The 115343-nt window shown below is 58.4% G+C and carries 92 protein-coding genes and 12 pseudogenes (1 of these 104 running past the window's edge); 71 read left to right on the forward strand and 33 right to left on the reverse strand.

Annotation, left to right across the window (positions count from 1 at the left end):
* From ACR9ZQ_RS00300 to ACR9ZQ_RS00340, 9 genes are all read left to right on the forward strand, one after another.
* Positions 1-517, forward strand: partial view of a 1-aminocyclopropane-1-carboxylate deaminase gene (locus ACR9ZQ_RS00300; protein WP_481426497.1) — the 3' portion only. 503 nt of this gene lie to the left of the window's left edge; the window shows 517 of its 1020 coding nt (coding positions 504-1020); its start codon lies off the left edge, out of view; its stop codon occupies positions 515-517.
* 44 nt (positions 518-561) lie between these two features.
* Positions 562-2955 (forward strand): 1-deoxy-D-xylulose-5-phosphate synthase N-terminal domain-containing protein, encoded by a 2394-nt coding sequence (locus tag ACR9ZQ_RS00305; protein ID WP_481426498.1) that lies wholly within the window; start codon positions 562-564, stop codon positions 2953-2955.
* A 937-nt stretch (positions 2956-3892) separates the two neighbouring features.
* Positions 3893-4072, forward strand: a complete 180-nt coding sequence (locus ACR9ZQ_RS00310; RefSeq protein WP_481426499.1) for a hypothetical protein — start codon at positions 3893-3895, stop codon at positions 4070-4072.
* Positions 4069-4794, forward strand: a complete 726-nt coding sequence (locus ACR9ZQ_RS00315; protein ID WP_481426500.1) for a winged helix-turn-helix domain-containing protein — start codon at positions 4069-4071, stop codon at positions 4792-4794. Before ACR9ZQ_RS00310 ends, ACR9ZQ_RS00315 begins: the two co-directional genes overlap by 4 nt.
* Positions 4791-5822, forward strand: coding sequence for a cytochrome-c peroxidase (locus tag ACR9ZQ_RS00320; RefSeq protein WP_481426501.1), 1032 nt, complete (start codon positions 4791-4793; stop codon positions 5820-5822). Before ACR9ZQ_RS00315 ends, ACR9ZQ_RS00320 begins: the two co-directional genes overlap by 4 nt.
* Positions 5806-8343, forward strand: a complete 2538-nt coding sequence (locus ACR9ZQ_RS00325; RefSeq protein WP_481426502.1) for a two-component system VirA-like sensor kinase — start codon at positions 5806-5808, stop codon at positions 8341-8343. Before ACR9ZQ_RS00320 ends, ACR9ZQ_RS00325 begins: the two co-directional genes overlap by 17 nt.
* A 749-nt stretch (positions 8344-9092) precedes the next feature.
* The gene (locus ACR9ZQ_RS00330; RefSeq protein ID WP_481426503.1) at positions 9093-10706 is read left to right on the forward strand and encodes a GMC family oxidoreductase; all 1614 of its coding nucleotides are present in this window, start codon (positions 9093-9095) and stop codon (positions 10704-10706) included.
* A gap of 222 nt (positions 10707-10928) precedes the next feature.
* A complete protein-coding gene (locus ACR9ZQ_RS00335; RefSeq protein WP_481426504.1) occupies positions 10929-12056 on the forward strand; it encodes an FAD-dependent monooxygenase in 1128 nt (375 codons plus the stop codon).
* Positions 12057-12165: 109 nt separating this feature from the next.
* The gene (locus tag ACR9ZQ_RS00340) at positions 12166-13215 is read left to right on the forward strand and encodes an MBL fold metallo-hydrolase (protein ID WP_481427254.1); all 1050 of its coding nucleotides are present in this window, start codon (positions 12166-12168) and stop codon (positions 13213-13215) included.
* Positions 13216-13915: 700 nt separating this feature from the next.
* Here the strand turns inward: ACR9ZQ_RS00340 and ACR9ZQ_RS00345 are convergent.
* The 4 genes from ACR9ZQ_RS00345 to ACR9ZQ_RS00360 form a co-directional block, all read right to left on the reverse strand.
* Positions 13916-15871: an ATP-binding protein gene (locus ACR9ZQ_RS00345; RefSeq protein ID WP_481426505.1), complete on the reverse strand. Its 1956-nt coding sequence runs from the start codon at positions 15869-15871 to the stop codon at positions 13916-13918.
* Positions 15872-16402: 531 nt separating this feature from the next.
* Positions 16403-16966 (reverse strand): cytochrome P450, encoded by a 564-nt coding sequence (locus ACR9ZQ_RS00350; protein WP_481426506.1) that lies wholly within the window; start codon positions 16964-16966, stop codon positions 16403-16405.
* Positions 16967-18030: 1064 nt separating this feature from the next.
* Positions 18031-18333: a hypothetical protein gene (locus ACR9ZQ_RS00355; protein ID WP_481426507.1), complete on the reverse strand. Its 303-nt coding sequence runs from the start codon at positions 18331-18333 to the stop codon at positions 18031-18033.
* Positions 18317-18979: a Urease operon accessory protein gene (locus tag ACR9ZQ_RS00360; protein ID WP_481426508.1), complete on the reverse strand. Its 663-nt coding sequence runs from the start codon at positions 18977-18979 to the stop codon at positions 18317-18319. The genes ACR9ZQ_RS00355 and ACR9ZQ_RS00360 overlap by 17 nt, the downstream gene beginning before the upstream one ends.
* A gap of 1555 nt (positions 18980-20534) precedes the next feature.
* Here ACR9ZQ_RS00360 and ACR9ZQ_RS00365 point away from each other — a divergent pair.
* A complete protein-coding gene (locus ACR9ZQ_RS00365; protein WP_481426509.1) occupies positions 20535-21671 on the forward strand; it encodes an esterase-like activity of phytase family protein in 1137 nt (378 codons plus the stop codon).
* Between the two features lie 572 nt (positions 21672-22243).
* Positions 22244-22567, forward strand: coding sequence for a hypothetical protein (locus ACR9ZQ_RS00370; protein ID WP_481426510.1), 324 nt, complete (start codon positions 22244-22246; stop codon positions 22565-22567).
* A gap of 217 nt (positions 22568-22784) precedes the next feature.
* Here the strand turns inward: ACR9ZQ_RS00370 and ACR9ZQ_RS00375 are convergent, their stop codons facing one another.
* Entirely contained in the window at positions 22785-23474 is a 690-nt protein-coding gene (locus tag ACR9ZQ_RS00375; protein WP_481426511.1) for a phosphatase PAP2 family protein, read from the reverse strand.
* A 448-nt stretch (positions 23475-23922) separates the two neighbouring features.
* Complete coding sequence (locus tag ACR9ZQ_RS00380; protein ID WP_481426512.1) at positions 23923-24723, reverse strand: outer membrane protein; 801 nt, start codon at positions 24721-24723, stop codon at positions 23923-23925.
* Positions 24724-25291: 568 nt separating this feature from the next.
* Between ACR9ZQ_RS00380 and ACR9ZQ_RS00385 the strand changes: the two genes are divergently transcribed.
* Positions 25292-25639, forward strand: coding sequence for a hypothetical protein (locus tag ACR9ZQ_RS00385; RefSeq protein ID WP_481426513.1), 348 nt, complete (start codon positions 25292-25294; stop codon positions 25637-25639).
* Between the two features lie 750 nt (positions 25640-26389).
* Here ACR9ZQ_RS00385 and ACR9ZQ_RS00390 read toward each other — a convergent pair.
* Entirely contained in the window at positions 26390-27484 is a 1095-nt protein-coding gene (locus ACR9ZQ_RS00390; protein ID WP_481426514.1) for a polyamine ABC transporter substrate-binding protein, read from the reverse strand.
* A 1198-nt stretch (positions 27485-28682) separates the two neighbouring features.
* Here ACR9ZQ_RS00390 and ACR9ZQ_RS00395 point away from each other — a divergent pair.
* Together ACR9ZQ_RS00395 and ACR9ZQ_RS00400 are read left to right on the forward strand one after the other, a co-directional pair.
* Positions 28683-29567 carry an MBL fold metallo-hydrolase gene (locus ACR9ZQ_RS00395; protein ID WP_481426515.1) on the forward strand — a complete coding sequence of 295 codons (885 nt, stop codon included), beginning with the start codon at positions 28683-28685 and terminating at the stop codon, positions 29565-29567.
* Positions 29568-30330: 763 nt separating this feature from the next.
* Positions 30331-31380, forward strand: coding sequence for a glutamine synthetase beta-grasp domain-containing protein (locus ACR9ZQ_RS00400; RefSeq protein ID WP_481426516.1), 1050 nt, complete (start codon positions 30331-30333; stop codon positions 31378-31380).
* A 270-nt stretch (positions 31381-31650) separates the two neighbouring features.
* On the opposite strand, the gene ACR9ZQ_RS00405 is transcribed toward ACR9ZQ_RS00400, so the two are convergent.
* The 3 genes from ACR9ZQ_RS00405 to ACR9ZQ_RS00415 all read right to left on the reverse strand — a co-directional run bounded on the left by ACR9ZQ_RS00405 (position 31651) and on the right by ACR9ZQ_RS00415 (position 34610).
* Entirely contained in the window at positions 31651-31983 is a 333-nt protein-coding gene (locus tag ACR9ZQ_RS00405) for a hypothetical protein (RefSeq protein ID WP_481426517.1), read from the reverse strand.
* 485 nt (positions 31984-32468) lie between these two features.
* Complete coding sequence (locus ACR9ZQ_RS00410; protein WP_481426518.1) at positions 32469-33326, reverse strand: MBL fold metallo-hydrolase; 858 nt, start codon at positions 33324-33326, stop codon at positions 32469-32471.
* A 510-nt stretch (positions 33327-33836) separates the two neighbouring features.
* The gene (locus ACR9ZQ_RS00415; RefSeq protein ID WP_481426519.1) at positions 33837-34610 is read right to left on the reverse strand and encodes an alpha/beta fold hydrolase; all 774 of its coding nucleotides are present in this window, start codon (positions 34608-34610) and stop codon (positions 33837-33839) included.
* Positions 34611-34752: 142 nt separating this feature from the next.
* Here ACR9ZQ_RS00415 and ACR9ZQ_RS00420 point away from each other — a divergent pair, with 142 nt between their 5' ends.
* From ACR9ZQ_RS00420 to ACR9ZQ_RS00450, 7 genes are all read left to right on the forward strand, one after another.
* Positions 34753-35223 carry a MarR family winged helix-turn-helix transcriptional regulator gene (locus tag ACR9ZQ_RS00420; RefSeq protein ID WP_481426520.1) on the forward strand — a complete coding sequence of 157 codons (471 nt, stop codon included), beginning with the start codon at positions 34753-34755 and terminating at the stop codon, positions 35221-35223.
* A 656-nt stretch (positions 35224-35879) separates the two neighbouring features.
* Positions 35880-36356 carry an Lrp/AsnC family transcriptional regulator gene (locus ACR9ZQ_RS00425; protein ID WP_481427255.1) on the forward strand — a complete coding sequence of 159 codons (477 nt, stop codon included), beginning with the start codon at positions 35880-35882 and terminating at the stop codon, positions 36354-36356.
* Between the two features lie 664 nt (positions 36357-37020).
* Positions 37021-37272: a hypothetical protein gene (locus ACR9ZQ_RS00430; protein ID WP_481426521.1), complete on the forward strand. Its 252-nt coding sequence runs from the start codon at positions 37021-37023 to the stop codon at positions 37270-37272.
* 143 nt (positions 37273-37415) lie between these two features.
* The gene (locus tag ACR9ZQ_RS00435; protein ID WP_481426522.1) at positions 37416-38579 is read left to right on the forward strand and encodes a M20 aminoacylase family protein; all 1164 of its coding nucleotides are present in this window, start codon (positions 37416-37418) and stop codon (positions 38577-38579) included.
* A gap of 289 nt (positions 38580-38868) precedes the next feature.
* Positions 38869-39240, forward strand: coding sequence for a hypothetical protein (locus ACR9ZQ_RS00440; protein WP_481426523.1), 372 nt, complete (start codon positions 38869-38871; stop codon positions 39238-39240).
* Positions 39241-39506: 266 nt separating this feature from the next.
* Entirely contained in the window at positions 39507-40166 is a 660-nt protein-coding gene (locus ACR9ZQ_RS00445) for a peroxiredoxin (RefSeq protein ID WP_481426524.1), read from the forward strand.
* 404 nt (positions 40167-40570) lie between these two features.
* Positions 40571-40912 (forward strand): hypothetical protein, encoded by a 342-nt coding sequence (locus ACR9ZQ_RS00450; protein WP_481426525.1) that lies wholly within the window; start codon positions 40571-40573, stop codon positions 40910-40912.
* A gap of 788 nt (positions 40913-41700) precedes the next feature.
* Here ACR9ZQ_RS00450 and ACR9ZQ_RS00455 read toward each other — a convergent pair.
* Positions 41701-42918 (reverse strand): SfnB family sulfur acquisition oxidoreductase, encoded by a 1218-nt coding sequence (locus ACR9ZQ_RS00455; protein ID WP_481427256.1) that lies wholly within the window; start codon positions 42916-42918, stop codon positions 41701-41703.
* Between the two features lie 468 nt (positions 42919-43386).
* Here ACR9ZQ_RS00455 and tnpA point away from each other — a divergent pair, with 468 nt between their 5' ends.
* The 4 genes from tnpA (at position 43387) to ACR9ZQ_RS00475 (ending at position 46131) form a co-directional block, all read left to right on the forward strand.
* Positions 43387-43788: an IS66-like element accessory protein TnpA gene (gene tnpA / locus ACR9ZQ_RS00460; RefSeq protein ID WP_481426526.1), complete on the forward strand. Its 402-nt coding sequence runs from the start codon at positions 43387-43389 to the stop codon at positions 43786-43788.
* Positions 43785-44108 (forward strand): IS66 family insertion sequence element accessory protein TnpB, encoded by a 324-nt coding sequence (gene tnpB / locus ACR9ZQ_RS00465; RefSeq protein WP_481426527.1) that lies wholly within the window; start codon positions 43785-43787, stop codon positions 44106-44108. Before tnpA ends, tnpB begins: the two co-directional genes overlap by 4 nt.
* Positions 44109-44194: 86 nt before the next feature.
* Positions 44195-45832, forward strand: coding sequence for an IS66 family transposase (gene tnpC, locus ACR9ZQ_RS00470; RefSeq protein WP_481426528.1), 1638 nt, complete (start codon positions 44195-44197; stop codon positions 45830-45832).
* Entirely contained in the window at positions 45832-46131 is a 300-nt protein-coding gene (locus tag ACR9ZQ_RS00475; RefSeq protein WP_481427257.1) for a hypothetical protein, read from the forward strand. Before tnpC ends, ACR9ZQ_RS00475 begins: the two co-directional genes overlap by 1 nt.
* Before the next feature lie 372 nt (positions 46132-46503).
* Here ACR9ZQ_RS00475 and ACR9ZQ_RS00480 read toward each other — a convergent pair whose 3' ends face one another.
* Positions 46504-46800, reverse strand: coding sequence for a hypothetical protein (locus ACR9ZQ_RS00480; RefSeq protein WP_481426529.1), 297 nt, complete (start codon positions 46798-46800; stop codon positions 46504-46506).
* 438 nt (positions 46801-47238) lie between these two features.
* Between ACR9ZQ_RS00480 and ACR9ZQ_RS00485 the strand changes: the two are divergent.
* Positions 47239-47912, forward strand: a pseudogene (locus ACR9ZQ_RS00485) (nitrilase-related carbon-nitrogen hydrolase); the annotation flags it as partial.
* Between the two features lie 547 nt (positions 47913-48459).
* A complete protein-coding gene (locus ACR9ZQ_RS00490; RefSeq protein WP_481426530.1) occupies positions 48460-49227 on the forward strand; it encodes a GNAT family N-acetyltransferase in 768 nt (255 codons plus the stop codon).
* A gap of 158 nt (positions 49228-49385) precedes the next feature.
* Here the strand turns inward: ACR9ZQ_RS00490 and ACR9ZQ_RS00495 are convergent, their stop codons facing one another.
* Positions 49386-50060 carry a hypothetical protein gene (locus ACR9ZQ_RS00495; RefSeq protein WP_481426531.1) on the reverse strand — a complete coding sequence of 225 codons (675 nt, stop codon included), beginning with the start codon at positions 50058-50060 and terminating at the stop codon, positions 49386-49388.
* Positions 50061-50499: 439 nt separating this feature from the next.
* On the opposite strand from ACR9ZQ_RS00495, the gene ACR9ZQ_RS00500 reads away from it, so the two are divergent.
* Together ACR9ZQ_RS00500 and ACR9ZQ_RS00505 are read left to right on the forward strand one after the other, a co-directional pair.
* The gene (locus tag ACR9ZQ_RS00500) at positions 50500-51093 is read left to right on the forward strand and encodes a transglutaminase-like cysteine peptidase (protein ID WP_481426532.1); all 594 of its coding nucleotides are present in this window, start codon (positions 50500-50502) and stop codon (positions 51091-51093) included.
* A 286-nt stretch (positions 51094-51379) separates the two neighbouring features.
* Positions 51380-52417 (forward strand): annotated as a pseudogene (locus ACR9ZQ_RS00505) (IS110 family RNA-guided transposase).
* A gap of 421 nt (positions 52418-52838) precedes the next feature.
* Here the strand turns inward: ACR9ZQ_RS00505 and ACR9ZQ_RS00510 are convergent.
* Together ACR9ZQ_RS00510 and ACR9ZQ_RS00515 are read right to left on the reverse strand one after the other, a co-directional pair.
* Positions 52839-53144 carry a hypothetical protein gene (locus ACR9ZQ_RS00510; RefSeq protein WP_481426533.1) on the reverse strand — a complete coding sequence of 102 codons (306 nt, stop codon included), beginning with the start codon at positions 53142-53144 and terminating at the stop codon, positions 52839-52841.
* Positions 53145-53353: 209 nt separating this feature from the next.
* A complete protein-coding gene (locus ACR9ZQ_RS00515; protein WP_481426534.1) occupies positions 53354-54589 on the reverse strand; it encodes a hypothetical protein in 1236 nt (411 codons plus the stop codon).
* A gap of 256 nt (positions 54590-54845) precedes the next feature.
* Between ACR9ZQ_RS00515 and ACR9ZQ_RS00520 the strand changes: the two are divergent.
* Positions 54846-55355, forward strand: a pseudogene (locus tag ACR9ZQ_RS00520) (LysR family transcriptional regulator); the annotation flags it as partial.
* Between the two features lie 43 nt (positions 55356-55398).
* Here the strand turns inward: ACR9ZQ_RS00520 and ACR9ZQ_RS00525 are convergent.
* Positions 55399-56199, reverse strand: coding sequence for a type 1 glutamine amidotransferase domain-containing protein (locus ACR9ZQ_RS00525; protein ID WP_481426535.1), 801 nt, complete (start codon positions 56197-56199; stop codon positions 55399-55401).
* A gap of 447 nt (positions 56200-56646) precedes the next feature.
* Between ACR9ZQ_RS00525 and ACR9ZQ_RS00530 the strand changes: the two genes are divergently transcribed.
* A complete protein-coding gene (locus tag ACR9ZQ_RS00530; RefSeq protein ID WP_481426536.1) occupies positions 56647-59472 on the forward strand; it encodes an ATP-binding protein in 2826 nt (941 codons plus the stop codon).
* A 140-nt stretch (positions 59473-59612) separates the two neighbouring features.
* On the opposite strand, the gene ACR9ZQ_RS00535 is transcribed toward ACR9ZQ_RS00530, so the two are convergent.
* Together ACR9ZQ_RS00535 and ACR9ZQ_RS00540 are read right to left on the reverse strand one after the other, a co-directional pair.
* On the reverse strand, positions 59613-60842 hold the full coding sequence (locus ACR9ZQ_RS00535) for an MFS transporter (protein WP_481426537.1): 1230 nt from the start codon (positions 60840-60842) through the stop codon (positions 59613-59615).
* A 550-nt stretch (positions 60843-61392) separates the two neighbouring features.
* The gene (locus tag ACR9ZQ_RS00540) at positions 61393-64254 is read right to left on the reverse strand and encodes an ATP-binding protein (protein WP_481426538.1); all 2862 of its coding nucleotides are present in this window, start codon (positions 64252-64254) and stop codon (positions 61393-61395) included.
* 532 nt (positions 64255-64786) lie between these two features.
* Here ACR9ZQ_RS00540 and ACR9ZQ_RS00545 point away from each other — a divergent pair.
* The 5 genes from ACR9ZQ_RS00545 (at position 64787) to ACR9ZQ_RS00565 (ending at position 68868) form a co-directional block, all read left to right on the forward strand.
* Positions 64787-65236, forward strand: coding sequence for a GlcG/HbpS family heme-binding protein (locus ACR9ZQ_RS00545; protein WP_481427258.1), 450 nt, complete (start codon positions 64787-64789; stop codon positions 65234-65236).
* Positions 65233-66288, forward strand: a complete 1056-nt coding sequence (locus tag ACR9ZQ_RS00550; RefSeq protein ID WP_481426539.1) for an NAD(P)-dependent alcohol dehydrogenase — start codon at positions 65233-65235, stop codon at positions 66286-66288. The genes ACR9ZQ_RS00545 and ACR9ZQ_RS00550 overlap by 4 nt, the downstream gene beginning before the upstream one ends.
* 36 nt (positions 66289-66324) lie before the next feature.
* Entirely contained in the window at positions 66325-66993 is a 669-nt protein-coding gene (locus ACR9ZQ_RS00555; protein WP_037106710.1) for a type 1 glutamine amidotransferase domain-containing protein, read from the forward strand.
* A gap of 108 nt (positions 66994-67101) precedes the next feature.
* On the forward strand, positions 67102-67401 hold the full coding sequence (locus ACR9ZQ_RS00560; RefSeq protein WP_481426540.1) for a putative quinol monooxygenase: 300 nt from the start codon (positions 67102-67104) through the stop codon (positions 67399-67401).
* A 90-nt stretch (positions 67402-67491) separates the two neighbouring features.
* The gene (locus ACR9ZQ_RS00565; protein WP_481426541.1) at positions 67492-68868 is read left to right on the forward strand and encodes an aldehyde dehydrogenase family protein; all 1377 of its coding nucleotides are present in this window, start codon (positions 67492-67494) and stop codon (positions 68866-68868) included.
* Positions 68869-68938: 70 nt separating this feature from the next.
* Here ACR9ZQ_RS00565 and ACR9ZQ_RS00570 read toward each other — a convergent pair.
* A pseudogene (locus tag ACR9ZQ_RS00570) lies at positions 68939-69148 on the reverse strand (helix-turn-helix domain-containing protein); the annotation flags it as partial.
* Between the two features lie 267 nt (positions 69149-69415).
* Between ACR9ZQ_RS00570 and ACR9ZQ_RS00575 the strand changes: the two are divergent.
* On the forward strand, positions 69416-70048 hold the full coding sequence (locus ACR9ZQ_RS00575) for a TetR/AcrR family transcriptional regulator (protein ID WP_481426542.1): 633 nt from the start codon (positions 69416-69418) through the stop codon (positions 70046-70048).
* Positions 70049-70097: 49 nt separating this feature from the next.
* Here the strand turns inward: ACR9ZQ_RS00575 and ACR9ZQ_RS00580 are convergent.
* Positions 70098-70559: pseudogene (locus tag ACR9ZQ_RS00580) on the reverse strand (GntR family transcriptional regulator); the annotation flags it as partial.
* Positions 70560-70724: 165 nt separating this feature from the next.
* On the opposite strand from ACR9ZQ_RS00580, the gene ACR9ZQ_RS00585 reads away from it, so the two are divergent.
* The 15 genes and pseudogenes from ACR9ZQ_RS00585 to ACR9ZQ_RS00655 all read left to right on the forward strand — a co-directional run.
* Complete coding sequence (locus tag ACR9ZQ_RS00585; protein WP_481426543.1) at positions 70725-71957, forward strand: metal-dependent hydrolase family protein; 1233 nt, start codon at positions 70725-70727, stop codon at positions 71955-71957.
* Positions 71958-72062: 105 nt separating this feature from the next.
* Complete coding sequence (locus tag ACR9ZQ_RS00590; RefSeq protein WP_481427259.1) at positions 72063-72788, forward strand: ABC transporter permease; 726 nt, start codon at positions 72063-72065, stop codon at positions 72786-72788.
* Complete coding sequence (locus ACR9ZQ_RS00595) at positions 72788-73843, forward strand: ABC transporter ATP-binding protein (protein ID WP_481426544.1); 1056 nt, start codon at positions 72788-72790, stop codon at positions 73841-73843. The genes ACR9ZQ_RS00590 and ACR9ZQ_RS00595 overlap by 1 nt, the downstream gene beginning before the upstream one ends.
* Positions 73844-73911: 68 nt before the next feature.
* Positions 73912-74946: an ABC transporter substrate-binding protein gene (locus tag ACR9ZQ_RS00600; RefSeq protein WP_481426545.1), complete on the forward strand. Its 1035-nt coding sequence runs from the start codon at positions 73912-73914 to the stop codon at positions 74944-74946.
* A gap of 89 nt (positions 74947-75035) precedes the next feature.
* Positions 75036-75878 (forward strand): ABC transporter permease, encoded by an 843-nt coding sequence (locus tag ACR9ZQ_RS00605; RefSeq protein WP_481426546.1) that lies wholly within the window; start codon positions 75036-75038, stop codon positions 75876-75878.
* Between the two features lie 61 nt (positions 75879-75939).
* Positions 75940-76695, forward strand: a complete 756-nt coding sequence (locus ACR9ZQ_RS00610) for an ABC transporter ATP-binding protein (protein WP_481426547.1) — start codon at positions 75940-75942, stop codon at positions 76693-76695.
* Positions 76692-77399: an ABC transporter ATP-binding protein gene (locus ACR9ZQ_RS00615; RefSeq protein ID WP_113127513.1), complete on the forward strand. Its 708-nt coding sequence runs from the start codon at positions 76692-76694 to the stop codon at positions 77397-77399. Before ACR9ZQ_RS00610 ends, ACR9ZQ_RS00615 begins: the two co-directional genes overlap by 4 nt.
* 38 nt (positions 77400-77437) lie before the next feature.
* Complete coding sequence (locus ACR9ZQ_RS00620; RefSeq protein ID WP_481426548.1) at positions 77438-78625, forward strand: ABC transporter substrate-binding protein; 1188 nt, start codon at positions 77438-77440, stop codon at positions 78623-78625.
* A gap of 13 nt (positions 78626-78638) precedes the next feature.
* Entirely contained in the window at positions 78639-79499 is an 861-nt protein-coding gene (locus ACR9ZQ_RS00625; protein ID WP_481426549.1) for a branched-chain amino acid ABC transporter permease, read from the forward strand.
* Position 79500: 1 nt separating this feature from the next.
* Positions 79501-80445 carry a branched-chain amino acid ABC transporter permease gene (locus tag ACR9ZQ_RS00630; RefSeq protein WP_481426550.1) on the forward strand — a complete coding sequence of 315 codons (945 nt, stop codon included), beginning with the start codon at positions 79501-79503 and terminating at the stop codon, positions 80443-80445.
* A 15-nt stretch (positions 80446-80460) separates the two neighbouring features.
* A complete protein-coding gene (locus ACR9ZQ_RS00635) occupies positions 80461-80961 on the forward strand; it encodes a GAF domain-containing protein (RefSeq protein ID WP_112907711.1) in 501 nt (166 codons plus the stop codon).
* Positions 80962-81002: 41 nt separating this feature from the next.
* Positions 81003-82016, forward strand: a complete 1014-nt coding sequence (lhpH, locus tag ACR9ZQ_RS00640) for a trans-3-hydroxy-L-proline dehydratase (protein WP_481426551.1) — start codon at positions 81003-81005, stop codon at positions 82014-82016.
* Between the two features lie 42 nt (positions 82017-82058).
* A complete protein-coding gene (locus ACR9ZQ_RS00645) occupies positions 82059-83288 on the forward strand; it encodes a metal-dependent hydrolase family protein (protein ID WP_481426552.1) in 1230 nt (409 codons plus the stop codon).
* Between the two features lie 187 nt (positions 83289-83475).
* Positions 83476-84524 (forward strand): annotated as a pseudogene (locus ACR9ZQ_RS00650) (IS110 family RNA-guided transposase).
* Between the two features lie 60 nt (positions 84525-84584).
* Positions 84585-85373 (forward strand): annotated as a pseudogene (locus ACR9ZQ_RS00655) (sigma 54-interacting transcriptional regulator); the annotation flags it as partial.
* A gap of 66 nt (positions 85374-85439) precedes the next feature.
* On the opposite strand, the gene ACR9ZQ_RS00660 reads toward ACR9ZQ_RS00655, so the two are convergent.
* The gene (locus ACR9ZQ_RS00660; RefSeq protein ID WP_481426553.1) at positions 85440-86804 is read right to left on the reverse strand and encodes an MmgE/PrpD family protein; all 1365 of its coding nucleotides are present in this window, start codon (positions 86802-86804) and stop codon (positions 85440-85442) included.
* A 107-nt stretch (positions 86805-86911) separates the two neighbouring features.
* Between ACR9ZQ_RS00660 and ACR9ZQ_RS00665 the strand changes: the two genes are divergently transcribed.
* From ACR9ZQ_RS00665 to ACR9ZQ_RS00700, 8 genes are all read left to right on the forward strand, one after another.
* Positions 86912-87817 carry a LysR family transcriptional regulator gene (locus ACR9ZQ_RS00665; RefSeq protein ID WP_481426554.1) on the forward strand — a complete coding sequence of 302 codons (906 nt, stop codon included), beginning with the start codon at positions 86912-86914 and terminating at the stop codon, positions 87815-87817.
* A gap of 31 nt (positions 87818-87848) precedes the next feature.
* Entirely contained in the window at positions 87849-88754 is a 906-nt protein-coding gene (locus tag ACR9ZQ_RS00670; protein ID WP_481426555.1) for a LysR family transcriptional regulator, read from the forward strand.
* A gap of 178 nt (positions 88755-88932) precedes the next feature.
* Complete coding sequence (locus ACR9ZQ_RS00675) at positions 88933-89877, forward strand: ABC transporter permease (protein ID WP_481426556.1); 945 nt, start codon at positions 88933-88935, stop codon at positions 89875-89877.
* Complete coding sequence (locus tag ACR9ZQ_RS00680; RefSeq protein ID WP_481426557.1) at positions 89874-90692, forward strand: ABC transporter permease; 819 nt, start codon at positions 89874-89876, stop codon at positions 90690-90692. Before ACR9ZQ_RS00675 ends, ACR9ZQ_RS00680 begins: the two co-directional genes overlap by 4 nt.
* Positions 90689-92317 (forward strand): ABC transporter ATP-binding protein, encoded by a 1629-nt coding sequence (locus ACR9ZQ_RS00685; protein ID WP_481426558.1) that lies wholly within the window; start codon positions 90689-90691, stop codon positions 92315-92317. Before ACR9ZQ_RS00680 ends, ACR9ZQ_RS00685 begins: the two co-directional genes overlap by 4 nt.
* A 1-nt stretch (position 92318) precedes the next feature.
* The gene (locus ACR9ZQ_RS00690) at positions 92319-93182 is read left to right on the forward strand and encodes a serine hydrolase (RefSeq protein WP_481426559.1); all 864 of its coding nucleotides are present in this window, start codon (positions 92319-92321) and stop codon (positions 93180-93182) included.
* Positions 93183-93211: 29 nt separating this feature from the next.
* The gene (locus tag ACR9ZQ_RS00695; protein WP_481426560.1) at positions 93212-94753 is read left to right on the forward strand and encodes an ABC transporter substrate-binding protein; all 1542 of its coding nucleotides are present in this window, start codon (positions 93212-93214) and stop codon (positions 94751-94753) included.
* Between the two features lie 125 nt (positions 94754-94878).
* A complete protein-coding gene (locus ACR9ZQ_RS00700; RefSeq protein ID WP_481426561.1) occupies positions 94879-96318 on the forward strand; it encodes a M20 family metallopeptidase in 1440 nt (479 codons plus the stop codon).
* A 177-nt stretch (positions 96319-96495) separates the two neighbouring features.
* Here ACR9ZQ_RS00700 and ACR9ZQ_RS00705 read toward each other — a convergent pair.
* Both ACR9ZQ_RS00705 and ACR9ZQ_RS00710 read right to left on the reverse strand, forming a co-directional pair.
* A pseudogene (locus ACR9ZQ_RS00705) lies at positions 96496-97091 on the reverse strand (mobile mystery protein B).
* Positions 97088-97517 (reverse strand): annotated as a pseudogene (locus tag ACR9ZQ_RS00710) (mobile mystery protein A). Before ACR9ZQ_RS00710 ends, ACR9ZQ_RS00705 begins: the two co-directional pseudogenes overlap by 4 nt.
* 245 nt (positions 97518-97762) lie before the next feature.
* Here ACR9ZQ_RS00710 and fdxA point away from each other — a divergent pair.
* Both fdxA and ACR9ZQ_RS00720 read left to right on the forward strand, forming a co-directional pair.
* A pseudogene (gene fdxA / locus ACR9ZQ_RS00715) lies at positions 97763-98127 on the forward strand (ferredoxin).
* A complete protein-coding gene (locus tag ACR9ZQ_RS00720; protein WP_481426562.1) occupies positions 98124-99059 on the forward strand; it encodes a dihydrodipicolinate synthase family protein in 936 nt (311 codons plus the stop codon). Before fdxA ends, ACR9ZQ_RS00720 begins: the two are co-directional and overlap by 4 nt.
* On the opposite strand, the gene ACR9ZQ_RS00725 is transcribed toward ACR9ZQ_RS00720, so the two are convergent.
* The 8 genes from ACR9ZQ_RS00725 to ACR9ZQ_RS00760 are packed head-to-tail and all read right to left on the reverse strand — an operon-like array spanning position 99032 to position 107395.
* The gene (locus ACR9ZQ_RS00725; RefSeq protein ID WP_481426563.1) at positions 99032-100426 is read right to left on the reverse strand and encodes an amidohydrolase family protein; all 1395 of its coding nucleotides are present in this window, start codon (positions 100424-100426) and stop codon (positions 99032-99034) included. The genes ACR9ZQ_RS00720 and ACR9ZQ_RS00725 overlap by 28 nt on opposite strands.
* A gap of 7 nt (positions 100427-100433) precedes the next feature.
* Entirely contained in the window at positions 100434-101357 is a 924-nt protein-coding gene (locus ACR9ZQ_RS00730) for a LysR family transcriptional regulator (protein ID WP_310384022.1), read from the reverse strand.
* Between the two features lie 35 nt (positions 101358-101392).
* Positions 101393-102169 (reverse strand): enoyl-CoA hydratase-related protein, encoded by a 777-nt coding sequence (locus tag ACR9ZQ_RS00735; RefSeq protein WP_481426564.1) that lies wholly within the window; start codon positions 102167-102169, stop codon positions 101393-101395.
* Positions 102166-103323, reverse strand: a complete 1158-nt coding sequence (locus ACR9ZQ_RS00740) for a CaiB/BaiF CoA transferase family protein (protein WP_481426565.1) — start codon at positions 103321-103323, stop codon at positions 102166-102168. The genes ACR9ZQ_RS00735 and ACR9ZQ_RS00740 overlap by 4 nt, the downstream gene beginning before the upstream one ends.
* Complete coding sequence (locus ACR9ZQ_RS00745) at positions 103320-104678, reverse strand: FAD-dependent oxidoreductase (RefSeq protein WP_310384030.1); 1359 nt, start codon at positions 104676-104678, stop codon at positions 103320-103322. Before ACR9ZQ_RS00745 ends, ACR9ZQ_RS00740 begins: the two co-directional genes overlap by 4 nt.
* 28 nt (positions 104679-104706) lie before the next feature.
* On the reverse strand, positions 104707-105540 hold the full coding sequence (locus ACR9ZQ_RS00750; RefSeq protein WP_481426566.1) for an ABC transporter permease: 834 nt from the start codon (positions 105538-105540) through the stop codon (positions 104707-104709).
* Positions 105537-106355 (reverse strand): ABC transporter ATP-binding protein, encoded by an 819-nt coding sequence (locus tag ACR9ZQ_RS00755; RefSeq protein WP_310384034.1) that lies wholly within the window; start codon positions 106353-106355, stop codon positions 105537-105539. Before ACR9ZQ_RS00755 ends, ACR9ZQ_RS00750 begins: the two co-directional genes overlap by 4 nt.
* A gap of 5 nt (positions 106356-106360) precedes the next feature.
* Entirely contained in the window at positions 106361-107395 is a 1035-nt protein-coding gene (locus ACR9ZQ_RS00760; RefSeq protein WP_481426567.1) for an ABC transporter substrate-binding protein, read from the reverse strand.
* A gap of 329 nt (positions 107396-107724) precedes the next feature.
* Between ACR9ZQ_RS00760 and ACR9ZQ_RS00765 the strand changes: the two genes are divergently transcribed.
* Together ACR9ZQ_RS00765 and ACR9ZQ_RS00770 are read left to right on the forward strand one after the other, a co-directional pair.
* Entirely contained in the window at positions 107725-107940 is a 216-nt protein-coding gene (locus ACR9ZQ_RS00765; RefSeq protein ID WP_481426568.1) for a hypothetical protein, read from the forward strand.
* Positions 107941-108019: 79 nt separating this feature from the next.
* Complete coding sequence (locus tag ACR9ZQ_RS00770) at positions 108020-108559, forward strand: MFS transporter (RefSeq protein ID WP_481426569.1); 540 nt, start codon at positions 108020-108022, stop codon at positions 108557-108559.
* Positions 108560-108969: 410 nt separating this feature from the next.
* Here the strand turns inward: ACR9ZQ_RS00770 and ACR9ZQ_RS00775 are convergent, their stop codons facing one another.
* A complete protein-coding gene (locus tag ACR9ZQ_RS00775) occupies positions 108970-109470 on the reverse strand; it encodes a cupin domain-containing protein (RefSeq protein ID WP_481426570.1) in 501 nt (166 codons plus the stop codon).
* A 304-nt stretch (positions 109471-109774) separates the two neighbouring features.
* On the opposite strand from ACR9ZQ_RS00775, the gene ACR9ZQ_RS00780 reads away from it, so the two are divergent.
* From ACR9ZQ_RS00780 to ACR9ZQ_RS00810, 7 genes and pseudogenes are all read left to right on the forward strand, one after another.
* Positions 109775-109981, forward strand: a complete 207-nt coding sequence (locus tag ACR9ZQ_RS00780; protein ID WP_481426571.1) for a GrpB family protein — start codon at positions 109775-109777, stop codon at positions 109979-109981.
* Between the two features lie 121 nt (positions 109982-110102).
* Positions 110103-110552, forward strand: coding sequence for a hypothetical protein (locus tag ACR9ZQ_RS00785; RefSeq protein WP_481426572.1), 450 nt, complete (start codon positions 110103-110105; stop codon positions 110550-110552).
* A 168-nt stretch (positions 110553-110720) separates the two neighbouring features.
* Positions 110721-111017 (forward strand): hypothetical protein, encoded by a 297-nt coding sequence (locus tag ACR9ZQ_RS00790; protein ID WP_481426573.1) that lies wholly within the window; start codon positions 110721-110723, stop codon positions 111015-111017.
* A gap of 56 nt (positions 111018-111073) precedes the next feature.
* Positions 111074-111250, forward strand: coding sequence for a hypothetical protein (locus ACR9ZQ_RS00795; RefSeq protein WP_310384051.1), 177 nt, complete (start codon positions 111074-111076; stop codon positions 111248-111250).
* 792 nt (positions 111251-112042) lie between these two features.
* The gene (locus ACR9ZQ_RS00800; RefSeq protein WP_310384054.1) at positions 112043-112507 is read left to right on the forward strand and encodes an NUDIX hydrolase; all 465 of its coding nucleotides are present in this window, start codon (positions 112043-112045) and stop codon (positions 112505-112507) included.
* 370 nt (positions 112508-112877) lie between these two features.
* Complete coding sequence (locus ACR9ZQ_RS00805; RefSeq protein ID WP_481426574.1) at positions 112878-113891, forward strand: extracellular catalytic domain type 1 short-chain-length polyhydroxyalkanoate depolymerase; 1014 nt, start codon at positions 112878-112880, stop codon at positions 113889-113891.
* Between the two features lie 406 nt (positions 113892-114297).
* Positions 114298-114567, forward strand: a pseudogene (locus ACR9ZQ_RS00810) (type II toxin-antitoxin system RelE/ParE family toxin).
* A 142-nt stretch (positions 114568-114709) separates the two neighbouring features.
* Here ACR9ZQ_RS00810 and ACR9ZQ_RS00815 read toward each other — a convergent pair.
* Positions 114710-115255, reverse strand: a pseudogene (locus tag ACR9ZQ_RS00815) (esterase/lipase family protein); the annotation flags it as partial.
* Between the last annotated feature and the right edge of the window lie 88 nt (positions 115256-115343).

Below are 115343 nucleotides of genomic sequence, written 5' to 3' on the forward strand. Positions count from 1 at the left end.
TGGTGCACTCGGCTATATTGGCTTTGCCGAGGAAGTGGCGGAGCAGGAAAAAGAGCTGGGCTTCAAGTTCGACTACATCGTCGTCTGCGTCGTCACGGGGTCAACCCAGGCAGGCATGATCGTCGGCTTCGCCGCACAGGAGCGCGCCGACCGCGTGATCGGCATCGACGCGTCCGGCACGCTCGAACAGACGAGGGCGCAGGTGCGGTCCATCGTCGACAACACGTCTGAGCTGGTCGGGCTTGGCCGCAATGTTCGCGAAGACGAGATCGTCATCATCCCGGACTACGCCTATCCTGCCTATGGCGTCCCGTCGGAAGAGACCAACGAAGCCATTCGCCTTGCCGCCCGCACCGAGGCGATGATCACCGACCCGGTCTACGAGGGCAAGTCGATGCAGGGGATGATCGACCTCACACGCAAGGGCTTCTTCCCGCAAGGTTCAAGGGTGCTCTATGCTCATCTCGGAGGCGCGCCCGCGCTCAACGGCTACAGCTACTATTACAGAGAGGGTTGAGAGCCCGTTCGAGAGCCTGCTTCCCTGCAACTGTGGACGCACTGATGATCGATTTCCAACGCCCGCACCTGAAGACCATTGAACAGCGGCTGTTATGGCTGTCGCACTGGATGATCCATAATGCCAACCATGTCCGATCGAAGGTGGATGGCATCAAGACCGGCGGCCACCAGGCAAGCTCGGCCTCGATGGTGTCGATCATAACGGCATTGTATTTCTCGGCGCTGAAGCCCGAGGATAGGGTAGCCATCAAGCCGCACGCCTCGCCCGTCTTCCATGCGATGCACTATCTCATGGGCAACCAGACGCGAGACAAAATGGAGAACTTCCGTGGATTCGGCGGCGCCCAGAGCTATCCGAGCCGGACAAAGGACATCGATGACGTCGATTTCTCAACGGGCTCGGTCGGGCTGGGCGTCGGCATCACCGCCCTGGCTTCCATCGTCCAGGATTTCATCAAGGCAAAGGAATGGGGTGGCGACCTGACGCCTGGCCGCTTGGTCGCATTGATGGGCGACGCCGAGCTGGACGAGGGCAACATTTACGAGGCCCTGCAGGAAGGCTGGAAGAATGGCCTGCGCAACTGCTGGTGGATCATCGACTACAACCGTCAATCCCTCGACGGGATCGTTCGTGAGGGACTGTTCGAGCGCATCGAAAAGATCTTTGACACGTTCGGCTGGGAGGTCGTTCGCGTGAAATACGGCGCCCTGCAGCGTGCAGCCTTCGAAGAACCGGGCGGCACCCAGTTGCGCGACTGGATCGACCGCTGCCCCAACCAAGACTACGCCGCGCTCACCTTCATGGGCGGCGCGGTCTGGCGCAAGCGCCTGCTGGACGAGATCGGCGAACACGGGGACATAGCCTCGCTCATCGGTAGCCGCAGCGACGCCGAGCTTGCAGAACTGATGGAGAATCTCGGCGGCAATTGCGTGGCGACGATGGCGGATGCCTTCGCTGCGATCGACCAAGATCGCCCGACTTGCTTCCTCGCCTATACCATCAAGGGCTGGGCCACGCCGATCGCCGGGCACAAAGACAATCATGGCGGCCTGATGACCAGCAAGCAGTTCGCCGATTGGCAGACGGCCTTGGGCATCCCTGTCGGTCAGGAATGGGAGCCGTTCGCAGGAATAGCAGATGTCGCCGGGTTGAAGGCGTTTCTTGCCGACGTCGCCTTCTTCTCGAAGGGTGCCCGACGCTACGATGACGCGCGTCTCGACGTGCCGGCAATTTCGATCGACCCCGCTCGCGAGATCTCGACGCAGGCAGCTTTCGGAAAGATAATGGATGATCTCGCCAAGGGCACAAGCGAGTTGGCCGACCGCATCTTGACAACATCTCCGGACGTCACCGGCACAACGAGCCTCGGGCCGTGGGTGAACCGGCGCAAGCTTTTTGCCCGTGCGGCGATGGCGGATGCGTTCATCGAGCACCGCATCCCGTCGACCGCGAAATGGGAGTTCACACCGAAGGGTCAGCATGTCGAACTAGGCATAGCGGAGATGAACCTCTTCCTGCTGCTCGGTGCTGCGGGCCTTAGCCATTCTCTGTTTGGCAAGCGTCTGATCCCGATCGGCACGGTCTACGATCCCTTCGTCTGCCGCGGCCTCGATGCGCTTAACTATGCGTGTTACCAGGATGCACGCTTCATCATCGTCGGCACGCCCTCCGGGGTGACACTGGCGCCAGAAGGTGGTGCCCACCAATCTATCGGAACCCCGCTGATCGGCATGAGTCAGGACGGTCTGGCGGCGTTCGAGCCCGGCTTTGCTGACGAACTCGCCGTGATCATGGAGTGGGCTTTCGATTACCTCCAGCGCGATGGTGAAGGCCACAGGGACGAACGCACCTGGCTGCGCGACGAGACCGGTGGGTCGATCTACCTGCGGCTGACGACCAAACCGCTGGAACAACCGCTGAAACGCGTCGACGACGACTTCCGGCAGGGCGCCATCGACGGCGCCTACTGGTTGCGCAAACCCGGCCCCAATTGTTCGGCCGTCATTGCCTATCAAGGTGCGGTCGCCGACGAGGCGATTGCCGCGGCCGGCATGATCGGCGAGGCAAGGCGCGACGTCGGCGTCCTTGCCGTAACCTCGGCCGACCGCCTCAACGCTGGATGGACGGCGGCGCAGCGGGAGCGGGCGCGTGGCAACCCGAAGGCCAGAAGCCATGTCGAAACGCTTCTCGATCCTCTGCCCCGCGACTGCGTGATCGTCACCGTCATCGACGGGCATCCCGCAACCCTGTCATGGCTGGGCGGCGTTTCCGGGCATCGGACCATTTCGCACGGTGTCGAGCACTTCGGACAGACGGGAACGATCGGCGATCTCTACCGGCACTTCCGCATTGACCGACAGTCGCTGGTTCGCTCCGTCAACGAGTTGACCGCTGGCAAGCGACTTTCAGACGCTCTCATGCTCGTGTTCCCCTAGGCGGTGTCGCAACCAGCCAGATATTGGCGTCTTCGCTGAGACAAATACGAAACAGCATCGCAGACTGATGGCGCAAGAAGACTGGAGCGCAGTCGTTGTCAGAAGCAGCAATTGGAAAGTCGCGCTTCGACCAACGTCATGGTTCCAGATGAAACCGGAAAACCTGCTTTGGAAACGGGGCGGCAACATCAGGCCCCCAAGACGCCTTCAGCACACGGCCTGCATCACGTCATGCGGAGACGAAACTAACCTATTCATGGAAAGAGGAAGTCTTTTTGACCAATGCCAATCTGAGAGAATTCAAACAGAAGGAAGTCGTCTGGCGGCGTCAATCGCATCAACGCCCGGGGCATTTCCACGTTGCAAACAGCTCTTTGTCGGACCGCCACAGTTCAATCACTGCCTCGGTGATACAGACCAGAGTGGCATTTGCGGCAGTAGTTGCAGGCACAATCAGCAGGGTCGTCAACCGAGCGAGCGCCCGCAGTGGAGATACCGTCTCGGCTGCCGGACAACAGCGCTGAGGCGGCCCTCCACACGATAGTCTTTTAAATGAGGCTCGTTGAAGACGGGTGCGCACCCAGACCTGGGGCTGTCACTACAACCCGTCACTACTGTTGCGCAGGAGTGGCTTCACGGGTCCCTTCCTTTCAAGGTTAGCCGCGCTGATCCTGCGGCTGCCTTCGGACAACCCGCGATGATGGCAATGGACCGTTAGGTTAGAGGGGTATTGCCGCGATCGCAGAGTAGTTACCACAACTCGCTCTCCCTGCTCGTTGCGCTCGATCGCAGCTAACCGCCTTGGCAGCCGGTTGCCGGTGCAAGGGTATGCGAAGAGATCCGCCATACCGATAATAAATGATAAAATTGATACTTGTGATATATTCGAAACCGGACTATGTGTTACAAACGCGCTTCGGAGCATAGGAATCTGAGAATGAACACTCTTGTAGAATTTTTGTTCACGGCCGCGAATAGCGCCGGCAGAGCGGCTCTGGTCGATGACGGGATTGCGCCTGAAATGAAGCGGTTTTTCTGTCGTCCGCGGGAAACCGATCGCCTACCCGGGATGAAAATTACAGATGACATGGCCGGATGGCGTGGAGTGGGTCTGTGAAGCACGTATTGGTGATCGACGACGACTCGAGCATGCGAAGTCTTTTGATCGACTATCTTTCGCATCATGCGTTTCGGGTTACCGGGATCAGCGGTAGTCAAGATCTTCCCCGAATCCTCAGTACTGATCCGGTCGATCTGGTTATCGTCGATCTTAATCTTGGTCAGGAAGATGGCTTGGACATCGTGCGGAAGCTGGCCAGTTCATCGGATTCGCCGATCATCATCATTAGCGGAGACCGTCTCGACGAGGCCGATAAGGTCGTCGGCTTGGAACTCGGGGCTGCAGATTACATCACCAAGCCGTTCGGAACCCGCGAGTTGCTGGCCCGCGTTCGCTCCTCGTTGCGTGAGCGTCCCGTTCTCGATAGCAAGAAGGACCGGAAAATCTACAGCTTTGGCGAATGGGTCCTCAACGTCAAGCTTCGCAGGCTGACCTGCGGCGAAGATCAGGAGGTGAAGCTCACCGCAGGAGAATTCAACCTCCTGACTGCGTTCTTACGTGCCCCTCGCCAGGTTCTGTCGCGCGAGCAGCTTCTGTCGGCGAGCAGGGTACATGATGAAGAGGTTTTCGATCGAAGCATCGACGTTCTAATACTCCGTCTGAGGCGCAAGCTCGAGGGGGATCCGTCAAAGCCGACTTTGATCAAGACGGAGCGGGGTGCCGGTTATGTCTTCGACGCAGATGTCGAGGTAACTTACAAGGGTGGTCGCAAGATATGAGCTTGCAGGGACGCCGCACGCTGTTCAAGAAGGGCAGCCCCCGGATGGTGTTGCTGACACTTCTTGCCGTCAGCGGTGGCGTTCTCACGGCCGCCGGCAGCGTCTTAGTGGCGGGAACGCAGCAGGAGGCGCTGCTGCCACTTCCTGACGCCCCTCGACTCGATCCCGGCCGCGTGGAGCTCGGGCGACGCCTCTTTCACGACAAGCTCTTGTCCAAGCGGCGGGAGGTCTCCTGCAGTTCTTGTCACGACCTTGCGACAGGCGGCACGATTCATGCGGCAAGAACTGTGGGCTACGAGGGGAAGATGCATGCGTTCAACGCGCCGACGATATTCAACGTCGGAAACAACTACCGCCTGGGATGGCGCGGAAAGTTTACATCCCTTGTAAGCCAAAATGACGCAATCATTCACGACTCGAACCTTTTGGCAATGGACTGGCCCACCTTGGTGTCGAGATTGAACAGCGACCGGTCATATGCTGACGCGTTTTCTCTGAGATATGGTCGCTTGGCGGAGCGCGAAAACGTCTTGGATGCGCTTGTCAGCTATCAGAGGTCTCTTGCAACTCCTGACGCACCCTTTGACCGTTTCCTGAAAGGAGACAAGAAGGCGATCACTCCGTTACAAAAGCACGGACTGAAACTCTTCACCGAATACGGCTGTGTCTCTTGCCATCAAGGCTCCAATATTGGCGGCAACATGTTCCAGATTTTCGGAGTATTCGGCGACCCAGGTGCCGAGAACTTTCCGACGCCTGAGGATCTCGACGCACGCCTAGACCGGGCTGATCGGGATGTCGACGTTTTCCGGGTGCCCAGTTTGCGCAATGTGGCGTTGACGGCACCCTATTTCCACGACGGTCGCACGGCAACACTTCGGGAGGCGATTGCTATCATGGGCAGAAGCCAGCTCGGGCGCCGACTGACGGTAGGCGACGTCGATGCGCTCGAGGCGTTCCTCAACAGTTTGACCGGGGTTTATAGTGGGAAAGAGCTCACGCAGCCTGACGTTGAAGAGTCTCATTGAGACCCTGCCGATCGCTCTACTGACGCTATCGGCGATTATCCTTGCCGTTGTTGCAGCCGGCCGTGATCCCGGACGGGACGTTCACGAGGCGGTGATGATGAACCTGCGGGCCGTCGACGTCAATCACGCTTCGCTTCAGCGCGACGTCCTCCGGGCGAGAGCGGGACTATTATCGTCATACGATCCGCTCGTGTCCGCCGTCGTCAACATGAGGCACACGACAACGGAGTTGAAGAGACTGTTCGAAAGGCCGCAGTTCACCGACAATTCCAGGCTCCATCAACTCCTACGGCAACTCAGGGACGTTATCGACCTCGACGAGAAGCTCGTCGAGGAGTTTAAGACCCGCAATGCACTGTTGCAGAATTCGATCGGGGTATTTGGTCAGACACTTTCCGAACTCCACGATTCCCGAAATGAAGCCGTCAAGATGGCTCTCACCAGATTGGGCGATCTCGGTAATCTGATGATGCGATTTTCGACGCGGCCGGACGACCAACTGCAGGAGGTTATTCTCAGGCGTCTAGAGCAACTGCCAGAATTTGACACTGCAGCGCCGGTCCTACAGGGACTGGGAACGGTCATCATTCACGCACGAATGATCTTGGCTGTCTTACCAAAGGTTGATAGCAAGATTGCGGCCATTCAGGCCTCTGAGACGCCCCTGCGAGCAGAGGAGCTTCAATCGGAGTACTTGGACATTGCTGCCGACGCCACGTCGCGTGCGTCTTTCAGCAGGATAATGCTCGGTATCACGGCGATCATTCTTTGTGTCTATATCTGTGTTCTGGTGTATCGCTTGCGTGCCCAGACCAAACGCCTCAAGAGACGTCTCCACTACGAACAAGTCATTGCCGAACTCAAGGCTGAAATGGTCGAGAGCGACTGTGGCAGCTTCGCCGGCCTCATGAACAGTGCATTGAGCATTATCTCAGACTTATTCGCGGCGCAAAGATGTGCTTTCGCGATTTGCGATTTAGAGCGGGGAGAAATCAAAGACAACTACTGCCTCAGCGACGACGAAAAGCAGAGGGCGCTGCTGCTGGAGCTTGCACAGGACCTTCTTAACCAGGAGGGAACGCCTGCACTTCGCGACCTGGAAGGCTTCGGGACCCGAATTTCAGCGAAGTCTCGCTGTTTCATCCGCTCACGCGGCCCCGCGACCGCGTGTCTCATTGTCGGGGCAGGTTTGTCCGAGCGCGATGTGGCTGCGCTTGTTTTGAGCTTCGATGATTTGCAGCCGAAGATGCCTGGGGACGAGGTTCGCTTGCTCCAAGCAACACTTCAGACGCTTATCGAGTTCGTTGAGGCAAACCGCAGTCGCCAGGAGAAAGAAGGACTGGAGCACCGCCTCGAGCACGCGCAGCGGCTAGAGGCGATTGGCACGCTGGCTGGTGGCATCGCACACGAGTTCAACAACGTTCTGGGCGCAATCCAAGGATATGGGGAGATGGCGGTTCAGCTCCTTCGCCGGCCGTCCACGACACGTCATTACGTGCAGGAAATTCTAAAGAGCGGGGCGAGGGCCAAGCATATCGTAGACCAGATACTGACGTTCAGCCGAAAGCGCGAAAGGACGACGAAACCATTTGACGTGGCCGACGCGGTTGCCGACATCCTGCCGCTCCTTGGGGTCACTCTCGGCAGCCATGTGATTATCGAATCCAACCTCGATCAACGTCCTGCGGTCATAGAAGGCAATCCTGTGGATGTGCACCAGCTTGCAATGAATCTTTGCAAGAACGCGAGCCAAGCGTCGTCGAGGGGTCAGAGGGTCATCATCAGTGTCGAGGTCGTTAAAACCACGAGGAAGCGGCTCCTGTCGCATGGCGAGCTCGGGCCTGGGCGACACGTCTGTCTTGTTGTCAGCGACGAGGGACCCGGAATTCCGGATCACGTCTTGCCGCATATATTTGAACCATTTTTCACGACGAATTCGAAGACGGGCGGCTCGGGCCTCGGCCTTTCGGCTGTGCATGGTATCGTTTCCGCCTTGGGGGGCAGTATCGACGTGAAAAGCGAAATCGGAGCGGGTTCGGCTTTCCGGCTCTTTCTGCCGGCGAGCGATCTCGAGCCGCTGCCCGTTAAGGGTTTCTTCGACGAAAATGCGGTTCCAATCGGTAGCGGTGAACGGGTCATCATTGTCGTGCAAGACAGGATGCTCCTCGAATTGTACGAGGAGAAGGTTGCTGCGCTCGGATATGAGCCAATAGGATGTGCGGGTATCGATTGCCTCATTGATCAACTGCAAGCAGGCCTGTGTGCCGACGTTGTGGTTGTCGACAGACAGCTTCTCATGCGTCACGATGACCTATCGCGTTTATTGGACAATGTCGGGACTGAGAAGCTGCTGCTGTTAAGCGACCGCGCACTGGATCTGGATTCTACGCGTCCCATTTTGGCGGCCCGGATGTTGCGGACGCCCTTCAGCTCGGCGACATTGGCAACCGCCATATTCGACGTTCTGAGCCATACCTCAGTTGTTCATGTTCGGGAAAGTCCAGGCGGCTCTGCTCACTAAAACGTGTCGCCGAGATTGCTGCCGGCGGAAGATCCTTTTTCCGGCATTTTGCTGGACGTCCAATTTCGTCGCCAGGAAAGCGCCTTCAGAGAACACGCTGGTGCCCTGAGGCATCTGGGGCCGGGTCGGTGCTAGAAAGAGCATACCGGACCCGGCCCCGGCCACAGGAGGGGAAGCCATTACGGCCCTGAGGCGCGTCCTTATGGCCGCAGCGGTGTTTCAGGGCTGTTACTGCGCCCGACTTCTTCGTGACACGAGAAACATTTCCTACCGTTGGCTCATATCGCAGCTCCTGTGCGAATTGCTCTTTTCGAAATCGAAAAGACAGGTTGACAGAAAACGTGATGTATGAACAATATTATTTATTGCGATAATTATTATCGCGATATCCGAGGAGATGAATGTTTGAAAAATCAAAGAATTCCATCGCCGCGACAGCGCGATTGCCGTCGCATCACCGGTCAATCCCGCTTTCGCTAGCGACGAGGCGGAGATCACAAGCCGGCCGACAAAGCCACCCATGACGCTGTTCAAACCGTCAATAGAACCTGGGTGAATAGGGACTGGCGACCGCGGGGTCGGCGCCCGGGGCCTTCAACTTGCACGCGCCACGAAGTTCAGATCCTTGGACTTCAAACGAAATCAAGAACACCCAGACTGTAACAGCCAACGAACACGCCCGTGGAAATACAACGGACGAACTTTGCCGTGTTGCCAAGGGCGACAGACATCGAACCAAAAGGTGATGCATGACACATTTCAACGACGATCAGATCAGGCAAAGCGTGCTTGAAAACCAGAAGACGTTGCGGCAGCAACTGCGCAAAAATTTCGATTTCGTCGTATGCGGTGCCGGCTCGAGCGGCTCTGTCGTGGCTGGTCGATTGGCAGAGGACAAGGATATACAGGTTCTTCTCCTCGAAGCCGGCGGAGACGACGCGGAGCCGTCCATTTTAGAACCGGGGCAGTGGCCGCTAAATTTGGGCTCTTCGCGGGACTGGGCGTTCATGGGCGAGCCTTCTCCCCATATCAATGGTCGCCGACTTCCCCTCAACATGGGCAAGGTCCTTGGTGGTGGATCCGCCATCAACGTGATGGTCTGGGCCCGTGGGCACAAGAGTGACTGGGATTATTTTGCCCAGGAGTCCGGCGACGCCGCCTGGGGCTACGAATCCATTCTCGGATATTACCGGAGGATCGAGGACTGGCAGGGCAAGGCCGACCCCGCTCGCCGCGGTACGGGCGGACCGGTTTTCGTCGCACAGCCGGAGGCGCCCCAGCCGCTGGCGCATGCGACGTTGGAAGCTGCCCGTATAATGGGAATTCCGACCTTCGAAAGCGCCAATGGCGAGATGATGGAGGCGGGCGAGGGCGCGTCAATCGCAGAACTGCGCATTCAAGGTAACAATAGGCAATCGGTTTTTCGATCCTATACCTACCCCCGTATGCATCAGCCCAATTTGACGGTGTTGACGGCTGCGCATGTCACGCGCGTCGTCCTTGATGGATCGAAAGCGGTGGCCGTTGAGGCGATCGTGGATGACAAGCTGGTACGCTTCGAGGCCGGTCGGGAAATCGTTCTCTCCCTAGGGGCGGTTCACACGCCGAAGGTGCTGATGCAGTCGGGGATCGGGCCTGAGGCCGAACTGCGTCGACATGGCATTCCGATCGTCCAAAACCTGCCTGGCGTCGGCGAAAACCATCAGGATCACATCGCATTTGGCTGCACGTGGGAATACGCAAAACCGCAGCAGGTCGGCGGCGGTGGATGTGAGGCAGTGCTTTACGCCAGGAGTGATTCGCGCTTGACCGCACCTGATCTCATTCAATGCCAGCTTGAATTTGCCGTACCGCCGCCGCCGGAAGTCGGGCTCGAAGCTCCCGAACATGGTTGGACGATGTTCGCCGGTCTCGCTCAGCCCAAAAGTCGTGGGCGGGTGCAGCTGTCGGGACCCGGACACAGCGACCCCGCCGTGATCGCTCCCAACTCGCTCAGCGATCCTGGCGACCTCGAGACGGCTTTTCGTACCGTCGAACTCTGCCGAGAGCTGGGCAATAGCACCCGTTTTAACGCATTGGTAAAGCGAGAGGTGATCCCGCTTGCGCGCGACCGCGCCACCATGGAGAGCTTCATCCGCAATTCCGCTGTGACCTACTGGCATCAGTCCTGCACCGCAAAGATGGGTCTGGATTCCATGTCTGTGGTTGACGCTCGGCTGCGGGTCTACGGAATAGACAACCTGCGTATAGCCGATTCATCGATCATGCCGAGGATTCCTGTCGGCAACACGATGGCTCCGTGCGTTGTGATTGGCGAGCGTGCCGCCGAACTACTGAGGGCTGCGCATGGGACAGATGCCTAACCAAGGCGGGGACATGCCAGATTCTCGCTCATCTGAGAGTTCGGCGTGTGAGCGGTCCTAACCAGGTCGTAGGCCCGATCATGGCCGTCGCGGCATGATCGGGCGACTTCACCCGCCGCCCTTGTCGCGTCGACAGACGGACGTCACGGCACGAGACCAAGGTGGACGGAAAACTCGTACCCCGTAGCGACCATTGCATCGCGATTAAGAAAGGTCGTTTCGATGAAGATAATCATCGCCGGCGCCGGCATTGCGGGCCTAGCCGCAGCGAAGGCACTTGAGATCAGAGGCCACCAATGTGAAGTCTACGAACAGTCCCTCGGACCGAGGCTTGGTGGGGCAGGTATATTTCTGCTGGGAAATGCCACCCGGGCACTCGATCAGCTAGGGCTGCTGGACCCGCTTGAGGCCAATGGTCGCCGTATCAAAGAACAGCACATCCTCTCCTCAGGCGGCGAGCTGATCCACGCTCTATCAGCGGAGGACTTCTGGTCCAGTTGCGGCCCCTGTCTCGCCATGCCACGTTCTCGTCTGATCCAGGCCCTGCTCTCATCGCTGAAAAGCACCGTCGTGAGTTACGGAAAGGCAATCGTGGCTGTTCACCGGACATCCGCTGGTATGAGTGTGTTATTGGCCGACGGCACTTCAAGGGAATGCGGGTTCGTTGTTGCGGCAGATGGTGTGAATTCATGGCTCCGTAGAGCCACCACTGACTGCAGGCCTCGAGCCTTGGGCATATCGTGCTGGAGAACGGTGACCGACAACACGGCGAACATATCATCCTGGACGGCTATGCTCGGGCGCGACCAGACCCTCCTCGCAATTCCAATTAGCGCCACCGAGGTATATCTTTATGCCGACTGCCGTACGTCGGAGGTCGAGGGCGGCACTGCGCAAGACCTCAAAAACATGTTCGGAGACTTTGGTTCTCCGCTGGGCCAGCTTATCAGCCAACTGGACTCCTGCGCCGAGATGCATTTCAGTGAGCTTCAGGAGGTCCCTGACTTTAGCAACTGCGAGGACGGTCTGGTCTTCATAGGCGATGCCGCCCATGCCTGTTCACCTAGCATGGCGCAAGGCGCTGGCATGGCACTTGAAGACGCCCTGGTCCTGGCCGAGGTTGTTTCGGACGGCTCATCCACGGACCTTATGATGCGGCGATTCCGTCAACATAGGCAACACCGTGTCGCCTGGGTGCGCAAGCAAGCGCGCGCTCGCGACATGTTACGCAGCCTTTCGCCCATTCTTAGAAATTTCACACTGAAACACCTCGGCGATCGGCTCTACGAGCGCTCCTATGGGGCATTGAAGCCTCCCCTGTTGACCGTGGGACCTGAGGAGCGCGGCTGACGGTGGCTCGCTAGGAAGCGAGTGATCAGTCTCCCGCGAAACGGCGGGAGACTGATGCGACCAAACGTTCACGGCATATTCCATCAGCCGACGGAGATCGGTCCAGTACATCGTCTGGGATCCTGCCAGCCGCGCGTGCGCCATCATCGATCCGGTTCTCGACTTCGACAGAGGCTCGGCGACATTCAGCGCCGTTAGCGCAGACGAACTGCTTCAGTTCGTCTGGAGGCATGAACTGAAAGTGGAATTGATTATCGATACTCACCCTCATGCCGATCATATGTCGGCGGCGGCCTATCTTTCAGACCGCACCGCCTCGCCGACGGCAATCGGAGAACGGGTGAGTATCGTTCAGCACATGTGGCGGGAGCGCTACGATCTGCCGGAACTGGCCGTCGATGGACGGCAATGGGACCGGTTGCTTCGCCATGGCGACACGATCACCATCGGCGGTGTCGACCTTGCGGTCGCATATGCACCAGGTCATACGCTCGCATCGATCATCCTTCACAATGAAGACGTGGCGTTCGTAAACGATACCGTTTTCTTGCCTGACGTGGGGACAGCTCGAGCCGACTTTCCGGGAGGATGCGCCGAGGAACTCTGGCAGACGATCTGCGCCATCGTGGCCGCTTGTGCCGCTTCCCGCCCAGGCCTTTCCAGGTGCAGACCTTCGCGAAGTCGATTCCTCCAGCCGCGACGTGTTTCGTCCTTAAGAAGGCTAACGGCAATCGAAACGCTGATGAAACGGAGCCCAGCGACAATCGCTCTTATGAAAGAGAACACCTTTATGCGTGGGAACGCTCGAGGCCCGGCCAGCGAAACGGCGCCAACCCGAGGTCGATCGGCCGGTCGGCGTCATAGGAACGAAAGCCGCATCGAACCTGGCTGCGACGAGCGTGCGGCAACAATTCAAAACGGTGAACCAGAACGAATGATCGCAAAAATCTCGGAAGCGCATTCAAGGGCAGGCGCTACTCCGCCTGATGACGATCAGGAACCGCGTTTCGACGCGGAACCAGGGAATCACGACGACGAGGAGGCGTTGTGGCGAAAAGGAATCGTCGCGGCATGTCTGTTCTGCATCGTGGCGGTGATTTACTTCGCGCTCTTTTCCGTCATGCAAGTAGCCCAGATGCCCATTCACCAGCACCCTTAGCGGCGCTGTCGCAGCCTTTCTGGAACAACGATACAAAACTGGGACCCGAAAGTCCCCATTTCGTACCTGGACCATAACAGAAGAACGACAACCCGGTTCTCTGTCGCTCACTACAAATGCAATGGCTTTTCGGACTCCGACAATAATCCGATGACGCGGATGGTCGATAGTGAGGCTCGCGGGCGCGCACTGCGCGGGTCGGCGGTTGTTTGAATCAACATCGGGAAAACGATGCGAATTATCCAGCCAACATTCTTGCTGCAATTGGTGCGACTTGTTGCAGCGCTACGCCGGCGGCGAGACGTCCGGAGGGCAATCGTCGAGCTCAAGGGATCAGAGGACTTCATGCTTGTTGATATAGGGATTTCGCGATGCGATATTGAACGGGTCGTGAGCAACGGCCGCTGCAGCGATGTCAGCCGTTTGGAATGACACTGTGAATCTGTCAGCCATGCGCCCGGCCTGGTTGGTGCCGAGAGACGGCCATTGGCAACGACCTCCGTTGTGCCATCACGCGGGTTGCGAGACTTTGTACGATTTTGTATTTTCTTTCCGGCATGCCGCCATGACAGGAAAACCTGGAAGGTCCCCGAAAGCCAATTCTGGCTCCGGGGATTTCTACGGGATGGATCAGGCGTCACCCTTCACATGGGCAAGCTTACCTGATGTGACAGAAACACGACGGACGATCGTTCATTGGTCACTCGGACGCCGAGCGATGGTGGGCCGAATACCGGACTTGTTTGAACTCCTTCACAAGGCTTTCTCTGATCGCGTCGGCCAACGCTCTCGAACTCAATGGCTCTCGGAGTAACGTGAAGCGCGAAGCAATCGGGGCACTCAAAATTTCTTCATCTCCGCCGTGTGAGATCAAGATGACAGGCACGCCACGCGCCATATTTTCGATATCGCGCGCCGAATGGTTCGGTGGAATTGACCGCACGTCTATCATAATCACGTCTGGGACCTGCGTGGATAACCATTCCTCCATCAGGCCGAGGTCCGAGAACCCCACTGGCTCATAGCCGAGTGCGGCAATCTTCTCTTCATTCTTCGCAAGATCACGGCAATGAGGCTCGACAACAGCAATCAGCTGGCCATCCCCCAGCATGACGTGTGAAAGAACGAGAAATTGATTGGTGGGAGTTGGCAAGAGTGCCGAATGGGGGAAATAGACTTCAAACGACGTACCCTCTCCAACATTGCTCGTAACATCAATCCGCCCGTCCATCGCGGTGACCAAGCCGTGAACCGCCGCCAAGCCGAGCCCGGTCCCGCCAATGGCGGCCTTTGTGGTGAAAAATGGTTCAAAAATACGCGGCAACGTGCCTGGGGAAATGCCCTTTCCATTGTCTGCGATGCGGATACGAACATATTTTCCGGGCTGGAGAAGCCCTAAAAAAAGTGATTTTACATTGTCGACGAGGATGACATCGACAATGATATCTACCCGGATCTGGCCTCTTGACGCCTCGCATGCATTTTTACAAAGATTTATGACGATTTGCTGGAGTTCGACGGGATGACCAAGCATTTTGCAGTCCTCGTCGGACACCAGCGGCGCGTTCACTTCCAGATTGGGTAGAGAGGCCGATATAAGCGGGAGGGCGTCGCGAACTGCTTCCACCAGGTTGATTGGTCTTCTTTCCTGCTCGCGACTGCGGCTTAAGGTCAAGATCTGGCTCACAATGAACTCCGCTCGTCTCGCGGTTATCATCATTTCGCGGAGGTAGTGCTCTACATTGTGGCCTTCGCCGGCGCGTTGGAGCGCCATCTCACCGTAGCCAAGCAGCGCGCCAAGGATATTGTTGAATTCATGCGCGATGCCGCCGGCCAAAGTCCCGACAGCTTGGACGCGCTCGGCATGATTGAGGCGTCTTTCGAGATCTTCACGGTTCTTTCGCTTGCAATGGTCGACGGCTGTCTGAATAAGGCCTGACAGCGCTGCGCACAGCAGAAGGATCTCATCGTCACGGAACGCATGTCGGGGCTTGTGATAGGCCATCTGCAGGATACCGACACGCCCCAGCGGTGTTGTAACCGCTGCTGCAACCAGCGTCGTCATCCGGCCCTTGATGGCCCTGGCTTGCGTCCTCCCGAGATCGACAAAATGGGATGCGGTTTGCTCTTCGTCTGGTCGCTTAGTTCCTATACGCATTAAAAAATCAGCTTTGACTTCGGGCTCAGTGGGAGGAGGGGACCGGGCACTAAGAAATTCTTCGACGGTGACGCCGGTGCGCGGCTCGACTATTTCGAGCCTGAGATCATCCGCCCCGAAATATTGCGCGAATTCCGTCAGAGCTCTCTTTGCCACGACACCAAACTCGCCTCGAGTGAGATTATCGTCAAACGCATGTCCAAACCCATTCAGCAGCGACTGACATTCCAGCAATCGATTGATGGACCGAGCCTGCCTTCTATCCCAGAACGTCAGCACTGACGCATAGGCGCAGAGAAAAACTGCCACACTGGCGCATGCAAAAGGCGAAAAGGATGAGACGCTTGGAAGGATACCGCAGTATTTGCAGTCCTCCACAGGCACATGCCTTGATGCCAGCAATGCGAAAAGCAACGCACCGAAAAGACTTATGAGAATTTTCAATGAATTATCGACTGACGGTTTTGCTGTCATCGCATTGGGCCAGATTCTCGGCATGGTCGTGTTTGCTCATACGGTGGATTGGAAATCGAAGGTGCGCACTCGGATACTTTGAGAAGCCAGTCTCGCCGACCCCCGACCTTGCCCTTTGCGGCGTGTTTTTGGACCCGACGATAACCAGTTCGACGTCCACGCGAACCCCGCTCTCGAACAGCAACCATGCCCGGTTGGCTTGACCAGCTGGAGGCGGAGCCTCAACACTGCGACTCGCTCAATCGAAAGATTTAATTACTACGTCAATGCGGCAGGGTTCGAGCTGAACGCATCGAGCGTCACGCATGGACATTAAAAACGGAGTTTCACCCGTGGCAAAGGCCGAAACTGCAACGGTCTCACCATCGAAGGCTTCGATGACGGGCGCACCCCGAACGGCCTCAACGCAAGACCGAACCAACGGTACCCGATACGTCGACGCGGAAACAGTGGCGACCTCACTCGCGCCCATAAACGGTGGGTTCTACTGTCAGGCAAACTTGTCATAAACGAACTGTGTCGCCTGCACATCGACCACTTGATGGCAGGGCGCCTTCAGGTCCAGCGAGCCTCCAATTCGTCGACCTCCCTGATGCCTGCATGTCCCCGAACGTTCAGCTGCTGACCCGCGAGCCGGAGCCGAAATTGCGACCCAACCAGCGCGCGAAGCGCTTCCTCGAGCTCAAGTTGCGCCAGGGCCTGTCCCAAACACCGGTGTTCACCATCGCCGAAGACAGGATGCCACCGGGGGCGTTCGCGATACAGAGAGAACCGCTCCGGATCGGGGAACGCTTCGGGATCGCGCAGCGCTGACATGGTCGACAGTATCAATACATTGCCGGCAGGGATAACATGCTGATCCAATTCGATGTCGGCCACAACCAGTCGCGGAATGGAGGCTACGGCAGGCTCGAGTCGTAGTGACTCCGCAACGGCAGGAACAATCAGAACTCTCATCCTCGCGTAGCGCTTCCCACAGATCTGCCCTTTCGAGAAGCAACCCGGCCTGGATGACGATGGCGGCGCGTGTCGTATCGGTTCCACCAAGAACAATGGACACAAGCTGCATGATAGCCTCGATCGCGGACATGCTTGCGTCCTGATCGACGCAAGCGACATATTCGGATATGAAGTCGCCTCTCGGCGATTTGCGCCTGTCAGCGATCAGATCTGAGCAATAGGCCTCTAGCTCGCGCGCGGCCACCTCAATACCCGGAATGTCCTCGGCAGTCCAAGAGGTCGTCAATATCTTTGATACACGATAAGCGATCGACGTGAACAAGGGGACATCGGCAGGATCTATGCCAAGTATTCCGGCAAGCGTGATCGAGGGTATCGCCGACGCATAGTCATCGCGCAGCCTTAGCTTATCGCCATCCAATCTGCGGCTTGCAAGATCCTCTGCGAGCAGCCGTACGTCTTGGCGAATGCCCTCCATCATGCGAAACGAAAAGCACTTCGCCAGCGGCTGTCGTCTACGTCGATGGGCCTCGTCGTTAGAAAACAGCATGCTGTTTGAAACAAGATCCATAATCGGCCCATCAGTGATTCCGCGCCCCTCAAGCCATTGAGTCTCAACCTGTTTTGTCCTTGGATCTTTTACCAGTGCGCCAACGTCGGCCGCGCGCAAGACAAGGTAGGCGCCGTCCTCCCGCCGCAAGAAAGGCAAAGACGGGCGGTATGTTGCGAAAGTGTGGTGAGGCTTGGCGTTTAAATCGGCAAAACACAAGGTCGGGGGGGTGACGGACGGCATCATATCAGTTCTGGTCAACGGCGGATCCTCATTGGCGAAAGCGCTATCGTGCCGTCTGCACCCCATAAGACCGTTTCAATTTTTCCAGAAGCCGTTACAAATGTCACAAGTGATCGCTGACTGGTGAATAGTCCAAGGCTCCATGCTTCGCTTGAGTGCCTGTCGCTACGAACACGTCGACGAGCCGTTGCACCTCTCCATCGGCTGAAGACGCGGGCACGACATTGGCAATGGCGCATCTCCGATCAGGGCAAAAGCTACGCGTTCTTCGCATTCGCAAGATTATGCTGAGAACTCGCGACTAGGCCTTGATGGGACGTCATCCACTGGCGCGAAGCGTCTTCTGAAGCGGTTCGACCGCACCGGGCAGGCAGGGAGGAGTTCGCTGGATGCGTGCCTTTCGCGAGCCAGTAGCGTTGAGCGTCAGCGCTCACCAAATCAGTTCATAGTTTTGCAAGAGTATCGGCCACAGGGCGCGCGTCGCAATGACATAGGCGCACCCGACAATGACGATCGCTGCAGCAAACACCAGGCAACAGGCCAATTCAATCAGTAAAACGGGCTGGAAAAGCCCCCGGAGGACGCCACCTTGCGCATCCTGTTTCCTGAGGGAGGATTGGTGGATGGCATGGTCGGCGCCTTTCGTCTCAGCCGCTTCCGGTGCGGAGGATAACAGTTTGCCGTCGCGGGCGATCAGCCTGATCGACGTTAGGGCCCTAGTTTCTCGTGACATGGATCGATCGATCAGCTGAAGACTGTAGGTCACGTACCGGGGAACGCACGCCACCCTGAGACAAACGCTGCAGGCGACCAGCCTTGACGAAAGAATCCACCAGCTGCTTTTCGGCAGCGAACGGATGGCCCTCCCAACCGATATGGCCAAAACCTGCTATGACCACCTCGTCGTTTGGATAGCTGTCGAGCACTTCGCCGATCACGATAATGCCACTGCTCGGCACAACGTAAGGTGCCGGTTCCAACGTCGCAAGCGCCCGGTCGACGGCATCATGAATACGTTGGCTCACGATTCGATGGAGCTTGTCGGCGCCAGTGCAGAAGTCGCCAAACAGGTCTGTATAGTCGTCGCAGAAATCATCGAGTTCCGGATGGGAGACGGCAAGCGGCGCGCGCATGGCCGCGAACTTTTCGAGGTCCCGCACGCTCCAGATTTCAGAGGCGTCGACGATGCCCGGATGGGCGCGCCAGCTTCCGGAGCCGAGCATGGCCTTCGCCGGCCGGCCGGTGTTGCAGACCGCTACCGCATCGGTACGTGTGCCGCCGGGGCCAAAGGAACGACAATCGTTGAAGCGGATGACGAAGTCGGCAGCGTCGATGATGTCCGCTCCTCCTTCTCCTACCTCGCCGTTGCCGACGATCATGATTGTTCTGCTCATTGTCCCAAACCCTGCTGCCGGTCGATAGCTTTCAGGGTTTCGGTTTCAAAAGCATGTCCACGTTGCCCTTCCCGATTTCATTTGCATTCAAAGGTCTGGCCCCGTCTGAAATGGACGCTTTGGGGAGGCATTACGCGATCTGGAATGAGGCTGGCGAAGCGGCGATAGGGCGGCCCCTTGCAGCTGTCGAAAATCATAGATCGCCTTCGAGCGATGGCCCGGCGTCAGGGGGGTGGTTGCTGGCATTCCTGCCGTAACGGTCCGTCGCACCGCGGCAATCGTCGCGCCTCGATCGGCTTGCCCTCTACGCGGTCGGGTTCAGCTGCAGACGCTTGCCGGCTGATCCGTTTTCGCTCCACGGGCGTCGCCGGTCAGGGTGGGCGCGCAAGCGCCATGGAAGAGCGGTTGAATTGAAATTCGCCTTCCGGATTACAACGCTAATCATTGAACGCTTGATTGTAACGCTTGCGCGAAGCGCGAAGGTTTAAGGTTTTCATACCTCGCCTGGGAGACAAACATTTGGAACAACATGCTCGCAGTCCTGATCGACCATCCTGAGCGCGCTAGATTCTCTCGCTTGCCTATGTTGGCGTCCATTTTCAACGATTTCTGCAATCACGATGACCGGCATGATGTCTATGGCATCGCGCTCGATTCTGCGAACGGTATTGTTGCCTGTCCCAGAGCGTCTCGATCCCATACGCGAGCTCGCAAGGGACGTCGTCTTATCGTCGGAGGCCCGTTACGCGTGAAGACCAACCGAGCATCGACATTACGGCATGGACACAGAAGCCGGTATCCCAGACTGGTAGTCGTCAATCGAGAATTGCTTTCCGGTGACAAGCTCACCTACGAGCCGCGGCAATTGGTTCCCGGGAGCAGGAACGGTCAAGCCGATCTTATGGCGTTTCGCGTGAGCGAATTCTTGATGTCCCTGGCCACCGGCCTAGCAGTGGTTATGGCGAGTATCGTTTATGGTCTTCTCCATGATTGGCTGCTGGGCTGACTTGAACCTAGCCGACTTCCCGGGTGGCAAAGAATCATAACCTATCAAAAATGGCTTCCCTCGGGCAGATCGAGTTGGCCGGCTGCCGGCGGAATAGCTAGCATTCCTTCCAAGAGCCGTCTTGACCGAAACAGCGCGACCGATCACAGGGCCCTCGCCATTCACTCCAGTTGAAATCAAAATACCTTGCTTCTGAAACGAGCGAGCAACACGCCAAAGCCATCAGTGTAACTGCGGTCGGCGCCGGCGTTGAGTGATGCAGGTTATCGTAGGCTCGCGTCGCGCGCCGAACACTGTGAGCGAGAGCAACAATCGCAGCGGGGACCGGAATCTGGCGATGCCGACGGGAGGCTAACAGCGCTGTGGAGGATCTCAGGTCACGAAGTCGATCTCCGCCACCGGCGTCCGTCACGTCGCTCTTTACAAGCCTGCAGAACGCAAAACCATCACCCTTGTGACTGCAGGTCCATCAAGACTTCAGCCGATGAAAGCTGCGGTCGCTTCCTGTAATTTCGCAAATATCGGAGAACCAATATGCTCGGGCGTTTCCTTGTGACTGCCTCTTTTGTCATTCTATCCAGTACTGCGTCGGTTCATGCCACCGAAATCGGCACGACCGTGGAGACACCGTGCCCGTTTGGTGATTGCGCGGCAGGAATTTCCCTCTCCTATCTGGGCGAATTCGTCATGCCGGCCGACTACATGGAAAATGGTACTTCCTTGGGCGGCATCTCAGGACTTGATTTCGTCGCCGCTACCGGTCGCTATATCGCCATCAGCGACGACCGCTCCGAGAAAGCTCCTGCTCGCTTTTTTGATCTTGATATCGATGTAAGCGCTTCCGGGCTGACCGGCGTGACGGTCGGAAATCGTGTCGTGCTGAAGGATAAGGACGGCCAGCCCTTCGCGCCCCGCAATGTCGACCCGGAATCCATTCGGATCGGCGGGGACGGCGCCTATTGGGGCAATGAAGGCGACGCGAAGACCCTCGCGTCCCCATTCGTTCGCGTGACCTCTCCCGATGGCGCTTTCGTGCGAGAGCTGAAACTGCCCGACGGGTTCGCACCGACGTCCGACAAGTCGGCCGGTATTCGCGACAACCTAGGTTTTGAAGCTCTGGCCGTCGCACCATCGGGTGACGTATTTGCCGGACTTGAAGCCGCACTGTTTCAGGACGGGCCAAACCCGTCACTCACGACTGGCAGCTTGTCGCGCGTCATCCACTACGACGGCACGACTGGCGAGCCGAAGGCCGAGTACGTTTATCCGGTCTCGCAGATCCCGCAGGTCGCTACGAAGGCCGGCGGCGGCAACGACAATGGTTTGTCGGAAATGGTTGCCCTCGACGACCATCGTCTGATTGCCGTTGAGCGCAGTTTCGCGCAGGGCTTTGGCAACAACGTCAAGCTTTTCATGATGGATCTGGCGGATGCAACCGACGTTTCCGGCATCGCATCGCTTGCAAAGAGCGACGAGCGTATCGTGCCAATTCGCAAAAGCCAGATTCTCGATCTGCGCGCCATCGGCCTGACCCCGGATAACATCGAATCCATGGCCATCGGCAAGGCGAAGGACGGCACCGATGTCTTGATCCTCGCTGCGGATAACAATTTCTCGGGTTCGCAGAGAAACCAGTTCTACGCCTTCCTGATCAAGCGTTCACCCCGGTAAGCGGCATGTGTAGGCGCCGATAGATTCTCGCCCATGCATCGATCTTGCCTGCCTCCCGGCACCTCGCCTTTTCGGGGAGGGGGAGATTGGACTGCAGAACCGGATCTCGATTGACTACGCCGGCAGCATGCCCAAGCATGCTGCCGGCGTTTTGCCGTCGCCGATCTGCCTTCGGCAGGCATCGAGCAACGATGGCGTTCCAAGCTGCTTGCTGGAACGGAGCGCACGGTGCTTCCTGGCGCGGCCTTCAAAGGCGTTTCTGACGTCGATGTCGCAGTTTTCTCTTGCCGTCCTGCTTTCCGGGCGCACTCACTTACGCATGCGATCTGGTGCGCTGGCGGCCAGGCGATTCAATCTGCTTCATGCGTGGCGCATCCAAACGGCGACATCGGCCGAGAACGTCCGCTAAATCCATCAATACCCGTCTCTGTCAAATCCGGTCTGCTTGCGCCATCCGTATTTCAAATGACGTCATTTTCATTCGATTGCTCATTCTGAGATAGCCGACGCCCGTGAAGCTGATCAGCGCATCCGGCCGGAGCATAGAATTGATACGTCTGAGAGGATAATTCATGTCAAAGAGATTGTTCGCAATCCTTTCCATCGCTGCATCATGCGTGATTGCAGATCTGACCGTTAACGAGGCCGTTGCCGCGTCTTATGACAGAGCGTCGAGCGCTGTCGAAGTAAGCTATCGGGACACGGAACGAGGCTACTGGAACGGTTATCGCGGTTTTCGTGCCAAACGCTTCGGCTATCGGAAGGGCCCTGACGGCTACTGGTATCCGGCAAAAGCCTTCGGACGAGGTGGCTATTCCTATCAACCAAAGCCGTTGAGGGGCGCTTGCAACCTTGGTTTCAGGCCGACCAACGGACCTCATAACTGCAATTATTAATCGCATTAACAAACGCGGCCGGAGCGGCGAAGCGCCGGGATCCGGCCGCGAATTTGATTTGGAGCATTCGGAAGCAGACCGGCGTGAGCCCCGTTTCTCCATAGCGACGGCAATCGTCCGCTGACTTAGGGAATCGAATTTCACCTCGACCGATCGACGAGACCTTCGCTCTGGCCGAGCGAGAGTAGGCTGGCGCTGAAACGCACGTCTTCCTCCGTCAGCCAGTAGGCTTTCCGAAGACGGAAGCATGACGGCGGTTTAGCACCATAGCAATGCCCCAGCCTAGGGCCCAGCCGAATATCACGTCGCTCGTCCAATGCTCCCCAACAAGCACTCGCGAGAGGCAGATCGCTATAGCAGCCGCGAGGATAGGAATTGTCGCCTTGGGAAAGCTCATGGCCAATGAGCAGCCTATGGCCGCTGCCAAGGTGGCTTGCGCAGAAGGAGCGGAGGCAAACATGTCCTGCGCCGCGAAAGGTTGAAAGTGAAAGGGATCCAGGGAGGCTTCGTTCGGCCTGGCACGGCCGATAATGCCTTTGAGAAGCGTGGCCGCCACAATGGCCAAGATGCTGCGCGTAAGAAGGCTCGTCGTCAGTTCGAACGGGCCTCCAAGACCGAGCATGCGAAAAATTCTCCCGGCGATGAAAGCACCTATCACGAGGGGAAGGATGACGAGCGGATCAGTCAACGTGGAAATCCAGCCAGCGGAGCTCCTTATCCAACCCGGAAGAGCGGGAACCATCGCCGCAATTGTCATGTCGGCTATCACGGCGGTCAACGCTGCGAGTACGAGAAACCCGAGCGCAGTGGCGACCATCTTCAAGTCAAGGCCTGTTTTAAGCCAGCAGCTGCGTTTGGTTTTTTCCAATTGCGGGCATTTTGTCAAAGTGCATGTCGTGCCTTCCATTTGATACCTACGACGACTGTGCCGCGTCGCAATAATTGCGGCCGGTCGATAGCGCGACAGGCACACGGGGAATGCCTTGCGCCGGCGCCCATGTCGGTGCCGCGGATTTTTGTGTCTTTCCATATGCCGGTCAGGCGTGTTCGCCACCAGTCGCAGCACAGTTCACGTACCTCTAAAGCGTGCGACGATCTTTCCGATTGGCTTTCCACGCTGCAAGCCTTTGTTTTTCGCATGTCGTGACCGCAGAACCGCTGTGCACTTTGGCGCGACATGCTTTAAGCCACCGCAAGGTCGAGACGGTGGCCTTTATCGATCTCGCCGAAAGCTTTGATATCGAGGTTTAAGCCCGCGTCTGCCGCACCATCTCGCCACGCGTTCGATCTGGGGGACGTGTGTGAACAACACGGGTGGCAGAACGCGGCGCCCGGAGGCGCCGCGACTTTCGATTCTAGAACTTGTAATTGAGGCCAACACGGAACAGATGGCCATCGTTGTTGAATTTGGAATCGTATCCCCCGGCAACGCCCGTGCCCGGAATGGCCTGAACGTTCAGTTTTTCCTCGCCGAGATCATAGTAGAGATATTCAGACTTCAACGAGATCTTGCTTGTCACCGCATATTCAACACCTGCGCCGACGGCGTAGCCGACGTTCGTTTCGGTCTTCTCACCAGCGAACTGTCGAACGCCGTTGGGGGCCAACATATCCACGCTCATCGTGCTCCTGCCGTAAGCGAGGCCCGCAGTGCCGTAGAACAAGGTGCGATCGAGGGCATAGCCCACGCGGCCCCGCACGGTGCCGAGATAGTCGAGCTCGGAGCGGAAAACGTTACCTTGAGCAAGGCCCGTATTGATCTGCGGCGTCACGATGTTTCGATCGTCATCGAGGTCGGTGAAGGAAATATCTGCTTCCAGGCCGTAAACGAAAGAGCCGGCTTGCCAGTTGTAGCCGACCTGACCTCCGCCAAGGATTCCGTTACGGTCCAGATCTACCGATCCCGGGCGCGCACCGGTTGCGATGTTAGCAACATTTGGCCCGAGCTGTCCCTCAGAGGAAATGTCTCCATCACCGCCAAAGCCATAGCCTGCATTGACGCCGACATAAAAGCCGCTCCAGGAGAAGGTGCCAGGCGCTTCGACGGAGGGCGCCGGAGCCGCTTCAAAAGGGTCTGCAGCGTTTGCCAGGGAGGAAGCGGCCAAGATGAAGGCCAACGTCAGACTTACAGTTTTGTTACGCATTGCAATATCCAATCTTCTTATCAGAATCGAGGGAAACCGGCTGGCACTTGTGCAGCAGCTGAGAATGAGCCTCTCATGCCGTCGGGTTGATCGGCATTTTGGCCGCAATTCGCTTTCCATCCTCACCAAGCTTGATGAAGACGGTCGATGGTTGAGCGAAGCGCGTGAGCTGTTGGTTTCGAGACGGCGTGGAAACAGCTAGATTTGTAACAATGTGCCGGCGGCAGGTTATTCCAGCTTGATCGCTGCCGAGCCGCAGCGCTTCACGCTATGCACTCCACCGAGGGTCGCCGGTTTGGCACCGACAGCGAAGCGACGAGACAGCAGCGCCTCACTCGGTGAAGCTCCAAACCTGACTGCGAACGGCCCTGGTTTTGTGGTCGCCGTTCTGATGAGGGCGTAGCGGGCCGATGCGGATGCCCGCAGTTCCCTTGTATGACGGGCAAAGATCCAGCGCCGTTACAAATTAAACGGCCCTCTCAGATACAGCAATCGTCACGCAACGTTCGACCTCGACTGCTTCACAAGCGAACACTCAAAAAATGAGCAGGCTTGCAATTTATTCGAGGAGAGAGACAGCATGACAAGGCGTTTTACCGGATCCCTCAACAACGACCGGCTGCAGATTTCATCCGACGAACTCGAAAAAGCGCTGCTGCACGAACTTCGTCTTCCACCCGCCGCAGGCAACAATGACGAGAATTCCGCCGGTTCAGGAACGAACTGCGTCCCGTCGAGACAATTCCGGCGAGTTGAGCAGAAGGGCAGTTCGGCAGATGCGCAGCAAAAGGAGGACAGGCAGCGACTGCTGCTCGAATGCGCCGCAGCCGCCTTCCTATTCTGCGTCGTTGTCGTCTTCTTCTACGGTCTGCTTTTGGTCATAGAACAAGCGTTGCCGCTTCCGATTTTTCAGAAATTACAGTTTTGACGGTGGATCGGGCGAGCGGTCGATACCAATCCTTCGATCGATGATATACAACCGGTAGCGTGGACAGGTTGCGGGACCCGTTGCTCGGCATGGCCTCGCCGGGAAACTGAAGAAGCTGCAGCGTATTTATGGAGAAGACAAGCGCGCCGTTCGCAGACGTGGTGGCCGCAAGCGGGCTTCGGGAACGCGGTATCTGATTGCACTAGCGAATGCCGGAGCCTCGACTTGGCAGCGCGTTACTCGTTGAACGGTGGGACGGTGGGTGCGCCAAGGATCGGGTGCTAACGGTGATGGCTGTCTTCAGAAGCTGCCGGTAGATACGAATTCAATGGCAATACATTCCGGTCGGCAAGCCGTGAGCTGGGATATTCCCCGACGAGAAGCTCGACGCAACACTGTTCCGATGGCTGGCGCGCACGCAAGGGCCGAGATCGTTCTATCTTGCACACAGCGAACCGGGTCTTCGCCGGGCCGCATCTTTGCCTGCCGCTCTCAACGAAGGCTATCGAAACAAGTTTCGAGACGGCAAATTGTCGGAGGAAACGCAGGTCAGGAGCATGAGAAGGACCACCATATTATGCGATGGTCCTTCCTGGCGCATCGTGGGACCAGGTGCCACCAAGCAATCGGCGGCGCTAAGTCTACCCGGCAGATCGCTCCTTTTGGTTCGCCGAACCAACAGCTTGTCCACGGGATCAAAAGGCTTGCGATCGTGGAGAAGCGGGAATCGAAAAGCGGAGTCTTTTAACGTCAAAAATCGGTTTTTACGTTGACCCAGAGCCGGTTGAGAAGCCTTTGCTGATGTGAATTGTAAGGAGATATGGAAAATAGCTTCGCCATCGTTTTTTCAGGCGGATATACTGCCGGATTGCCGGTAACGATTTCGTCGATCAACTTTTGAGAGGCTAGATTCCCATTTGCGTATTGAACATAGTTTGACGCCTTGGCAATCACATCCGGCCGCATGAGATAATTAATGAAGGCATGGGCTTCATCGACATTCTTCGCATCCCCCGGAATGGCGAGATTGTCAAACCACACATATGCCCCTTCCTTCGGCACGACGAGTTCGATTTTTACCCCGTTCTTCGCTTCAGTCGCGCGAGCCTTGGCTTGAAGGATATCGCCGGACCAGCCGACCGTAAGGCAGATGTCGCCGTTGGCAAGGTCGTTGATATAGGCCGAGGAGTTAAACGTGCGAACGTAAGGGCGGCTCTTGCGGTACAAATCCGCCGCCGCTTCCAGGTCGGCAACCAGCTTGCTGTCAGGATCTTTTTCAAGGTAGTTCATCGCAAGCGCGATGGTCTCATCGGGGGCATCCAATATGTTGACGCCGCAGTCCTTTAGTTTTGAAAGGTATGCCGGCTTGAATATGATGTCCCAGCTATCGATGGGCGTGTCGCCAAACACAGCCTTAAGCTTGTCGGCATTGTATCCGATGCTGGTGGTTCCCCACATATAGTTGACCGCATACTGATTGCCGGGATCATATTTTGCGAGACGATCGTTGATTTCCGGCCAGAGGTTGGCGAGATTGGGAAGCTTGCTCTTATCGAGCTTTTGAAGAGCACCGGCCTCGATCTGCCGGGCAAGGAACGGGCCACCAGGGACAACTACGTCGTAGCCTGAACCGCCTGCAAGAAGCTTTGTTTCCAAAATGCCATTATCATCGAAAACATCATAGACCACGTTGATCCCGGTTTCCTTGGTGAATTCCTCCAAGATGTCCGGATCAATATAATCTGACCAGTTGTATACGTGGACAACTCTCTCACTCGCCATCGATTGAGGTGCCAATCCGAGGGAGACAACCAAGCTGGCTGCGATATGGGTTGCGACTTTCATGCTTACTCCGCTTAAACGTTGATAGAAGGCAGACCCGAAGGTGTCTGCTACCAATCCTCAGCCTGTCTGCTGGCCGTTTCTGAATGATGTGAAAGCAGCGCCAAGCAGTTTCATTTGCAGCAAGGCTCGGACCAGGCTGGTGCTGCGCCGAGAAGCGATCGCACAGCATTGTCGGTTTGCGGCAATGAACAGGAATGTGCGCTGCGGGCTCCCCCCGAAAGGGCTCTGCATGGTGTCGAGTACATGCAGAGAACCCGGGGAGCGCCAATCCACTTGTGCGCCATGGTGCCCATTATGCGCTCGCAGCGTCATCGCTCGGGCAGCATACGAAGGGATCGAGAAATGGAAGGCGGTTCCTTTGCTGGGCGAAAGCGGGTTGCAGCATGCGTTTTTTCCGCACCGTCACGCCGATGTCCGCTTCGTATCTCTTGCCTTGTCAGGAGGACCTCGAACCTCCTTCGAGCAGTGATGACGCCCTCGCGCTTGCTAACGTCGCCATCCTCGGATCCAGTTCAGGACGGACGTCATCGCACCATGGGGGTTTGGTTCGTCGCAGCTTTCGTTCAAGATGCGCTGCTGCTCCGTTAAACTTTCAGGCGTGACATGCCATGCGAGACCGAAGAGTGCAAAGCCTCGCGCATAACATTTTTCGGCTGGCGGCGGGCTTGCAGATTGCTCCTCTGAAGGCCAGACAAGTTTTAGCTGCGGCGGTCTCTTGTTTGTCGTTTTTCGACGCTGATGTTCGGGCATGTGGGAACTCCATGGTCCCCAACCGTCTCCCAGCGATGTTTCAAGCCGATCACAAAATTGACTGAAAGCTTTCAGTTGCAACAGGATCGGCACGCGAGGATCTGCGCGATCAAAACCAACCGATAATTTTGGGTCCCAGGGTCATGCATTCTGTGTTCGTTGGCTCAGCAATACGCTCGCCGCGTCCGGGGTGGTAACCGCACATCGCAAACTGGCGGGCCGCCTGAAGCTCTTTTTCAGAAACGCTTAGATCGCTCGGAACGGGACCATCCCCACGCGCGCAATATGCACTTGTTCTTGCGCCGGGGATTGCGATTTCCCCCCGGTGGAGGCAGGCGCCGCTTGCCTAGGGATGAGTTACATCTGATACGAAATGGCATGATTCTATCATATCGATCAGAAGAAAAGGGGGGAGGATAGACGACGATCAAGTAACGATGGACTTAAAATGGACCAGTCCGAGACTCCTTGCGTGCGGGCATTCTACCATTCGCTCTCCGGAGCGGTGCAGTACGTGGTTTCAGATCCCGCCACCAGGGAATGTGCGATTATCGATCCGGTCTTGGATTTCGATATTGCATCAGGTCGCTTTCACACGGGCAGTGCCGATGTTCTTCTTGACTATATCTGCGCCAACGCCCTTCGAACGCGATGGATCCTGGACACACATCCTCACGCCGACCACGTTAGCGCAAGTGGCTATTTGAGCCAGGTGACCAAGGCTCCCACGGGCACCGGCAAAGGCGTGCTGAAAATGCAGCGCCTCTGGAACGACATCTTCAACATTGGCAGCCTTCGAACAGATGGCTCTCAGTGGGATCGATTACTTGATCATGGCGATACCATAAACATCGGCAGACTTACACTCACGGCATTTGCTGCGCCAGGCCATTCTTCATGCTCTGTCACCTATCTTATCGGCGATGCTGCATTCATCCATGACACGCTGATGATGCCGGATAGCGGTACGGCGCGCTGCGATCTGCCGGGAGGCAATTCCAATGCGCTTTGGCATACGATCGAGGCGCTCCTGAGCCTTCCGCAAGATACCAGACTTTTCATCGGTCACGACTACCGTCCGAACGGTCGCAAGGCTCGATGGGAAACATCTGTAAGAGCACAATCAGAAACGAATATCGATCTCGTGGGGAAGGATCTGGCGTCGTTTGTGGCCCTGAGAAATCAGAGAGACAAGCGATTGCCATTGCCGCACCTCATGCTGGCGGCGCTCCAGATCAACCTTGACGGAGCGCGGTTGCCTTCGACCGATCGAATATTCAACGGTCATCCAGACGTTGGCCCAGGGACCAATCAGCGACCCGCAGGCGGCTGAGCTCTCGATATGTCTCGAATTAAGCAAGACGGAAACGGCTAGGCGAAAATCGAAAGGCGATCCTGCTGATGTCTTCGCGGGCAGCCTGAGTGAGGCTCAAACGGGCGTTCTGGCCATGACATCATTGCTTGCTTGTTGATGAAACAGTGCAAAAACACAAATGGCTGCCGCGGTCAACGCCTGCCGAGAACTGGCTGCTAAAAAATTGAAAAAAGCCGAATTGTACTTGGAGCATCATCCGTCATGCGACCTGAAAGCTGCCTGATTCATCGCGCGCACAAGATGAAGGCGCACAGTCCCCTACAAGCTATCTGTCGGCACTAGCATGAAAAAAGACCCACATCGCAGTCAAGCCCCCGACGTCGCTGGCGTCAAACCGGTCGCATCAAGATTCGTCCAGCTATCGGATCTTCACGAACGCTGGACAGTGTGGGACCGCAATGCCCGAATGCCGGCTATATTTGGTCGCGAAGTATGCACTGGTTTAAGTAGAAAAGCAGCCGCCGAAATGTGCAAAATCCTAATTGAAATCCATGGAGCCTCGATCCCGTAACCATCGGCGAAGACACGAAGCGGTGACGAGAATTTTCGAGAATTGACCGTGATAGGGTCAGTATGCGCCGGATTATCGTCCGAGGCAGTCGCTCACAGGAATTCGCTTCAGGAATATTACAAAAGCAAGCGGAATTTCTCATAATAAAATCGAGCGGCAACATTATTCGCTTATGTCTCGTCTCGCTTGTGTTCGATTACGAGGAAGACGATGACAAAGTATAAGCTCGAGTATATTTGGCTCGATGGGTACACCCCGGTACCGAACCTGCGTGGCAAGACGCAGATCAAGGAATTCGATAGTTTCCCGACGCTCGAACAGCTCCCGCTCTGGGGCTTCGATGGTTCGTCGACGATGCAGGCTGAAGGCCGCAGCTCTGACTGCGTGCTGAAGCCGGTTGCCATCTATCCCGATCCGGCCCGCACCAACGGTGTGCTCGTCATGTGCGAAGTCATGATGCCGGATGGCGTGACACCGCATGCAAGCAACGCGCGTGCGACCATCCTCGACGACGAGGATGCCTGGTTCGGCTTCGAGCAGGAATATTTCTTCTACGAGAATGGCCGTCCGCTCGGCTTCCCGGAGAGCGGCTACCCGGCTCCGCAGGGTCCTTACTACACCGGCGTCGGCTACTCGAATGTCGGTTCGGTTGCCCGCGAAATCGTTGAAGAGCACCTCGACCTCTGCCTCGCTGCCGGCATCAACCACGAAGGCATCAACGCCGAAGTGGCCAAGGGCCAGTGGGAATTCCAGATTTTCGGCAAGGGCTCCAAGAAGGCCGCCGACCAGATCTGGATGGCGCGCTACCTCCTGCAGCGCCTGACCGAAAAATACGGCATCGACATCGAGTATCACTGCAAGCCGCTCGGCGACACCGACTGGAACGGTTCGGGCATGCATTGCAACTTCTCGACCAAGTTCATGCGCGAAGTCGGCGGCAAGGCCTATTTCGAAGCGCTGATGGCGCAGTTCGACAAGAACCTGATGGACCACATCAACGTTTACGGCCCCGACAACGACAAGCGTCTGACCGGCAAGCACGAGACGGCTCCGTGGAACAAGTTCTCCTACGGCGTTGCTGACCGTGGCGCCTCGATCCGTGTTCCGCATTCCTTCGTCAAGAACGACTACAAGGGCTACCTCGAAGATCGCCGCCCGAACTCCCAGGGCGACCCCTACCAGATCGCTTCGCAGGTTCTGAAGACCATCTCGGAAGTCCCGATGTATCGACAGGCAGGCAGGTTGACGTCAACAAGCTGAACGCATCGATTGCCCTGCTTCGAGCTCGGGGTATCGACTGCAATCCAACAACGCTCGCGGCGCAAGCGGCAAATTGGCCATGAAATACCATGGCCAATTTGCCAGATGGACGTCGCTTTCCCGTAGGTCGTCAGGCATTAACGGCCTATGGCAACAAGGGGGACAGCCTCGGCGTCCCCCTTGTTTGTTGTCGCGCATACTTTGAGACAGTTTTAGCTGCCTCCTCATCGTCTCAGCGATGTCGTTGGTCGGGTCATGAGCACGCATGGCTCATGACGAGAACATTTTAGAGATGAACTTGTCGTTGTCGACAAGCGCGGCTTTATGTTGAAACCTGTCGCAATAAGGCTGCGCCCGAAGGTCGAGACCGCAGGCGATTGACGGAACGTTGATCGCCCGCCTCCCGAACCGGAACGCCTTACCTTGGCGATACCCGACCATCGGGCGCTGCTGCTCGTTGGCAATTGACATCCTACTTTCGGAAACGCCCAGTACCTCTTTGCGTCCGTTGATAGGCCTGACAAACGCGCTCGTTAAACTGGAAAACGGCGAAGTTGACCGGAAATACGGCTTCTGCACCTGCCGGATTTTTTCGGCGAACACTGCCAGGAGTTACCACAATATGCCTGTGTCGCAGAGGGCACATAGGCAAGGGCCATGAATTCGATTACAGCGAGCTCGCGCAATTCACCTCGCTTCCTATCAACGCAACGAATAACGCCAACGTTGCAAACGCTCTCGACGCACTCGACCTCATACAACCACCGAGCGATCGAACGCTCACAGTATACATACGGTAGGGGGCCTACTACAGCAGACCGATGCAGTTCTGCATGCTCCCCGTGACAACGGCAAAGTGCCTAATCGGGCGCTACGAGCTCGATGGCTTGGCGCTTCCAGGAAAAAGGCTCCCTGAGTACACGGTTGGCTTGATCTGGCATGAACGTGGTCACCGTGACGAGATGCATACTCGTGCACGCAACATCTTATCCTCCTTCATCGCTAACGAACAGCTCGGTGAAGATCGGCACCCGCTTCTTTGTGAGTGAGACATCGGACTTCGGCAAAAGGCCGGCTTCGGTGAGCGTTTAAAGAAGCGTGGAATCAACCGGTACCTTCAAAAATGGCCTCCCGTCGTGCGATTTGAGCGGAGGTCGGCCGCCGTTCAGATTGACCTGTAGTGCGAGAAGCATGAGGTCGGGGAGCGGCAATGTGGCGTCCCTCGATTTACGCCAAGCGACGAAATCGACCGCGGAGCGCCCGACAAGGTGGCAATTTTCCCGCTGCTCATCGATCGAGCATTCCCAGGCAGCAATTCGACCTTGCGGCGGATAGTCGTGCCCGACCATCAATCGCACCTGTTTGGGAAGTGCCATGATGGCGCAGATCGTCTGCCAGAGTTCCTCGGCGCATCCTCCCGGAAAGTCGGCTCGAGCTGTCCCCACGTCAGGCAAGAAAACGGTATCGTTTACGAACGCCACGTCTTCATTGTGAAGGATGATCGATGCGAGCGTATGACCTGGTGCATATGCGACCGCAAGGTCGACACCGCCGATGGTGATCGTGTCGCCATGGCGAAGCAACCGGTCCCATTGTCGTCCATCGACGGCCAGTTCCGGCAGATCGTAGCGCTCCCGCCACATGTGCTGAACGATACTCACCCGTTCTCCGATTGCCGTCGGCGAGGCGGTGCGGTCTGAAAGATAGGCCGCCGCCGACATATGATCGGCATGAGGGTGAGTATCGATAATCAATTCCACTTTCAGTTCATGCCTCCAGACGAACTGAAGCAGTTCGTCTGCGCTAACGGCGCTGAATGTCGCCGAGCCTCTGTCGAAGTCGAGAACCGGATCGATGATGGCGCACGCGCGGCTGGCAGGATCCCAGACGATGTACTGCACCGATCCCGTCGGCTGATGGAATATGCCGTGAACGTTTGGTCGCATCAGTCTCCCGCCGCGATAAGATATTGGTGATCATTGCACTGGTGCCGCCCGCCTGTAGTCATCAGCCCGATGTCGTCCCCCAGGTCCGAAGAAGTACGAATGTGACGCGAGGTGCCTCCGCCTGCCGCTTCAAGGACTAAAAGCAATTGGCAGGCGTTTGGCTTGTCGCGCCGAAGTCGAACCGCTGGTCCGCCGTAATTCCATTGACATCGACATTTGCGGATGAACCACGACGGGAGTACTCCTTCGTCAGCCTCACTGTTTCGACATCGCCAAACTTGTTGCAGTCGATATCGCCAGTGTTTCAAATTTCTGCCTGTCTATTACAGAAGTAGTTGAGACCTTGGCATGTGATCCCAATCGTGCAAATGCAAGACCAGCCTGACCGACAGCGGCAGACCGCCATCAGACCGATGGCCAACCTGCCTCATAGTGACGGCCACTCAGTCATCAGGCGCTGACGACCATCGGAGACTGAGGCGGCTTGCGCCGCCCCACAGAGTTTTGCGTTTACTTCGAGGCAGCCTTGGCAGCCTCGTCAATCGTGTCTGCGATGGCCTTCGGCTGCGTCATGAACAGCGCATGGCTCGCTGAAACCTTGGTTATCTTCGCGCCGATCCGCTCCGCCATATGTACCAGCATCTTCTGGTCGAAGGCTTTGTCTTCGGTCGCAATCACCGCCCAGCTTGGCTTCGTCCGCCAGGCAGCGTTGGTGAGCTTTGTACCGAAAACTGACATATTGATCGGAATCTGCGAGTCCCGCATGAAAGCAACATCTGCATCGCTTACATCATTGGCGAAACCAATCTTGAAATTCTCAGGCTTTACGTATCCAAAACCATCCTTAGTGGTTTCGATTACGAATTCGGTCTGCGGCGCAAAACCTTCGTATTGCTGGCCAGTCGTCTCGCCAGCATCGGGAGACAGGGCAGATACATAAACGAGGCCGGCGACCTTCGGATCAACGCCAGCTTCTGTGATGACCGTTCCACCCCAGGAATGTCCAACGAGAATAACTGGCCCCGTCTGTCGTTCCAGAGCCCGGTTGGTGGCCGCAACGTCGTCAGCAAGCGATGTTAGCGGGTTTTGCACAATAGTGACTTTGTATCCCCGCTCAGTAAGATCGTCATATACTGAGCGCCACCCGCTGCCGTCTGCGAATGCACCATGAACAAGGATGACGTTCTTGACGGCTTGGGTTTGCGGAATTGTTTGTGCGCTTGCCGTGTCGATGACAACAAGAGCGCCGATCGCAGCCAAGGCGCCAATCAATGCGGTATTCATGAACCTTCTCCTTTTGTATCGCAATAACGTTTATTGCGATAATTAATATCTAACTGCACGCTAAAAACCTGTCAAGCCATTATTTATCGCGATATTGTTTTTCGCGACTTTAGCGCATATGCTGGGCTCGAAGGAGCACTCAATGCCTAAGATTACAGACGACAAACCAGTCCCCCTCGACGACCAACTTTGCTACGCGATTTACTCGGCAGGCATCGCGATCCAGCGCCTCTACAAAACCCTGCTCGATGACCTCGGGCTCACCTACCCGCAATATCTTGCACTCAACGTCCTATGGCGATCCGACAACCAATCCGTAGGCGAGATTGCCGAGAGCCTCGAACTTGAATCCAGCACCATAACGCCGATACTTAAGCGCCTTGAGGCCGCCAAGCTGATCAAAAGGACCCGCAATCCTGCAAACGAGCGACAAGTCTTCGTCGCCCTGACGAGCAAGGGACGAGACCTGGCATCGCGCGCAGGATGTCTTGGCGATGAACTCCTGGCTGCCTCTGCGCAGACGTCGGCGCAACTTGCGACACTTAACGAACAAGTGAGGCATCTACGGGAGGCGCTCTACAGCCACATGAGCGATCGCAATTCGCCAGCGTGAGCGGGCACGAAGGCGCTCGCTGTCACTACATCGACGGAGGTCCAACCCGAGACAACCGAGAAACCAATGTGACGATCAACATGTTGCCTCAAGCGCCCGTGAAACTATCATTGTGATCGATGGCATCCCGACGATGAGGGTTGCTTCTGGCGATGCCATATCCGCAGAGGTTTTCCTGGCTCCCTGCAAGTGAAAGCCCACCCGATATCAATCACGTTCAACACAAGAGACGCACGTGGCGCCGAAAAATTAGCATGCGTTGCTCCTGTTTTGCGGACATGAGTGGCGTGGCGAATCATTGCCAGCAAGGCGGCGGGTGCGAGTTGACGGTTTTAAGGTCCCTTATATCCCCCGATCTCCGCCTTGAGATCCGAAGGCAGGGCATCGACTTCGCACGTCCTGCCCAGTTTTACGCGCAGACGAAATTGGGCCGCCAATAATTTGCAGTAGTGCTCCCGTCGCAGATCTCCACCTCGCAACTCGGCGACATGGATCAAGGTTCTGAGGAGGTGACATGATCTCGGATCTCCGTAATTTTCCATTACAAACTACGACACAACGCGCGAAAGGTGCTTTCTTACTTGCGTTTTATTTGATCGAAGTTAGGTTCAAATCCACCGATTTTCCGACGGACAAGCATGCAGAACAAGAAAAAAATGAAAGAATCTTCCGAGGATCCCCTTGACCGGATCGATCTCAAAATCCTGCGTGCGCTTCAATCTGAAGGTCGCCTGACCAACGCGGACCTGGCCGAAAAGGTCAATGTCAGCGCCGCCACCTGTCATCGGCGCACGCAACGACTGTTCGAGGAAGGTTTCATCACAGGCGTTCGCGCCGAAGTCGCGCCGGCGGCCATCGGGCTTGGCGCACTGGTGATGGTTGGAGTGGTCTTGGATCGCTCGACGCCAGAGAGCTTCGCAGAGTTCGAGGGTGCCGTCATGGTGATGAAGGAGGTGCTGGAATGCAACCTCGTGGCCGGGGATTTCGACTACCTGCTGAAGATAAGGGTGCGGGACATGGCCGATTTCAACAAGCTCCATGGTCAAAAGCTGATTGCGCTTCCGGGCATTCGACAGACGCGGACCTTCTTCGTGATGAAGGAAGTCAAGGAAAACGCGAGATTGCCGTTCTAAGCGTGTCGATCCTTATTGGATCGGCAGGGAAGGGCGCCGGCCTGTTTTATTGAAAGGTGAGTTGCATGGTGTCTCCAAATGTCCAAGCTCACGCATGCGGTCGTTCTTCAGCCCAGTCTGATTATTCTCCCGAGCTTAACGCACACGCGCGTGTGCGGCCACGGTGCGTATGATCTCCATGCGGCGTCAAGCTTGTCGACAAGCGTAAGCGCAAGAAGTCCGGAAAGCTGTGTCGACGCCGTCGGCGATCGTTTTAGATACCTCAGCGCTCGCTCGTAAATGCCGGTGAGCAAATTGGCGGTCCTATGATCGCAAAGGCAACTGGGTGTCACCTTAAAAACACCTGCTGCGCCGCCTCACGACGGCGCCAAGGTGTTGGCGCAATCTCCATTGATCCGAGCCGCGTCTCCCCTCCAGTTTCAGGAGCGGATCGCCCGCTATTCGACTTGAGCGGCTTTAACCAGTACTGCGCCCAGCCGGTTGTTGCCGCTTCCGGTCAACCGAGACATCGTGGGACTGTCGCCGCTTTCGAAGCGCGGCCGATGATGAGTGCCCTTGCGAGGTTCGCCTTCCGCAAATTCCAAATGCAACATTTCCCTGCGGTCTGGACATTAACGCGACACGCGGCGACGCAAGTTATGCCACCACAGTATGCCGAGACTTCATGGAATTGGGAACACAGGCTGTGAAAAAATATCGCCCGACTATGCCAACATCTCCAATAAGAAAAATCAGCAATGCCAATATATCCAGCGCAATCCGTTCCTTTCTGTCGAAGGTACGCGGGCTTGAATTTGCAGGCCCTGCTGCCCTCTATTTTTCTCCATATTATCCGCTTCCCCAAGATCTCGTTTCAGGCAACGTCGATGGATACGACACGGTGGCGGACGAAGTTCCGAAACTGCCGCCGAAATGAAAGCGTGGCCGGCGGCATTGATATTCGCTGCCAAACGCCAATGAGCATACGTCAGGTTATCCCGACGCTCAGCGTACAGAGCAGGACTGCCCATTCGTTCGAGAGCCCGGCCTGCAGCTGATAAACAAGGTAGGATAAGTCACATGCCAACCAACGAATTGAGTGCCGCAATGAAGCCAGACGTGATTGAGTGGCGGCGTTATCTCCATCAAAATCCAGAGCTTCTTTACGATGTCCACCAAACCGCTGGTTTCGTCGCCGATAAACTTCGCGCATTTGGTTGTGACCTTGTCGAAACTGGCATTGGGGGTACAGGGGTGGTCGCCCTGATAAGGGGTGCACATGGCGAAGGATCGGTCATCGGACTGCGAGCAGACATGGATGCTCTCCCAATCATAGAAAGCAGCGGCAAGCCATGGTCATCCAAAGTTCATGGCAAAGCCCATTCGTGTGGGCATGATGGCCATATGGCCATGCTACTCGGCGCCGCGCGACACCTGGCTGAAACCCGCAACTTCAAGGGGTCGGTAGCGGTGATCTTTCAGCCAGCCGAGGAAGGAGGGGCGGGCGCGCTTGCAATGGTTGAGGACGGACTGATGGAAAGATTTGAAATCGAACGTGTCTTTGGCATGCACAACGAGCCGAAAGTGCCGGTCGGTCATTTTGCAATCAAGGGAGGCGCCATCCTGGCGGCGGCCGACACTTTTGAAATCACCATTCATGGCCGTGGGGGCCATGCAGGTCAGCCTCATCTTTCGATAGACCCGGTTCTAGTCGCTTCGCATTTGGTTGTCGCTTTGCAGTCCATCGTCGCCCGCGAAACAGATCCTCTGCAAGCGATGGTGATCACGGTAGGTTCGATAAATGGGGGCGATACGCACAACGTAATTCCCAGCATCGTTAAACTTACAGGCACGGTGCGGACCTTGCGGCCCGACATGCGCGATCTTGCCGCGCGGCGGCTGCAGCATGTTGCACAGTTAATCCCGACCACTTACGGCGCGAGGGCGGAGGTTGAATATAGCCGTGGTTACCCTGTCACATACAACCACTCTACGGAAACGAACTTGGCAATAGAAGTTGCGCAGTCGGTTGTAGGTGACGAAAATGTTTGGGTTGACATCGAGCCTCGTATGGCTGCCGAGGACTTTTCCTACATGCTTGAAGCACGGCCAGGAGCAATGATGATTGTAGGCAACGGCGACACGCCAAGCCTGCATCATCCAGCGTATGACTTCAATGATGAGACAATCCCATACGGGATCTCTTACTGGGTAAAGCTTGCCGAAACCGCACTTCGTGTCTGAAGGCACCCGGGGTTCGGGGCATGACCCAGGCGCTGCACGACCTCCACGAGCGGGTACCGTTTACCGAGCGAGCGCAACGAGCTTGGTGGCTGTGTGCGTGCCCCTCGAACGGGTTGACTACCGCCAGCAGCGCAATGTCGCCGCCCCCAGTATCGAACCGTCGGGCGACACCTGCGAACATCGAAGTTCAGGCACGCATCTGTTCCGTCTTTAGGAACAGCGCCGTTCCCCGAAACCTTGGGGAAAAGGACCTGGTGACTGTAGTGATACAAGACAGAGGAGGCAACGGATGCGATGCCCGAACGATCCGACGGCTAATAAAGAAGTGGCCTATCTTCGACCCGTCGGCGAACCAGTTCGTGATGCCGGCATGGACGGCATTTCCGTGAGCAATCGCCAACCGCTGCTGACAGAGCAAACTTCGGCAACAGCGAAAACGCTGCTGGGCCAGACAGCCGGCTCCAGAGTCTCCGTCAAGCAGCACTCCCATCGGGGTGAGCGGAATTCAAACGAGGAAGAGGATTTGTGGCGCCTTGGTGTCGCAGCAGCGGTGCTGTTCGGCATTGTTGCGATGTTTTACCTCGCTGTTTTCACGATCATCACCAGGTCTGCTCCGAAGTATATCGAGTGGCTGCCATTGTCGGCTTGGCCGGTGCCCTGAGTGGCGCCGGCTCCGCCAGGCAGCCGTCCGCAATCCGGCGCAAACGGTCTGCGCGGTGTTCCTGCGTAGACGGATCTCCATGGTAAGGCCGGCAAAACAGCTCGGAATTAGCGACATCGGATCGAACGTCGGTTTTCGAAATACTTCTGTAACATGAGTTTTCAATATATTTCCGGCGGCATCCAGAAGTGACTGACGAGCACCGATAAACGGTGACTTTTCAGCCGCACGGTTGTGGCGTGTATTTGTTGGAAAAGGATAGACATATGAGCTTGCGCATCAACGACATCGCTCCCGATTTCACTGCCGACACCACCCAGGGCCGTATCCAGTTTCATGACTGGATCGGCAACGGTTGGGCGGTTCTCTTCTCCCACCCGAAGAACTTCACGCCGGTCTGCACCACCGAGCTCGGCACCATGGCCGGCCTCGAGGGCGAATTCGCCAAGCGTGGCGTCAAGATCATCGGCATCTCCGTCGATCCGGTCGAAAGCCACGGAAAGTGGAAGAACGACATCAAGACGGCAACCGGCTTCAATGTCGAATATCCGCTGATCGGCGACAAGGACCTGAAGGTCGCCAAGCTCTATGACATGCTGCCGGCCGGTGCCGGCGAAAGCTCCGAAGGCCGCACGCCCGCCGATAACGCCACCGTGCGCTCGGTCTTCGTCATCGGCCCGGACAAGAAGATCAAGCTGATCCTCACCTACCCGATGACGACGGGCCGCAATTTCAATGAAATCCTGCGCGCTATCGATTCCATCCAGCTGACCGCCAAGCACCAGGTCGCGACGCCGGCCAACTGGAACCAGGGCGACGACGTCATCATCACCGCTGCCGTCTCCAACGAGGACGCCATCGCCCGCTTCGGATCGTTCGATACGGTCCTGCCTTACTTGCGCAAGACCAAGCAGCCGGAGGCCTAACCATAAAACGGGCCGGCGACGCATTCGTGTTGCTGGCTTGTCTACCATCCGATAGCCGGTGAGTTCGGCTCGGTCGGAGCGATGCAGGTTTGTCTCTGAACGTTCGAACTCGCTTGGCAGCGATAATGCGATCTGCCAACGAGCAACTATCATGCCCATCGCTGGCATGGAACGGTTATCTCAGTCGGAGAATGACGCCGCTTCCTACGTCATATCGGCGAGGTGAAGAAGCCGTCCCTGGGAACCTTGAGGCATGCGGTTACAGATGTAGTCGGAGGCGGTCGTTCTAAGTTCGTGTCGTAACCGGACGGCCGGAATCTCCCGATGTTGATGCTCAAGGCGAAGGGGGCTTTTTGGCATGCCCGCGCCTCGTCGAACACCAACACATTGAAGAAGGGACGGAAATGAAAATCAAATTGCCTGCTGTGGCGATTACGCTCGTTGCTTGTGTCGTTTCGAGCAATGCAGCGGCCGGACGCTATATGCCCCAAACCGATTATTCCTTGTTGCAATATGTAAGTAAGGACGACGGTGTAACCATCATCTTCATTAAAAATAAGCGTTCTCGAGATGATGTGCCACGTCGCTATCGCAACCCGTCACGTGAAATGATCGCGTTAGCGCAAAGTGAAATTCGAACGAACAGATGGCTACGGGCAATTCTGGTCTCCAAGCGTGTTCAGCTCCACAATGTTGTCGCTATCGAGACCGCTTTGAACGGTGGCAAGATCGTCTATATTCGCTAGCCGCATATCCTGCTCGAAGTCGACATTGCCAAGTGTAAGGATAGCACGTGGCGATGTTGGTCAGGACTGCCGGGCTGAGTAAGTTCTTCTTTGCTCTAAGAGAGCATCGTGAGCTGATCGAAGATACCCACAGCGCGCGCGGGTATCGCTTAACGATGCGGTCGCACGCGCTTGCCGGATCTATCGGATTCGCAGTGACGGCCAACATCAACCGGTCGAGGTCCGTCCATAGGTATCGACACAGCTCCACTGCTAGATCGACCATCGCCAGCTGGAAGTCAAAAACACGGAGCGCGCATAACCTGGCTATGTCGATGTAAGGAGACGCTGGTCTCGAAGTTCCGAAGAACGCGATTATCCATCCAAAGCGAAACAGCATCGGGTGTCGCGTCCCGAAGTGCGCATCCAGCAACCTTGCGGTTTATCTCACGTCCAAGCGCATCAATATTTCGTCATGGAATGTGTCGCCGACCTTGAGGGCTTCCGTTTCCAGTGCCCAACGCTTGAAGCCCGCAGATTCATACAATTTGATAGCTGGATCGTTGTGTGCCGGCGGTCTCTTTGCCGCGAGTTATGGCGATGCATAGCATTTTGGCCGATCCACCAGCTTCGACCGGACGACGCCGCTCAAATTGTGGCGGCTCAGCGACGGGCCGTCAAGCCCGCCGCTTGTTGACGCTGGCATCACGGATCCGCTCTGCCGAACCGGTCAGTTCATCGGTCTGACCGGCGACAGACGTCTGCCGCTCTTATCCAGCCTTGGCGGATACGTCTCCAGGAATGTCTGCTCAGATCCAGGAATGTATCGGGGGCTCGATATCATTTAAGTAGTATTGTCCGATCGCATGGAATTTCCAGCGAACCGGGTCGTGGAGCGTGTGTGTTCGCGCATCGCGCCAAAGGCGGTCCAAATTCAGTTTCTCGAGGGTCGAGCGCGCTCCCACGAGTTCGAACAGCTTGTTCGATGCAAGGAGGGCAAGCTCCGTGGACAAAACCTTCGCTTCCGCAATTGCAATTTTGGCTAAGCCGACCGTCCTTTCATTAACATTGGCGATCGTGGCATCGAGCTGCCGTCCGCTGCGTTCGAGCATTGCTTCGGCAGCATTGTATTTGATTTTAAGGTCTCCAATCGCCGCGATCGTGTAAGGGTCATCACTTGCGCGTTCCCGTCCGCTGTCGATCCAAGGACGGGCATAGGTCTTGATGAGATCGATCGTGACATCGATGGCATGCTTGGCAATACCAAGATCGATCGCGGCATGGATAATTTGACTCTGCGGACCGACGGCGCTCGGATTTTCGTATACGATGTGGGCAGGCAATACTCTTGCGGCCGCAACGCGCACGCTGTCCAGAAGCACCGTGCCGCTTGCGGTCGTGCGCTGACCGAAGCCTGACCAATCGTCTATGACTGTTAGTCCGCTCGCGGTTCGATCGGCCACGGCAACGACGACATGGCCACTTTCGTCCAGCGCGACGATCGGGACCAGGTGAGCAAAGAGCGCGGCGGTCGAGTAAAATTTCTGTCCTGAGACGAGAAACCCGTCTCCGTCACGGAGCAATCGGGTCTCGAAATCTTCGACATTTTTGCCCTTGAATTCCGAAAATGCGTTGCCCAGTCTCTGGCCCGCGAGCACCTTGCCGAAGAGGTCTCTTTTCTGCTCTTCGCTTCCGGTGAGCCGGATGACGTCGATGATTTCAAAGTTACTCTGCGGCATTTGCGCCAGCGAGGCATCGGCGGAAGCAAGGAGCGTGAAAACCTTGGCGACCGTGGTTTGCGAAACCCCTGCACCGCCGTAGTTTTTCGGGATTGTGATACCCCAAAGACCGCTCTGCGAAAAAGCGTCGACCTCCTCGAACGGCAGCGTCCTATTTCTGTCCCGTGGGCCTGCTTCAGCGAGAAAACGCAGGCGTAAATCCTCGGCAATCGCTATCGCCTCCTCGTCGCTGCTGATGACATGGGCGTGCTCTGCTGGGAAGGAGGGAGACCAATCGGAAGGTCGCATGGTCTCAGATTCTTCGAAGGCTTTCGGTGTCGTATTGCTCATGTCATCTTCTTTCTGTTTATTGGATGGCTACTAATTCGAGGACGCAGTTCTTCGACCTTTGTGAGAATGATCACCTCGACCGGGCAAATGCGAACTGTGAGGTGCACCGGTTCGTTGAGCACCAGACGCTCCCAACCCGAGGCCTTGCCCGTAAAATGCTGGCCCAGAACGGGAGGCCATTTGCGTCGAGATCGAGTGCTCGCTGTTTGACCTCTTGCGGAGAAGTAGAGGCGCGATGCTACGGGATGATTTCGGTTGTGTCTGACCGGGTTACGGAAAATCAAAAAGTGGTTGCGGTTGTAATATTGAGGCCTTGGCAATACGTCGTCGGCCGCGACGTCATGGCCAATCCTGCTTGCCGCAGTCGTATCCATTCGCCGAAGGCCGTCTGCCCTGATGTGGTGATTGGCTTTAAGTCCATGGCTTATGTCATGCGCTACAGTGATTTCCCCCATTGAGGTCTTGTCCGCCGACGATCTTGGTCGTCGGCGGGATTGGTCTGACGCGGAGAAGGTTCGGATCGTCGAGGAAAGTCTGCAGGGATTTCGGCAGGGCTCGGCGCGGCGTTATGGATTGTCGCGGTCCTTGTTGACGGCCTGGCGTCGTCAATATCGGAGCGGGCTTCTGAGTGGTTCCGCGCCAACAACCTTCGTGCCACTTTCGATTTCGCCACCGGCGGCGGCATCTTGCGAGGTGGTCTCGCCGCCGCGATCTGAAGACGACAAGACGATCGAGATCGGCCTGCCGAACGGCCGACGGCTGACGATCCCGGCCTCGCTTGATCCGACCATTCTTGCCCGCCTGTTGCCCGTCGTGGATGGGTCATGATCGCCTTTCCGGCCGGGGTGAAGGTGTGGATCGCGGGCGGGGTGACGGACATGCGTTGTGGCATGAACAGCCTGGCGCTGAAGGTGCAACAAGGTCTTGGCCGTGATCCTCATGGCGGCGAAGTCTTCTGCTTCCGGGGGCGCAAGGGTGATCTGATCAAGGTCCTATGGCATGACGGCGTCGGCATGTCGCTTTACATAAAGCGCCTCGAGGCCGGCAAGTTCATCTGGCCGGTCAGCCCAAGCGGCTCCGCCGTGTCTGTATCGTCGGCGCAGCTGGGCTATCTCCTGGAAGGGATCGACTGGCGCAATCCTCGTTGAACGCAGCGGCCTTCGAAGGCAGGCTGATCGCCTGCATTACTCTGTTTTTGTTGGGCTTTCGACATGCGGCATGGTAGCTTTCGGCTATGGACGACGCTGCTTCGGAGATAGCCAGACTGCGCGCCGCGCTTGCGGCATCGGAAGCGCGTGCCGCCTCCGCCGAGGCCGATCTCGCGCAGGTGCGCGCCGTCGTAACGACCTCCGAGGCAATGATCCGGCACCTCAAGCTCGAGATCGCCAAAATGCGCCGCGAGCAATATGGCCAGAGTTCGGAACGGCGCGCCCGGCTGATCGACCAAATGGAATTGCAGCTCGAAGAACTCGAGGCCGACGCCACCGAGGATGAGATCGCGGCTGAACGCATGGCAGAGAAGATCACAAATGTCTCCGCCTTCGAACGCCGTCGGCCGGCCCGCAAGCCGTTTCCCGAGCACTTGCCGCGGGAGCGCCTGATCATCGAAGCCCCATCGACTTGCACCTGCTGCGGCTCAGCCCGGATCGTCAAGATGGGAGAGGACGTCACCGAGACGCTGGAGGCGATCCCGCGCCAGTGGAAGGTGATCCAGACGGTGCGCGAGAAGTTCACCTGCCGGGATTGCGAGAAGATCAGCCAGCCACCGGCGCCCTTCCATGCGACCCCGCGGGGATGGGCGGGACCGAACCTGCTGGCGACGATCTTGTTTGAGAAGTTCGGCCAACATCAGCCGTTGAACCGCCAGGCTGAGCGCTACGCCAGGGAAGGCGTCGATCTCAGTCTTTCCACGCTGGCCGATCAGGTCGGAGCCTGCGCGACGGCGCTGCAGCCGATCCATGATCTGATCCGCGCCCATGTGCTGGCCGGCGAGCGGCTGCATGGTGACGACACCACCGTGCCGCTTCTGGCCAGGGGAGCAACAAGGCAGGCACGGTTATGGACTTATGTGCGCGATGACCGTCCCTTCGCCGGCGGCGCGCCTCCCGCGGCGCTCTTCCACTTCTCTCCCGATCGCGAGAAGACCCATCCCAACACGCATCTTGCCGGATGGCAGGGCACACTGCAGGCCGATGCCTATGGCGGCTACAACGACCTCTATCGTGCCGACCGCCGCCCCGCGCCGGTCAAAAGCGCGCTCTGCTGGAGCCATGCGCGACGCAAGTTCTTCGAACTCGCTGACATCGCCGGCAACGTGCGCAAGGGCAAACCTGCCCACGAGATATCGCCCGTCGCGCTTGAGGCCGTGGCCCGTATGGATGCGCTCTTCGACATCGAGCGCAGCATAAACGGAATGCCTGCCGAGGATCGGCTCACAGCGCGGCAGCAACATGCGCGTCCGCTCGTTGAAGAACTGCACGATTGGCTCATGGCTCAGCGTGCCGAGATGTCGAGGCACAATCCCGTCGCCAAGGCGATCAACTATATGTTCGAGAAGGAAGGACGCTGGGAGGCCTTCACGCGGTTCCTCGACGACGGCAGGCTTTGCCTTTCGAACAATGCTGCCGAACGGGCTCTGCGCGGTATTGCTCTGGGAAGAAAGGCGTGGCTGTTCGCCGGCTCCCAGCGCGGAGGTGAGCGTGCTGCCTTCATGTATTCCCTGATCGTCACGGCGAAGATGAACGATATCGATCCTCAGGCCTGGTTGGCGGACGTGCTCGCCCGTATGCCCGGTATATCCGTATCACGGCTGCCGGAACTGTTGCCGTGGAACTGGACCGCCGCTGGCAGCACCCGGCAGAGGGCGGCCTGATGGCGCGCCCGACGCATGTCTACACGATCGACTACGTCGCCACGCTGATCGGCGAGAACCTCGAACTCCTTCAGGCAGTCGCCAGCAACTCCGACAACATCGACTATGGCGAGATGATCCATGCTCATGACGGCAGCGAGGAGGGCATCACGACCTTCACCGACCAGGGCATCGAAAGCTTGAAGGAGTTCCTCGCGGATATCCGCACCTCGGACGGCGGTATTCGGCAGTTCCTTGTTGACGAGCAATGCGATCAGGAAAAAATCGAACGCATCATGGCGGACGAGCCGAAATCATAAGCCGCGCGGCCTTCGCCGGATGGATACCCGCAGTCTATCGATGCCATTCGGCTAACCGATCGCAGTCGACAACTGGAACGCACGCAGCAGATGGACCTTACGCGATCGCTATCACGCACGCAGCGTTTGGGTTCGAGGATGTAGGCCTGCGGCACGAGGACATATTGGCGCTTGTGACCGGTCCCGGATGGAGAGGAAAGCGCTGGGCTTGGCACCGTTTGTGATTTGATCTGCGCTATCGTCTGGCTGTGCGCCGTTGGGATGGGAGTGCCGTTATTCATCCAACCTGCCACAGCGACACTCGTGGCCCACTCTGCAGTCATAGGAAAGAAATTCCGTCGGCCAGCGCACTCCCATGACATAACCTGGCGATCAATCGTCAATCGAGTGCTGTGGTGCGACGAGCAATGATGCCTCCATACACTCCCGCAGCCAAGGGCTGAAATTTTCCAGCATATCGTCGAACACATTCTCTGGCAGTTCATCGATCGTCAACGTCCAGCAGGAGGTGCCCCCGAGTGTGCCTTTCAATCGGTTCAAACTGACCTGTTGCACTCGGATCTTCCCGACTTCCATCGGACTAAACTGGGTAACGGTTGATGTGCCGTCATCGTTTGTCCTTATGTAACAAGCCGGTGCGGTGGCAATCAGTCCGGCTTCTGCCAACATCGTAAGGACGTTCCCGTCGAGAAAGCTGACCTTGGTAGGCGGGCCCAAATCCTGGTACCTGTCGGACGTGGTGTTTGATGCATGCGAATTGCAAACCTGTGGACATTCCCGTGTCAAGTACGATCCTTTCGAGAGCGCTCCCCCACGGCGCGAAGACCAAATCACTGGATGTTCGGCATCTCGCCATGATCTGTGCCTTTATGCTGAATGCAGCTGATGGGGACATGATCGTCCTATCCAGGCTTCTGGGCCGCTAGGTTTCAAACCCCGATCATTCGGTTTCGTTCGTAACCGAACAAGCAGATCATTCGCCGAACAAGGCCGAGCCGGTGAGCCGATTAGATGCGATAGGCTGGTATCGCTGTGCCGCCTTGAGACGGCGACGCCTCGTGAAAATGATCCGGGATTCTTCGCCTGAAACGCTGCGGAGAGTGGGGGCGGCTCACGACGCTGGTCGAGGAAGCCGCCCGCGGCGGTACCCGCCTTATCGCGACGCCGGAAATGGGCACGACAGGATATTGCTGGGACGACCGCGCGGAGGTGCAGCCCTATGTGGAGACGATCCCTGGCGCGACGACGGACCGCTTCCATGTGATCGCGCCAGAAGTCGATCCGCTGACCGAGCTCTACTATAATTCAGAGGCGTTCATCGGCCCCGAAGGGCTGATCTGCAAGCATCGAAAATCCCATCCCTATATCGCCGAGCCTAAATGGGCCGCAAGTGGTGATATCGCGTACGACGTCTATGAAACATTGATTGACCGGATCGCTATGATGTTTGCATGGATCTGCATTTTTTCGAGCCCGCTCGGCTGGAGGTTCTGCAGGGCGCCGAAATCATCTGAGATATAAGCAATTGGCTCCAGGAACGCACGCCAGCACCGGACTGGATCAACGGGCCTCGAGAACGCCTGCTATGTCATCGAAAGCAACCGCAGGGGATGGGCGCGTATCGTTCAGTTCAGCGGCGGAGCTGCCTCATCAATGCGGACGGCTCGGTCGCTGCGATCGATGCGGGAGACGGCGTTGCGTTTGCTGATTTCGATATCGAATGGACGCGGTCTCGCACAATTCTCGCGAACAGGTCTTTGCTCGCCGGTCGTGCGCCGGAATGAACTGATCGTCATGCGTATGCCAGATCAATATCGGCCGCTTCTTTCCGCGGAAATCAATGCGCGTCGCGATGGACGGGCAGGGGCGATAAGGTAAGAACCTGCGCGACGTGTATAGGCAGGTTGCGCGCTTTCGCCGACAGGGCGACGGGAGGGTGGTCGGAGCGGGGAATTGCTCCGGGCACGACTTGGGCGACGTCCACGACGAATGGCTATGTTCTGCTTGCGGAGCCAGCCGGAGTTTCTTTGGCGCGGCGCAAGTTGAGTGCCCCGGCCACAGGCAGGGGAACAACCAGAATGTAAACGGCAGTCCCGTTCAATGAGGAGCGTTCGGACGTTGTGTGCGAGTTGATAGAGAAGAACCCACCCGACATTCTCGTTGCGAATGTCGAGAGCGGCCTCGATGGCAATCACATCCCGTTTGAGTAAGGTCATACGGTCCACCACACAGATCCATTTCATTTGTAATACAATCGCCCCATCCTGAAATGATCTTGCATCGTTTTCGTCTCATTGACGATCGCGCTCAACCCAGCCTCGAAGTCCCATGATCGACCCGAACTATCTCTCTGATCACGAATTCCAGTCGATCTTTGCCAACTGTCGGCAATATTGGCTCAACTATGGACTGGAGGCGCACCGCGACGACGATATCGCGCTTTACCGGACCGGCATCGCCCATCCGCAGCTCAACGGCGTCGTGCGCCTTAGGGGCAACGATATGGACAGCCACGTCACGGAAGCTCGGTTGCAGCTGAGCGATGTTCCCTCGCTCTGGTGGATCGGCGCCGATTCCGATCCGGAGGCCCTCAATACCCTGATCCGGCACGGCGGGGCAGTGCGGGCAAAGGTGCCGGTCTTTGCAATCAGAATCATTGACCTGCCTCCCGTGAAGACACCAGATGGCGTCGTCCTGGAGGAAATCATCGATCCGACGGCGATCCGCGAATGGGTCGAGTGCTTTTGTCCGCCGATGGGGATCTCACCTGATCAGGTCGAACGGATGCACCGGACCGAACAATCCCGTGCAGATGAACCGGGCAGCTACCGGCGATTTTCTGCGCGCATCGACGGCAGGATCGTCGCGACCTCGGCCCTGCTCGACGCAGCCGACGTGGCCGGGATCTATGTTTGCACGACGTCGGAGGCGCACCGCCGCAAGGGCATTGCCACGGCCCTGACGGCGCACGCCGCACGCGCCGGAGCAGAGCAGGGCTGCGAGCTTGCAACCCTGCAGGCCAGCCCGCACGGAGCTCTGGTCTATTCAAAACTCGGATTTTGGCAGGTCGCCAACTACAACCTCGTGGTTTTCTAGTCGGTCGGAGACCTGCCGCGTCTTCAAGCATAGCACCCCTGAGACCTGTGCGCTGGACGATCCCCGCCACGACAATCGATGGCGCCATTGCCGGGGTTCAACACCGCTCCGACGCTTATGCCAATGCGTGTGTCGAGGCGCGGTCGAGGAAAAAGTGCTCAATCTTGCAGGCAAACGGTAGATCCCGATCGATGACGCCATTTCGGGTGACTGCCTGCGCCTCCAGCAATGACGTCCACGACCGCCTTGACGATGAAGGGTGAAGGGGGTGCGGCTGGTGAATGGGCGGCGACGCACACCTCCTTGCGGGCTGGCGCAAATAACCGCGCCATCAGAACATCGCTGAACAGATCACGCCCGGTCGCTACCCGCACCGCGATTTTCACGGACGTAATCAGGGATGTCCTCAACGAAACCACTCTGCCAGGCCAAAAAATTAGATGAGCGCATCGCAGCTCGCCGGAAATAAATTCTCGGGCGACAGCGCGACGGCGCGGATGACAATCGAAAGAGAATATTCGTCGGGTTGCTTGCAAGCGCGATACATGGATTGTCCCATCTCGAGTCACTGTGTGAGAAGCTGGCGTTTTCAGGAAAGAGCCGGGTTGAACCCGGCTCTCGGCTTCACTTTTTTTCGCTGCCTGGGCAGCGTACATGTAGCTGTCGTAACTGTATTCGGCGACGGCCATTCGAGGGAGCGACCCTGACGTCAGGTTTTTCACCCCGCGCCAATGAGCCTCAGGCGCTGCGTCTGCCTCCTTGCTCGATGAGAGTTCCATGGCGCCAACCTGGCCGAGGTTCCGAAGATCGATGACATTGGGAAGGCCCTTCATGGAGTGCAGCGCGTCCCGCCGGCGTTCGGCAGGTGCCACAGCGCGAGCCGGCAGTCCTCTCCTTCATCGACCTCCAAGTGGCGACAGCCAGCGAGCAAGATCGGGCTCGATAGCGCCTGGAACCGGAAGACCCGGCCGTCTCGAACCCTGCATAGGTGACGTTGCTTATATCGTCTCAGTCCGCTTTCAGCTCCTCTGCTTAAAATCGGCAATCTGCCAACCAGTGAAATGACGCCTCCGCAATCCATCTTAACTTGTTATTCGAAGCGTTATGTTCCATTGGTTGCATTTGAAATACGATCGTCTCCGGAGACATCGGCCTGACATCCCCGATCGCGACCATAAATCCAGCCGCTCGAAATATTGCAGTCTGAAGGGCCCCTGCACCGATCGAAGTCGACCTGAGGATCTTGGATGAACCAGCGCACGGAGGTTGAACATGTATAGACACGAACTGGTCAGCGTTGTGGCGCTTGCGTCATTGTTTGCTGTTCAGACTGCCCATGCTGACGGCCCTGCTGGCCTTGCCCGCGGCCTGAAGACAGCGCCTGCACTCAGCTATATTTCAGAAAAGCGCCGTACTGCTGCGCCTTTCGCGCATGTCATGTTCTGTGCCCGATATCCAGACGAGTGTACGGTGCGCGGTGACGCGTCAGAAATCTCCTTGAGCCCTTCTATGGAAAAGCGGCTGCAGGCTGTCAACGCCTCGGTCAACCGTTCGATTCGCCCGATCAACGACCGGCCCGATCAAGGCGATGTCTGGCAAGTGAATGTCAAATCGGGCGACTGCGAGGATTTTGCCCTCACGAAGCGTGACCACCTGGTCGCGATGGGCTGGTCCTCGAAGGCGCTGCGTATTGCCGTCGCCAAGACGCCTGGCGGCACGGGCCATGCGGTTCTGGTCGTCAAGACCGATCGCGGAGACCTGGTGCTAGACAACCGCACGAATGCGATCAAGGGCTGGAAGGATACGGATCTTCGCTGGCTGATGATCCAGTCAGGTGAAAACCCTCGCATTTGGTTCGAGATTTAGACAGGGGCGTGAGAGGTTTGGGATAGGAAGAAACCTCTTAGTGGCTCGGTAAAAGACATCGATCCCAAGCGGCTTTTCGAACCGATCCAAGCATATCGTGGCCACGCTACGGTGATAAAGCCACCGAGGGGGAAGAGGATGAGGAAACGCGATGTGCTAGATGGCGTATTCGGCTTGGCGCCTCATCTTCAGGCGATTTGGGATCGTAGGCGGGGTGCTGTTTCGAGTGATGATAAAACGTGGTCTGTATCGCAAACAGCCACAAGCATCAGAAAGGAAGCGCAGCATGAAGCATTATGTCGGAATGGACGTCTCTGTGAAAGAGACCTCCCTGTGCATCGTTTGATGAAGCAGGCGGGATTTGCCGAGAGCTAAAGGTCTCCAGCCATCCCGATGACCTCATCGAAGTTCTCAAAGATCCTACCTGGCATCTTGTGCGTATCGGTCTTGAAGCTGGACCATTATCGCAGTGGCTTTTCGACGGTCTTTCGAATGCCGGTCTACCGGTCGTTTGCATCGAGACCCGTCATACCAAAGCCTTCCTGAAGGCGACCGTTAATAAAACGGATCGCAATGATGCGCGTGGCATCGCGCAAATGATGCGGGTTAACCTGTTTCGGCCAGTACATGTCAAAACAATTGCGAGCCAGCAGCGACGGGCTCTGCTCACCGCGCGCAAGCTAATATTGAACAAGGTCAGGGACATCGAGAATGACATCCGAGGACTGCTGCGTAATTTTGGTCTCAAGGTTGGTGTGATCGGGCGCATTGGCTTTGTGGCGCGGATAAGAGAACTTCTTGAGGGTATGGTCGATCTGGCGGAAATCATTGAACCATTGCTCTCAGCCAGGCAGCAGCTTCGAGCGAGTTTCGAAGCTCTGCACCGAAAGGTGCTATCCATCGTTCGGAATGATGTGACCTGCCGACGCTTGATGACCATTCCGGGCGTTGGGCCGGTTGTCGCTTTGGGCTTTGTCAGCACGATCGACATACCTGGACGCTTTAAAAATTCCAAAGCCGTTGGTCCTGCGTTAGGGCTTACACCGGTTCTGAACCAATCTGGTGAGAGTAATCGTGTCGGCCGGTTTCGCTGTGTGGTGACACAATGATGCGAACGCTTCTCTATGAAGCGGCTCAAGTCATGCTGACGGTGGTCAGAAAATGGTCGTGGCTAAAGGCGTGGGCGATGAATATTGCCAAACGTCGCGGCCATCAGAAAGCAATAGTCGCCTTGGCACGCCGGCTGGCTGTGATCATGCATCGCAGGTGGAGTGATGGCACAGAATTCCAGTGGTCAAAGGACCACGGACTGGCAAAGGCCTGAGCATCTCAGACGACTAAATTCCACCCGCCGGTGGAACGATGTCCTTCACGGGACGATGAATGAAGTGAGGCCGCTATGGAACTTGTACCGATCGGGCTTACCGACCAGGACGCGTCTTAGATTGTTCTACTTCATTCTACTGACCCCATAATGGGAGGGGCAAAGACCCGATCCCGAAGAGAAGCGAGGCCCCGTGAACGACGTCAGATACCGCTGAAAGTGGAAGGCTCGATAGCGCTTGACTTCAACACCCCGAATAGAGAACTTCCATAAGTTATCTTATGTGATATGTTATATCGTTACATTGAAAAACCCGTATGGCCCATCGACATGAGCTAGTCGCCGTATTGCGATGATCGCGTATTTTCCTTGGGATGCCGCTCCGAGATCCAGGTTCGTTTCCAAACCCAAAGGCGAACTCCTACCGCGTTTCGACCTCGAGTACATTCGTGACCAGTATCTTGCTGTCCGTTCCATACCCGATAAGAGCGATTGAGAGCGCCTCGGTGACGCTGTCGGCTTCTTCGTCGCTGGCGATCAGTTCGAGTTTGAAAGCCGCCTTTTCATCAGTCTCATGTTGAACGCCATTGTAATTGACGACCCTGATGTTCTTTGGCGCGATGTCTTTGACGTCCGACACGATGAACTCGAAGAGGAATTGCTCGGCAAGCGTCTCCCGCAATTCGTATATCCTGGACGGTGGGAATATGACTTCAATTTTTTTCACGTATTACTCCTCTTCGAAATATCGACGGCTGTCGCTCGCCAATCCATATTATCCGTCCTCGAAATCGCATTCATTTGCGTCTCCGATTCGCTGTTGAATAGAAGGGTAAGGCGCCGACCTCAGGCCGATTGACCTGGTGTTTCATGCCTGGAGACAGGCAACGAACGGGAGTATACCGGAGGTCGATGCCGTAGAAACAACCCGCTGACCTACCGAAAATCCCGCGTTGGGTGCCCGGTCGCCCCCTCGTCCGCAGCCCGCTCCAGGAGTTCTTGGGTGCTCTCCAGAAAGCGATCAAATGGCTTTCGCGCCGCATACAGTATGTGGACACGTCCATTCACCTGTCCTGTCGCAATCGTATGGTCTGCGTCTTTTTCCCCGATAGCCAACGGCCCCCAAACAGCGTCTACCCGAATTGCGCCATAAGACTGAGCGATTTGATGTCCGAGATGACCCAAGCGCAGTCCATGGTAAGCGCTCGCAGAAGATGCGTCGTTTCTTATTGAAGGAATGCTGTCAGGCACTCTCGCCGGTATGGATATCCCGTGGTTGCTGCCTTCGTTTCGCATCTCGCAGGAGAAATCTGACGCTAGGGACCGCGCCAGAGTAAACACGTTGGTCTCGTCGACGACAGCGTAGTCTTTCGTATGAAGCGCGCTTCCCACGACGCAGGACGGAGCTTGGCGACTGGAAAGACGAATTTCACCCACGACGCGCCTCACATCGCTCTTGTGGCGACCAGCAGGAAACTGAGCGCATTTGACCAGCGCCGCTGACAGGAGGTCCTCCAGGCTGAGTCCATGCCTGCGAGCCACCATGTCGAGCCGAGTGGTCAATGCCGGCGACAAGCGGGCACTGTTGATATGCGGCTCGCTCCATGCCATCGCACAGAAGGCGGCTGACGATGTGGCCTTCTCTGCTCGCACTCGCGGGATCGCAACCGCTGCGGGGAAACACTGTCTTGCGACAGATCCGCCGCCGATCACCGTCAGCAAATCGCTCATCACCCTGGAAAGTGCGCTTGTATCGGCAATCGCTGCGTGCGCCACGAGCATGAGAGTGGAAGCTTCGCCGCCATGCAGAAGGACGGCCCTCGCCAGCGGGCTGGAATGACGGATCTTGTCTTTCAGTTCGATCGAGATGGTTCCTTTCCAGTCCTTTTCACCGCAACCCGACACCTCCAGCGGAAACGGTCGCCTGGGCAGGTCGAAGAATGCCGGTCGCCCTTCATAGTCGAGCGCGATCTCAACACCCAGCAAAGGGTGACAACGCTGCACTTCGCCAAGCGCTCGTTGCCAATCTTCGATGGTTGTCCTCCCGGATACCTCCACGATGATGGTCACTCTCGGCTGCCGGGAAACGGTCTCATGCCAGCGACACCGCTCGAGGGGACCAAGCAATCGCAGCGGAAGAGGAATGAGACCAAATAAGGCGATGTCCATCATGATCAAGCTCTTCGGGTGTCGTTTAAACGCGCAGCCATGGGGAGCACGCCCTAAGGAAGTGTGGATCTTTTCAAGGCACCAGAATTGCCGCGGCGGATATCGCGGATGTTTCAGATCGGTGTTAGTAGGTTGTAGATGTAGTCAAACACCGGATTGCGATTAAAGCTTCGCGCGCGCTACATCTGTCGCGCTAGTGATAAAGTCCCTCGTTTAAGCGTACCGCCTTTAGCCTGGACTCCGCCTCGCGGATGGCCTCATGGCTCTGGAGAAGGAGCTCGGCGTGCAGCTCTTCATCCGTTCGACCCGACGGGTGGAACTGACAAGGGCAGGGGCGGCCTTCTACGAGCGATCGGTCAGGATCCTCAGCGAAGTCGATCTGTCGACCGAGATCGCCCGGTCGGTGGCCGGCAAGGCGGCGAAGAGGATTGCGATCGGTACCGTCTATCCCGCCACCATCGGCGTGCTGCCGTCCTTCCTGTCGCGCATCGCCCGTAAATATCCCGATATCCGCCTGCATATCGAAAGCGGCACCACCGATGACATCATCCGCCATATCGAGGCAGGCCGCATCAATCTCGGCTTCATCCGGCCGGTGGAGAATATCGGCTCCTTGCGCTTCTTCTCGATTGCCCATGAGCGCTACCTGCTGGCTGTTGCCAAGCAGAGCCCACTATCGCTGAAGAGCGAGATCGATCTCGAGGATCTCAGGAGTGAGAAGATCATCTCCTTCTCTCGGCAGAACCTCTCCTACAGCGAGTGGTATTTTTAGTGCGGCCAAGTTCCGGAACTTTTGGCGGTGGTGCTGAGCGCTAACCGGCCGCTGTCGCGCGATCGAGTGCTGCGATGAACTTCGCGGTGAGCGGGTGGTCGGAGCGCGGATTCTGACCGGTGATGAGCTCGCGATCCTCGACCACGTAGGGCTCGAAGTCGACCGGGTTGGTGCTCACGTCGCCGCCCGCGATCTGCAAAGCATCGGGCATCGTGAAGTACAGCTTGCCGTGAAGAATGTTCTCCTCGACGGACTTTTCTTCGCTGGCCGAGAAGACCGTCATCCTGTAGCCGGCATACTGCCAGCCTTTTGCCAGTTCCAACGCCTTGAGCGTGTCGCGGATGATCAGAGCGGCCCGAAATTGCCTGGCATTCGGCATGGGGGCAAGCGACGCGATCGGGCCGTGGCAGAGGAAAGCCGTCGGTTTTTTGAGCGCATGGAAGTACCGCAGGATCTCGCCGAGTTCGGCGTCCTGCATGAGATCGACGACAGGCGCCTGGCCGCCTGGGACGAACACTCCGGCATAGTTCTCCAGCCCTTCCTCGAGCACCGAGCGCAAACTGCGCACCTCATTCATCGAGGAGTGTCTCGCAAAGAAAGTTCGAGACCGTTGATAGGCCTGCTCGTCGCCACCGAAATGCTGTGCCGAATCCGAAACTTCGTCGATGTGCGGCTTCTTGCCGTTCGGCGTGGCCAGCACCACGTCATAACCGGCTTCAATGAGTGCCATGGCGGGCACGACCGTCTCGTTCAAATACTGACCCGTCGGCCCCGCGGCCCCGCCCTGCATCTCGATCTGAGTGGCGTTGGAGCCGATGACTAGCACGGTTCCTTTGGTCATTGCTTCCCTCCTTCGCGAGGACGACCCATTCGCCACTCCGCCGACGCAACTGTACTTCAATGGGCACCGGCCATCGGTTAAAGGAGGTTAATTTCGGTAGCTTGAGATTGCCCGTCAGCAGCGCTCCTGTCACGAACAGTCGCGGAGGTTACCGAGCGGCGCATTAAGGTCTTTTTGCTCGTCATCCCAAAAAGGTCCTGGCGATCCACGCATCGCATAGGCTGGTCGCAAGTCGGCTGGCAGACGTGCGCTCGTAACCGCGCGGCGCCAATGATAATATCGGCGGTTTTCCGGCGTTGGCTACTCTTTGCGTTCTTCGTAGGTCACTTGTTCGAGATGGGGTAATCTTATTCTATGGATGGATTTACTTGGCGCGGGACATTCTTTTGCACAACCATTGCGAAGTCCGCTAGAAGGCGAATCCCAGGACGGGGGTAGATTGTTGACATGGAAGCGGTGGAACCAAATGAGGTCGTGGATTTCGGTCCATTCCGGCTTTACCCGAGACATCGCAAATTGTTCTGCAGGAGTGAGGAAGTCCGTCTCGGTGGAAGGGCAATGGATGTTCTACTGGCACTTGCCCGAAAGAAAGGCGAGTTGGTAACGAAGGAACAGCTCTTCGAGGCCGCCTGGCCCGACGTCTTCGTCCATGAAAGCAACTTGAAGGTAACGATCGCTTATCTCAGGCGCGCTCTCCGCGAGTTTTCACCTTCAAACGAATATGTCACGACGGTTGTCGGTCGGGGTTATTGGCTTGGTATCCACGCTCAGCCTGAGGACACCGGAGGTAAGGCAGATCTGCCGGGGGTTGCAGGCACGCCGCTTCCGGAGCTCGGTACGGTCATCGGTCGCGAGGTCGAGATTGCTGAACTGCGCGAGTTGCTGGCCAATAACCGGCTGACGACGATCGTCGGGCCAGGCGGGATCGGAAAGACGACCGTCGCCGTGGCTGTCGCACAGCTCTTCGAGGACGAGGGCGGCGGCTCTGTGACCTTCGTCGATCTCGCACGGGTCGCAAGCGAGGAATTCGTGACGTCGTCACTCGCGGCAGCGCTTGGCATCAGTTCGAACGGTGATGACAGTCTTCAGGCGATCGTTTCGATCCTGGCCCGGCGCAAGGCCGTGCTCTTCCTGGACACATGTGAGCACGTCCTCAATGCCGCGGCGCATATCTGCGACGTCGTGCTGGCGCAAACGCCGGATATCCGGGTCCTGGCAACCAGCCGCCAGGTGTTGCGTGCGCGAGGCGAGAAGGTCGTATGGCTGGCGCCGCTGGAGGTCCCGCCTCAAGACCACGCCGGCACGGCCCGGGACGTCTTGCGATACTCCGCGCCTCAGCTCCTCGCGGCACGGGCATTCGAGAAGACGGGCTATCGTGTCGAGGACGGGGACGCGCGGGCAATTGCCGAAATCTGCCGAAGGCTTGATGGCGCGCCGCTCGCAATTGAGCTGGTGTCCTCCCGATTGGCCGGTCGCAGCGCCGACATCGTCCTTAGGGAACTCGATGATCGATTTCGCACTCTGAGGCGGGACGCTCCTGGCGGTCCACTGCGGCAGCGGACATTGCTCGTCACGCTCGAATGGAGCTACGCGCTCCTCACCCGGGACGAGGCCGCGGTCCTGCGCGCGATCTCGATCTTTGCAGCTTCCTTCGACACGGACGCTGCGGTTCGCGTTGTCGCGCATCTTTCTCTTGCTCCGAGCGCTACGTTCGACGCCCTCGCCGGCCTGCGCGCCAAATCGATGCTCAGCGTCGATCAGACGTTCGGTGAACTGCGGTACCGCTTGCTGGACACTACACGCGCCTTTGCCTGCAACCTGCTGGAAAGTCAGGGAGAATTGGAGGCAGTATCGGCAAGTCACGCGCGCCTTCAACTCGAGATCCTTACGCGCGCTGGCGCAGAGCATGCGACGATGACGGCGCGCAGGTGGCATGCGACCTATGGCGGCCAGGCCGATGATCTGCGCAAGGCGCTCGATTGGGCGCTTTACCGTTCTGGCGATCTGCTGCTCGGAATTCAACTGGCCGCCGCCGGATTGCCCTTGTGGCATGAACTGTCCCTGGGGGACGAGACCCGCAGGAATTGCGAGCGGGCGCTGGCCGAGTTCGAGCACGTCGCCGGTGCCAATGCCGCCCTGAAGTTGAAGCTGGTCTTGGGATTGGCGACCGTCGGCACCTATCTCGCCGATGACGCCGCAAGAACTGTTGCCTTGTTCGAAACAGCGATTCAATTGGCACGTGAGACGGCAGATGCCAGCGCCGAATGCCGCGCCCTGGGAGCCTTGTCGACCTTTGCGGTTCTGACCGGCTATCAAAGTGCCGTACCGGAGACACTCCAGGCAATGCGAGACGCTGCTGTTCGGGCGAATGATCGAAGCGCGTTGTGGGAACAGGAGCAGCTTCGCGCGGTGTGGGAAGTGGTCGGCTGCAAATTCCAAGTGGCTCACCAGCGCCTGAAGACGCTTCGCGCGGAGATGCGAGATCATTCCGAAGGAGCCGTGCCGCGCTTTCACATCCACCAAAAGACCAATATCGAAGTGCAGTGGGGCGCGCTTTACTGGCTCATCGGCAAGCCGGGACAAGCTGTACGCGTCATCGAGAAAGCGGCGCAAGATGCGATGGAAACCGGCCACGGACTTACTCTCACGCATTCCCTGGCACGCGGAATAATATGGACGATGAGTGAATGCCATGATTATGCGATGGCGAGATTTTATACAGACTATCTCAAGACCACCATCGATCGTCACGGCATGGCGGCGTGGATCCCAATAGCGGATTGCTACAGCGAGTCCATTGACGCTCTCTCCTGCGCTCGCCCTTCGCCCAAAGGCTTGCGGGCAGCCTTCGACAATCTTCGCAATGGCTCATTTCAGGTCGGTCATCACAGTTACTATGCGACGATCGCCAATGCGATGGTTGCAATAGGGCAATGGGAAGACGCAGCGCGCACGATTGACCATGTCTTTCAAGTTTATCCGGAACGGTGGATCCTGCCCGAGATTTTGCGCCTTCGGGCGGCGACCGAGCGGGCATTCGGGCGTCACGACGATGCGATGGCCACGCTGCGGGAATCTTTTCGGGTCGCTGGCGAGATTAGTTGCCTCGCCTGGAGACTCCGTACCGCGAATGACCTGGCAGTATTGCTGGCGGATCAGGGCAAAAGAGTTGAGGCGCGGCAGATTCTCGCACCGGTCTATAACCAGTTCACGGACGGATTCACGTCTGGCGATCTACGGCATTCCTGCGAACTCCTGGAACAATTGGGCTAGCTCGATCCGGTGCAACCGCCAATGCACCTCCGCCGCGGTTACTGTACGGCAGTGCCCCCCGACGGGCGTTGCCGGCGCAGTTTGTTTGCAAAGCACGTCATTTCGCGCCTTGCGCTGACGCTTCGTCGCGGTCTGGCTGGTCATGCCGGTGCAAGTTGGGGCGTCCGTGGCGATGTCAACGCGAAGACCAGAAGTCCCAGAAGCGTCAGCCCGAAGCCTGCCCATACCGCAGACAGCAGTTCGTAACCGGCAGCAATAGCCAGGCCACCCGCCCAAGCTCCGATGGCATTGGCGACGTTGAGGGCGGCGAGGTTCATCGCTCCCATGAGGGTCGGTGCCTCCGGAGCGAAGCGCGTAAGGCGAACTTGGATCGTCGGGATCGCCACCATCATCGTCATGCCCACTCCGAACAATGCTGGAAACAGAAGCCACACGTTCCGGCCGCCGGCCGCAAGGAGCGCGAGCACGATCAGGGCGCTGCCGAAGCCCGCAAACAGCCCTCGCGCAGGATAGGCATCCGCAAGCTTTCCGCCGATCAAATTGCCGGCCGTCATGCCAAGTCCGAACAGCGCGAGTGCGACGGGAATCCAAGCCCGATCGAGTGTCGCGACGTCCGTGACGAACGGACCAATGAAGGTGTAGACGGCGAAGATACTCGCCACGCCGAGCGCCGCGACGATCATCATCACCCAGACCGTGGGCTTGCGCAGCGAACTGAGCTCCTGGACGACAGGCCCGCCGTGAAGCGCTTCGGTTCGGGGCACCCACGTCCACAAAGCCAGAAAGGCGAATGCTGCGAGCCCGGCTACTGCCAGATAGGTATTTCGCCAACCGAGATTCTGACCAAGGAAGGTGGCAAGCGGTGAGCCTATGATCGTGGCGACCGTCAGCCCGGTCATGACCAGCGCGAACGCCTTTCCTCCGTGACCAGGTCCGACTATGTACGAAGCCACCACAGCGCCGGCGCCGAAATAGGCACCTTGCGGCATGCCGCTGATAAAGCGCGCCAAAGCAAACATGCCAAGATTTGTGGCGAGCGCCGAGAAAAGATTGCCAAGGATGAACAGCCCCATCAGATAGAGAAGGAGCGTGCGCCGGTTGAACCGAGCCGCCGCCAGTGTGACGAGCGGGGCGCCTATCACCACGCCAAAGGCATAGGCCGTTATCGCGTTCGTCGCAGTGGGAAGATCGATTCCAGAACTCGCCGAGAAAAGTTGAAGAATCCCCATGCTCGCAAACTCGGACGTCCCTATGCAGAAGCTTCCAAGCGCCAATGCAAACAGCGCCCGGCCGCGACTGCGCTGCTCAACTTCGCTGGTGCAATGTACCTTCACGGCCGCGCATTGGGCGTCATAGGCTTTGGCCAACATCTGTGAGTTCCTTTTCCCCGGGGTTCATCCCGGGTCGCACAGGCCGGATGAGCACCTTGTTGTCGCGATCCATGCGGCATCCTCGGCGTGCGGCCCAGGTCGCGATCCCGAACCTTGTTTCCCGGGATTATCCGGCAGGCGGCGCCGAACGCCCAGTTAAATGAAGTAAAACTACGGAAGGGGGCTTATCTTTGGCATCAGGTCTTTGACGGCGTTCCCATGACGTCGGCCGACTACGCGCGCAGGTCTAAGAACTTGCGTGCCTTCATCATTCTTATTCTTCGGGACATCTCTTGATCGCCTCCTCGCCGGTGAGGTCATGCGTCGAACGGATCTATCCCGAGCTGTTCATCCGCCAAGCTGAAGCCCGCGCGCGATCTCTGCTTCATTGTTTCGTGAGGCGAGCGACTTCGATCATGAAACGGAGCAGAACACATTGCCGGCGACGTTCATCGCGGATCGACAATAGCTTGCGCCCGACGTCGCCAACTAGCAGATGATCGTCGAAAAATTGGGGGGAGCCGCGCTTCGCATTGGTGCGGCGTCATCGCTAGCCAGCAACGCGTGCCATATGCAGCAGCTGAGAGGCGTTACGAAGATCTTGTGTGTCAAAGCCTTCGTGGAATCCTCGATAGATGGGTTCGAGCAATCCAATTGATTCACTGAAGCGGCGGGTATCGATATAGTGCGCGGCAAGATCACTCGCGGCGCGTAGCTCGAACGATCGCGCGCCGATCGTGTGCGCTTCGATCACGGCCTCTTTCCACATCCGTTCGGCTATAGCGTGATCTCCGGCCCGGTGCCGAATGGCGGCATCGACGCGCATCAATTCGCAGCGGCACCAACGCTCTCCTTGCTGCTCCTGAAACTGGAAGGCAAGGGCAATCGTGTCGCTTGCCTCGTCAAGCAGCCCGCGGTGCAAAAGGACGCGTGCAAGGCCCGCGATATACATGCCGATGCGCAACAGATACCTGCACTCGATCATGTGGTCGATTGCGTTTCCAACATCGCGATACGCCTCGCGAGCTCCCTTTAGGTATCTAACTAGGCCCATGAAATAGTGATGAACCGGGATCCAGCGGGGAATGATCTCCTGCTCCATATTGCGTTGCATCAGCACGGAATAATGTTCGAGAAGCGCAATGTTTCCCGTCTCCAGCGCCAAAGGCAGCGCAGCCAGTCCCAATGCGTTGGATTGCGACAGCCAATGTCCGGCGCGCCCTGCCTGATCGACAGCGTCGCGGGTAACAACGTCGGCATAGTCGGCGCGCCCGGTCATCCAGGCAATAAAGGTGAGGTAACACCGGACCGACACGAATCGGATGACGTCCTGCCTTGTCATCGCTTTGCTCTTGCCAGCAAAGGAATGCTGCACTGCAAGCCGGTCAAGGACCTGCCCGCTTTCGACAAAATCTCCTCTATGGGCTTTGGCCCAAGCCAGCGCGCGATCTCCTTCCGGTGCGGCTGACCAGTCGCGGTGGCGAATCGACAGTCTCTCGGACTCTTCCAGACAGCCGATCGCCTTATCGATCTTTCCAACCTCCATGAGGTAATATGCGAGGCCCTCCAGACCCCGTTGTTCATATTCAAGGCTTTGGGCCTGCTGTGCAAAGCGGATGGCGTTGAGCCAAGCGTCCTCAATTTCCTTGCGCATTTTCGAGTAGAAGAGGCTCCATGCCCGCGAGCAGGCAAGTTTAGCCTTGAGAAGGTCGTCTATGGGCACGCTGTCCGCCAGCCTCAGTGCCACTTCTGTGCGCTCCTGGGCTTCTGAAAGGATCGAGGTCTCTGACCAGAGTGGGATGGCAGCTACGGTCAATTTGATACCGAGCGCGATATCGCCGTCGGGTCCGAAAGCCCAAGCGAGTGCAGCACGCAAATCGGCGAGGCGGCTCACATACCGTGTGGTCCAATCGCCTGTTTCGAGCCAGTGCCACTCGTCCTCCGATCTCTTGAACAGATAGAGAATGCGCTGCGCATGATATCTGCGAATTAAGGCATCTGCCTTATCAGCGCGACGTTTCTCGGCGGCGTAATGGCGGGTGCTGTCGAGTTGTCGGTAACGCAGACCAGGCCCATTGACTTCCGCGCTCAGCAACGATTTTGCGACGAGACCACCAAGACCTGTAATGACATCGATAGTATCCAGACCTACCGCTTCGCCAATGTGGACGACATCCTCTGAATCGAAGGAGTCGGCAAAGGCTGAAACCAGGCGGAAGACGGTCGCCTCTCTCTGCGAAAGGAGCCGATAGCTCCAGTCTATCGTTGCAAGCAGGGTTTCGTGTCGTGAAGCCACGCCATGAGGACGAGGGTTGGAGAAGCTGGCATGCTGATCGAGCATCGCCAACAGCTCCAAAGGTGAGTAGTTCCCGAGCTGCGCCGCCGCCAGTTCGATCGCCAGCGGCAATCCTTCCAGCGATCGGCAAATCGATACGACTGCGTCGCAATCGACATCGCTGACTTGGTAACCGGCCCATTCCAATGCCCGAGACACGAACAATTCCACAGTGGGGAACGATATGGCGCGCTGCAAGGACAAATCCCACTCGTCGTCAGGAACGGCAAGCGGCCCGATCCTGATCAAGAATTCCTTGTCGAAACCCAGTGGCTCGCGGCTGGTCGCCAGGACTTTCGATGGTCCATTTTCCAATGCCAGGCTACGTGCAAAAATCGTAGCGGCAGGCAGCACATGCTCGCAGTTGTCGAGAATAATGAGCATCCGGCGCGAACGCAGATAGTCGAGTATGGCAGCAAAGCTGTCGTCTGGATTGCCACGAATGCCAAGTGCGGTCAGGAGCGCGACTGGGAGAAGAACAGGGTCATCTATTGTTGCGAGATCCACCAGGCAGAGGCCGTCCGGGCACGCCTGCGCATGAGCGTTGGCTGCCGCAATGGCAACGGTTGTCTTGCCAATACCGCCGGCACCCACCAGTGTGACATACCGCTCACGGTGCAATGCAGTCAGCACGTCGCCAAGCTCGGTCTCCCGACCCACGATGTGACCCTGTGAGGGGAGATGACCAAAGCTCGGATTCTCGTCGATGACATTCCCCCCCTCGAACGCGCCGATGCCGGTCTGCACAGGTGCAATGAACCGATATCCTCGGCCGACCACCGTGGCGAGATAGGCAGGATTCAGCTTTGTGTCGCCCAGTCGGCGACGCAGGTGGGACATGTTGACCTTGAGGTTGCTCTCATCGACAAAGACCCCGGGCCAGGCAGCAGCCATCAGTTCCTCTTTGCTGACGAGCTCGCCATCCCGCTGCACAAGCAGTCGCAGTAACTCGAAGGCCCGACCGCCGAGCTTTATGGGATGTTTCCCGAGGAGTAGCAGTTGGCGGCTCGGAATGAGACGATACGGCCCAAACGAGAATACCAACTCGGCTTTTGAGCGTTCTAAAGCTTCGTCCACCGTATAGGCTCCTTGCACTCAGATCGGACTTATGTCGGCGGCAGTTCAAACGCCCAAATCGGCGCGGCTGTCGGCCTGGTGATCGTCCGTTTGTGCGAAGCACTGGCGAAAATGCCGTCCTGCTTCGGCTGGAATCCGTTGCGAATTATCTATTTTTGCCCAACCATGCGCGGTTGAATGGTCGAGGGCGAACACGTGGGTCTGATTCGTTTGTCCAACATTCCCAATGCGCGGCTTTTGCCACGATTTTGGACTGCAGGTTACCCCGCTATGGCTGACGGAAACCCCGGTCAGGCTCAAGCCCCGGAAGCAGTTTTTTAACCCAATTTACCTCGTTTAACCACCGTCGTGCCTCCTTCGATGTTAGAGAGGTTTCAGGCCACGATGGCGAGAGCGCAGGCTCAGGCATAGCGGCGGCAAGTATCCGCGACAGAACTATCTGATTGAAGACGTCACCACTCCGTTGGCTACGTCGAGGACGCATGCGTGCTCCAAAACGATTGAAATCTTGATCGAGAAAGCGAGCAAGACGATGCCACGCTCCAGCTACAGCCTCACGCTTTCCGAAGCGAAACGGATGCTCATCGCAGGCGAAGCCAAGGCGGCCAGCATGGGCGTCCCTTACAACATTGCCGTGGTTGACGCCGGCGGCGCGCTCATCGCGTTCACGCGCCAGGACGGCGCGCTGATCGGCAGCATCGATCTCGCCATTGGTAAGGCAGTGACAGCGAGGATCTTCGACAAGCGCACCTCGGATCTCGCAAAATTGGCACAGCCGAGTGCGCCGCTCTTCGGCATCGAGCAGAGCAACGGCGGCCGGGTGGTGATCTTCGGCGGCGGCCTGCCTGTCCTGGTCGATGGCAATATCGTCGGCGCCGTCGGCGCGAGCGCGGGAACGGTCGAACAGGATATCGCCGTGGCAGAGGCGGCCGCGGCGAGCGTCAACGAAACTGGAATCATAGAGGAGAGGAGAAGCACATGAAAGCCGCTCGTATACTTGAATATCACAAACCGCTCGTTCTCGAAGATATAGCAGTTCCCGACATCCAAGGTGACGAGGTGCTGGTCAAGGTGGCGGCATGCGGGATGTGCCGATCCGACGTGCTCCTGGTGGACGGATTTTTCCAGAATTACGGCGATATCCCGCCGCCGGTCATCCCGGGCCACGAGATCACTGGCACGATAGACAAAATTGGCAGTGTTGTTCCAAAAGCCGCGGGACTCGAGGAAGGCGACCATGTCGTGGTCGCGCCCGGGTGGGGCGACGGTGTATGCCGGCACTGCCAGGTCGGCAACACCCACATCTGCCCCAACGTACGCTGGCCTGGCTTCGGTACCTATGGCGGGTTTGCGGAATATATTCCGGTTCCGGCACGTTACGTGATCAAGGTCGCGAAACACCTGAAATTCGAGCAGCTCGCTCCGCTCACCGATGCAGGGCTAACGCCCTATCGCGGCCTCAAGAAGATCCGTGATGCCGGTGGACTCGGCCCGGATCGGGTAATCGGCGTGTTCGGCATCGGGGGTCTCGGCGTTTATGCCGTCCAATATGCCAAGTTGCTCGGCGCAGGCGCGCCTGTCGTCGCGTTCGCCCGCAATCAGGGCAAGCTTGAAATCGCAAAGCAGTATGGTGCTGATCACCTGATCGATATCAAGGGCAAGTCTGCGGGCGATATCGGCAAGGAGCTTAAAAAGGCCACGGGGCAGGACAAGCTCGATGCGATCATCGACTGCGCTGGTGCACCGGAGATGATGCAGTTGGGCTTTGCTCTGCTGGCAATCAGCGGTCATTACGCCGATGTCGGTTTCATCGGTGATCGCATCGACGTCCCGCTGTTCCCGCGGGTGTCGGGCGAGCAAACCTTTCACGGATCTTTCTGGGGCAACAATGCGGACCTCAGCGAAGTCATGGCGCTCGCCGCCGCAGGCAAGATCCAGCACACCATCAAGACCATCGGTTTCGACGAGATCAACGAATATCTCGATCTCCAGCGGGACAATAAGGTCGTCGGCCGGGCGGTGGTGAAGTTCTGATGGCCTAAGGCGCAACGATAACCAAAGGAGAAAACCGTGACTCAACATGTCCTGTTCATCGTCACTAACGCGGCCGTGATCGGTCCGCACAGTCGCAAGACCGGCTTCTTTTTCGCCGAGGTCGCTCATCCTTTCGACGTCCTCGACAAGGCGGGGATCGCGGTCGAGTTCGCGTCCCTTGCTGGGGGATGGACACCTTACGACGCATACGACGAGAAAGATCCCGCGCAGAAGGAGTTTCTCGAGAGCAAGGCCTTTCGTCGGCTGAATCACAGCCGAAAGTTGTCCGAAGTGGACGCCGCCGACTACGACGCCATCCTGGTGCCCGGCGGCCTTGGGCCAATGGTTGACATCCAGCGCAATGCGACCGTGCAGAAAGCCATCGTGCGCGCCTGGAGTACGGGCAAGCTCGTGACCGCTGTTTGCCACGGTCCGTGCGCGCTGCTCGGCGTGGACCTTGGTGATGGCACACCATTCGTACGCGGCAAGAAGCTCACGTCGTTTTCGAAGAAGGAAGAGTACGACTACGCCCGCGATGACGTACCCTACGAACTCGAGGACGCGTTGAGGGCAGAAGGGGCCGAGTACTCGTCTACATCCAACTGGGAGCCCCACGTCATCGTTGATGGCCGCCTCATCACCGGCCAGAACCCCGCTTCGGCAGGGCCGCTGGCGAAAGAGTTGCTCGCCGCTCTCAAAGGGTGAACTGCTGAGACGCGGGCTGAAATATTCGGCGTGCGACTTGAATGCGCACGCTCGAAGCTTGGCCACTCAAAGACGCCGCACTTGCCCACTTTCATCGGGAGCCTTCCTATGACGCAATCGCCGACCAAGATCACTGCCGTCCTGACGGCCCATCCCGGCAAGGCGGTCGAGTTACGAACACTGCTTGTTGGCATGGCACCGCTTTGCAGGGCCGAACCCGGCAATCTGCGCTGGGAGGTCTGGCGCGACCGGACACATGGCGAGCGCTACGTGCTCGACGAGCTCTATCTGGACGCCGCAGCGGCAGAGGCACATCGCGAGACGGCGCACTATCAGGCCTATCTGGCCAAGATTCCCGAACTGGCCGAGCGAACGGCCTGGGTGCTGGAGGCGGTGGAGATCGGATAAGCGGCAAGCCTTGCGGATTTGTGGCTCCCGGTTGGGTAGACGGATATTTCTCTGCCCGCTCATCTCCCTGGATAAGATAGGAGGAAGAGGATGATAGAAGTTGTGCAAGCCTTCGACCGCGTGCGCATCGCGGAGCTGCCGACAGATGACGCGTCGGCGCTTGAAATGAAACTGGCGACGGCGCATGCCCGGTTCCAGGATCGCGCGGCGTGGTTACAGCCGCACGAGCGGATGGCGGTGCTTCACAAGCTCGCCGGTCTTGTCGAAAAGCAGCGCGAGGCCTTCGCGATGCTGATTGCGCGTGAAGGCGGGAAGCCCTATTCGGACGCATTGGTGGAGACTGACCGGGCGATCGATGGCATCCGCAACGCGGCTGACCTCTTGCGTGCGCGGGGCGGCGTCGAGATACCGATGGGCCTTACCCCTGCGAGCGAGAACCGTCGCGCCTGGACCATCAAGGAACCGATCGGTGTGGTGGCGGCGATTTCGGCCTTCAACCATCCGCTCAACCTAATCGTACACCAGGTCGCGCCCGCCATCGCCACCGGTTGCCCGATCATCGTCAAGCCTGCAACCGCGACGCCGCTCTGCAGCGTCGAACTCGTCAAGCTCGTCCACGCCGCCGGTATGCCCGATGGCTGGGTGCAGACGCTGCTCCCAGAAACGCGTGAGCTCTCCGAAGCCTTCGTGACTGACGCACGCGTCGCCTTCCTGAGCTTCATCGGGTCGGCGCAGGTTGGCTGGCGACTGCGCTCGATCCTGGCGCCCGGCACGCGCTGCGCGCTCGAACATGGCGGCGTCGCGCCCGTCATCGTCGACCGGAGCGCCGATCTCGATGCGATCATCGAGCCGATCGCCAAAGGCGGTTATTACCATGCCGGTCAGGTCTGCGTCTCGGTCCAGCGCATCTATGTGCATGCGCAGCTCAAGAATGCCTTTGTCGACCGGTTCGCCGCCCGTGTAGAGGCGTTGCGTGTCGGCGATCCGACCCGCGCCGACACCGAGGTCGGCCCGCTGATCACGCCGGCCGAAGCGAAGCGGGTAGGGGCCTGGAACGACGAAGCAGTGGCGGCGGGCACTCGCAAGATTGGCGGCGAGCGCCTTAGCGAGACGACGCTCAAGCCCGCGATACTCGTCGATCCGCCGCGCGGGGCGAAGGTCTCGACGCATGAGATTTTCGGGCCGGTCACATGCGTATATGGCTTTGACCAGATCGAAGAGGCGATCGCCGCGGCCAATTCGCTGCCGGTCGCTTTCCAGGCGAGCATCTTCACGCGTGAACTCGACGTCGCCTTCGATGCGGCAGAGCGGCTCGATGCTTCGGCGGTGATGGTGAACGATCACAGTGCCTTCCGCACAGACTGGATGCCATTTGCCGGGCGGCGCGAGTCAGGCTACGGCGTCGGCGGCATCCCCTATACGGCCGCTGAGATGACCGCGGAAAAGATGATCGTCTTCAAGCGGTAGGGCCGCTCGGCCGACAACGATTTCGGAAAAAGACAGGCCACGGACCGAAGGTGCCAGGACATGGCCCAAATTCGGGGAGCACTTCATGATCGTCAAGGGGTAACAGGGATCGATCCGTCAGCGCCTCCAGGCCGTCGTCCTTGTAGCGGTTGAAGATCTTGTAGCCGGTCTTGCGCGAGATGCCGAACTCCCGGCACACATCGCTCATGCCTTCGCCCTCAAGCAGCCGGGCGACAAATCGAAGACGTTCCTCCATCACCGAAGTCTCTCTCCACGGCATCAACACCTCCCGCAAAAAGCGAAAAGTGTTACCCATGTCTCCGGTACGAAACGTCACCTATCTCTCGGGTCGGGCAGCTTACAATATCTAACCGGCAGCAGTACGTTTCGATAAAGCGCTCTCGGCCTCTTCAGCTTCGAATATTCTCTTGACCTACGCGGACGATAAAAGCTCTAAGGCGATATGGAGATGTCGAGCATTGTCGCGCTTCCAGGCGTTACGGCAATCGGGCAGCGCCAATGTTAACCAAGAGCACGACCGGGATAGATGTCAGCGGACAAAAAGGCGGCCAGAAAAACGAGGCGAACCCAGGCCGAACGATCTGAGGAAACACGTAGAAAGCTCTGTCAGGCGGCACTCGATGCGATGGATGAGGTGGGATACGGCCGGTTTTCGACGGAGGATGTCGCGCTTAGAGCCAATGTCTCGCGTGGCGCGCTGACCCATCAGTTTCCCAGCCGCAATGCCTTGATCATCGCCGCCTTTGATTATCTCATCTTATCCTGGGAAGAAGACTGGCTCCTGTTCATCGAAAAGAACGAGCGGCATCTGACCCCCGACGAGGTAACAGACTTTCTCTGGGAGAAGCTTTTCCAGGCGGGCAACTACATCGCGTCGCTGGAAATCATGCTCGCCTCCCGTAACGACGACGAACTCGGCAACGGCATTCGCGAGATCATGGTCAACTGGGCGTCGAGCCGCGACAAGGCGATCGCTAAGCTGCTCGGCGTTTCGCTGGAGCGGCCCGAGACGGACGAGTTCATCCAACTCAGCCTATGCGTTCTGCGCGGCATCGCGCTCCACAGTAGCTTCAGTTCCAATTCCACGAAGGAGCTTCAGAGAAGCCTCCTTGGCAAATGGAAGGAAATGCTGGTCGCGACCTATGGAGGCAGCCGGTAGGCGAGGGCTTCTTCCCCGCCTCTCACTTTACCCACGAAACTATGGGCGGGAACAGGCTGGTGAAATACGGGTTCCGTCCGGCCTCGGCGATGGCGAGGTGAAAATACGTGTCGGTGGCGATCATAGCCAGCGCATTCTGAGATCGCACCGCCGCCGCGGGAGGACTGGAGCTCGCGGATGGTGTTGAGGTCTTCGTTGCGATGATGTTTGGCGGCCGGTTGCGTAGTGCCCCGGAACATCGGGGCCGGTGCAACGAAAAACGTGTGCATGTTCACGAAATCGATTGCGACACTATGGTAGAGCGGTTCGGCAGCGTGTCAGCCCGTCGCCCGAGAGGCGTGTCAGCGCCTCTCGGATCGGGATTCGCGGCATGCCGAAACGCTCCGCCGCAACCACTTCGTCGATGGGTCTGCCGGGCGGGAGTTGGAGATTGACAATCTCGTCGCGGGGCAGGTCGTAGAACTTTTGCGCCGGAGCCGCGCTTTCGTTCGCTCTGACGCGGTGCCTCAATCTGCCGCTCCCTGTTGCCGTATGACAATGACGTGGTTTTGCATTCTTGCCTAATATGTGCGCATGGGCGGATTTTGCACTGCGAAAGGCATCCTTTGACATTTTCGCTATTTACAAACAGACGTGTTCGTTTCTATCATGAGAAAAATAGCGAATTGGGGACTTTATGAACAGTTACATTTTCCACGGCGGCAAGGTTCTCGACGTTGATCAAGGCGTACTTCTCGACGGCGTCGAAGTACAGGTCGAAGGCGATCGCATCGTCCGCGTGTCGTCACAGAAGATCGACGCCAGCGGCGCGGCGCGCGTTGATCTGAAGGGCCGGACACTGATGCCGGGGCTGGTCGATGCCCATGTCCATGTCATCGCCACGCTGGTGGATCTTGCCAAGAATGCGGAACTTCCTTCCTCCTTGATCGCACTGCGCACCCGCAAGATCATGCATGAAATGCTGATGCGCGGCTTCACGACGGTCCGCGACCTTGCCGGTGCCGATCTCGGACTCAAGCTCGCGGTAGAAGAGGGGCTGATCGATGGCCCTCGGCTTGTGATCTGCGGCAAGGCGCTAAGCCAGACCGTCGGTCATTGTGACTATCGTGCTCGCACCGACAAGCGCGAACTGCATGCCGCTTCCCTCGGTGCGCTCGGACGCATCGCCGATGGCGTTGACGAAGTTCGCCGCGCAGCCCGCGAGGAAATCAAGGGCGGTGCCGAGTTCATCAAGATCATGGCGAACGGAGGCGTTTCCTCGCCCAACGATCCGATCCATGTGCTGCAATACTCCCGCGAGGAAATCCGCGCCATTGTCGAGGAGGCGGAGAATTACGGTCTCTACGTTTCCGCCCACACCTATTCTGATGCATCGATCCGGCGCGCGGCGGAATGCGGCGTGAAATCTCTCGAGCACTGCAACCTCATCACCCTGGAAACCGCGAAATTCGCCGCGCAAGCCGGTGCGATCGCCTGCCCGACCCTTGCCGCCTACGAAGGGCTTGCCCTGGAAGGGGCTGCTTTTGGTCTCGGCGCGGATTCCCAGGCCAAGATCGATACCGTGCGCACAGGTGGCCTGGAATCCCTTCGCCTGATGAAGGAAGCAGGTTTGCCGATGGGTTTCGGAACGGACCTGCTCGGGCAGCTGCACAAATATCAGTCGATGGAATTCGAGATCCGGGCCAAGGTTCTCTCGGCGCACGACATCCTCCATTCGGCGAGTAGGGTTTCCGCGAAGCTATGCATGATGGAGAACCAGATTGGCGTGATTGCGGAAGGCGCCTATGCGGATTTCGTGGTCGTCAACGGCAATCCGCTGGAGGACGTGGCAATCCTGTCCCGCCCTGAGGAGAGTCTCGCTGCTATCATTCGCGGCGGTACATTCTACAAAAACACGCTTGCGGCCTGACCCGCGATGATCCGGGGACGCACCATTCCGGAAAGATCGGGGCGCTGGCTCGTCGGCGGCCTCAATCTCTTCGCGCTTGGATTGATGCTCTTGCCATTGATCCTGGTGTCCTGGCTGTCGGTGATCTCGAACGAGATCCTATCACTGCCGGTAGAGGGCTATTCGCTGCACTGGTATCAGCAGGCGTTTCGCCAACCACAGTTTCTGGATGGGTTTATCCTCAGCGTACTGGTGGCGGCCTTTGCCGCCGCCGCCGGACTTGCGGTCTCGATACCGGCGGCGATCGTCATTGTGCGGCGGGCGTTTCGTGGCCGTACGGCGGTGCTTCAACTGCTGATGTCACCGATGACAGTGCCGGCCATCGTGATCGGCGCATCGCTCTACATTATGGTGGTGGAGATCGAGATTGCCAGTGGGCTGCCGCTGACGGGGTCGGTGGGCGTGTTCGTCATGGGCCACATCCTGCTCACCATTCCGTGGTGCATCAGGCTTCTGGTCGCTTCCCTGGAAGGCGCCAACCTGTCGATCGAGGAAGCCGCCGCCAGTCTGGGCGACACGCCGGCTGGCATCATATGGCGGGTCACGTTGCCCATGATCCGTCCCGGCATATTTGCCGCCGCCGTATTCTCCTTCGTGGTCAGCTTCGGCAATCTCGAAGTCTCGATCTTCCTTGCCGCTCCCGGCCAGGTCACGCTTCCGGTTGCCATGATGCAATACCTGGAATGGAAGATCGATCCGACCATCGCCTCCGTATCGGTGCTGCAGGTTCTGTTTGTTGCGGCCGCGCTGATGATCTCCAACCGCTTCGTGAACATTTCCAGGATAGTCTGATGGCCAATGTGAACATTGCCGGTTTGGCGAAAAATTACGGGACATTCCGCGCGGTCTCCGACCTGTCGTTGAAGATCGAGGAAGGCGAGTTCCTGATCTTCCTCGGCCCGTCCGGCTGCGGCAAGACAACCACCCTGCGCATGATGGCGGGCTTCATCGAGCCCGATGCCGGCCGCATCCGGATCGGCGCCCGCGACGTGACACGTGAACCGCCACACCGGCGCAATATCGGCCTCGTCTTTCAGAACTACGCGCTTTTCCCGCACCTGACGATTTTCGAGAACGTCGCCTTCGGTCTGCGGCGGCGCAAGGTGGCCGAGGCCGAACTCCGCAAGCGGGTGGGGGAGGCGCTTGAGCTGGTCATGCTTTCGCACCTGGCGGACCGGCTTCCCAAGCAATTGTCCGGCGGACAGCAGCAGCGTGTCGCGATCGCGCGAGCGCTGGCGATCCGCCCGGACATTCTGCTCCTCGACGAACCGCTGTCGAACCTTGACGCAAAGCTGCGCCTCCAGGTGCGGGACGAATTGCGCACCCTGCAGAAGTCTCTCGGTATTACGACGGTCATGGTCACCCATGACCAGGAGGAGGCCATGTCGGTCGGTGACCGGCTCGTTCTCATGCAGGCGGGTGTGATCGAGCAGATCGGCTCGGCTGACGAACTTTACAATATGCCGGCCAACCGCTTCGTCGCGGACTTCATCGGCCGCACCAACTTTCTGCGGGGCCAGGCTGTCGACGGCGCGGCGTTCCGGACCGAAGGCGGTCTCCTTCTCAAGACGTCGATCCAGCTGCCGGGCTCGCAGGAAGTGCTGATCCGGCCGGAAGCCATCCGCCTGACGCGGCAGGAGACGGCGGATAACGTCAACTGCTTCAAGGGACGCCTCGACAGATGCGTTTTCCTGGGCGGCATGATGGAGCTGGATATTGACGTGGCTGCCGGCGGGCGGCTGAAAGCCATCGCATCGCCACGCGAACTCGACTTCGAGGGGATCGCACCGCAGGCGGGCGCCGAGATCTTCGTAAGCGTTGCCTCGAAGGATGTCGTTCCGCTCTGAGGCATGACCGGCGCGTCGCCGGATCCACCAATCGACCCATCAGATGTTAAAAAAAGGGGAACCTGAAAATGACAGACATCTCTCGTCGTAAATTCGGAATGCTCACCGGTGGCCTGCTGCTATCCTCCGCTCTTCCCAGCTTCGCACAGGCCGGGGGACGCGTCGTGGTCGGCACCTGGGGCGGCGACTATCAGAACCTCCAGCAAGCCAATATCGTCGATACGATCCTGAAGGAAAGCGGCATGCAAGTCGTCTTCGACCCGGCGGCGGAGACGGTTCGCAAATCAAAGATTCTCGCCGAACGCCGGCTGCCGCGCGGTAGCATGGACGTCGCCTGCCTGACGCGTCAGGGCACGTACGAAATGTACGCCAACGGAGCTTTGGAAGAACTGGACGAAACCAAGGTTCCTAATATCGTGAAGGTCCATCCCTTCCTGCGCACCAAGTACAGCATTCCGCACATGTATACCGGCCGCGTTATCCTCTACAATCCCAAGGAAGTGAACCCGGCGCCGACTTCGTATGCAGACCTCTGGGACAAGAAATATGCCGGCCGCATAGGCGTGATCGACATCCAGTACCAGAACACCATCGAATCCGCGGCGATGATCGCCGGTGGCGGGCCGTCCAACGTTGAGCCCGGCAAGGCGAAACTGCTCGAACTGAAGCGGCAGGGAGTCAAGATCTACCCGACCAACGAAGCCATGGCCCAGGCACTGAAGACCGGCGAAGTGGTGATGTGCATCATGTGGAATGCGCGCGGCTACATGTGGCAGAAGGCCGGCATCGACGTGCAGGTCGCCGTTCCGAAGGAAGGGCTGGCGCTTTACATCTCCGATGTCGGCGTGCCGAAGAACGCTCCGAACAAGCAGGCCGCCTTCGCCTATCTCAATGCGATGCTCGAGGAGGCGCCGCAATCGGCATTCGCCTCGAAGATGGGTTATGCGCCTCCGAACTCCACAGTTAAACTGGAGCCGGCGCTCGCCGCCGTCATCGACTATTCCAAGGACCAGCAGGGCGGCTTCGTGCTGCCGGACCTGGAATACATGGCCAAGGTGGATGCGGACCTCCAGAACTGGTGGGAAAAGGTTTTCAAGGCCTGACCTCCCTAGGCCTCGAGGAGCCGCCGGCATTCCCGGATGCGGCGGCTCCTCTCGCGATTCCTGTACGATCTCAATCCGGATGCCGGCAGATGCAGAAAAATAGTCTTTCCGCGGCGGGAATGCTGATGCCCGCGACATTCATGGTGGTGCTGTTCATGGCGCTGCCACTGCTCTATCTTTTCCGCTACAGCCTGAACGCTTATGTGCCCGGTCAATTCATGGTGAGCGACTTCACGCTCGCCAATTTCGTGGCGTTCTTTTCCGAGACCTATTACCTGATCGGCATGCGCACGACGCTGGTCATGTCCTTCGCCGTGACGGTGACCTGCCTTGCGCTCAGTCTTCCTCTTGCGAACTGGATCTCGCGAAAGCAAGGCGGCGTGAAAACGTTGCTTCTGATGCTGGTGATCCTGCCATTGTTCATTTCGAACGCGGTGCGCGCCGCCGGATGGATGGTGGCTTTCGGCAAGACCGGGGTCATCAATTATGCGCTACTATCCGCCGGCCTGATCTCTGCGCCTCTGGAAATCATGTACACGCCATATGCCGTCTTCGTCGGCATCGTCGCGGTGAACCTGCCTTACGTCGTGCTGACCTTGCAGAGCGTTTTCGAAGGTCTCGACGAGAACGTCGAATATGCGGCCTCGAGCCTTGGCGCCAATCCGTTTGAGACCTTCGTGCTTGTCAAGCTGCCGCAGATCGTGCCGGGCATCCTGGCAGCATTCGTGCTGTCCTTCATCCTGACGATGAATGCCTATGCGACGCCGGTGCTGCTGGGCGGGCCATCTTTCCGCATGATGTCGCCGATGATCGTCGGGGAAATATTGAACAAGGCAAACTGGCCGTTCGGCGCTGCCCTGTCCTTCATCCTGCTGTCCGTCACCGTCTCGATCACGGCTATCGCGGGCTACTACATAAAACGGCGATACTGAGCTCTCGAGACAATGTTACCACGTCGGACGGACCGGTTCGTTTTTCTTCAATGGGGTTGAAATGCTGGAAATCAGCGGAGTAACGCGAAACTTTGGCGGGGTTCACGCCCTGTCCGGCGTCGACCTGACGATCGTCAAGGGCGGCATCGTCGGCATGATCGGCCCGAACGGCGCCGGCAAGACGACGCTCTTCAACTGCATTTCTGGCGTGCTGCCGGTCTCGAGTGGCGAGATCCGCTTCCAGGGCGAGCGCATCGACAGGATGCGGCCGGACGAGATTTCCGGCCGGGGCCTGGTGCGCACATTCCAGATCGCCCGCGGTTTCCCGCGGCTCACCGTCTTCGAAAGCCTGATGCTCTACGGCACAGACCAGCCGGGCGAGGGCCTCGTCCAGTCGCTGTTGCGGGACAAGGCGAGCATCGAGCGCGAAAAACAGCTCATGGACAAGGCGCTCGGCATCGCCGAACGGCTGAGGCTCTCGCATGTGCTGGACAACAAGGCGTCCGATCTTTCCGGCGGCCAGAAGAAGCTTCTGGAAATCGGCCGGGCGATGATGCGCGATCCGGCCATGCTGCTGCTCGATGAGCCGATGGCGGGCGTCAACCCGTCGCTCGTTCGCGAGATTGGCGAACGTCTTGTCACCATCGCCTCGGAAGGCGTCACCATCGTATTGATCGAGCATCAGATGGACCTGATATCGCGGCTCTGCGACCACGTCATCGTCATGGCCGACGGCAGGAAGATGATCGAAGGCACCTTCGAATTCGTGGCCGGCAACAAGGATGTGCAGAACGCTTACATGGGGTCTCGCAAATGAGTGTCTTGGCCGTCGAGAACGTCATCGCTGGTTATTCCGTCGGTGACCAGATCCTCAAGGGCGTCAACTTTCACGTCGGCGCGCGCGAGATCGTCTGCGTGGTCGGTCCCAATGGCGCCGGCAAATCGACGCTGTTGAAAACGATTGCCGGACTGCTGCGGCCTTCGGAAGGCAGCATCGTCTATGACGGTGCACCGATCAACGGCATGAAGCCGCATGACGTCTCCCGTCACGGGATCGCATTCGTGCCGCAGGAGCACAATGTTTTCGGGAACATGACCGTCTACGAAAACCTGGAAATGGGTGGGTACATCGCGCCAAAGCATTTCCGCGCCCGCGCCGACGAAGTGATGAAACACTTCCCCATCCTGCTCAAGAAAAAGACCCAGCTCGCAAGGACGCTTTCCGGCGGTCAACGCCAGCTGCTGGCGGTCGGGATGGCGCTGATGGTGGATCCTGGCCTTATCCTGCTCGATGAGCCGACCGCGGGTCTTTCCCCGGCGGCGGCAGACGAGCTTTTCGCTGAAATCCGCAAACTCCGCGATGCGGGCAAGGCGATCGCGCTCGTCGAACAGAATGCGCGCGAAGCCATGGCAATCTCCGACCGGACCTACATCCTGGTCGACGGCAAGAACAGCATCGAGGGACCTTCCCCGGAACTGCTGGCCAACGAGGACATCAACCGGATGTTCCTCGGGGGGTAGAACTCAAACTTCGGCAAACGCAAAGAAAAGGGAACGCAATGAACAGAAGAGAATTTCTTTCCGCATCCGCCATCGTCGCCGGCAGCCTTTGCGCTCCCGGCATCCTGCGGGCAGAGACGGCCATCAAGCTTGGTGTTCTGACGCCGCTGACCGGCGCCGGTGCCGCCGACGGCCCGCGCATGGTCAAGGCGATGCAGGCTGTCGTCGAAGAGGTCAACAAGGCCGGCGGCGTGATCGGTCGGTCGGTCGAACTCGTCGTGGAGGACGACCAGACAAACCCCGAAGCCGCCGTGCGCGCTGCGCAGAAGCTGGTCGGTGTCGATCGCGTTCCGGTGATCATGGGCACCTGGGCTTCGGCCGTTACTTCGGCCGTGGCCCCGGTGTGCTGGGAGAGCAAGACCTGCCTGATGACAGTGTCCGGCGCGGACTCGATTACTCAACTGCCGCACCAGGGCTATATTTTTCGCACGCAGCCGAACACCGCGCTGCAGGCGACCAAGCACGCCGAATACATCGCGTCCACCGGCGCCAAGAAGGTGTTCTACGTGGCGGTGCAGACCCCGTTCGCAGCAACGATGCGCGAGCAGATCGCCTCCGTACTCACCGCAAAGGGTTCCTCGCTCGTCGGGGGGCTGATCTATGAGTCGAACAAGACGAGCTACCGTTCGGAGATCGACAGCGCCATCGCGGCCAAGCCCGATTTCATTTACCTCAACAGCTATTCGCCGGATCTCACCGTCCTGCTCAAGGATCTCTACCGCGCCGGTTATTCGGGTGGCCGCATCACCCAATCCTACGCCTATACGAGCAAGGTGGCCGAAGGCATCCAGGCCGATGTTACCGATGGACTCATCACCGTACAGCCATCCAGCGACGTCGGCAGCGAAGCGTATTCGCTGGTTCAAAAGCGGTTGAACAACCCGGCAGCGGATTCCTACGAGGCCCAGGCGACCGACTGGATCAGCCTTGCACTCCTTGCCGTCCAGAAATCCGGCAAAGCCGTCGGAACCGATATCCGCGACGCCGTTCGCCTGATTTCCCAGGGTAGCGGTACCAAGGTCTATTCGGCGGCTGAAGGCTTGAAGCTTCTGCAGCAGGGCAAGGATGTCAACTATGACGGTGCCAGCGGCAACTGCGACTTCAACGAGAAGGGCGACATCATGGATTGCCGCTTCCGTTACAGCGCGGCCAAGGGCGGCAAGATCGAATTGATCAAGATCGTCTGATCGGGGATAGCAGATGAACGTTCTCCAGTTGATTGCGAACGGGATCATGGCGGGAAGCATTCTCGCCATTCCGGCCATCGGATTGACGGCAATGTATTCCGTGCTCCGGTTCCCCAATTTTGCGATCGCTTCGCATGCCACAGTCGGCGCATTCGCCGGCTGGGTCGCGAATTCCGTTTACGGGTTCTCGGTCCTGCCGTCACTTGCGATAGCACTTCTGATCAGCGGGTTCGTCGGCCTGCTGACCGACGAACTGATCCTGAAACCGTTCAGGTCGGCCGGCGTCATCACGACGGCCATCGGTTCGCTCGCCCTGACGATCGGACTGGAGAACGTCATCCGTCTTTTCTTCGGAAACGACCTGCGCGGATACGACTTGCCCCTGGCACGCGACATCATTCTCGGCGGCATTCACCTCGGCCCGCAGCAATTGAACAATCTCGCCGTGTCGATAGTCGTCATGGCACTGGTCTTCGGCTTTCTTTTCTTCACTCGCATGGGAAAGGCGATGCGGGCTGTGGCCGACAATCCACGGCTGGCCGATATCAAGGGCATCGATTCCCGGATCGTGGCGCGTATTGCCTCCTTCATGGGCATGGGACTCGCCGGTCTGGGCGGAATGCTGATCGGACTCGATTCCTCGATCGACCCGCTGACGGGCTTTCGCTCCATGCTGCCGATTTTCGCCGCGGCCGTGGTTGGCGGCCTCGGCAGCATTCCGGGGGCGGTGGCGGGGGCCCTTGTGGTCGGCATTGCGGAGGAACTGTCGCTTCTCGCGTTGCCCGCAAGTTACAAGTCCGCCGTAGCCTTTATCGCGATCATGCTCATCCTGACGCTTCGCCCACAGGGGCTTTTCGGACGCGAGGCCAACTAGCATGGAAATTTATATCATCAGCATGTGCGTCGTGGCCGGCATTTATGCGGTCATGGCTCTGGGTCTCAACGTCATGTGGGGCATGGCCGGTCTCGTCAACCTGGGCCTGGTCGGATCGGCGGCGGCAGGCGCCTATACGAGCGCGATCCTGACCAAGACATTTGCGATACCGATTCCGCTCGGAATCCTTGCGGGAGCCATCGTTGCAGCGGCCGTCGGGGCGGTCCTGGCACTGGTCACTCGCCGTCTGAAGGAACATTACCTGGCGATCGTCACGCTCGGATTTGCCGAAACAATCCGCATCGTCGCTTCCAATGAAATCTGGCTGACCAACGGTACCGACGGAATTTCCGGCATTGCCGGCCCGTTCCGGGCCGATCTCACACCGTTCCAGTACAACCTCGTCTATCTTGGAATTGTCCTACTGGTCCTCCTTGGGCTTTATGTCTGCTGCCAGCGCATCTCGTATTCACCGTTCGGCCGTGTTTTGCGGGCGGTGCGCGATGACGACATGGTGGTCAGCGTCGCCGGCAAGAACGCGCAGTCATTCAAGCTGAAGGCCTTTTCCATCGGTTCCGGTATCATCGGCCTGGCAGGCGGGCTTTATGCGCACTACACGTCGTTCATCTCGCCGGACCTCTTCGTGCCGCTGCTCACGCTCTACGTGAAACTGTCGCTTCTCGTCGGCGGTGTCGGAAACAATAGGGGCGCCGTTGTCGGGGCCGCCCTTATCATCCTCATTCTCGAAGGTTCACGCTTCGTCGTCCCGTTTATTCCCTACATTTCGCCGGCGCAGGGCGCTGCGATCCGCGAGCTATTCCTCAGCGCGACCCTTCTCATCGTGCTGCGGTTCAGGGTGACCGGCCTGGTACCCGAACCACACGATCATCCTGTCATTCCGCGCCCCGGAATCGCCACGGCCGGAACATCCATCAAAGCATCCTGAAAGGAACGTATCTTCATGAAAACCAAGGCTCCGGTCCTGGAAGACGTCGCACGTCTGGTTTCCGTCATCACTGCACGCAACGATATTGCGGAAGCGGCGCAGTTTCTGGATGACATCATCCAGGCGCGCTACGGTCACAAGCTCTTTACCCTGTTCCGTATTGTCGAAAACGGAGAGGCGGTCGAGCGCCTGCATTCCAGCGATAAGCTCGCCTACCCGGCGCGCGGACGCAAGAAGCGGGAGGATACCGTCTGGGGGCGCGTCGTATTCGGGGAAGGTAATGTCCTTATTTCGCGGAATGCCGAGGATATCCGGGTGAATTTTCCCGATTACGATGTCATCTTCGGCCTTGGCATCAACAGCATGATCAACATACCCGTCGTCTGGGAGGGCAAGGTGATCGGCTCGGCCAATCTCTCCCACCAGGACGAGGGTTTCTTCGAGGATAAGGACGCCGACTATCTGGGCATGCTCGTCGGCATCGTTGCACCCGTGGTCGCCAGCACACTAGACTGACCGCTCGCCCCTATCGTCCTGACCGATAATCACGTGGAAGAATGAGCATGAACATAGAGCGGATGATTTCGACGGTGGAAGTCCATACCGGCGGAGAACCGTTCCGGATCGTGACGAATGGCCTGCCGCGTTTTCCGGGCAGGACGATCGTCGAGCGCCGGGCGTGGGTGCAAGAAAACCTCGACAAGGTGCGGCAAGCGCTAATCTTCGAGCCGCGGGGCCACGCGGATATGTATGCCGGATATCTGACCGGACCGGTGACCGATGGGGCTGATTTCGGCATCATCTTCGTTCACAACGAAGGCTATAGCGACCATTGCGGGCACGGGGTCATTGCGCTGGCAACGGCCGCCGTCGAGCTTGGATGGGTGCCGCAGGTCGTGCCGGAAACCCGCGTTGGGATCGATGCGCCCTGCGGTTTCATCGAAGCCTTCGTGGAATGGGACGGCCGGCAGGCCCGCTCAGTCCGCTTCGTCAACGTTCCGTCCTTCGTTTATGTGGCAAATGCCAGTGTCACGACCGAGAGTTTCGGCCTCGTCGTAGGCGACATCGCCTTCGGCGGCGCCTTCTATTTCTATACGGATGGCCGCGCACACGGCCTGGATATCCGGCCCGGTAATGTCGAGCGGCTTATCCAATTCGGCGCGGAGGTCAAGAAGGCGGCCAACGAAGTCTATCCGGTCGTCCACCCCGATATACCGGAGCTCAATCATATCTACGGCACGATCGTCCACAATGTGCCGGCGAAGGAGGGATCGACCCAGGCCAACTGCTGCATCTTCGCCGACCGCCAGGTGGACCGTTCGCCCACAGGATCAGGAACGGCGGGACGCGTCGCGCTGTTGCACACGCAGGCTGCCATGCCGGCGGATGGCTGGCTAGTCAATGAATCCATCATCGGTTCCGTGATGCGGGGCAGAGTGCTCCGCGAAACGACGGTCGGGGGCTTCAACGCGGTCGTGCCGGAGGTTTCGGGCAGCGCATACATCTATGGCCAGAGCAGTTGGATCCTCGACCGGGACGATCCCCTGAAACACGGCTTTCTCGTCCGCTGACCCTGTCGGACCGTCCCTCATTCCTGGAGAAATGGACCTGCAATGGCTACCCTGTTCACGAACGCGCGCATATTTGACGGCTTCCAGAAGACGTTGATCGATGGTCTGCAGGTTCTCGAGGTCGACGGCATCATTCGTGAAGTCTCGCCGTCGCCGACCGCGCCGGAAGGAACACTGATCATTGATTGCGGCGGCAGAACCCTGACGCCGGGCCTGATCGATGCACATGTGCATGTCATCGCCAACAGCGTCGATTTGAGTGCCGGAAAATTCTGGCCGTCGTTCGTCTTCACGCAGGCGCGCTATATTATGGAAGGCATGCTGCAGCGTGGGTTCACGACCGTTCGCGATGGCGGCGGCGCCGATACAGGCCTTGTCCAGGCCGTCGAACAAGGGTTCATCGCCGGGCCGCGGCTCGTCATTTCCGGCCTTGCCTTGAGCCAGACGGGCGGCCACGGCGACATGCGCTCAGTCCTGCTTGGTCCGGGCGAAAAGACCAACAACAAGGTCGGCAGCTCTATCGCGCGGATCGCTGACGGTATATCGGAGGTCCGCGAGGCTGCTCGTGACGAGCTTCGCAAAGGCGCGCATTTCATCAAGGTCATGGCGTCGGGTGGTGCGGCGTCGGTTACGGACCCGATCGAGAACCTCCAGTATTCCGACGAGGAACTGCGGGCCATCGTTGAGGAGGCGCGCGCCTGGAATACCTATGTCATGGCGCATGCCTACACGCCGCGTTCCATTGCGGCGGTGGTGAAGGCCGGCGGCCGTACCATCGAACACGGAAACCTCATCGACGAACCGACAGCCGATCTCATGAGGCGCGAGGGAGCCTATCTTGTTCCGACATTGGTCGCTTCAGATATCTTGACCCAGTTCGCTGACAAATACGGGTTCTCAACCAACAGCATGAGGAAGATCTCCCAGGTTCGGGATCAGGGGCTGACCGGCCTATCCATTGCCCGCAAGGCCGGCGTCCGCATCGGCTTCGGCACCGATCTTCTCGGTATCGATCTGCACGAATACCAAGGCGAGGAGTTCACACTGCGGGCCAAAGTGGAGGACCCCGCGGAGACGTTGATGTCGGCTACCAGCGTCAACGCCCAGATGATGATGATGGATGGCTGCATCGGCGTGATTCGACCGAATGCCTACGCCGACATTCTCATTGTCGACGGTGATCCTACCCTTGATGCAAGCGTTTTCACAAAACGGGGAGACAACATCAAACTTATCATGAAGCATGGGAAAATTTTCAAGAACCAGCTTTAATCGAGCAGTGGTCGAAGATTGGTATCCTGTCGCTTGGCATTTAAACGTGAGAATGCAGCTGTTTTAGCCATGTTTGGCATTTAATGGGGTCAGAACAAGAGCAGTCCGAAATCGATGGGATGGAAGGCTGCCGCTCCCCCGGTGCTAGAATGGCATCGGTTAGGATGGACAAACCGGGAGCGTTCGAATGGAAGAGATCTCTACTGTTGGCATCGATATAGCGAAATCGGTGTTTCAGGTTCATGCGATTGATGTCGGTGGCAATGTAGTTGTGCGGCGACAGTTGCGTCGCCAGCAGATGCTGAAATTCTTCGCACAGGTGCCGCCTTGCCTCATCGGCATCGAGGCTTGCGGAACGGCTCATTATTGGGCCCGCGAGCTTTCGGCTCTCGGTCATGACGTGCGGCTGATGCCGCCAGCCTATGTGAAGCCTTACGTCAAAAGGCAGAAAAATGACGCCGCGGACGCTGAGGCGATCTGTGAAGCAGTGACGCGGCCGACAATGCGTTTCGTGCCGGTGAAATCCGTAGAGCAGCAGTCAGCGGCGATGTTGCACCGTTCAAGAGCTCTGCTCATCAAGCAACGCACGATGCTTCTGCATTCGATCCAGGCCCATCTTGCCGAACTCGGCATTTCGATTGGTGTGGGAACTAGCCAGATGGTCCGCGTCGTACGGAAGCTTGCGGAAGGTGAGCGATCAGATTTGCCGGAGCTTGCCCGGTTCGCCCTTGAGGCGCTGGCGAAGTTAGTTTGCGACCTGGCGCAACGCCTTCAGGCAATTGAAAAGAAGCTGATCTCCTGGCATTACAAGAATGATCTATCGAACCGACTGGAAACCATACCTGGAGTGGGTTTTGTCACGGCCTCGGCCCTGTCGTCGATTGTCCCCGATCCGCAGGCCTTTAAGTCAGGGAGACATTTTGCCGCTTGGCTCGGCTTGGTGCCGCGACAGAACTCCTCCGGAGGCAAGGCTCGGCTTGGCCGCATCAGCAAGCAGGGAAATCCATATATCCGGCAATTATGGTGCTCGGCGCAACCTCTGTTTTACGCTACATTCGTCGCGACGGAGGTAGTGGCACAGGATGGATCGGTGGCTTGTTGAGGCGTCGACCGCCAAAGGTCGCAGCCGTCGCTCTTGCTAATAAGATAGCTCGCATCGCGTGGTCGATCATGACGCGAGGCGGCGAATTTAAGGAAATCAACGATCTGAGAGCGGTTCAGCCCACAAATAGCTGAGGCCGTTCGAAGTTGAGGCGAAAGGGGTAAGTGAAGGCAGCAACTCGATCCCGATGGATCGGCCGATGCGCCGGCCTGCTCAAGTCCGCCGACAAGGGCGTGCGGTTTCTCGACGAGATCGGCGAACTCGGCCTTGATGAACAGGCTATGTGCCTGCGCGCGATCGAGGAGAAGAGGTTTCTGCCGATGGGGGCAGACCGGGAGGCGTCCGCAGACTTTCAACTGCTTGCCGGCACGAATCGCGATCTCGGCGAGGACGTCCATAAAGGCAGGTTCCGCGAAGATCTCTATGCCCGCCTGAACCTCTGGACATTCCAGCTGCCGGCTCTCCGCGAGCGCAAGGAAGACATCGAGCCCAATCTCGACTTCGAGCTCAAGCGCTATCTGGAACGTGAAGGCGAAAACGTCACCTTCAACAAGGAAGCGCGCGAACGCTATCTTGCCTTTGCGACCGGCCCACAAGCCGTTTGGAGCGCCAACTTCCGTGATCTGTCGGCTTCGGTGACGCGTATGGCGACACTCGCGCCGCATGGGCGCATCACGACCGAAGTTGTTGATGACGAAGTCAGAAGACTGAAGGCCTTTTGGCGCACAGCAAATGACGATCAAGCAGCCGACGCAATCATCATTGAATTGCTGGGCGCCGAAGTTGCCGCTCGCCTCGACAGTTTTGACACAGCGCAACTTGCCACCGTCCTTCACACCTGTCGAGAACACCCAACGGCAAGCGCTGCCGGCAGAGCCCTATTCGCGAACTCGCGCCTGGAGAAGAAGAGCAGCAATGATGCAGATCGCTTGTCGAAGTATCTCGCGCGTTTCGATCTCCGGTTCGAGGACCTTAAGAAGTGACATCCGAGACGGAAATAAGCGGGTCGGCGGTTCGAGCCCATTCAAGAGCAGCGATCTGAATAGCGCCTAATCAGTTGCTGTCGCGGAGAAGCAGACGCTTAATAATGAGTCGACTGAATCGACCCGAGAGAGGTCACCAAGTTGATCAAATCCCGCATGTTTATAGCTCATCTGCCGCCATGACAGGCAGTTGGCGAATTTTATTCGCTTCTGCTCGGAAGTGAGCGGCATCTCCATCGCGCCATTGGCATGCAGCCGTGTCTTCTGAAGCACGTCGCCATTTCTTAACGACAGGGTGACGATGTGTGGAAGACGTTCGTGCCCACGCTCCTCTTCGGCCGTGTAGGCGTGCATGCTGATCCTCTGCATCAGGGCCTGACGGCCGGGATTTTCGAGTGCAGCCGCTGTGAAATCCGCAAGCGAAAGTGAGCCTTTCTCCAGCGCGGTCGCTAGGCAATATTGCATCGAGAAACGCGCCTGCATCGAATCTGCAGGAGAGGGGTAGGCAAGGTTTTTCACGGCTGAAATGCCGACCTTGGTGTCGATCGCTGCGATGTCCTCAGGGTCAAGCGCGTGCTCCTGGACGAGATCTAGAAGCGCATCGATCGCCCGATGTGTCGAGGCGCAGCACGGATGAAGTTTCGTGACGAGGCCGCGGCTTTCTATGACAGGCGTCTCGTCAGGCTGCCAATCCGACCAGCCCCGTGCCTCGTCACCGCCGAATAGGTCGAGAAAGCCCTGTGGCCGTTCCAGAATGTCGAGACGGCCCGCGACTCCCGATAGCGCCAGCATCGCCGCCTCGACCGCGTTGCGGGCGGCGAGGCCTGCATGGATCGGTTTGGCGAGTGTTCCGAACTGACCTTTCGGCCCGCCCGCCATCGATGTCGCAAGGCTCATCGCCTGCGCCATTCCATCGATGCCAGCCCCGAGAAGATGCGCCACGCCGGCAGCCGCGCCGATCGCGCCGACGGTCGACGTGCCGTGCCAGCCCCTGTTGTAATGGGATGGATTGACGCCGTAGCCGACAGCGGCCTGGGCCTCCAACCCGACCAAATAGGCGTCGAGGAATTGAATGCCGCTGACAGCGCGGTCGGCCGTCGTGACGGCCATGAGCGCGGGAACCAGAACGGCAGATGCATGCGCCCGCGCCGGGTGAAAATTGTCGTCGAAATCAAGTGCATGGGCGGCTGTCCCGTTGACCAATGCGGCGATCGAAGGCGTTGAATGCCCTCCAGTCACCAGCACGCTACTCCCTCCTGCACCTGCACTTGGAAACGCCTCGGTCACCGCGATAACGCTGTTGTCCTCGGCGCCGGCGATCATGCATCCGAGCGTATCGATAACGGCATCTGCGGCCTTCTTCCGCGCCGAAGTCGAAAATGTTGCCCGCCGGGAAAGCGCGCCTGCGATATTAAGAAGAATGCCGGTCATTGACGAATGTCTCTCGCTGCGATTGCTTGAGCGCAAAATGTTCGAAGCCGGATCGAACCGCAATCTTATGCGGTTTCCGGATAGGTCTAGCGAAGGTGATGCAGTCCATGGTGAAAGCGACAAGCGCGGCGATTAGCCTGAAGCATATCGAGGCATATGACGCGATCGCTGCCACTGGCTCCACGGTCGCGGCCGCGCTCGAACTCGGCATTTCCCAGTCGAATGCAAGTCAACTCCTGCAGCAGCTGGAAGATTATCTCGGGGTTCGCCTTTTCGAGCGCGACAAGAACCGTCTTGCCGCCACCCGCGAGGGCCTGCAGCTCGGGCCGGAAATCCGCGCCATATCGGATCGTCTGCGGGCCTTGAAGACGACGGCGATCGAGCTGGAGAACGGCCGGTCGCGCGACATGCTTCTGAGGATCGCATTTCCGGGCAGCCTGTCATCCACGCGGGCGCCAAAGATGATCCGCGATTTTCTGGTCGCGAACGGTCCGGTTCGCGTCGAACTTGCCTCGGGAAGCTATCTTGCGATCGAGCGCATGGTGGCCGATGGCGAGGCCGATATCGGTTTTGCGCGCCTGCCGCTTGCCACGCCTGGCCTGAAGCAGGAGCGGCTCTTGCCGTCACGGATCGTCTGCGCCCTGCATGAAGATCACCCCCTTGCCGGTCGCCCGTCGTTGACGATCGCCGAGCTGAAGGGCCACGATCTCATCGTGCTCAACCGCGAAAGGCCGGTTCGTCACCAGATCGAGGCGCTATTCTATCAGCATGGAATCCGGCAGCGACCCTTGCTGGAAGCCCATTCGGTGGCGAGCGCCTGCGCCCTGGCCGCGGAGGGACTGGGGATCGCACTGGTCGGCGAGCTGATCGCACGGGAATATGCCCACAAGCCGCTGCGCTTCTTGGCGCTTGAGCCCGATCTGCCGGTGACCTATTGCCTGATCAGCGGCGAAAAACATTCGCGCTCGAAGACCGCTGCCCTGTTTCTCGAAAACATCGCCGGCTGGTCATGAGGGCGAGATTTGAAATGGGGGCGAGCGGGCAATGAACATCAGGCAGCTAGAAGTCCTGCGCACGCTTCTTGCGACCGGCTCGACGATCGCGACTGCAAAGGCGATGGGGCTCAGCCAGTCCGGCGTCAGCCGCATGCTGCAACAGCTGGAAAGCGATCTTTCGATCTCGCTTTTCGTGCGCGACCGGGGACGGCTGATCGCGACGCCGGAAGCGGCCGTTTTGGCGCGGGATGCAGAAAACGTACTGCTCGCCGTCGAGCGCATGGCCGGTCACGCCGAGGATTTGCGCAACGGCGCACTGGGGCCGGAAATCGTCCGGATCGGCCTACCGAGCAGCATGTGGGAAAATTTCGCGCCCGCCATGCTGATCGATTACATCCGCGATTTTCCCGGCGTCCGCATCGAAACTTTTTTCGAAACGACGACGGCGATCAACCGGCTGGTCGAGGAACGCGTCATCGATATCGGCTTTTTGCGCATGGAGGGCGAGAGCGGGCCGGGCATCGAAATCGACAGGGTGGCGACCGGGGAAAGTGTCTGCGTCGTACCGCAGGATCATCCGCTGGCCGAACTCGAAGAAATCACCGTCAAGGATTTGCGCAACGTGCCGCTGATCCTGATCGGCCGCCAGCGGCCGAACCGCATGGCGCTGGATCAGGCGTTCAAGCGTGCGGGCGTCAAACAGATGGTCAAGATCGAGACCCATACGAACAGCTCGGCCTGTTCCTATGTCGCCCATGGTCTCGGCGTGACGATCATCAGCAGCTTTTATGCCAATCTCTACCGCGACCTGCCGGTCGTGCAGCGGCCCTTCCTGCCCCGTTCGAAACAGGAATTCGGCTTGGCGCGTGCAAGCGGCGTTCCCTTGTCCATTGCCGCGCAGGGGCTCAGCGATGCCTTGAAAAAGCAGATACTGCTTTCGCAAAAAGCCGTTTGATATCGTGAGTATGGTGTTCTGATTCACGGTACGGTCCTTGCCCGTCACGGCTGCGGACTCTGCATAGACATATGACGAAACTGCATAATATTGCGCGCCTTTCTTCAAACCATCATAGTCTCATTCAACGAAACCGATGGTGTCCGAGGGAAAAGCGGGCGCCAATCGTGGGGATAAAATGCTGAGATTCATCCTGAGCCGTCTTCTGATGGCGCTTCCGACGATCGCGCTCGTCTCCGTGACGGTCTTTGCGCTGATCCGCTTCATTCCCGGTGATCCCGCAGCGCTGATGCTTGGCGACATGGCGCAGCCCGACCAGATCGCCGCCATGCGCACCGAGCTCGGCCTCGACCAGTCCCTGCCGCAGCAATTTGTCATCTGGGCCGGCAATGTCCTACAAGGGGATTTCGGCAAGTCGATCGTGAATGGCGAGGAGGTTTTGCCGCTCGTCGCGTCGCGCTTTCTTGTCAGCGCCGAGATTGTTGTGTTTGCGGTTCTGCTGGCGAGCCTGATTGCGGTGCCGGCCGGTGTCATCGCCGCCTGGAAGCAGAACAGCCTGACCGATCTTGCGCTGGTCGGCACGGCAACGGTGCTTCTGTCGATCCCGACCTTCTGGCTCGGCCTGCTGCTGCTCCTGTTTTTCGGCCTTTCGCTCGGCTGGCTGCCGGTCCTCGGTTATGTCTCGATCGGCGACAATCTAGCGGGTGGCCTTCTCTATCTCGCGTTGCCGGTGATGACGCTCGTCATCCACGAAATGGGTGTGCTGATCCGCATGGCGCGGGCCTCGACGCTGGAAGTGCTGCGTCTCGACTATATCACCCATGCCCGTGCCAAGGGGCTTTCCGAAGGCGCTGTCCTCTGGCGTCACACGTTCAAGAATGCCTTTGGCCCGACCTGGACGATGATCGGCCTGATCCTCGGCAACTTGCTCGGCGGCATTGCGGTCATCGAGACGGTGTTCACCATTCCAGGCCTCGGCCGGCTGATGGTCGACAGCATTTTTGCGCGCGATTACCCGGTGATCCAGGGATGCCTGCTGTTCGTGTCGCTGTCCTATGTCTTGGTCAATCTCGTCATCGACCTGCTCTATCCCCTGTTCGATCCGCGCGTGGTGGCCGAATGAAAAAGTTTGCTCTCAACGGGCTGATCGGCGGCATTCTCGTCGCGGTCCTGCTCATCACCGCCACGATCGGTCTCGTCTGGACGCCCTTCGATCCGATGAAACTCTCCTTCACGGCGCGCCTTGCCGCGCCGAGTGCCCAGCACTTGCTCGGCACCGACGAATTCGGCCGTGACGTGCTGAGCCGCCTGATGATCGGCGCCCGCGCCAGCGTCTGGATCGGCACCCTGACGGTGTTCTTCGCCACGCTCTTCGGCACGCTGATCGGCCTCGTCAGCGGTTATGCCCGCGGCTGGGTGGATGGCGTGATCATGGCGGTCAACAACGCGCTTCTCGCCTTTCCCGGCATCCTTCTGGCGCTCGGACTGCTCGCGGTGTTCGGTGCCAATCAGTACGGCATCATCTTCGCGCTCGGCATTGCCTATACGCCCTCCATGGCGCGTGTCGTGCGTGGAGCGGTCCTGTCCCTGCGCGAGCGGGAATTCATCGAAGCCTCGCGGGTCATGGGCAATGGCGAGCTCTATACGATGTTCCGGCATGTCCTGCCCAACTGCCTTGCGCCGATCACCGTGCTCGCCACCTCCATGTTCGGCTGGGCCATCCTCTCGGAAAGCGCGCTGTCCTTCCTCGGCCTCGGAGTTCCGCCACCGGCGCCGACCTGGGGCAATATGCTGGCGGCGGGCCGCCCGCTCATCCAGCAAGCTGTCTGGCTCGGCCTTTTCCCCGGCCTCTGCATCGCGCTGACGCTGCTCGGCATCAATCTTCTGGGTGACGCGCTCCGCGACAAGCTCGACCCGCGCATGAGGGGCCTGAAATGACCAACGAACCGCTCATCACCGTTCGCGACCTGTCGCTCGAAGTCGCAGGGACAGGCCATCAGGTAGTCAAAGGCATCAGCTTCGACATCGCTCCCGGCGAGATCTTCGGCATTGTCGGTGAAAGCGGCTCGGGCAAGACGCTGGCGACCCGCGCCCTGATCTCGCTCCTGCCACCGGCGATCCGCGTCACCGGCGGGTCGGTCACCTACAAAGGCAAGGATGTCATGTCCATGCCGGATCGGGCGCTGCGCCGTCTGCGTGGTGCCGAGATCGGCGTCGTCTTCCAGGAGCCGATGACTTCGCTCAATCCGTCGATGACGATCGGCCGGCAGCTGGAGGAGGGGCTTGTCCTTCACACGAAGCTTTCGCCGGAAGAGCGCCGGACCCGCATTCTCGACATGCTCCGGCGTGTCGGCATCCGCGATCCCGAGGGCGCGCTTACCGCCTATCCGCACGAATTTTCCGGCGGCATGCGCCAGCGCATCATGCTTGCCTCCGTCATGCTGCTCAAACCGGCGCTGCTGATCGCCGATGAACCGACGACAGCGCTTGATGCCGTCATCCAGCGCGACGTCATGGAACTGATGGTCGAGCTGACGCGGGCCGAAGGCACGGCCGTGCTTCTGATCAGCCACGACTTGCCAATGGTCGCACGTTACACGAGCCGTATCGTCGTCATGGAAAAGGGCACGATCGTCGAACAGGGCCGCACCGAGGATCTGCTCGATGCGCCGCAACATCCCTATACGAAAAAGCTCCTCTCTTCGCTGCCCTTCCGCGGTGCTGCGCGTGTGATCGAAACGGCAAAGGCGCCGATGGTCTCGGCGCAGAATATCGTCGTCGATTACCCGGGCCGCAATTCGCTGTTCAAGACGGCAAAGCCGAAGCGCGCCCTGCATGGCGTCAGCATCGAGATCCGTGAAGGCGAGGTCGTGGCGCTGGTCGGGGGGTCCGGTTCCGGCAAGACCACGCTTGGACGCACGATTGCCGGCCTCGTCCGGGAAAGCGAAGGCGAGATCCGCTTCCAGGGCCGCACCCGCGACGCGGACTGGACCGATTACCGTCTGAACTGCCAGATGGTGTTTCAGGATCCCTATTCCTCGCTCGATCCGCGCATGACCATTCTGGCCCTCGTCGAGGAAGCCCTGCGGCTGGTGCCGGGCCTCGACGCGGCTGCCAAACGCAAGCGCGCACTGGAGACGCTGGAAGAAGTCGGGCTCGGTGCCGATTACGCCCAGCGTTATCCGCACGAACTTTCGGGCGGCCAGCGCCAGCGTGTGGCGATTGCCCGCCCCGTCGCGCGCCGGCCCCGCTTCCTGATCGCCGACGAGCCGGTGTCTGCCCTTGATGTCACGGTGCGGGCACAGGTTCTCGACCTCTTTTCGGATCTGCAGAAGCGCTACGGCTTTTCCTGCCTGTTCATCAGCCACGATCTCGGCGTCGTCGAACAGGTGGCCGATCGGGTCGTCGTCATGCAGGACGGCCGGATCATCGAGGAGGGCGACCGCGATACGATCTTCGACCAGCCGAAAGAGGCCTATACGCGCCGGCTTCTCTCGGCCATTCCCGCCCTCGATCAGAACGAAAAGGGCGGCGTGACACTGAAATGGCGCCTGGAGAACTGACGTGGATGCGATTTCGAATGCCAAACCAGTTGCCGAGGCGCTCGCGGAAATCTGCGACGCACAGCCGTTCGTGACGCGGTTTTCGGTCCGCAACCTTCTGACCGGCGAGACGATCGAACGCGGTGCAGACGAGGAGACGCCGTCTGCCAGCACGCGAAAAACCTCGATCATGATGGCGGCCCTGAAGGCTGCCGAGGACGGTCGTCTCGATCTCGACGAGGCGATCACCTACGAGGCGCGCTTTGCCGAGGAAGTGGCAAGTGGCATGTTCCGCTACCTGACGCCGGGTATCGTCATTTCGCTGCGTGATGCGATCACCGGCATGATGGTGCTGAGCGACAATGTCTGCACCAAGATGGTGTTCGAGCGGTTGACACTGGAGGAGGTCGATGCCTACTGCAAGTCGATCGGCCTTTCGGGAACCCATCACCGCTTCCTCATTCCGCCACTCGCTTTGCCGGCCGATCACACGCTGAAATCGGTGACGACGACGACGGCGCGCGACCAGACTGCGCTGCTGCAGATGATCCTCGTGGCGCAGAGCTCAGCAGAAATGATCCAAAAGCTCGGCATCTCGCAGGAGCTAGCGGCCTATGCGCTCCAGACGCTGAAGAACCAGATCCTGCGCTACGCCATTCCCTCGCGTTTGCCGTTCGGCACGGTCGTCGCGCATAAGGGCGGCACGGGCAAGCGTGGCCGCATGAATGCCGGCATCGTCTATCGCGACGGCGCGCCGTTTTACATCATCTCCGCTTTCACCGACGAAGTGCCCCAGGTGATGGCGGATGGCACGCCGGGCTACACGATGTCGCTCGAAACCATCGGCAGGCTGTCGCGCGCCTGCTGGGACGGATTTTCCAGATAAAGATGAACGATCAAAAAGAGGGTAGAACAGTGAAAAAGCTTCTTCTCGCAGGCGCAGCCCTGCTCGCCTTGGCCAATGCTGCCGCTGCACGCGACATTACGATTGCCCAGAGCTCGGACCTGCGCAGCGCCAATCCCGGCGTCAACCGCGACGGCAATACCGACGGCGTCATCCTGCACATCGTCGAGGGTCTCGTCGGCTACAACAACAGCGGCGAGGTGAAGCCGCTGCTCGCAAAAAGCGTCGACATGTCGGCTGACGGCCTGACCTATACGTTCAAGCTCAGGACGGACGTGAAATTCCACAATGGCAAGCCGATGACGGCCGACGACGTGGTGTGGAACTGGAACCGGTACCTGAAGCCGGACACGAAATGGACCTGCCTCAGCGATTTCGCCAAGGGCGGCGCCGCGGCTGTGGCCGATGTGAAGGCGACCGATGCCTCGACCGTCACCATCACGCTCGAAAAGCCTTCCGCCGTCTTCCTCGGCCTGATGTCACGCCCGGAATGCGGTTATACCGGCATGATCTCGCCGGAAAGTGTTGCCGCCGATGGCAGCTTTGCCAAGCCGATCGGCACCGGCCCCTTCATGTGGGACGAGTGGAAGAAGGGCGAATATATCCACCTGAAAAAATTCGCCGACTATGTCTCGCCGGAAAATGACGGCAAGCCGGACGGAATGGTCGGCTCGAAGCGGCCGCTCGCCGATGGCATCAAGTTCATGGTCATTCCCGATCCGTCGACCATCAAGGCGGGCCTTGAATCGGGCGTGCTCGACACGGCCGAAGTTTCGCCGGACCTGATCCCGGAAATCAAGACGAACCCGAAAATGCAGCTCATTGTGGCGCGCAACAACGGCAAGAACCTCTTCTATATCCAGACGCGCGACAAGGTTCTGAGCAATCCGCATATCCGCCGCGCGATGGCAATGGCGCTCGATCTGGACGAGCTCGTCGCCGCCGCTTCGAACGGCACCGGCGAGGCGAACGGCTCCATGGTTTCGCAGGACAGCGTCTATTTCGACGAAACCCAGAAGAAGCGCCTGCCTTACGATATCGAGGCGGCGAAGAAGGAACTGGCTGCTGCCGGCTACAAGGGCGAGCCGATCTCGATCATCGCCAACAAGCGCGGCAACGTGCCGAGCTTCCCGGCAGCCGTGATGGCGCAGGCCATGATGCAGCAGGCCGGGCTCAACATCCAGATCGAGGTTCTGGACTATGCGACGCAGGTGGATCGCCGCCGTTCCGGCAATTACCAGGTCATCTCACAGTCCGTTGCGCCGCGCCTCGACCCGGCACTGATGTATTCCTTCTATGTCGGCGACAAGGACAAGAACGCCTCGCTGATGTGGGACGATCCGAAGGCCGTCGAACTGATGAAGGCCGCCTATGTCGAGGCCGATCAGGCCAAGCGGCAAAAGCTGTTCGACGAATTCCACGAACTGATGCTGAAGGAAATGCCGGGCATCTTCCTCTATGACATGGTCGACGTCTGGGGCGCGGCGAAGACGCTTAAGGGGCAGCCTGTCTGGCAGTCCAACGCCCGCCTCTGGGAAGTCTCTGTCGACTGACCGCATGTCCGTGCCATCGGCAAAGGATGGCACGGCTTTTTTTCTTATTGCCACAACCAGCAGCGGCGGCATCGCCTCTGAGAGAGAACCTGTGCCCGTTTCAGGGCTTCATTTGAGGAAATGCCATGAGCCACGAGGCCGTGAAGGCGATTGCCGCCCGGATCGAAGAGATGAAGCCCGACTTTGCCCGGCTGAGCGACAGGATATGGGATTTCGCCGAGCTGAAGTTCGAGGAGCAGCGCTCTTCGGCGGCACTGGCGGAAGTTCTGGAGGCAAACGGCTTCTCGGTGCGCCGCGGCGTTGCCGAGATGGAAACGGCATTCATCGGCGAGATCGGCTCAGGCAAGCCGGTGGTTGCCTTTCTCGGCGAGTTCGATGCGCTGGCCGGCATGAGCCAGGCCGCGGGCCTCGCAAAGGCTCAGCCGCTTGACGAGGATGGCACGGGCCATGGTTGCGGCCATAATCTTCTCGGCGTCGGATCGCTGATGGCGGCAATCGCATTGGCGCAGCACCTGAAGGAAAACGGTCTCCGCGGCACCGTGCGTTATTATGGTTGCCCCGGAGAAGAGGGTGGTTCCGGCAAGACCTTCATGGTGCGCGCCGGCCTTTTCGATGATGTCGATACCGCGCTCACCTGGCATCCGGCCCCCTTCAACGGCGTCCGCTCTACGAACAATCTCGCGGTCATCGAATACTATTACCGTTTCAAGGGTATGGCGGCGCATGCGTCGAATGCTGCTCATCTCGGCCGTTCGGCGCTGGATGCCGTCGAACTGATGAATGTCGGGGTCAATTTCCTGCGTGAGCACATGCCGCAGGATTGCCGGGTCCATTATGCGATCACCGATGCGGGCGGCAAGGCTGCGAATGTGGTTCAGGCAAAGGCGGAAGTGCTTTACTTGATCCGGGCACCGGAAATGCCGCAGGCATTGGATCTCGTCGAACGTGTCCACAAGGTGGCACGCGGTGCCGCGATGATGACCGAGACCGAGGTCGAGATCGTCTTCGATACGGCAGCGACCAATCTCCTGCCCAATATCGCCCTTGAGACGGCCATGCATGAAAACATGGTTTTGCTTGGCCCGATCCGTTTCGACGAGGCCGATATCGCTTTTGCCCAGTCGATCCAGGACACGTTTACCGACGAGGCGATCAAGAGCAGCATCCGGCTTTACCAGATCAAGGGCGATGCCTTTTCCAACGCAAGGGTCGATGGCTCCACCCCGCTGCATCTCGGCCTCAGGGATTTCGAAAGGCAGTCGCATTTTCGCGCAGGTTCGACCGATGTCGGCGATGTCAGCTGGGTTGTGCCGACGGCGCAATGTTGGACGCCGGCCTGGGCGATCGGCACCAATCCGCACACATGGCAGGTTGTTGCACAAGGCAAGAGCCCGGCGGCTCACAAGGCGATGGCACACGCCGCCAAGACGCTGGCCGCGACGGGGCTATCTCTGATTGAATCACCTGAGCTACTGGCTGCGGCGAAACACGAATGGGCCGAGAAAGCCGAGGGAAGGGCATATGTCTGCCCAATTCCACATCACATCAAACCGGCAAAGCCGTGAGTCATAATTGGTCCAAGATACATTTGACGTTGGCTCTATGATCGGCTTTCAAAGCACATGTGCTAACTAATGACACAGTTCCCTGGGTGGAGGTTGAAAACACAGGAAATTCAATGATTTCCTTTTCTTTTCTCGAGATTTCAGGTTCACATCCGTTCAAGGCGAACGCGCCGCCTCTCAGGTGCGCGCGAATTCTAGCAGCGGCGCGATATCATGGTTGTCGGCTGCGCGAAGGACTGTAACGTAGCGAGCGCGCAGTTCGCCAACATCGGCCAGACTGCCGCCGCCCCAACTGAAACGCTCGCCGCCAAGGCGTTCGATCAGAAGATCGGTCGCCAATCGAGCGTGACGGCCGTTTCCATTCGGAAACGGGTGTATTGCGACCAGGCGATGGTGGAACCTGATCGCTATCTCGTCCGACGGAAATGTCTCATGTTCAACCCAATAGCCGACGTCTCTTAACACGCTCGCGAGCTCCACTCCGATACGGTAGGCTTGGACGCCGATGTTGCGCTCCGTCGTTCGGAAGGTGCCGGCCCATTCCCAGACGTCGCCAAACATCCGCTTGTGCAGTGTTCGCATGAAGTCCTCGCTGAGCATTCGCTCAAGCGATACGCGCCGGCGACCGCGCGCCCAGGCTGCACCCTCGACGATGTTTTCCTGCTCCGCCTCGTTGAGATCACGGGGGTGCGTGATCCATGTCTGAAGCAGTCCCTCTCGCGCTTGCGGTTCAAGGGTGTTGCGTCCTCAGGCTCCTGAAACAGGTCCGTCATGTCTCGTTCCAGAGGTCGCGCTCGGAGAGTTTATCGCGGATATATGCCTGGACGCGGGATTCGAAGTCCGCCTCGTCCGTGCCTTGAGCTTCGAGCCGCATCGTATGCGCGACGCGCTGAAGCTCACGCGTTGCGATTTTCCGCGCGCGCCTCGATGACAGTCTCAAGCGAACTGTTTGGAACGAGGGCGTAGACGAGGGTGCAATCCAGCGCCTCAGCTGCGCGACGTAAGGTATTGAGTTGGATCGTGCCTGCGGCTTCCGACTTCTCTATGGCTTCTACGGTTTGAGGTCGCACGCCAATGCGTGTGCCGAGCTGCGCGCCCGTCATTCCGAGCGCGTCGCGTAGTGCGCGCACCCATCCCTTCGGCGGCGCCGTGAACCGGTCGATCGGGTGGAGCGCTCGAAGTCGTTCATCAAGGCGCAGGCGCCCCCTCGGGTGCCCACTTAGTGTCTTCGTTCGAGAAGATCCTCTGAAACGAGGCGACGATAAAACGAACTTGTCGGACGGGTCTTCTGCCCGTCCGACGTGTGAGAAGGCGCCAAGAGCTCGCTCGGCTCAAGCATTGCCGTTTCGGCAAGGAAAGAGCCGAAAATCGGCGCTTCTTAAGAACGCTCTAGTTTGTCATAGTTTGCTGAAGGCGCCGTCCAGAGCGCTATGAGGCGAAGAACATGGCTTACGTAATTACCGAACCCTGCATCGATACGAAGGATGGAGCCTGCACGGTCGCCTGTCCGGTCGATTGCATCTATGAGGGGGAAGGATGTTCTACATCCAGCCGGAGGAATGCATCAATTGCGGACTCTGCCTTTCTGTGTGCCCAGTCGACGCTATCTTGTGGGACGAGGAAATCCCAACGGACCGGCTGTTCCTGCGCGACGTCAATCGCGATTTCTTTGCCGATAACGTCACCGGATGGGGCGCCCCCGGTGGTTGGGATAAGAGCCGCGTCACCAGCCTCGATCATCCTTTCGTGGCAGCCTATCGCAGCCGATCGAAAGCAGAATCCGATAGAATGGGAGCAGCTTTTTCATGACGCAAACCCGGATTGCTGGCGTGATCGCCGCCGTGCCGACACCAATCGATGGCCATGGTGATATCGATGGTGACGCGTTCCTCGAGCATGCGCGCTGGTGCCTGAGCAATGGCTGTGACTTCCTCAATGTGCTTGGGACGACCGGCGAAGCAAACTCGCTTTCCGCCGCCAAACGCAGCGCCTTGATGACGACGGCGGCGCAAGGGCTGGATGGCAGCAGACTTATGGTCGGTACCGGCACGCCAGATCTTGAAACGACCGTCGCCCTGACGCGCCGGGCTTTCGATCTCGGATTTGCGGCCGCGCTCGTGCTGCCGCCCTATTATTACAAACCTCTCGAAGAGGATGGCCTTTTCGCATGGTTTGCCGAATTGGTGAGAATGACCGCTGAAACGCCGATCGCGATTTACCTCTATAATTTCCCGCAATTGACGGGCATCGAGTTCTCCCCGGCCCTAGCGGCTCGGCTTGCTCAAGCCTTTCCGGAGCGGATCCATGGGTCTAAGGACAGCTCTGGCAACCTTGCCTATGCGCGGGAACTCGCCAAGATCGCCGGCTTTCGTGTCTTTCCGAGCAGCGAAACGGCGCTTGCCGATGCCGGGCGTGACGGTTATGCCGGCTGCATCTCCGCAACAGTCAATATCGATCCGCGCTCGTCGCAGCGTCTCTGGCACGACCAGGAAAATGCAGGCCTTCTCGACCATGTCGGCAGCTTGCGGCAAACGATCGCCGCCAATCCCCTCATTCCGGCAGTCAAATACCTCGTCGGCAAACGCGCCGGTAATGCGGTCTGGAACTGCGTCCTGCTTCCACAATTGCCGATAACCGACCCAAAGAAGCTCGAAGGTCTCAGCGCTTTGCGAATTGGCGCGCGGGTCGACGCATGTTCTGCTTTGGCCCGGCTTCACTCGATGCCGGGCCAAGTCGCATAATAAGCGCGGGTGGCCGCCGACAAGGCACTGACGAGAGGGCGTTGCCTTTCAAGCCTCGGCAAATCGGCTTTCGCCTGGGCGAGCAGCTCCGACAGCGCGGCATCAAAATCCATGCCCGTCAGTTTCCCGTCCCGCACGACCTCCTGACCTGCCACGAATAGCCCTCTGGCAAATTCGCCACGCATGCGGGTCAAGAGGACTTCCGCCTCATCGACATCGTCGAACAGTGAATCGGCAATCAGTGCCTGGTAATCGACAATGGTGAAATCCTGCACATCTGACGCATTGATGATCTGACGGCCGACCTTGATTGCCGCATCGAAGAGCATTTGCGCCGTGAACTGTTGGGTCAGGCCTCGCCCGCCGTGCAGGAGATAGAGAAGCCGCATCTCGCGCCAGAGATCCTGATCGTCGTCCAATCCGGTACCATCCAGGCCGATTGCAAAGGCTGGGCCACCGCGCGCAATCGTCGATGCGATGGGCGCGACGCCCGAGCGCAGACGCAGATTGGCCGTGGGATTGCTGACGACCTGTACGCCGCGGTCGGCAAGCAGCTCCAGCTCATCGGGGCGCAACTGAACGCCATGAGCAACGGCAAGCCTTGGTGAGAGGAAGCCAATCTTGTCGAGGTAGGTAACGACACCTTCGGGAAAGCGGCGGTCGAGCCAAGCGCGTTGGCGCGGGCTCTCGAGCAGATGCATGTGGATGCGTCGATCATGGCGCGAGGAAGCTTCGGCAATCGCCTCCAGAAGCGCGTTCGAACACCATTGTGGCCCGATCGGACCATACTGCACATCGACGAGCAGATTGGTATTGGCGGCGGCGACAGTCTCGACGGCATCAAGCTGTGCGTGAATGGGCGCATAGTTCGGAATCGTGCCGGCGAGCGCATTCCAATCGCCTTCGGAGAGAAACGGGCGCAATCGCTGTGGGCCGCCATCATAGGCCCAGGCATCGCGGTCGAGCAGTGGGCAGGAGAGGCCAAGCCGAATGCCGACATCGCCTGCGGCCCGCATGACAGCGCTCGCCTCATCGACCAGACGATCGACGTTGAGAGAGTTGTGGCAATGCATCGTCGCGCCGACGCCGGTTCTGGCAAGTCGGCCGAAGGCGACAAGCGCTTCGAGATAGGCATCCGTTCGTGGCCGCAGCCTGAGGCCCGGTATCCACACTTCCAAAGCGTCGTCGGCTGCACCGAAATCAAGGGTGCGGATGCCGTAGCCATGGTCGTGAGCATTGACAGGTGACGGCATGATCAGATCGCCGGGCAGCGCAGTCACAGCGCCGAGCGATGGCAGGTCTGTCAATCTCTCGGCGTGCGTGGCCGGGCCATAGCCGGGACATTTTAACAGGCGAATCTTCTTCATGCTTTTCTCATCTGCTGACGATGGCTCTCAAATTCTCGCCGAACCTGCGCAGCTCGGTATTGAGCAGCTCGATGACCGCCTGGCTGGCATGGGTCAGATGCCGGTCGCGCGGCACGAAAATACCGATATCCACTGCGCTGAGCTTGAAATCCCGGATCGGGATGGCAACGATTTCGCCCGTCTGGATTTCCGGCCAGAGTCCAACCGGAGTAAAAAAGCCAATGCCGTCACCCGACATGATCAATGGCTTGAGGAGGATTGGATTGTTGGATGCGACCAAGGTTCGTCCCACCCGATTGAGCCCTGCAAGTTCGACCGCTATCGCCGAACTGACGACTTCGCTGTCGAGCGCCAGAAGCAGCTTATACTGGGCGCATTCTGGCAACGTCACCGATTTCGCCCGCGCCAATGGGTGCGACGAAGCGACCATGGCCATGAAGGCTGTGCGGATCGAGCCGACGAGCTTCAGGTCATGTGGTGTCGCAAGATCAAAGCTGATGCCGATATCAATGTCACCAGCGGCCATGAAATGGAAAATATTGTTGTAGGCTCCCGCTCGGACGCGAAAGTCCACCGCAGGATGCAGCTTGTGAAACCTCTTTATGAAATCAGGAAGAAACGTGACGAGCAGGCTATCGAGGGCGGCGATATGGACGCGGCCGGTATTCTTTCCTTGGAGGTCGCCGAGATTGGACTTCATGACCTCGAAGTCCTGCAGCGTCTCCTTGGCATGGCGCAGCACGATCTCGCCGGCTGATGTCAGCCGCAAGCCGTCGGAGAAGCGCTCGAACAGCGGCGTGCCGAGCTCATCTTCCAATTTCTTGATCTGACGGCTAACAGCGGAGGTTGCAACGTGCAATTCCTCGGATGCCTTTCGGATCGATCCGGAACGTGCGACCTCGGCAAAATACTTCAGAATGCTGGCATGCATGAAAAGCCCTCGGCAATCTCGAAGCTATAACATGCCTATCTGCCCTGCCAAACGGGCGCCCGCTTCTCGCGGAAGGCAGCCACACCCTCCATGGCGTCCTCGCTTTTCAACGCCTTGATCAGGGCGGGCGTCCGCAGCGCCTGCGCTTCTGCCGGGCTCAAATGAGCGGTGCGATTCACCGTCTGCTTGATGGCGCGCAGCGACAGCGGTGCACAGGCAACGATATCCGCAGCCCAGCGATCGACGGCGGCGTCAAGGTCCGCAGCCGGCACCACTTCGTTGACGATGCCGTAGTCAGCCATTTCGAGCGCGCTGAATTGCCGTCCGGTCAGCATGACGGCCATGGCGCGATTGAAAGCGATCTTGCGCTGCAGCAGGATCATGCCGCCATCGAGCGGCATGCGGCCGACGCGCGCTTCCGGCAGGCCGAAGCGTGCCGTCTCCACCGCAATGACGATATCGCAGCCGAGCACCATCTCGAAACCGCCGCCCAGCGCGTAGCCGTTGACGCGGGCGATGACGGGCACGTCGAGCGAGCGACGGAAGGCGAGACCGCCAAAGCCGTTTTCCCGGCCGACGGTCCAGTAATCGACGCCGGAACTGCCGCTGCCGCCCTTGAGGTCGGCGCCTGCACAAAAAGCCTTTTCGCCCGAGCCTGTCAGAACGACGCAGTTGATATCGTCGCGCTTCTCGATCTCCGTCCAGATCGACTCAAGTTCGGCTTCCGTCTCGGCATCGACTGCGTTCATCCGGTCGGGCCGGTCGAGCGTCACGCGGGCGACGCGATCTCCTACGGTGAAGGAGACGCTCATGCTGCGTCTCCCTGCACCTCGGAAAGCGAAGCCAGAATTTCGTCATTGTGCTGGCCGAGCTGCGGCGGAGAAATTCGCACAGTCACCTGCGCGGCCGACATGTCGATCGGCGAGCCGATCAGGCGGATCGGACCGGCTGCCGTCTCGCCTGCCTCGAGAATCATCTTGTTGATGATCGTCTGCTCGTCTTTCAGCGCCTCGGGGAGCGAGCGCACCGGCGCGCAGAGGATGTCCACGCCTTCCAGCCGCGCGATCCAGTGCGCGGTGCTGTTCTTGGCGAAACTTTCGCGGAAGATCGCCTGCAGTTCCGGCCGTCGCGCCATCTGCGCATCGAAATCCTTGTAGTGCGGATATTGCGAGAGGTCTTCGATCTCAAGCGCTTCGCAAATATCGCGCAAGGGGTTCGGCTTGAACGCGCCGACCATGACGATCGCGCTGTCTGTCGTCTCGAAGACGCCTGTTAGCGGGAAGGCGCCCCAGTTCAGGTCCTTCTGGCGCATCAGATGCGTCGTGCCTTCCTGCATCTGCATGGCGATCATGGAGTTGTAGAGGCTGACGGCGACCTGCTGTCCTTCGCCGGTCTTGTCGCGTTGCAGCAGGGCGAGCAGGATGCCCTGGACGAGATGCATGCCGGCCGAATAATCGGCAAGCGGGGTGGCATAGATCGAGGTCGGGTGGCTGTTGTCCGACTTGCGGCGCATAACGCCAGAAACGGCCTGTGCCAGCACATCCTGGCCACCCTTGTGCTGATAGGGTCCAGTCAGCCCGAAGCCGGTGCCGACGGCATAGATCAGACGTGGATTGATCTTCTTCAGGTCTTCGTAGCCAAAGCCCATGCGCTCCATCACGCCAGGCCGGAAGTTGTTGACGACCACGTCAGCCGTCTCAAGCAGCGCCTGGACGGTCTTGCGGGCGCTAGGCTCTTTCAGATCGAGTGCCAGGCTCTTCTTGTTGCGGTTGAGCGAGCAGAAGACCGGATTGTTGAGCCCGTCCGGATCGGAGCCGAGTGACCAGCGCGAGAGATCGCCGATCTTCACCTTTTCGATCTTGATGACTTCCGCACCATAGTCGGCCAGCACCTGCGTACAGGAGGGGCCGAGCATGACCTGTGTGAAGTCGATCACGCGGATTCCGTCGAGTGGCAAAGTCGTCATTCTGCAGCCTCCAAGTATGTCGCGTTTTCCGAAGGGATATCGCCGGGGTCAGCGCCCTGGGCCCGCATCTGCTTCTGAATTGCCCGGATATCTGCCTTGCGAACGGTCGTCCCGGCATTGAGGGCGACGGTTGCGGCGACACCCGCCGCTTCGCCCATTGCCATGCAGGGAGGGATTTCGCGGCTGGATTTCTGCGCCTGTGGTGTTGCCGAATAGTGCCGGCCGGCAACGATCAGCTGGTCGACCTCTCTGGGCAACATCGCGCGGTAGGGCGTGTAGTAATCGCGGCCGCGGCAGACCGTGTCGGCAAAATGCCGGCGGGTCATGACGTCGTCCTTCGTCACGACATAGTCTCCCTGCAGCAGCCGCGTCTGGCGCACGCCCGTCTGCGGCGCGAAATCGACGACATAGGCATTCTCGAAGCCCGGCATCTTTTCCCGCGCGAAATCGAGCAGTTTCGCGATCCTTGAGCGGCCTTCCATCTCCGCCTTGGTCAAATCCTCGACCTTCAGGCCGCTCAAGGTCGGCATATGCGGGCAGTTCAGCCAGACGACGCCGGGGAGCGGCGTCTTCAGCCACCAGAAGGACCAGCAACCGCCGATAAGCCGCTTGGCTTCGTGATCGAGCGCCTTGAAGGCTTCCGGCTCCTGCTGTTCGAAACGTTCTGCCGCTTCGGTATCGACCCCGCCCCAGCGCGACACCGTCGTCAGGATGAAGTTGGAGTCGACATGAGACGCGCCGGCACTTGCGGCGACATCGAGATCGCCCGTCGTATCGATGACGACATCGCCGAGGATTGCCTGCATGCCTTCCTTGGTCTGGCAGAGGACGCCCTTGATCGTTCCGCCCTCGACGATTGCCGAGGAGAACCAGCTGTGTGTTCTGAGCTTGATCTTCGCCTCGGCGATCATGTCATAGGCGGCGCGCTTGAAGGCGTCGGGATCGAAGGCGGCGGAAAAGCAGATCGGATGTGGCATCGCTTGAGTGTGGAAGTCGAAGAGGCCCCATCGCGCCCAGCGCTGCCAGGCCTCCGGCGTATCGCGGAATTCGATCAGGCGATCACGGTCGCTCGGCGTCACGCAGAGCCCCCAGCGCTTCATGCGCTCGATCATCTCCATACAGATGCCGCGCACCGTGATTTCGAGCTCGTTGATCATATCGTCGAGCACGAGCACCATGCCGCCGGCGGCAAGCCCGCCGACATAGGGATAGCGTTCGACAAGTGTGACGCTGGCGCCGTTGCGTGCGGCCGAGACGGCTGCGGCAATCCCTGCCGGGCCACCGCCGACCACGACGACATCCGAGCGATCGACGACACGGATATCCCGTGCAGGCTGATGAATAACCTGTTCCATTGGTGTTCCTCGATGTTTTCTTAAGGCTTCAGTGTTGTCCGGCCGGCTTCCACCGGATCATCTTTGCTTCTGCGACGGAGACGATAAAGAAGAGGATCACAGCAAGCAGGGCGGCGATGACGACCGTTGCGTAAAGCAGTGGCGAGCGGAAATTGTAGGTCGCCTCGATGATGAGTGCGCCGAGCCCGAAGCTGGAGCCGATCCATTCCGCGACGATCGCGCCCATGACACTGCTCGTTGCGGCAATCTTCAGTGCGGCGAACAGGAATGGCAACGAGCTTGGCAGACGGACCTTCCAGAGGATCTCCGAATTGTTGGCCGAAAGCACCCGCATCAGGTCCAGCATTGCGGGGCTGGCGGAGCGAAGTCCCTGCACCATGTTGACCAACGTCGGGAAGAAGCAGATGAGGCCGGCGATGATGATCTTCGGAGCGATTCCATTGCCGAAGATCAGGACCAGGATCGGCGCAAGCGCGATGATCGGGATCGCCTTGACGAAGACCGCGATCGGATAGAAGGCCTTCTCGGCCGTCGCGCTGTGGACGAACCAGATCGCCAGCAGGATGGCGACAAGATTGCCGAAGACGAAGCCGAGGACAGCTTCCAGCACCGTCGGCAGGACGTTTCGCGTCAGTGTCGTGGCATTGTCGCGAAAGGCATAGAGAACATCAAGTGGGCTCGGCGCCATGAAGGTCGGGATCTTGAAGATCCAGATGACCGCCTGCCAGAGCACGATGCAGCCGAATGCCGCAAGGATCGCCGGCATGTGCGAGGAGAAAACGCCGACGGTTGCGTCGAGGATGGCAACCTTACGCGGCGTCTTGGCCACGCGACTGAAGTCAGAGTGCACGGCGTTGCTCATATGCATTCCTCCAGCAGCGCGCGCAGATGCGCGGTCACCTTGATGAAGTCGACCGTGTCGCGCATCGCAAGGGCGCGGGGGTAGGGAAGATCGACTTTCATGAATTCTTTCACGCGGCCGGGATGGGCCTGCAGCATAAGCACGTGCTGGCCGAGAAAGACTGCCTCCGGGATCGAATGGGTTACGAAGACGATAGTGGTGCCCGTCTCGCGCCAGATGCGTAAGAGTTCCTCGTTGAGCTTGTCACGGGTGATTTCGTCAAGAGCGCCGAATGGCTCGTCCATCAAAAGGATGCGCGGCTTGGTTACCAGGGCACGGGCGATGGCGACCCGCTGGCGCATGCCACCCGACAATTCATGCGGAAGAGCATTTTCGCGCCCCTTGAGGCCGACGAGTGCCAGCAGCTCCATGGGATCGGCATAGGCGCTCTTGTCATGCTTGCCGACTTCCAGCGGCAGGCGAACGTTGTCGATGACGCTCCGCCACGGCAGAAGCGTTGCCTCCTGAAAGACGAAGGCGAAGTCGCGCCCCTGGCGTGCGTCGCGCGGCGGCCGGCCGAATACCGAGACCAAACCGTCGCTGATATGGACGAGATCGGCGATGCATCGCAGCAAGGTCGACTTGCCGCACCCGGACGGGCCGAGCATCGTGACGAACGATCCCTCTGGAATGTCGACAGAGACCTTGGAGAGGGCAGTGAATTCATTGCCCTTGTTGCCGAAACGAATATCCAGATCACGAATGGAGACGGCAAGTCGTGCCATTTCGGCTGTTGCCATCGGCTGTGGCTGCTTGATGGTGGCGGCGTTCATCATGACGTTCACCCGATTTGTTTGCGGATTTCGGTTGTCGCGTCGAGGATCGCCATGCTAGCGACGTCGTCTACGGTCGGTGTGGCACCTGCAAATTGCTTGAGATCGGCATAGGCTTTGATCTGTGCCGCCCAATTGTCCTTGTTCATTGCGCCCCAACCGGTCTCTTTGGTGCTATCCCCAAAGGAGAAATCGATGACAGGGTGAACAGCCTCCAGCTCGCTTGCCTTATCGAGGTTGGGATAAGCGTCGACCAGCATATCAACGGCTTCTTCCGGATGGTCGCGCACATACCCCCAGCCCTTGGCCGCGGCCGTCGTGAAGCGGACCAGCACGTCGGCGTGTTTATCCAGCTGTTCGTCGGTCGTGTAATAAACGTTGGCATAAAGCTTCAGCCCGGCGTCCCACAGCATCATGTCGACGCGCTCGTCGCCAAGCACCTTCAGGGCGTTGGTGTTCGTGACCCAGCCGGTGACGGCATCGGCCTGCCCCGTCATCAACTGGTTCATGTCCGAACCCATGTTGACCATCTTCACCTTGTCTTCGGGAATGCCGTTCTGGGCCAGCAGCGCGCGCAAAAGGATGAAAGCCGTCGGTTGCGTCGCGATCGTCTTGCCTATCATGTCCTTTGGCTCGCGGATCGGCGACTTCTTCAGGGAGAAATACGCAAATGGATGCTTGCGATATCCGGCAAGGAACGCCTTGACCGGCATGCCTGCCGACCGCGCGAGCATGACGGACGGGCTTGAGGAAATTTGGCCGATCGTGGATTGACCTGCCGCAACGCCGGCGACGCCATCGACATTCGGACCGCCGGGGACGATGGTGAGATTGATGCCCTGCTCGGTGAAAAAGCCCTTCTTCTGGGCGGCGACCTCACCGATAAGGCCGTTCGAGGCTAGCCAGCCGAGCTGCATGCGAACTTCGGCAACATCGGCCGCCTTGCCGGCGCGGATCCCGATAAAGGTCTGGGTTGCAGCGAGGCCGCCAACCAAGGCGGCATTGGATAGAAAACGGCGGCGATTCATCATGAATTGAGACATGCTGATAGTTCCCCTGTTGATTGGGCGATCGGACTTTTCGTCTCGTTATCCACCAATTGCCGGATGATGGGGGAATCTCGCGTTCTAATAAAGAACAATTATGCGCATTCTATATTGCCAAAAAGGCAACGATACCTGCCATTCGTTTTAGTTGATGCCGGTGCGGAGATGCGGGGGAGCGGAAAGATATGGACATAAAGATATGCGCTTGCGCGCGGTCTTTCGGGGCACGGCCCAGGACTGGAGGCGACCGCTCCACCTGGCATGGGGGAAGGTCTCTCTGAAACGCGCGACGGTCATCTGGTCGAACGTAAAGGAAACCGTCTCCTGTGGTGGCCGTCTGCCTCATCCTGTTCCTGGTGCTCATAGGCCGTGGATGGAAAACGATCCGCCTGCTGTCGGATCTCGCCTACAGCGGGTCTTCATTGGAAAAAATTGCACTTTCCGTGCGCCGCGGGACGCCAGAGGCGCCCGCTGACATCTCAGTTGCAAAAACCGCGTTTCATCTGACTGAGACGGCCGGGAAAAATCTGTGTAACCAGTAGCGCAACGATTGATCGCTATGATTTGCTGAGGACGACGATGTAGCACGAAAAACAACGACTGAACTGCGTCCTCTTCCTTGTGGCAGGATCAGGTCTTGTCACAATCGCGCGCGCCACGACGCTCTCGTTCCTTGCCATCAAGCTGCAACAGTCATTCGGTCTTGGCCCGGCCATGATTGGTGCGCTCCTGGGGATCGGCCCCCTGGTGGGTGCCGTCGCGGCTCCTTTCGCGGGCTCGCTGTCGGATAGGGTGGGGCGCAAGACCGTGCTGACGCTTACCTACATTGGGACTGGATGTGAGGGGCCATTCTGGGCCATTCGAGACGGCAACTTCGTCGCCTTCGACGGGGCGGCGTATCGGGTCCAGATGGAGAATGTCACCCTTGAGGATATCGGTTCGCATCGCGTTTCCATGTCCTCGCCATTGCCAAAAGGGAACCTTGTTACGACATTCTTGCTCAAGCACGATGATACAGTCGCCATAATCGAAGGCATTCGCCCGGTTCCAGATTTCACGCCTGAGCAATGGGCATCGGCTGATGGCGCTCAGATGCGACAAGCGTCAGAGACATTAAGAGCGAGCCCCTCATTGGTTTTATGCCCGGCTTCGAAAAGCTAGAGTAGGACTGCAATTGGCGCGATGCAGTCGTCCCCGCCTCGCAAGACAGTTCGAAACGCCTAAAGCATCTTGATCAAGTGCGCCCGGGACCCCCGCTACCCACAAGCAAAGCCAGATTGAGGGTCTCTTGCCGTGGAATTATGCCTCACTGTGATATCTGCCAGGCCGATAAAAGCCCCTGCGGGAATGATCCAGGGGCTTCGAAGACTGCCGCCATGAGTGTGGACGGCAGCTTCGCCAATAGCGGCAGCGCAGACACGATGCTGGGCGGTTGTGACTCGCTCTGCAGTTCTATCAGGCCCGAAGTGGCTCTCTTCGGACTGATGATAGCCCTGCTTTCACTTAATGTCGGCCGAATGCGCGTATGCTGCTTTCAGAAAGGTTTTGGATGACCGACAGAGTTGCGGCGCTCAGGTTGTTGGTCGAGGAGACATGACCGAATAGATGTTTTCAAAAGGCGGCGGGCCAACAATCGTGGAGCCCCCATTTTTGGCCGATTCTGCGATAGCGGCCAGATCGCCACCATCCATTGAACCGATGAGCCTGAACGCTTCTTCCATATGACCGGGGGAGAAAATGATAAGCATTCGGACTCGGCTGTCGGAGATATTGCACCAGGCATGGGGAGTTCCCCTCTTTACCGTTGCAGAATCCCCGGTCGACAGAGTCGAGCTCTCGTCACCATTGGTGAGATGAACGTTGCCTTCGAGAACGATGAAGTGTTCCTCCTCGTTGGCATGCGTGTGCACCGGTACACCGTTACGCAACTCGGCAGTCACCTCGATCATCGTATACAGGCCTCCCGTCTCCTTGACGGAGGTACGGATCGTAAATTTCTCTCCGGGGGTTACCTCCCACCATTCATTGAGATCAGTGGTGCTTTTCGACAGCGTATTTACCAAAGTTTTCATGCGTATTGCCCTTCGATTATTGCATGCCTGTGCGTCAGGCTAACTTTGCTTGAAGGCTCCGCGTTGTATGTTGGTTACAGTACTCGTCCCTCAGGTTTCCATTGTAACCTCTGTCCAAACAAGATTAGAGCGACGAAGCCAGAAAGTGGCGTGTGGGGAGAACGCCGCCTACAGAAAAGAGCGCTTTCGTCTCGGATATCGTGGGAAGGGCCCTGAAGGAAAGCTGAAGCTGGGAAGATGTCACCACCGGGAGACCACAAGAAGCGGTCTTCCGCATTCCGGCGGTTTTCTCGGAGGACTAACGGTGTCTCTGACGAGCAAAATCTCAGATTATGACAGTCGCTGGCCGTCTATGTTCCTTGCAGAAAAACAGCGGATTGCGGGCAGCTTCGGCGCTGAGGTTGCTGCGATTTATCATGTAGGCAGCACTGCGGTTCCTGGACTTTCTGCAAAGCCGGAAATCATCTTGGTCGAAGTCTCCCGCCCGGATGTGTCAAGAGTCGGGGCGTGAATTTCAAAAAATAAACAGGATTCACTTCCTCCGATATCGGCGTAAAATCCGTTCTCGCATCTCAGAAATAATTGGTTCGAACCTGCGCGGCACGCCCGCGCGGAAACCGAAGGAGTATGTCATGCGCATAAGCCGCCGCCAGTTCGTTTCAGGTTCCGCAATCGCCGCCATGGGTGCTGCCGTTCCGCTTGCTGATACTACCACTGGAAATGATGGCCCGCTCGCCGAGCAAGAGGACATCAAGGTCATGCTCGATATCATGGAGCGACAGATCGCCAAAATTCGCGAGAACATCGCCGAGAGCGAAGCAGAGCCGATCAAATCCGCCCAGACCGTGAAAATGGAAGCCTGTGTTTTCCATCACCGCGCGCATGCCCTCGCGAAAAGAGCGGATATCGTGCGGAGGCTTGCCCTTGGACAAACTCTTGCCGAGCAGCGGGATGAATATTTGCGTGCGCAAGGAGCACAGACATGGCGGCCTATCCAGAGCCCATACCTCGCAGGAACCTCTTCACGAATGGAGACGCCGAGGCCTGGGAAGTTCAGGTTCACATGCTCCGCTACGTCATGAGCCCGCTACGAATCGCGCAGATTGACTATGGCATCGACCCGATCATCCGGACGCGTGGATGGCGTTTTCCTGGGCGCACGGCATCGAGCTGACGTTCCCCCATGCGGATGCGGTGACCATGATCAAGGTCGCTTTCCGGGATGCGGGACAGTCAAAAAGGATTGACGCATGAAGATTGTAAAAACCGGTGAAGATGCCTTTCGGATGGAAATGGAAAAGACCGACGCGCGGGAGAGCCAGATCGAGAGCAGCATCCGCACCATCACCAGCATGCTGACCTATATCCAGGAGCATGGTTTCAGTCCGGAAGTGCGGGCGCAGGATAGGGCGGGATACTGGCGGTACGCCGAGGTCGAACGCTCGCTCGGATTGATCAGAGACGCGGCGGTTACGGCGCTTTTGCATATCAAGTTTCTGGATTTTCCCGAGGATGGCAGACCACCCGACAGGTCCGGTGTCCAGTAACGCTCCGAAATCGGCTATCGCTTCAACGCCGTGTCATTGATGAGAGGAGGCCGGCAATGCCAAAATACCGCATTGAGCTGAAGATCACCGTGCAGGAAATTTGGGAATGCGAGGCCGAGAATCAGGAAGACGCGGAGCTTAATTGGATGGTGAAGCCGGAGAGTTTCATTTTCGACCGTGACGAGATCGAGCAGCATCTTGTGAGGGTCTATCCTGTTGAGGAGGCGCAGTAACGATGTTGCCGGAAGAGGCGTTGCGGTAAGGTGAGCCCGCTCCATCGAACCATCTGTTTTTCCGGAATGTGGAGACTAGCGCGACATGCAAGATGTGCGTGGTACTACCCGCATCGTCTTCACGGTTGAGCATCGCGACCGCCATCGCCATGAAAAGGAGCGTCGCCGGCGAATTCGATCTATCGTCTGAAATTGCGTTCTCAGACGACCATGCCTTGAAAAACAGTAATTTCCTTGAAAAACGGGTAACAAATGGCCAATTTTATGAAATTTGAAACTTCACTGCGCCAGGAATGGGAAGTTTAACGGCGGACTGGCTCAGGAAGGGCCTGGACGCTTGCCGCAGCCGGCTGGCTGGATAGCCACAGCCGCGTCAGGCTTGTCAGCGAGCGGCGCAGAGCCGCCTGACAGTTCGTTCCGAACGGCGGCGGGTCCAGCATCCCAAAAAGCGTAGACCAGAACTAAACCGCGCAAACAATAACATAGGAGTGCCCAGTTTCATCCTCTCGGGCGCGCGGTATTGAACGTGGCGGCTTGATCGTGCGCTTTACCATCAGCGCAATTCAGCTACGATTGATTAAAATCTAATTTAAGGTTCTCCCATGCTTCTGTCAGAACGCCTGGACTCCCGCGCGGTTATGTCGATGGTGGTCCATCCAGCCCGACAATCGGGAAACGCCGCAGATACGGTACATATGTCTCTGCCGTACGCAGTCCAATCAGCGGATGGGCGACGACGGTTGGCGGATCTGCGACGAGTGCCCCCCGGCTTCACGAACGAGAAGTCTCTTCATGCCTCTCCGTAGCGCCGGGCTCCTCGTGTTCCGGAGGATTGACCGCGACGTCGAGGTGCTTCTCGTGCATCCCGGCGGCCCGTTCTGGGCGAAGAAGGACGAGGGCGCGTGGTCGATCCCGAAAGGGCTCGTCGAGTCGGGCGAAGACGATCTCGCGGCGGCGATCCGGGAGACGGACGAGGAGCTGGGCATTGCGGTCGATGGCGAGTTTCTGCCACTCGGCGCATATCGGCAGCCCGGCGGGAAGACCGTTGTCGCCTGGGCCGTCGAAGCGGACCCCAACCTCGACGTGGACGACGTCCGCAGCTCGACATTCACTATGGAGTGGCCGCCGAAATCTGGCAGGATGAAAACCTTTCCGGAAGTTGACCGTGCCGGCTGGTTTTTCTTGAATGAAGCCGCCGCGAAGATCCTGAAGGGGCAGCGCTCCATGCTCGACAAGCTGGCCGAGCTGATTTCATAGCCAAGTGCACCGACGACCGCGATGCGCCGCACGCGTGGCAGCCATGACTTGCTTCGCACGCGATGGATCGCCATTTACACGCTACCCCGACAGACTTCACCATTAGCTACCAGTCCGCATACCCGATCGACCCGATTGCGCAACCGACAAACGGAACCATGCTGGAGAAAAGTCATTTTGGTGATGCGAAACGTGCTCCCCACGTCCTCCAGCTCGCGGATCCCAAATATTGGAAGCTACCACGCAACTAACGCGCGAAACAGAAGCTGTGTCACGACCAGCCTGTCTTGCCAGTGGGCCGAAGGAAAACATTGCAACGAAGATGTCGGCGGATGGCGAGCCGCTGTGGAACCAACCGGTATATTCTTAGATGTTCAAATTCCCCAAGCTGTCACGCTTGTTCAAATCCCGGAATAAATTTGCTCGGTTGGTCGCAAAGGCTCTTTCGACACCTGCACCGAAGCGAACCAAACCGCGGTCCAATCGCTCTAGAGGCAAGACCATTCTTGCCGAGGTCACCGGCTTCGGCAGCAATCCGGGCCGATTGATCATGAAGCTGCACGCGCCGGAGCAAGCATCCGCAAATCCGCCGCTTGTGGTCGTTCTCCACGGATGCGGGCAGACCGCTGAGAGTCTTGATGCTGCCAGCGGGTTCACTACCTTGGCTCGCAAACGCGGATTCATCCTTCTCTATCCCGAGCAGACTGAAGGCAACAACGCCCGGCGATGCTTCAATTGGTTTCGGCCAAGCGCAGTCGCTCGCGACCGCGGCGAGGTGATGTCTGTCCACCAGATGATCGAACATGCTTGCGGTCGTCACCGCGTCGATCGATCCCGGATCTACATCGTCGGGCTGTCGGCAGGCGCGGCGCTGGTCTCTGCGCTTGTCGCAACCTACCCCGAGAGGTTCGCGGGCGCTGCCATGATCGCCGGCATGCCCTTCGGCGCCGCAAGGGACGCCATGTCTGCACTCCGTGCCATGCGCTCGGGTGTATCGAAAGCTCCTGGTGAGTGGGGCAGCCTTGTTCGGAATGTCTCGCCGACCGCAATGCTCTGGCCGCCGATCTCGATCTGGCAGGGCGCGAACGACAGGATTGTCAATCCGGCCAACGCGTGGTCTTGTGTGACGCAGTGGCTGGATGTGACCGGTGCCGGTGAGAGCGAGGGTAAAATCACCATGAAACGCTGGGGCACACTCACCAGGTGGAAATCGGCACGATCGCCCGCGGTGTCTTTGTATTCCCTGGACGGATTTGGACACGGCCTCCCGATACGTGGTGCTGCGACAGGCAAGCGACCGAACGTATCCGATCCTTACGTTCTTCAAGCGGCAATTTCCGCTCCGCTCGAACTTCTTCGGATCTGGGGCTTGAAAAAGGTGTAATCAGTGAGGCCGACGAGGCACCGCGCCTTTTCCTCTGTGGGGGTGCAGGCCGGCGTTGTCTGCGACGCTGACGACCTCGCTCGCCACCGGCTTCCATCCGAATCGCCAAATAAAATATTAGCAAAATCTAAATCAGCGCCGCTAGTGCGGGACTGCAACACTTCCCGAAGCTTCGAACCGAACGGTCGAGGATCGTCGCCGTTCGGATTCTGCCAACCGGAGGGAGCGCGCCTGACGACGATCGTTTTCGGGGATGGCATGTCTCTTTCAGCGAGACGTCGATTCCGGCATAGTACTCCATGGCTGTTCCTCTCATGATGCTTGAGGCCGATCGCTCGGACCTCGTTCCAAAACATCCATCATTCTGAGGGACAGCCACACGCCGGCCCATTACGGCATCTAGTCTGTGTTCGCGTTATCGGATCGCACGCCATCCTCACATATATCGAGGCAGATAATCCTTCAGCCGCCATCCTTGTCGATGAACGGATCGTCGCTGCCGTCCGTCGTCTGATTAATTTCCCGCGAGCGGTCGTGTTGGCAGAATTGCTAGCACGCGCGAACTGGTAATCAACGGGCCGTATGTCGCGGCGGATGCGGTGACGGAAGCATCTGTTCGTATTCTTCGCGTCCTCCGCGGGCGCAGGAATGGCCAGACACTTTGCCAGCGAGCTAGACTTCGAGCTCCTTTGTTCGATGGAATGAATGTGTGGTTGGCCGCGATTGCGATATGGTCGGCAGCTGGCGCAAGCCCTTTCGTTTCTTCGAGGCGGCAAGCTCCACCGATGAGCGCCTTGAACCAGTTCGAACCACCTACCGGCTCCGGCAAGTCGCGTGCATTCTACACTTACCTTACCGTCGTTGGTTATTTGATAGCCAATGATCAATGACGAGACGGGATCGATGGTTCGGGTTCCGGCGATGATGCCCAGTTCGAAATCCACCGGACCGAAGATATGGGCGAACGTGCTCTGATCGGTGACAAGCTGCTGGCCGGCTGGGCCGAAAGCTGTTTTATGCAGCGGCACTTTTTTTAAGAAATCTGCGACCTGACTGCCATTATTTGGAGTACCGATCATTACCACCCGCCCGAGATTTGATGGTCGGTAGTCCTTCAACATGGCCCTGATGACCAATCCACCCATGGAATGTCCTATCAGGTGAAGACGGCCTTCTCGGTTGCTCTCAGCCGCATCTCCGACTTCCTCAGCAACGATCTGCGCCAGCCGTTCAATGGGGTAGCGGGTCGAAGGGTAGTCAACGTTGCGGGTAATGTAGCCTTGGGTCTGCAGGTGCTTTTCAAACTTGCGCATGGAAGGGCTGGTCCTCCTGATGCCATGGAGAAGAACAACGGTGTCGGTCATGTCAAATGCAGTCTCTCGGTCAAAAGGAAATCAGGGAGCCCCGGGAAGCCAGGCCTGGTTCGGGGCTGGCGTGAGCTCGTGGTTGGCC

It is taken from the genome of Rhizobium sp. KNZ14-9A, from assembly GCF_056755015.1.

Coding starts and splice junctions, on each gene's coding strand:
- ACR9ZQ_RS00305 (WP_481426498.1), top strand. CDS start 562: ATGATCGATTTCCAACGCCCGCACCTGAAGACCATTGAACAGCGGCTG.
- ACR9ZQ_RS00310 (WP_481426499.1), top strand. CDS start 3,893: ATGAACACTCTTGTAGAATTTTTGTTCACGGCCGCGAATAGCGCCGGC.
- ACR9ZQ_RS00320 (WP_481426501.1), top strand. CDS start 4,791: ATGAGCTTGCAGGGACGCCGCACGCTGTTCAAGAAGGGCAGCCCCCGG.
- ACR9ZQ_RS00330 (WP_481426503.1), top strand. CDS start 9,093: ATGACACATTTCAACGACGATCAGATCAGGCAAAGCGTGCTTGAAAAC.
- ACR9ZQ_RS00335 (WP_481426504.1), top strand. CDS start 10,929: ATGAAGATAATCATCGCCGGCGCCGGCATTGCGGGCCTAGCCGCAGCG.
- ACR9ZQ_RS00345 (WP_481426505.1), bottom strand. CDS start 15,871: ATGCCGAGAATCTGGCCCAATGCGATGACAGCAAAACCGTCAGTCGAT.
- ACR9ZQ_RS00350 (WP_481426506.1), bottom strand. CDS start 16,966: ATGTCGCTTGCGTCGATCAGGACGCAAGCATGTCCGCGATCGAGGCTA.
- ACR9ZQ_RS00355 (WP_481426507.1), bottom strand. CDS start 18,333: ATGTCACGAGAAACTAGGGCCCTAACGTCGATCAGGCTGATCGCCCGC.
- ACR9ZQ_RS00360 (WP_481426508.1), bottom strand. CDS start 18,979: ATGATCGTCGGCAACGGCGAGGTAGGAGAAGGAGGAGCGGACATCATC.
- ACR9ZQ_RS00365 (WP_481426509.1), top strand. CDS start 20,535: ATGCTCGGGCGTTTCCTTGTGACTGCCTCTTTTGTCATTCTATCCAGT.
- ACR9ZQ_RS00370 (WP_481426510.1), top strand. CDS start 22,244: ATGTCAAAGAGATTGTTCGCAATCCTTTCCATCGCTGCATCATGCGTG.
- ACR9ZQ_RS00375 (WP_481426511.1), bottom strand. CDS start 23,474: ATGGAAGGCACGACATGCACTTTGACAAAATGCCCGCAATTGGAAAAA.
- ACR9ZQ_RS00385 (WP_481426513.1), top strand. CDS start 25,292: ATGACAAGGCGTTTTACCGGATCCCTCAACAACGACCGGCTGCAGATT.
- ACR9ZQ_RS00390 (WP_481426514.1), bottom strand. CDS start 27,484: ATGAAAGTCGCAACCCATATCGCAGCCAGCTTGGTTGTCTCCCTCGGA.
- ACR9ZQ_RS00395 (WP_481426515.1), top strand. CDS start 28,683: ATGGACCAGTCCGAGACTCCTTGCGTGCGGGCATTCTACCATTCGCTC.
- ACR9ZQ_RS00400 (WP_481426516.1), top strand. CDS start 30,331: ATGACAAAGTATAAGCTCGAGTATATTTGGCTCGATGGGTACACCCCG.
- ACR9ZQ_RS00410 (WP_481426518.1), bottom strand. CDS start 33,326: ATGCGACCAAACGTTCACGGCATATTCCATCAGCCGACGGGATCGGTG.
- ACR9ZQ_RS00415 (WP_481426519.1), bottom strand. CDS start 34,610: ATGAATACCGCATTGATTGGCGCCTTGGCTGCGATCGGCGCTCTTGTT.
- ACR9ZQ_RS00420 (WP_481426520.1), top strand. CDS start 34,753: ATGCCTAAGATTACAGACGACAAACCAGTCCCCCTCGACGACCAACTT.
- ACR9ZQ_RS00425 (WP_481427255.1), top strand. CDS start 35,880: ATGAAAGAATCTTCCGAGGATCCCCTTGACCGGATCGATCTCAAAATC.
- ACR9ZQ_RS00430 (WP_481426521.1), top strand. CDS start 37,021: ATGGAATTGGGAACACAGGCTGTGAAAAAATATCGCCCGACTATGCCA.
- ACR9ZQ_RS00435 (WP_481426522.1), top strand. CDS start 37,416: ATGCCAACCAACGAATTGAGTGCCGCAATGAAGCCAGACGTGATTGAG.
- ACR9ZQ_RS00440 (WP_481426523.1), top strand. CDS start 38,869: ATGCGATGCCCGAACGATCCGACGGCTAATAAAGAAGTGGCCTATCTT.
- ACR9ZQ_RS00445 (WP_481426524.1), top strand. CDS start 39,507: ATGAGCTTGCGCATCAACGACATCGCTCCCGATTTCACTGCCGACACC.
- ACR9ZQ_RS00450 (WP_481426525.1), top strand. CDS start 40,571: ATGAAAATCAAATTGCCTGCTGTGGCGATTACGCTCGTTGCTTGTGTC.
- ACR9ZQ_RS00455 (WP_481427256.1), bottom strand. CDS start 42,918: ATGCGACCTTCCGATTGGTCTCCCTCCTTCCCAGCAGAGCACGCCCAT.
- tnpA (WP_481426526.1), top strand. CDS start 43,387: ATGTCATGCGCTACAGTGATTTCCCCCATTGAGGTCTTGTCCGCCGAC.
- tnpB (WP_481426527.1), top strand. CDS start 43,785: ATGATCGCCTTTCCGGCCGGGGTGAAGGTGTGGATCGCGGGCGGGGTG.
- tnpC (WP_481426528.1), top strand. CDS start 44,195: ATGGACGACGCTGCTTCGGAGATAGCCAGACTGCGCGCCGCGCTTGCG.
- ACR9ZQ_RS00475 (WP_481427257.1), top strand. CDS start 45,832: ATGGCGCGCCCGACGCATGTCTACACGATCGACTACGTCGCCACGCTG.
- ACR9ZQ_RS00480 (WP_481426529.1), bottom strand. CDS start 46,800: ATGTTGGCAGAAGCCGGACTGATTGCCACCGCACCGGCTTGTTACATA.
- ACR9ZQ_RS00490 (WP_481426530.1), top strand. CDS start 48,460: ATGATCGACCCGAACTATCTCTCTGATCACGAATTCCAGTCGATCTTT.
- ACR9ZQ_RS00495 (WP_481426531.1), bottom strand. CDS start 50,060: ATGAAGGGCCTTCCCAATGTCATCGATCTTCGGAACCTCGGCCAGGTT.
- ACR9ZQ_RS00500 (WP_481426532.1), top strand. CDS start 50,500: ATGTATAGACACGAACTGGTCAGCGTTGTGGCGCTTGCGTCATTGTTT.
- ACR9ZQ_RS00515 (WP_481426534.1), bottom strand. CDS start 54,589: ATGATGGACATCGCCTTATTTGGTCTCATTCCTCTTCCGCTGCGATTG.
- ACR9ZQ_RS00525 (WP_481426535.1), bottom strand. CDS start 56,199: ATGACCAAAGGAACCGTGCTAGTCATCGGCTCCAACGCCACTCAGATC.
- ACR9ZQ_RS00530 (WP_481426536.1), top strand. CDS start 56,647: ATGGAAGCGGTGGAACCAAATGAGGTCGTGGATTTCGGTCCATTCCGG.
- ACR9ZQ_RS00535 (WP_481426537.1), bottom strand. CDS start 60,842: ATGTTGGCCAAAGCCTATGACGCCCAATGCGCGGCCGTGAAGGTACAT.
- ACR9ZQ_RS00545 (WP_481427258.1), top strand. CDS start 64,787: ATGCCACGCTCCAGCTACAGCCTCACGCTTTCCGAAGCGAAACGGATG.
- ACR9ZQ_RS00550 (WP_481426539.1), top strand. CDS start 65,233: ATGAAAGCCGCTCGTATACTTGAATATCACAAACCGCTCGTTCTCGAA.
- ACR9ZQ_RS00560 (WP_481426540.1), top strand. CDS start 67,102: ATGACGCAATCGCCGACCAAGATCACTGCCGTCCTGACGGCCCATCCC.
- ACR9ZQ_RS00565 (WP_481426541.1), top strand. CDS start 67,492: ATGATAGAAGTTGTGCAAGCCTTCGACCGCGTGCGCATCGCGGAGCTG.
- ACR9ZQ_RS00575 (WP_481426542.1), top strand. CDS start 69,416: ATGTCAGCGGACAAAAAGGCGGCCAGAAAAACGAGGCGAACCCAGGCC.
- ACR9ZQ_RS00585 (WP_481426543.1), top strand. CDS start 70,725: ATGAACAGTTACATTTTCCACGGCGGCAAGGTTCTCGACGTTGATCAA.
- ACR9ZQ_RS00595 (WP_481426544.1), top strand. CDS start 72,788: ATGGCCAATGTGAACATTGCCGGTTTGGCGAAAAATTACGGGACATTC.
- ACR9ZQ_RS00600 (WP_481426545.1), top strand. CDS start 73,912: ATGACAGACATCTCTCGTCGTAAATTCGGAATGCTCACCGGTGGCCTG.
- ACR9ZQ_RS00605 (WP_481426546.1), top strand. CDS start 75,036: ATGCAGAAAAATAGTCTTTCCGCGGCGGGAATGCTGATGCCCGCGACA.
- ACR9ZQ_RS00610 (WP_481426547.1), top strand. CDS start 75,940: ATGCTGGAAATCAGCGGAGTAACGCGAAACTTTGGCGGGGTTCACGCC.
- ACR9ZQ_RS00615 (WP_113127513.1), top strand. CDS start 76,692: ATGAGTGTCTTGGCCGTCGAGAACGTCATCGCTGGTTATTCCGTCGGT.
- ACR9ZQ_RS00620 (WP_481426548.1), top strand. CDS start 77,438: ATGAACAGAAGAGAATTTCTTTCCGCATCCGCCATCGTCGCCGGCAGC.
- ACR9ZQ_RS00625 (WP_481426549.1), top strand. CDS start 78,639: ATGAACGTTCTCCAGTTGATTGCGAACGGGATCATGGCGGGAAGCATT.
- ACR9ZQ_RS00630 (WP_481426550.1), top strand. CDS start 79,501: ATGGAAATTTATATCATCAGCATGTGCGTCGTGGCCGGCATTTATGCG.
- ACR9ZQ_RS00635 (WP_112907711.1), top strand. CDS start 80,461: ATGAAAACCAAGGCTCCGGTCCTGGAAGACGTCGCACGTCTGGTTTCC.
- lhpH (WP_481426551.1), top strand. CDS start 81,003: ATGAGCATGAACATAGAGCGGATGATTTCGACGGTGGAAGTCCATACC.
- ACR9ZQ_RS00645 (WP_481426552.1), top strand. CDS start 82,059: ATGGCTACCCTGTTCACGAACGCGCGCATATTTGACGGCTTCCAGAAG.
- ACR9ZQ_RS00660 (WP_481426553.1), bottom strand. CDS start 86,804: ATGACCGGCATTCTTCTTAATATCGCAGGCGCGCTTTCCCGGCGGGCA.
- ACR9ZQ_RS00665 (WP_481426554.1), top strand. CDS start 86,912: ATGGTGAAAGCGACAAGCGCGGCGATTAGCCTGAAGCATATCGAGGCA.
- ACR9ZQ_RS00670 (WP_481426555.1), top strand. CDS start 87,849: ATGAACATCAGGCAGCTAGAAGTCCTGCGCACGCTTCTTGCGACCGGC.
- ACR9ZQ_RS00675 (WP_481426556.1), top strand. CDS start 88,933: ATGCTGAGATTCATCCTGAGCCGTCTTCTGATGGCGCTTCCGACGATC.
- ACR9ZQ_RS00680 (WP_481426557.1), top strand. CDS start 89,874: ATGAAAAAGTTTGCTCTCAACGGGCTGATCGGCGGCATTCTCGTCGCG.
- ACR9ZQ_RS00685 (WP_481426558.1), top strand. CDS start 90,689: ATGACCAACGAACCGCTCATCACCGTTCGCGACCTGTCGCTCGAAGTC.
- ACR9ZQ_RS00700 (WP_481426561.1), top strand. CDS start 94,879: ATGAGCCACGAGGCCGTGAAGGCGATTGCCGCCCGGATCGAAGAGATG.
- ACR9ZQ_RS00720 (WP_481426562.1), top strand. CDS start 98,124: ATGACGCAAACCCGGATTGCTGGCGTGATCGCCGCCGTGCCGACACCA.
- ACR9ZQ_RS00725 (WP_481426563.1), bottom strand. CDS start 100,426: ATGAAGAAGATTCGCCTGTTAAAATGTCCCGGCTATGGCCCGGCCACG.
- ACR9ZQ_RS00730 (WP_310384022.1), bottom strand. CDS start 101,357: ATGCATGCCAGCATTCTGAAGTATTTTGCCGAGGTCGCACGTTCCGGA.
- ACR9ZQ_RS00735 (WP_481426564.1), bottom strand. CDS start 102,169: ATGAGCGTCTCCTTCACCGTAGGAGATCGCGTCGCCCGCGTGACGCTC.
- ACR9ZQ_RS00740 (WP_481426565.1), bottom strand. CDS start 103,323: ATGACGACTTTGCCACTCGACGGAATCCGCGTGATCGACTTCACACAG.
- ACR9ZQ_RS00745 (WP_310384030.1), bottom strand. CDS start 104,678: ATGGAACAGGTTATTCATCAGCCTGCACGGGATATCCGTGTCGTCGAT.
- ACR9ZQ_RS00750 (WP_481426566.1), bottom strand. CDS start 105,540: ATGAGCAACGCCGTGCACTCTGACTTCAGTCGCGTGGCCAAGACGCCG.
- ACR9ZQ_RS00755 (WP_310384034.1), bottom strand. CDS start 106,355: ATGATGAACGCCGCCACCATCAAGCAGCCACAGCCGATGGCAACAGCC.
- ACR9ZQ_RS00760 (WP_481426567.1), bottom strand. CDS start 107,395: ATGTCTCAATTCATGATGAATCGCCGCCGTTTTCTATCCAATGCCGCC.
- ACR9ZQ_RS00775 (WP_481426570.1), bottom strand. CDS start 109,470: ATGAAAACTTTGGTAAATACGCTGTCGAAAAGCACCACTGATCTCAAT.
- ACR9ZQ_RS00785 (WP_481426572.1), top strand. CDS start 110,103: ATGCGCATAAGCCGCCGCCAGTTCGTTTCAGGTTCCGCAATCGCCGCC.
- ACR9ZQ_RS00790 (WP_481426573.1), top strand. CDS start 110,721: ATGAAGATTGTAAAAACCGGTGAAGATGCCTTTCGGATGGAAATGGAA.
- ACR9ZQ_RS00795 (WP_310384051.1), top strand. CDS start 111,074: ATGCCAAAATACCGCATTGAGCTGAAGATCACCGTGCAGGAAATTTGG.
- ACR9ZQ_RS00800 (WP_310384054.1), top strand. CDS start 112,043: ATGCCTCTCCGTAGCGCCGGGCTCCTCGTGTTCCGGAGGATTGACCGC.
- ACR9ZQ_RS00805 (WP_481426574.1), top strand. CDS start 112,878: ATGTTCAAATTCCCCAAGCTGTCACGCTTGTTCAAATCCCGGAATAAA.